This window comes from Streptomyces sp. enrichment culture, assembly GCF_964272895.1.
Lineage (GTDB): Bacteria > Actinomycetota > Actinomycetes > Streptomycetales > Streptomycetaceae > Streptomyces.
In genome coordinates, this window is the sequence record NZ_OZ186832.1 from 6010717 (window position 1) to 6126059 (window position 115343).

Sequence of the window (115343 nt, forward strand, 5' to 3'; positions counted from 1 at the left end):
CGTCGACACCTCCCGCAACGGCTGGGGCGGCGCGGGGCGGCCGACCGCCGAGTCCACCAGCACGGTCCTCGACACCTACGTCAGCCAGTCCAAGGTGGACCGCCGGGCCCACCGCGGCCTGTGGTGCAACGTGAACGGCGCGGGACTCGGGCAGCCCCCGCAGGCATCGCCCTCCGGCTACCCGGACTCGCACCTCGACGCCTTCCTGTGGATCAAGCCGCCGGGGGAGTCGGACGGCGCGAGCAAGGACATCCCGAACGAGGAGGGCAAGCGTCCGGACCCGATGTGCAACCCGGACTACACGGCGCCCAACGCGGGCGGCAACCCGACCGGCGCGATGCCGGACGCGCCGCTCGCCGGGCACTGGTTCCACGAGCAGTTCTCCATGCTCGTACGCAACGCCCACCCGGCCGTGCCCACCGACGGCGGCGGCCCCGGCGATCCGGTGGACACCACCGCCCCGACCGCGCCGACCGGCCTGAGGGCCACCGCGAAGACCGCCTCCAGCGTCTCGCTGGCCTGGACCGCGGCCACCGACGAGGTCGGCGTGACCGGCTACGACGTCTACCGCGACGGCACCAGGGTGGGCTCGTCCACCGGGACCACGTACACCGACACCGGGCTGAGCGCCGCCACGGCGTACAGCTACACCGTCCGGGCCCGTGACGCCGCCGGGAACGTCTCCGCGGCCTCGGCCGCGCTGAGCGTGACCACCGAGGCGGGCGGCGGCGGACCCGACCCGGTCGGCGGTGTGAAGGTCAGCTACAAGAACAACGACGGCTCGGCCACCGACAACGCCATCCGGCCGGGGCTGCGGATCGCCAACACCGGCAGCGCCGCGCTGGACCTGACCAAGGTCACCGCCCGCTACTACTTCACCCGCGACGGCGGCTCGCCGACCGTGAACGCCTTCTGCGACTACGCGGCCGTCGGCTGCTCCAACCTCACGCTCCGGGTGGTGCCGCTGAGCACGCCGGTCGCGGGCGCGGACGCCTATCTGGAGGTCGGCTTCCGCAGCGGCACGCTGGCCGCGGGCAGGGACACCGGCGACATCCAGCTGCGGATGAGCAAGTCCGACTGGTCCGCGTTCGACGAGAGCGGCGACTACAGCCGTACCACCGCGACTTCCTACACCGACGCCCCGCGGATCACCGCCTACCTGAGCGGCGGTCTGGCCTGGGGCACCCCGCCGGCCTGACCGGCCCGAGACCCCTGAGGAGACCCACACAACCCCACCACCATCACAGGAGACACGATGGCTAGAAGCAAGCGACGACCACTGTCCTTACTGGCGGTGCTGGCCACCCTGCTCAGCGGGCTCGGTCTGGCCCTGATCGGCCAGAACAGCGCGCAGGCGCACGGCGTGACCATGATGCCCGGATCGCGGACCTACCTCTGCTATCTGGACGCCAAGACCAGCAACGGCGCGCTCGACCCGACGAACCCCGCGTGCAGGGCCGCGCTCGCCGAGAGCGGGGCGACCTCGCTGTACAACTGGTTCGCCGTGCTCGACTCCAACGCGGGCGGCCGCGGTCCGGGCTATGTCCCGGACGGCAAGCTGTGCAGCGCCGGCGACCGCTCGCCGTACAACTTCACCGGCTACAACGCGGCCCGCGCGGACTGGCCGCGCACGCACCTGACCTCCGGGGCGACGATCCGGATCAAGCACAGCAACTGGGCCCATCACCCGGGTGACTTCCGGGTGTACCTCTCCAAGCCCGGCTACTCGCCCACCTCGCCGCTGGGCTGGGGCGATCTGGAGCTGATCCAGACCGTGACCAACCCGCCGCAGTCGGGGTCGGTGGGGTCCGAGACCGGCCACTACTACTGGGACCTGAAGCTGCCCTCGGGCCGCTCGGGCAACGCCATGATGTTCATCCAGTGGGTGCGCTCGGACAGCCAGGAGAACTTCTTCTCCTGCTCGGACATCGTCTTCGACGGCGGCAACGGCGAGGTGACGGGCATCCGCGGCTCGAACGGCACCCCGACGCCCACGCCCACGCCGACCCCCACGCCGACCCCCACCCCGACGCCGACTCCGACGCCCACCGACCCGCACACCGGGTGCATGGCCGTCTACTCGGTGACGAACTCATGGAACGGCGGCTTCCAGGGTTCGGTCCAGGTGATGAACCACAACACCACGGCGCGTGACGGCTGGGCCGTGCGCTGGCAGCCCGGCTCCGGCACCAGGATCAACCAGGTCTGGAACGGCACGCTCAGCACCGGCTCCGACGGCACGGTGACGGTCAGGAACGTCGACTACAACCGGACCATCGCGCCGGACGGCAGTGTCACCTTCGGGTTCACCGCCACCTCGACCGGCAACGACTTCCCGGTCGGCAGCATCACCTGCGTCAACCCGTAACACCTCGTCCGCCGGCGCCGGCTCCCGCGATGTCGGGGGCCGGCGCCCTCATGTGCGCGGGCTGTCCGCGAGCGCGTCGGCGTGCTCGTTGACCGGCTGCGGGGTGCCCGTCAGATCGAGCACGAACAGCGCCACGCCGAGGGTGCCGGCGCGGGTGCGGGCGTCCTCGGCGTACCCGGCGAGGGAGAAGTAGACACAGCGCGCGGACTCCGTCATCGCGGTGAGCCACAGGCACTCGACGTCCCGCAGGGTGGCCGGGCGCAGGGCCGGGTCGACCTGGGCGAGGATGCCGCGGGCGGCCAGGGCGATGCCGGACGGCGGGCGCTGGTCGGCGCGGCGGACGTCCCGGTGGCCGAGCCAGCGCAGATACAGCGCGGCCGCGGTCACCGCGTCGCGCGCGGTGCGGATGGCGACCGGCCGGAACGCGGGGCGGCGCCGGGCCGGGGGAGGGGCGGTGCCGGGACGGGACACGGGGGCGGCGGGGGACGCGAGGGCGGCGGGGGACGCGGAGTCCGCAGGGGGCGCGGGGGCGGGCCGGGGCGCCAGCGGGATCATCAGCGTGGTCCCGCACGGGCAGCCCAGCTCCGGCCGAGGCCACGGGGAGCGGCGCCCGCAGGCCGTGCAGCGCAGGGTGACCCACTCCTCGTCCCACGCGCGGCGGGTGACGGGCACGGCGTGCCCGCCGGGGTCGAGCGGCGGGGCGACCGGGGCTCCGCACGCGCAGGGATGGACCGGCGCCGCGTACAGATGCTCACGGCGGCAGACGGGGCAGCGCACCTGGACCCTGTGGGGCATGGGCCCATCGTGCTCCTGCCGACCCCCTTCTGTCCTCGACTTGGCGGCTCTTGACGGGCTTGACCCCTCCGCCTACATTGCTTCCAGATAGTAGAAAAAGGTTTCCACTATACGGAAGTGCTGACCGTAGGGCGCGACGGGAGAGCTCATCCGACAGCCGAAGCAGGAGTAATCCATGGCTCGAATGACCGCTGCCCGCGCGGCAGTTGAGATCCTCAAGCGCGAGGGCGTCACCGCTGCGTTCGGTGTGCCGGGCGCGGCGATCAACCCGTTCTACGCGGCCCTCAAAGCGGCCGGCGGCGTCAACCACACCCTCGCCCGGCATGTCGAGGGTGCCTCCCACATGGCGGAGGGCTACACGCGTACGCACCCCGGCAACATCGGTGTCTGCATCGGCACGTCCGGCCCCGCCGGCACCGACATGATCACCGGGCTGTACTCGGCGATCGGTGACTCGATCCCGATCCTGTGCATCACCGGCCAGGCACCGACCGCCGTGATCCACAAGGAGGACTTCCAGGCCGTCGACATCGCCTCGATCGCCAAGCCGGTGACCAAGATGGCCGTCACCGTCCTGGAGGCCGCCCAGGTCCCGGGCGTCTTCCAGCAGGCGTTCCACCTGATGCGCTCCGGCCGCCCCGGCCCGGTCCTCATCGACCTGCCGATCGACGTCCAGCTCACCGAGATCGAGTTCGACATCGACACCTACGAGCCGCTGCCGGTCTACAAGCCGGCCGCGACCCGTGCCCAGATCGAGAAGGCGATCGGCATGCTCAACGCCGCCGAGCGCCCCCTGATCGTCGCGGGCGGCGGTGTCATCAGCGCCGACGCCTGCGAACTCCTCGTGGAGTTCGCCGAGCTGACGGGCACCCCGGTCGTCCCGACCCTGATGGGCTGGGGCACCATCCCCGACGACCACGAGCTCAACGCCGGCATGGTCGGCCTGCAGACCTCGCACCGCTACGGCAACGCGACCTTCCTGGAGTCCGACTTCGTCCTCGGCATCGGCAACCGCTGGGCCAACCGCCACACCGGCAAGCTCGACGTCTACACCGCGGGCCGCACGTTCGTCCACGTCGACATCGAGCCCACCCAGATCGGCAAGATCTTCGCCCCGGACTACGGCATCGCCTCCGACGCCAAGGCCGCGCTCGAGCTGTTCGTCGAGGTGGCCCGCGAGCTGAAGGCGGAGGGCAGGCTGCCCGACCGCAGCGCGTGGGCGGCGTCGGCCCAGGAGAAGAAGGCGACCCTCCTGCGCCGTACGCACTTCGACAACATCCCGATCAAGCCGCAGCGGGTCTACGAGGAGATGAACAGGGCCTTCGGCCCGGAGACGCGCTACGTCACCACCATCGGCCTCTCCCAGATCGCCGGCGCGCAGATGCTGCACGTCTACCGCCCGCGCCACTGGATCAACTGCGGCCAGGCCGGCCCCCTCGGCTGGACCATCCCGGCCGCCCTCGGCGTCGCCAAGGCCGACCCGGAGGCCCAGGTCGTGGCCCTCTCCGGCGACTACGACTTCCAGTTCATGATCGAGGAGCTGGCGGTCGGCGCGCAGCACAAGATCCCTTACGTCCATGTCCTGGTGAACAACTCCTACCTGGGCCTGATCCGTCAGGCGCAGCGGGCCTTCGACATCGACTTCCAGGTCAAGCTGGAGTTCGAGAACATCAACTCCCCCGAGCTGGGCGTCTACGGCGTCGACCACGTCAAGGTCGCCGAGGGCCTGGGCTGCAAGGCCATCCGTGTCACCGACCCGAGCGAGCTGGGCGCCGCGTTCGAGCAGGCCAAGAAGCTCGCCGCCGAGTTCCAGGTGCCGGTCGTCGTCGAGGCCATCCTGGAGCGCGTCACCAACATCTCGATGTCGGGCACCAACGACATCAGCAACGTCATCGAGTTCGAGGACCTGGCCACGGAGCCGGAGCACGCGCCGACGGCCGTGAAGACGCTCAAGGTCTGAGCACAGCGCAGACAGCCACACAGAGGGGCCCGCGCCGGGGGGGCGCGGGCCCCTTCGTCATGCCCAGTCCTCGGCGCCCCCGCCCAGCCACTCGACGAGGTCGCTCTCCTCGACCTCCACCCGGTCCAGATCGACCTGCCGGAGCAGCCGTACGACGTCGTCCAGGTGGGTGGCGAGGCCGAGCAGCCGGTCGTCGACGGTGACGCGACGGGACCCGTCCAGGGCCGGCGGATGAACGACCACATGGGGATGCCGTACGAATCGAGCCATAGCCCAAGGGTGCGCTCGAAGCAGGCGGGGCGCATGCCGACGCCAAGGGGCACGGGGAACTGCGCGACCAGCCACGAACGACCCGCACCCGGCGGACGACACCACCCGGCGCCCCCCTCCACCGCACGAACCGAAGAGCGCCGGATACGGGACCGTCCGTATCCGGCGCTCTTCAGCCCGGTGAGGTATTCGATTGGTGACCGCCCGACGGCACGAGGCTGGGCGCGTCAGAACATTCGCGCCGCCGGACGGAGTCCAAGGGCAGGGACCGCGACGGCTGCGACGGAACCGGCACCCTCCCCTCAGGTCGAAGGAGGAAAGCCGGACCTTCACCACCGCACTGGCTCACAGGCCGCCGCGGTCCTCGGCCTGCCCGCGCGCCGCCGGCCGGCCACCCCTCATCCGGGCCGGTCGGCGGCCGCGGGCCGCCTGTGAGGTCAGTCCTCGCGCAGGGCGCGGACCGCCTCCTCCACGCGCTTGCCGTACTCCGGGTCGGCGGCGTGGAAGTGGGCGAGGTTCTTCTCGATCACGTCGTCGCGGGAGACCTGCGAGAGGCCGCCGGCGATGTTCGCGACCAGACGGGACTTCTCCTCGGCGGACATCAGCCGGTACAGCTCACCGGCCTGGAAGAAGTCGTCGTCCTTGGTGTGCTGCGGCGCCTCGTGCGTGCCGGTGTGGCCGCTGACCGCCAGCGGGGCGGACAGCGGGCGGCCGGTCTCGACGGGGCCGTCGTAGGAGTTCGGCTCGTAGTTCTTGGCGCCGCGGCCCTGCGGGTTGAGGGCCATGAAGCCGTCCCGGCCGTAGTTGTTCGCCTCGGTCGCCTTCGGGGCGTTCACCGGGAGCAGGGTGTGGTTGACGCCCAGGCGGTAGCGCTGCGCGTCGGCGTAGGCGAACAGGCGGCCCTGGAGCATCTTGTCCGGGGACGGGCCGATGCCGGGCACGAAGTTGTTCGGGGAGAACGCGGCCTGCTCGACCTCGGCGAACACGTTGTCCGGGTTGCGGTCGAGGACCAGGCGGCCCACGCGCTGCAGCGGGTAGTCCTTGTGCGGCCACACCTTGGTGAGGTCGAAGGGGTTGAAGCGGTAGTCGGCCGCTTCCTCCGCCGGCATGATCTGCACGTACAGCGTCCAGGACGGGTTGACCCCGCGCTCGATGGCCTGGAGCAGGTCCGTCTGGTGGGAGTTGGGGTCCTTGCCCGCGAGCTCCGCGGCCTGCTCGCTGCTCAGGCAGCGGATGCCCTGGTTGGTCTTGAAGTGGTACTTGACGAAGAAGGCGTCGCCCTGGGCGTTCGTCCACTGGTAGGTGTGCGAGCCGTAGCCGTTCATGTGGCGGTACGAGGCGGGGATGCCGCGGTCGCCCATCAGCCAGGTCACCTGGTGCGTGGCCTCGGGGGCGTGCGCCCAGAAGTCCCAGACGTTGTCCGGCTCCTGCTTGCCCGTGAACGGGTCGCGCTTCTGCGAGTGGATGAAGTCGGGGAACTTGATCGGGTCCTTGATGAAGAACACCGGGGTGTTGTTGCCGACGAGGTCGTAGTTGCCCTCGCGGGTGTAGAACTTCACGGCGAAGCCACGCGGGTCGCGCACCGCGTCCGCGCCGCCGAGCGAGTCGGCGACGGTGGAGAAGCGCAGGAAGACCTCGGTGCGGCGGCCGATCTCGCCGAGGAAGTCGGCGTGGGTGAAGCCGGTGACGTCGTCGGTCACCTCGAAGTAGCCGTACGCGCCGGAGCCTCGGGCGTGCACCACGCGCTCCGGGATGCGCTCACGGTTGAACCGGGCGAGCTTCTCCAGGAGCTGCTGGTCCTGGATCAGGAGCGGGCCGCCGACGCCGGCGGAGGCGGAATTCTGGTTGTCGGCGACCGGGGCGCCGGACTCGGTCGTGAGCACGCGCTTCGACATCGTGGACCTTCCGTGCGGGAGTCAGCGGAAACCTGTTTCCGCTTTGTGGAGCCTAGAAGTGGGGGATCTGAGCGTCAACAGTTTGTTGAAACAGATTCCGTGCCGCGGCGCCGCCTGGGCGCGACAGGACAGGTGTCGGCGGCGCCGCGGCACGGAAGTCTCAGGGGTGTCAGACCTGGGCGCCGGAGAGGCGCTCCACGGCCCGCAGCAGGGCCGAGTGGTCCAGGCCGCCGTCGCCCTGGGCGCGCAGCGACGCGACCAGCTGGGCCACCACGGCGCCGACCGGCAGGGCCGCGCCGACGTTGCGGGCGGCGTCGGTGACGATGCCCATGTCCTTGTGGTGCAGGTCGATGCGGAAGCCGGGCTTGAAGTCGCGGCCCAGGAAGTTGTCCTTCTTCCGCGTCAGCACGGTCGAGCCCGCCAGGCCGCCGTTGAGGACGTCCAGGGCGGCCGCGAGGTCCACGCCGGACTTCTCCAGGAAGACCACGGCCTCGGCGCACGCCTGGATGTTCACGGCGACGATCAGCTGGTTGGCGGCCTTCACCGTCTGACCCGAGCCGTGCGGACCGCACAGCACGATGGTCTTGCCCAGCGCCTCGAAGATCGGCTTGGCCTCGTCGAAGTCGGCCTGGGAGCCGCCGACCATGATGGACAGCACGGCCTCGATGGCGCCGGCCTCACCGCCGGACACGGGGGCGTCCAGCACGCGGATGCCCTTGTCGCGGGCGGCCGCGGCCAGGTCGATCGAGGTCTGCGGGGTGATCGAGGACATGTCGATCAGCAGGGCGCCGGACCTCGCGTTCTCCAGGATGCCCTCGGGGCCGTAGGAGATCGCCTCGACCTGCGGGGAGGCCGGGACCATCGTGATGATCACGTCGGCGTCCTTGACCGCGTCGGCGATCGAGGCGGCGGCGGTGCCGCCCGCGGCGGAGAGCCGGTCCAGCTTGTCCTGCTCCAGGGTGAAGCCGGTGACCTGGTAGCCCGCCTTGATCAGGTTCTCCGACATCGGCGAACCCATGATGCCGAGGCCGATCCAGGCGATCTTGGGGAGGTTGCTCATGATGGGGCCTTTCTGAGAAGCGAGGGTGGTCAGCGGGCCGCTCGGGCCTCGGTCGGCAGCCAGTCGAATGCCTCGGCGCTCGGACGGTCGCCCGGCTTGTACTCAAGGCCGACCCAGCCGTCGTAACCGGCCTTCTTCAGCTGGTCGAGCAGGTCCGCCAGCGGGAGGGAGCCGGTGCCCGGGGCGCCGCGGCCGGGGTTGTCGGCGATCTGCACATGGCCGGTCTTCGCGGCATACCGCTCGATCACCGACGGCAGGTCCTCGCCGTTCATGGACAGGTGGTACAGGTCCATGAGGAACGTGGCGTTGCCGAGCCCGGTGGCCTCGTTGACCTTGTCCACGACCTCGATCGCGGCCGGGGCGCTGACCAGCGGGTACAGCGGCGACTCGGGCTTGTTCAGCGCCTCGATCAGCAGGATCGCGCCGATCCGGTCGGCCGCGCGGGCCGCGAGGACCAGGTTCTCCAGGGCGAGCGCGTCCTGCTCGGCCGCCTCCACGCCCTCGACGCGGTTGCCGTACAGGGCGTTGAGCGCCTTGCAGCCGAGCGAGGCGGCGAAGCCGGCGGCCACGTCGATGTTGGCGCGGAACCGCTCCGACTCCTCGCCGGGCACCGACAGGGCGCCGCGGTCGGGGCCGGGCAGCTGACCGGCGTAGAAGTTCAGGCCCGTGAGCTGGACGCCCGCGTCCTCGATCGCCTTCTTCAGGGCGTCGAGCTCGGACTGCTCCGGGGTCGGGGTCTCGATCCAGGGCCACCACAGCTCCACCGCGGTGAAGCCGGCCGCGGCAGCCGCCGCCGGGCGCTCCAGGAGCGGGAGTTCCGTGAAGAGGATCGACAGGTTGACGTTGAAGCGCTGGTCTGCGAATCCCATCAGGGCCGCGCTCCCTTCCGTGCTAGAGAGTTTTCGTATTGCGGAAGTACGTTTCTGCGTAACGGAAGATTGCCTGTGGTCGGTGAGGGCTGTCAAGAGGCGAAAACGCAAAGAGCCCCCGCGCGAGGGTGCGCGGGGGCTCAGGGGCGTGCAGGTCAGAGGGCGTCCACGGCGCTCACCTTCCAACCGTCGGGGGTGCGGTCCACGGTCATGCGGACCCGGTTCAGGTCCACGCGGGAACCGGTGACCTGCGTGCTCTCGGTGACCTGGTTGACGAACAGCAGCACCACGGCCCGGTCGGGCGAGGCCGACACCACCGAGGCGGCCGGGGCACCGCCGTCGGCCGGCCGCACGACCGTCGCCCGCACCACACCCTCGTACTTCCGGGCCGTCGGCCCGACGACCTGCTTCGTCGTACGGGCGTACTCCTCGCGGAACTTCCCCGTCAGCAGCGCGCGGGCGCGCGCGAAGTCACGGTCCAGACGGCGGTGGTCGTAGGAAAGTACGACAGGGGCGGCCGCGCGGGCCGCCGCGAGCGCCTGGACACGCGCCTGCTCGGTCGCCCGCGCCTCCCGGTACTGCCAGCCGAGGACGCCCACCGCGGTCAGCCCGGCCACCAGGACCACCCCGAGCAGCGCCAGCCGCAGCCGGCCCGGCAGCGGGCGCGGCAGCTCCGGCTCCTCGTCCCGCGGACGCGGCTCCGGGGGGTCGTCCCAGCCGTCCGGGGCCTCGACGACGACCGTACGGCCGGACGGCGCCGGAGCCCTCGGCGGCCGCGGTACGTCCGCCGGTTGCGGTGACTGCCGTGTCTGCGCGCGGTCGGCCCGCTTGGCCGCCGCTCGGGCCGCCGCCGTGAGGGTGCGCCGGGTCGCTTGTGCCACGGTCTTCTCCTTAACGATCGTGCTTCAGCCGACGAACTCCACGGCGGAGGTCAGCCAGCGGCCGTCCACCCGCACCAGGTCGAGTTGCAGGCGGTAGGTACGGGACTCGCCCTTGGGCGCGGCCACATTGGTGACCTTGCTGTCGGCGACCACCAGGACGCGGGCGGAGTCCTCGTCGGATCGGACGAGACCCGCCTCCAGGACCTGGCCCTCGGACACCGACTTGTTCTGGGCGACCAGCTTCGTCAGCTGCTCGGTCTGCCCGGCGAACTGCTCCCGGAACTCGCCGGTCGCCCCTTTGAGCACGTTCGCGCTGTCCCGGTCGTAGTGCCGGTAGTCGAGCGAGGTGAAGTTGAGCGCCGACTGCCGGGCGGCCGCCAGGATGTCCTGCCGGCGCTGCTCGGTCTCCCGGTGCTCGTACACCTGGAGGGCGAGCCAGACCGCCGAGACGGTCGTCAGCACGGTCGCGACGACCAGCGCCGCCGGGCGCCGCACCAGCGCCGCGGGATACCGCAGCAGCCTCCTCGAACGGTCGGTCACGCCATCGGTCCGACGAGCAGCCATTGCCAGGACTCCTTTCCGAACACGGCCTGCTGGCCGCCCGCCGAGCCGATCTCGACGGGCCTGGCGGCGCCGGGCGCGTTCTGCGCGCCCCGCACCGAACTCGCGCTGCCCCGCGGCAGCGTGCAGCGCGCCCCGGTGTTCGCCGGGCGGGCGCCGGTGTCGGCGGGGTCGCGCCGACGGGTGTCGTAGCCCTGGGTGCAGGGCGCGGGATCGTCGTTGCCCAGCACCAGTCCGAAGTGGGTGGTGCCGTCACCGGGGATGACCGTGTAACTGCCCGAGACCACCACCGGGAAGGTCACCAGGGCCTGCTCCACCCCCGGCAGCCGGGCGAGCGTCACCTGCCCGCCGCTGATCAGGTTCGCCAGCAGCACCGACAGCTCCGGGTCCAGGGACTTCAGCAACGAGTTCACCTGGTACGCCGCCGGCTCGGCGTTCCCGATCAGCCGGCGCAGATCCCCGTCGCTGTCCTTCACCTGCTCGGTCAGCAACGCCAGATCGCGGGCGAACGACGTGATCGCCGAACCCTGCTCGGACTGCGTCCGCAGCACCGTGCGCGAGTCCTCGATCAGGTCGATCGTCTCCGGCAGCGCCTCGGACGCCGCCTCCACCAGCTCGTTCCCGGAGTCCACCAGCCGGCTCAGATGCGGGCCGGTCCCCTGGAACGCCTTGCCCAGCTCCGCGACCGTGACCCGCAGATCGTCCTTGCCGACCGAGTTCACCAGCCGGTCCAGACTCACCACCAGGTCGGTCGTCGGCAGCGGCACCCGCGTGCGGGCCCGCGGAACGGTGCTGCCGTCCAGCAGATACGGCCCCGACGTGCGGCGCGGCTGGAGGTCGACGTACTGCTCGCCCACCGCCGACCGGTTCGCCACCACCGCCAGCGAGTCCGCCGGGATGCGCGGCGCCCCGTCCTCGATCTCCAGGGCCACCGACACCCCGTCGTCCCCGCTCAGCCGCAGCTCACCGACCCGGCCCACCGGCACCCCGCGATAGGTGACCTCGGCACCGGTGAAGATGCCGCCGGAGTCGGCGAACTCGGCGTGCACGGTGTAGCCGCGGCCCAGCAGCCCGTCCACCAGGCCGGTGTACTCAGCGCCGACATAGGACACCCCGACCGCGGTGACCGTGGCGAAGGCCAGCAGCTGCGCCTTGACCGTACGAGTGATCACGGCAGGATTCCCTTCAGGAGCAGCTCGGCGAGGTCGTGGTCGATGCCGTCCCCGGAGGTGCCGGACCGGTGACCGCCGGTGCGGTGCGCGATCCCGGTGCCGGTGCACACCGGCGGGCACAACGGGTCCTCGTCGGTGGGCACTTCGGGGGTGCTCGGCCCCGGTACCGGCACCTCGGGCGCCTCGGGCAGGTCCGGGACGCCGGGCACCTCGGGCAGCTCGGGCGCCTCCGGCAGACCCGGCAGGTCCGGCACCTCCGGGATCCCGGGCAGCTCGGGTCCCTGCCGCGGCGGCGGCTCCTCGTCGAGGTTGCCGTAGATGTTCGTCAGATCCAGGTCGGCGGTGATCTCCAGGTTGACGTAGTCACCCTTGATGGCGTCCACGACGTTGCGCGGGAACGGGTAGGTCGTCAGCAGCTCAAGGGAGTTCGGCAGGTTCGCGCCCGCCCGGTTGAGCTGGGTCAGGATCGGCCGCAGTGCCTTGAGGTTGGCGACGGTGTCCTCGTGCGAGGCGTCGACGACCTCGGTGCCCTTCTCGCTCAGCCGCGACAGCGCGGTGAGCATCGAGGTGAGGTTCTTGCGCTGGTCGGCGAGGATCTTCAGGGCCGGCGGCAGGGAGTCCACCGCGCGGGCGATGGTCTTCTTCTCCCGGCCCAGCCGCCTGGCCAGCCGGTCGATGCCCTTGAGCGCCCGGACGATCTCCGCGCGCTGGTCGTCCAGTCCGCCGAGGAAGGTGTCCAGCTCCCTCAGCAGCGACTTCACCCGGTTCTCGCGGCCCTGGAGCGCCTTGTTCAGCTCCACCGTGATCGTCTTGAGCTGGGCCACCCCGCCGCCGTTGAGCAGCGCGGACAGCGCGGACAGCACCTCCTCGATCTCCGGGTTGCGGCCGCTGCGGGCGAGCGGGATGCGGTCGCCGTCACCGAGGCGGCCGGCGGGCGGGACGTCCGCGGGGGCGGACAGCGCCACATACTTCTCGCCGAGCATGCTGGTCTGGCGCAGCTCGGCGACCGCGTTGCCGGGCAGCTTCACCGAGTCGGCGATCCGCAGCCGCACCCGGGCCCGCCAGCCGTCCAGCTCCACCTTCTCCACCGCGCCCACGGTGACGTCGTCGACCTTCACCGCGGACTGCGGCACCAGGTCCAGGACGTCACGGAACTCCACGGTGACCCGGTAGGCGTCCCCGCCCGCCGCCGCTCCGCCCGGGAGCGGGATGTCGTACCAGCCGTTGAACTCGCAGCCGGTCAGCAGCAGCGAGCCGACCACCGCCCACACGGCGCCCTGTCGCGTCCTCCTCATGCGCGGGCCTCCAGGATTCCGCCGAGGGTGCGGTCGACCGTGCCGGTGCCCGGTGCGGGCCCCGCGGCCGGCACCTCCGGCAGCGAGTCGAACAGCTCCTCAAGCTCCGCGCAGTCGGCGGTCTTCCCCTCGGTCGTGCGCAGGATCGAGCACAGCAGCGCGGCCGGGTCCTGCGGATGGTCGGGGTTGTTGCGGGTGTCGAGGGTGCCGGAGGACGGGTTGTAGGCGTTCTGCAGGTTCGACAGGCCCGTCGGGGCGACCTCCAGCAGCTCCTCCAGCGCCTTGCGCTGGGTGACCAGCACCCTGGTCACCTTGCTCAGGCCCTGGACGTTCTTCGTCAGCGACTTCTTGTTCTGCTTCACGAACCGCGTCACGTCGCCGAGCGCGGTCCCGAGGTGTTTCAGCGCCTCCGCCAGGTCCTCGCGCTCCCCGGCGAGCTGCCCGGCGACCTTCGCGAGCGTCGTGTTGAACGACCGCACGCTCTTGTCGTCGGCGGCCAGCGCCGCCGTGAACACCTGGAGGTTGCGCACCGTGCCGAACAGATCGCCGCGGCCGTCGGACAGCGTGGTCACCGCCAGCGACAGATCCTCGACCGTCCGGTGGATGTTCCCGCCCTGCCCGTCGAGGGTCTGCGCGCTCACCCCGAGCAGCCGCGCCAGCGAGCCGTCCTGGTTCGCGCCCCTCGGTCCGAGCGCCTCGGACGTGGTGTGCAGACTGTCGAAGACCCGGTCCAGCTCCACCGGCACCGCCGTGCGCGACTGCGGGATCACATCGCCGTCCCGCAGCACCGGGCCCTTGCGGTACACCGGCAGCAGCTGCACATAACGGTCGCTGACCACCGAGGAGTTGATGATCGCCGCCTGCGCGTCGGCCGGCACCTTGCGGCCGGCGTCGTACTCCATGACCACCCGTACGCGGGTGCCCTCCGGACGGATCTCGGTGACCTCCCCGATCCGCACCCCGAGGACCCGGACGTCGGAGCCGGGGTAGATGCCGACCGTGCGCGGGAAGTACGCGGTGACCCGCGTCGGCTCCGAGCGCGGCCACAGCACGACCGCGAGCACCGCCAGGGCCGCGAGCGGCACGATCCACCGCGCGTGTTTCCGCAGCCGTCTCATCGCCCGCCTCCCGTCCTCGGCACCACCGGGGCGGCCACCATGTTCTGGATGTAGCTGTCGAACCAGCGGCCGTTGCCGAGGGTGTTGGTGAAGACCCGGACGTAGGGCGCGAGCAGCTTCACGCTGCGGTCCAGGCTCGACTGGTTGCGCTCGAGCATGTCCACCACCTGGTTCAGGCCCTTGAGCGCGGGCCCGAGTTCCTTCTCGTTGTCCTCGACGAGTCCCGACAGCTGCACGCCGAGCGCGGCGGAGGTGACCAGCAGCCGGTGAATGGCCTTGCGCCGCTTGCCGATCTCCGTGAACAGCTTGTCGCCGTCCTCGACCAGAGCGCTGAAGTCCTCGGACCGCCGGGCCAGTACACCGGTGACCCCGTTCGCGTGGTCCAGGAGCTCACGCAGCTCCTCGTCCCGCCGTGCGACCGTCCGGGAGATCCTCGACAGGCCCTTGATGGAGGCCCGCACCTCCGCCGGGGAGTCCTCGAAGGTCGCCGAGATCGTGTCCAGGGCCTCGGCCAGACGTGCGGTGTCGACCTCCTCCGTGGTGGTCGTCAGATCGCTGAACGCCTGGACGACGTCGTACGCCGGGACGGTCCGCCGCAGCGGGATCTCGCTGCCCGGCGGGAGCTGACCCGGCCCCTTGGGGTGCAGGGCCAGGTACTTGGAGCCGAGGATCGTCTGCACCCGGATCGAGGCGCCCGTCGCGGTGCCGAAGTCCGGGTCGCCTTTGACCTTGAAGGTGACCTTGACGTGGTCGCCGTCCAGCTCGACCTCCTCGACCTTGCCGACCTTCACCCCGGCGATCCGCACCTCGTCGCCCGGCTTCAGGCCGCCGGCCTCCGCGAAGGCCGCGCTGTAGGTGTCACCGCCGCCGATCACCGGCAGGCTGTCGGCGTTGAACGCGGCGGCGGTGAGCAGGGCGAGGGCGGTGAGCCCGGCGGCACCGATGACGACGGGGTTGCGCTCGCGGAAGGGCTTGAGCCGGGGGCGCCTGAGCCGGGGCCGACCGAGCCGGGGCAGCTTGAGCCGGGGCCCACCGAGCCGGGGCAGTCTGAGGAGACGCTTCACTCCGCACACCTCGCCCGCGCCACATGCAGCTCCGGACGGATCACCCGCTCGCTCCTCGGCAGCACGATCCGGCCGTCGAAGTCGCACAGGTAGAAGTTGAACCACGAGCCGTAGGACGCCGTCCCGGTCAGCTCGTTCAGCTTGTTCGGCAGCCGCTTCAGCACGCCCTCCACGGTCTCCTCGTTGTCGTTGAGCGTCCCCGTCAGCTCGGTGAGCTCCGCGATGTCGGCCTTCAGCGGCGGCCGGGCGTCCGCGAGCAGCCCCGAGGTCGCGTCGGTCAGATCCCCGATGCTCACCAGCGAGTCGCCGATCGGCTTGCGGTCGGCGGACAGCCCGGAGATCAGCCGGCGCAGCTCCTTGAGCAGGCTGGAGAACCGCCCGCCGCGCTGGTCGAGCGTCTCCAGCACCGTGTTGAGGTTGTCGATCACCGAGCCGATCAGCTTGTCCCGCCCGGCGAGGGTGGTGGTGAGGGACGCGGTGTGCGCGAGCAGGCTGCGCACGGTGCCGCCCTCGCCCTGGAACGTCTTCACGATCTCGGTGGCGAGCTGGTTGACGTCCTTCGGGCTCAGCGCGGCGAACAGCGGCTTGAAGCCGTTCAGCAGGGCGTTCAGGTCCAGCGCCGGCTGCGTCCGGGACAGCGGGATGGTCGCGCCGGGCGGCAGCGGGGTGCCGTCGCCGGTGCCCTCGGTCAGCGCGATGTACCGCTGCCCGACCAGGTTGCGGTACCGGATCACCGCCCGGGTGCTGGTGAACAGCGGGCGCCGCTCGGCCACCGTGAACGTCACCTCGGCCAGCGTCCGGTCCTTGATCCGGACGTCCTCGACCTCCCCGACCCGCACCCCGGCGACCCGTACGTCGTCGCCCTCCTCCACACCGGTCACATCGCTGAACACGGCACGGTAGGTGTGCTCCGGGGTGAACCCGAACCCGCCGATCGTGGCGGCGAGGAGCGCGGTGGCCACCACGGTCACCAGCGTGAACAGGCCGAACTTCACCAGCGGCGCGGCCGTCGCCTGTGACGACTTCATACGACGCTCACCGCCGTCCCGCGGGCCATGGGCCCGAACAGCAGGGTCGCCACGGCCGGTACCTCGTCCGCCGGCACACCGAGGACCGGTGCCACGAGCGAGGAGACCGTCCGCTGCTCGGACCGGGTGGCCGACACGCCTGGGGGGAGCACACTGCTCGAGATCCCTGCCTTCGTACCGTCGTCGAGATGGTGATGGGGTGCGGGCACCGGCGGATGCGGCAGACCCCGGCAGTCGGGCCCGGACCGCTCGCCGTAGACCGGCTCCTCGCCCGGGACATAGCCGGGCCGCTGCCGTACGACTTCGAGGGTGATCCGCATCCGCCCGCCCCGGAACGTCTCCTCGGACGCCGCGTTCTGCCGCACCAGGCCCTCCAGCAGGCACGGGTACTCGGGGGAGTAGCGGGCGAACAGGTCCAGCGTCGGCCGCGAGACCCGGCCCAGGGTGATCAGCCGGTCCCCGTGCGCGTCGACGAAGTCCTCGCCGGTGCGGGCGACGCCCGCGGTGGAGGTCAGCGCGGCCGCCAGCTGGTCCCGCTTCTCCACGATCGTCTCGCTGGTCGTCACCGTGTTGCGCAGGATCGCCAGCAGATCGGGCGCCGCGTCCCCGTACAGCTCCGCCACGTCCGCGAACCGGGTGATGTCCTCCTGCAGCGAGGGAAGATGCGGGTTGAGGCGGTGCAGATACCCCTCCACGCGGGTGAGGTTGTCGCCGATCCGGTCGCCGCGCCCCTCCAGGGCCGTGGCGAACGCCGAGAGCGTGGCGTTGAGTTCGCCCGGCTTCACCGTCCGCAGCAGCGGCAGCAGGTCGTTCATCAGCCGCTGCAGCTCCATGCCGACCCGGGTGCGGTCCTGGGTGATCACATCGCCCTCGCGGATCGGCCGCGCCGACGAGCCCTTCGGCACCACCAGGTCGACGTACTTCTCGCCGAACAGCGTCTTGGGCAGCAGCCGCGCGTGGACGTCCGCCGGGATGCGCTCCACGTGCTCCGGCTTCAGCGCCAGGTCGAGCGTGGCCTTGCGGCCGTCCGCCCGCACCTCGCGCACCTCGCCGACCAGCAGTCCGCGCAGCTTGACGTCGGCCCGCCGGTCGAGCTGGTTGCCCAGGGAGTCGGCCTCCAGCGTGATCCGTACGACGGGCGTGAACACCTGCTGGTAGACGGCCACCGCCAGCGACAGCAGCAGTGCCAGCACGGCCAGGAACGCCACGCCGTAGATCCGCAGTCTCATCGCCCTCACCCCGCGATCCGTACGGTCGTGCTGGCGCCCCAGATGGCCAGCGACAGGAAGAAGTCCACGACGTTGATGGCCACGATCGAGGTCCGCACCGCCCGGCCCACCGCGACCCCGACGCCCGCCGGGCCGCCGCTCGCGTAGTAGCCGTGGTAGCAGTGCACCAGGATGATCACGACGGCGAAGACGATCACCTTGCCGAACGACCAGAGCACGTCGACCGGCGGCAGATACTGCTGGAAGTAGTGGTCGTAGGTGCCGGCCGACTGCCCGTAGTAGCCGGTCGTGATCGTCCGGGCGGCGAAGTACGAGGACAGCAGCCCGACGACGTACAGCGGGATCACCGCGAGGAACCCGGCGATCATCCGGGTGGTCACCAGGAACGGCAGCGAGGGCACGCCCATGACCTCCAGGGCGTCCGTCTCCTCGCTGATCCGCATCGCGCCGAGCTGCGCGGTGAACCCCGCGCCGACCGTCGCCGACAGCGCGAGCCCGGCCACCAGCGGGGCGATCTCGCGGGTGTTGAAGTACGCCGACAGGAACGCCACGAAGTTGGACGTGCCGAGCTGGTTGAGGGCCGCGTAGCCCTGGAGCCCGACCTCGGTGCCGGTGAAGAAGGACAGGAAGGCGATCACCCCGACCGTGCCGCCCACCACCGCGAGCGCGCCCCGGCCGAAGCTCACCTCGGCGAGCAGCCGCAGCACCTCCTTCTTGTAGCGGCGCAGGGTGCGGCCGGTCCACGCCAAGGAGCGCCCGTAGAAGACCAGTTGGGAGCCCAGCTCCTCCAGTCGCTTCAGCATCTGCTCACCCCCTCTGCGGAACGACCTGGAAGTACACGGCCGTCAGCACGAAGTTCGTCACGAACAGCAACATGAACGTGATCACCACGGACTGGTTGACGGCGTCGCCCACGCCCTTGGGCCCGCCCTTCGCGGTGAGCCCCTTGTAGGAGGCGACGATCGCCGCGATCGCCCCGAACACCAGGGCCTTCACCTCGGCGGCCCACAGGTCGGACAGCTGGGCCAGCGTGGTGAAGGAGGCCAGATAGGCGCCCGGAGTGCCGTCCTGGAGGACGACGTTGAAGAAGTAGCCGCCGGCCACGCCGACGACCGACACCAGGCCGTTGAGCAGCACCGCGACCAGCATCGACGCCAGCACGCGGGGCACCACCAGCCGGTGGATCGGGTCGATGCCGAGCACCTGCATCGCATCGATCTCCTCGCGGATCTTCCGCGCCCCGAGGTCCGCGCAGATCGCCGTGCCGCCCGCGCCCGCGATCAGCAGCGCGGTGACGATCGGCGACGCCTCGCGCAGCACCGCCAGCACGGAGGCGGCGCCCGCGAAGGACTGCGCGCCGAGCTGCCGGGTGAGGCTGCCGATCTGGAGGGCGATCACCGCGCCGAACGGGATCGAGACCAGGGCGGTCGGCAGGATGGTCACGGACGCGATGAACCACGCCTGCTGGATGAACTCCCTTACCTGGAACGGCCGTCGAGGCAGGGTGCGCAGGATGTCCAGGGCCATCGCGAAGAGGTCGCCGCAGTGCCGCAGCCCGGCGGTGGGGGAGAGGCTCACGCGTCCTCCTTGGCGGGCGTTTCGGCCTTTTCGGCGTGCGTTTCGGCCGGGGTCTCGGTCTCTTCGGCGTGCGCCTCGACCGGCGCCTCGGCTTCTTCGGCGTGCGCGTCGGCGGGCGTCCCGGCTGCTTCGGTGCGGACCTCGGTCCGCGTCCCGGTTTCTTCGGCGGCGCGCTCCCCGGCGGGCGTCCCGGCTTCTTCGGTGCGCGTCTCCGCCTCTTCGGAACGTGCCTCGGCGGGCGGTGCGGCCGCCGTGCCGGAGGTGTCGCCGCCGTCGCCGCCGTGCAGCTCCGCCTCCCGTCTCGCGATCGCCTCCCAGCGAGGCGGGCGGGTGATGCCGGGGCCGGGCAGGAGGCGTGGGGTCATCGGCGGCGGCGCGGCCGTGTCGTCGATCTGCGCCAGCTCCTGCTCGACCTGCGCGGCGTCCTTCTCCTCCGCCATCCCGATGGGGCCCTGCATCCGGCCGTTGAGGAACTGCCGCACGACCGGCTCGTCGCTCTTCAGCAGCTTCTCGCGCGGCCCGAACATCACCAGCTCGCGGCGGAACAGCAGCCCGATGTTGTCCGGCACCTGACGGGCGGAGGCGATGTCGTGGGTGACGATCAGGAAGGTCGCGTCGATCTGTGCGTTGAGGTCGACGATGAGCTGGTTGAGATAGGCGACGCGCACCGGGTCCAGGCCCGAGTCCGGCTCGTCGAAGAGGATGATCTCCGGGTCCAGGACCAGCGCGCGGGCGAGTCCCGCCCGTTTGCGCATGCCACCGGAGATCTCGCCGGGCAGCTTGCGCTCGGCGCCGATCAGGCCGACCATGTCCATCTTTTCGAGCACGATCCGGCGGATCTCGGCCTCGGACTTGCGGGTGTGCTCGCGCAACGGGAAGGCGATGTTGTCGTAGAGGGTCATCGACCCGAACAGCGCGCCGTCCTGGAACAGCACCCCGAAGAGCTTCCGCACCTCGTACAGGTCGTGCTCGCGCAGCCGGGTGATGTCCTTGCCGGCGACCTTGATCGACCCCCGGTCCGGCTTCAGCAGCCCGACGAGCGTCTTGAGGAACACCGACTTGCCCGTGCCGGACGGCCCGAGCAGCACGGAGACCTCACCGGCGGGCAGCGTCAGCGAGACGTCCTGCCAGATGACCTGGTGTCCGAAGGACTTGGTCAGCCCTTCCACACAGATCTCGACACCCATCCGGTCCACCCTTCAGCAGAGGCCCTTTCGTCTGCTCTACGGGGAGGGGCGGACCGTCCGTCGCTACGGAAGCGGAATTTTTTCGGAAGGGTTCACGGGGGCTGCCGGCGCCGCGATCTCCGGGGTCGCGAGGGGTGCTTCGGGCAGAGCGGAGGCGCCGGGAAGCTCCGGGGTGTCCGGGAGCACGGGTGCGGTCAGGTCCGGCACGGGCGGGACGGGCGGCACGGGCGGCACGGGCGGCACCTCAGGCACCTCGGGCACCTCCGGCACGGCACTGGTGACCTCGTGCGCGGGCAGCGTCGGCAGCGTGGGCAGCGGGGAGACGGACAGCGGAAGCAGGCCCCGCTGCTCCGCGGACGGCGCGGGGCGCGGGGCGGCGGCCTCGGCCGGCCGGCGAGGCGCCCTCGGCTCGGCCGGGGACGTCCCCGCACCCTCGCCGTACGGCCGCTCGCGGGCCGGCTCCGGGGAGGGGGTGAACGACGCGGGAGGTGGCGCCGCGTCCTGCGGGTCCCACGCGTCGGTGTGCGGGAGCAGCGCGAACCCGGCCACCACCAGCGTCGCCGCCGCCGTGGAGGCGGTGACCGCGCCCGCCCGCGGCCTGCCGCGCCCGCACAGGAACAGCAGGACGCCGAGCGTGGCGGCGAGCAGTCCGCGCAGCTGGCGGCGGGCGCGGGCGAGCAGCGACTCGACCGTGCGGTAGCTCAGGCCCATCCGCACGGCCACCTGGCCCACGTCCAGGTCCTGCGACTTCAGCCGCAGCGCCTCCGCCTGCCGGGCGGGCAGCTCCCCGCTGCGCACGGCCAGCCAGCGGGCCTCGGCCCGGTCGCACACGGCCTCCTCCACCGGCACCGGTCCGGGGGCGACCAGCGTGGGGCTGCGGTGGACCTCGGCCTCCCGGCTGACCTGGCGGTGGCGGTCGACGCACAGCCGCATGGTGACCGTGGTCAGCCAGGCGGCCAGCCGCTCGTCGTCCAGGTCGGGGCGTTCGGCGGCGCGCAGCATGGCCTCGTGCACGGCGTCCTCGGCGTCCTCCAGGCTCATCGAGCGGCGGCGGGCCACTTTCAGCAGATGCTCGCGATGGCTCCACATGCGCTGCCAGCGGTCGTGCGCCGTCTGTGTCCCGGCCTCGGCCTGTATGTCCGTCGTCGCCATGAGGGCCCCTTCGCGCTCACCCGCCGGTCGCGTGCGGTGCCGACCGGCGGGTGGCGACATTACCGCCGGGTAGGCGGGTTGTGGAGGGGGCGGCGGCTATCGAGTCGGCAACGGAACCGTCTCCTCTTCGAGCAGGTCAGGAGGGCTCGGCAGGAGGTCGCCGGGCTCGGCGGGGGCGAGCGGGCGACTGGGGGCGGGCAGCGGGACGGAGGGGCGCTCCTGGGGCTGGGGTGGTGCGGGCTTGCGGGTCGGGGGAGCGGGGGTCGGCTCCGGTTCGGGGGCGGGGCGGGGTTCGGCCCGGTCGGAGGGGCGGGGCGCGGGGGCGGGGCTCGGCGCGGGGGAGGCTCCGGCCCTGGGCGCCGTACGGCTCCCGGCGGCGTCCGGCACCACCCGGTGGCCGCCCAGGAAGTAGGCGTACCAGGCCAGTACCGTGCGCAGATAGGCGCGGGAGTGGTTGTAGCCGAGGATCGCCCGCTCCAGGTCGGCCGGATCGGACAGGTTCCGGCCGCCCGCGCAGAGATAGCGGCCGGCGGCGAGCGCGGCGTCGTACACGTTGTGCGGGTCGGCCCGCCCGTCGCCGTTGCCGTCGGCGCCCCAGGACGCCCAGGTCGACGGGATGAACTGCATCGGCCCGACGGCACGGTCGTACGCCGTGTCCCCGTCGTGGGCACCGCCGTCGGTGTCCCGGATCAGCGCGAAGCCCCGTCCGTCCAGGCGCGGTCCCCGGATGGGGGTCAGGGTCGTGCCGTCCGGTCGCACCCGGCCTCCGCCCGCCTGACCGGACTCCACCTGGCCGATCGCGGCGAGCAGCTGCCAGCGCAGCCGGCAGCCGGGGTCGGTGCGGGCCAGGCGGGCCTCGGCCCGGCGGTACGCGGCGAACACGCTCGCCGGCAGTGTGGCGGGCGGCGCGGCCTTCGCCCGGCCCTCGGCGCCGGCCAGCGGCGGGAGCTGGGTGCGGTACGGTGCGTCGCCGGACACGCTGGGTCCCTCGGGCGCGACGGGGCCCTGGCGGACCGGCGCGGACGCCCGGGCCGGGGCCGTGCCCGGTGGCTGCGACGCGGTGAGCGCGGCCATCGCGGCCACCGCCGCGGCCGTGCCTCTGGCCCTTCTGACGACGCTGTTCCTCACGGTGTGTCCCCTCCCTGTGGGTTGCTCCTCGACTGCTCTACGGCGTGGAGGGCGGCGTCCGTCGCGGCCGGCCGGGCGTTCTTCTCGGGTGAGCGCCGTGGGGGCTGTGCCGGTGTGCCGGGTGCGGGTCCGTCCGTGGCTGGTCGCGCAGTTCCCCGCGCGCCTGCCTGTGGGGGGCGAGCCGCCCACACCCCCCGAACAGGGCTGCCGGAAGGCCCCTGCGGCGCGTTAGGTTGGGCGCGTGCGATTGAGAGTGGAGTTCACGACCGAGCCGTTCGACCTCGACGAGGCGCCCGCGCACGCGCTGGCCGCCCGTGAGGTGATCGAGGCGGCGGAGCTGGACGCGGTGGACGTCGGCCCGTTCGGCAACACGGCGGAGGGCGGCGCCGACACGGTGCTGACCGCCGTGGACGCGTTGTTGCGCAAGGCCCTGGACGCGGGTGCCACCCGGGTCTCGCTCCAGGTCAACGTGATCGCGGAGGGCGCCGAGTGAGCACGGACGAGCCCTTCATCACGGCCGTGAAGCCGCTGGTCGACGCCATGGGCGGGGAGATGATCCCGCCGGACGAGGCCGGGGTCGACGACGTGGTGCTGTCCTGGGAGGGTGCGGACGTGGTCGCCGTCCGCCTGCCCCAGCTCGCCGACTCCCTGGACCACATCCTGGCCGCCATGGAGCGCCGCAAGGGCATGCCCCTGGCCGACCTGGACCGCAAGGCCAAGCAGGAGGTCGTCCGCATCCTGGAGGCGCGCGGCGCCTTCGCCGTACGGCACGGCGTGGAGACCGTGGCGAGCGCGCTGGGCGTCAGCCGCTTCACGGTTTACAACTACCTGAACCGCGAAAAGGAGGCGTAGGGGGAGGTCCGGAGGGGGCCACCGGGTTTCGTCGCCCGGAATTTTCAACAAAGTGTTGACGTGGCGTTTCGGAGGGCGTTAGCTATCCGCAGCCCGTTCAGCACGAAGGCCGTTTCCGGCCACGGAGGCTCCCGTGACTTCGACTTCCACGCCACCGGGCCTGGCCCGGTTCAACGCACTCGAGGAGCGCGCGGCCTCCGCCGCGCTCCACGAGGCGTGCGCGTCCACGGCCTGGGTCCGGCGGCTGCTCGCCGCCCGCCCCTACGCCGGCGTCGAGGACCTCTACGCCGCCAGCGACGCCGCCATGGCCGAACTGACCGCGGAGGACCTCGGGGAGGCCATGGCCGGCCACCCGCCGATCGGCCGCCCCAAGCCGGGCGACCCCACCTCCGCGCGCGAGCAGCGCGGCATGGCCGGCGCCTCCGAGGACCTCAAGGCGGAGATGCTCGAACTGAACCTGGCCTACCAGGAGAAGTTCGGCCATGTCTTCCTCATCTGCGCCACCGGCCGGACCGGCGAGCAGATGCGGGACGCGGTCAAGGAGCGGATCGGCAACTCGCCGGAGCAGGAGCGCGAGATCGTGCGCACCGAGCTGAGCAAGATCAACCGCATCCGACTGGCCCGACTCGTCGAAGAGGACGCCTGAGAATGAGCACCAGCACCACCGCCTCCGTGTCCACGCACATCCTGGACACATCCGTCGGCCGCCCCGCCGAGGGCGTCGCCGTCCAGCTCGCAGCCCGCGCGGGGCGTGATGCGGACTGGCAGGCGCTCGGCGGCTCCGCGACCGACGCGGACGGCCGGTGCAAGGACCTTCCGGACCTGCCGGAGGGGACGACCCATGTGCGGCTCGACTTCGCGGTCGAGCAGTACTTCGAGAAGAAGCAAGCCGATGCGCAGCAGGACGCCCCCGCGAATCGGGACAGCGGACCTGGCGTGTTCTTCCCCGAGGTGGCGATCACCTTCGCCGTGAACCCCGGGGAGCACTACCACGTACCGCTGCTGCTCAACCCGTTCGGCTACTCCGTTTACCGAGGGAGCTAGCTACATGCCCACGATCCTGGGACAGAACCAGTACGGCAAGGCCGAGAACCGAGTCGTCAAGATCACGCGGGACGGCGCCACCCATCACATCAAGGACCTCAACGTATCCGTGGCGCTGAGCGGCGACATGGACGACGTCCACTACTCCGGCTCGAACGCCAACTGCCTGCCGACCGACACCACCAAGAACACGGTGTACGCGTTCGCCAAGGAGTACGGCATCGAGTCCGCCGAGCAGTTCGGCATCCACCTCGCCCGGCACTTCGTCACCAGCCAGGAGCCGATCCACCGGGCGCGGATCCGGATCGAGGAGTACGCCTGGGACCGGATCGAGACCTCCGACGCCAACAGCAAGTTCATCGGCGCCGACGAGGTCAAGCACTCCTTCGTGCGCAAGGGCCAGGAGACCCGCCTCACCCAGATCACCTTCGACGGTGAGAACTGGGAGGTCATCTCCGGCCTGAAGGACCTGGTCGTGATGAACTCCACGAACTCCGAGTTCTGGGGCTACGTCAAGGACAAGTACACCACCCTGCAGGAGGCGTACGACCGCATCCTGGCCACCCAGGTCTCCGGCCGCTGGCGGTTCAACTGGACCGACGACGAGCAGCGGATGCCCAACTGGGAGAAGTCCTACGAGCAGGTCAAGAAGCACATGCTCCAGGCATTCGCCGAGACCTACTCCCTGTCGCTGCAGCAGACGCTGTACCAGATGGGCGCGCGCATCATCAACAACCGCAGCGAGATCGACGAGGTCCGCTTCTCCCTCCCGAACAAGCACCACTTCCTCGTGGACCTGGAGCCGTTCGGGCTGAAGAACGACAACGAGGTCTACTTCGCCGCCGACCGCCCCTACGGCCTGATCGAGGCCACCATCCTGCGGGACGGCTGCGAGCCGAAGATCCCGGTGGACCTCACCAACCTGTAGGTCACGCCGGGCAGGTGAACCACAGCTGAATCTCGGCACCCGCGGCCGGCGGGCGCTCGCAACTCCCCCGGCCGCGGTACTCAATTCCCCGGGTCCTGCCGTGCCCCTCCACCTGAAGCGCAAAGGACGAACCATGGCAGCAGCCCAGCGCATCGTCATCGAGAACTGTGCCATCGCGACGGTGGACGCGAACGACACCGAGTACGCCTCGGGCCATGTCGTCATCGCGGACGACCGCATCGAAGCGCTCGGCGCCGGCACGGCCCCCGAGGGCCTGGAGAACGTCGTCCGCCGTATCGACGCCACCGGCCACCTGGTCACCCCCGGCCTCGTCAACACCCACCACCACTTCTACCAGTGGATCACCCGGGGCCTGGCCACCGACCACAACCTCTTCGACTGGCTCGTCGCGCTCTACCCCACCTGGGCGCGCATCGACGAGCAGATGGTCCACGCGGCCGCACAGGGCTCGCTGGCAATGATGGCCCGCGGCGGGGTCACCACCGCCATGGACCACCACTACGTCTTTCCGCAGGGCTCCGGCGACCTGTCCGGCGCGATCATCCGCGCCGCCCGCGAGACGGGCGTCCGCTTCACCCTCGCCCGCGGCTCCATGGACCGCAGCGAGAAGGACGGCGGCCTGCCCCCGGACTTCGCCGTGGAGACCCTGGACGGCGCCCTCGCCGCCACCGAGGACACCGTCCGGCAGCACCACGACGCCTCCTTCGACGCCATGACCCAGGTGGCCGTCGCCCCCTGCTCCCCGTTCTCCGTCTCCACCGAACTCCTGCGTGAGGGCGCCGAACTGGCCCGTCGCCTGGGCGTGCGGCTGCACACCCACGGCTCGGAGACCGTGGAGGAGGAGAAGTTCTGCCACGAGCTGTTCGGCATGGGCCCGACCGACTACTTCGAGTCCACCGGCTGGCTGGGCGAGGACGTGTGGATGGCGCACTGCGTCCACATGAACGACTCCGACATCGCCGCCTTCGCCCGCACGAGGACCGGCGTCGCCCACTGCCCCTCGTCCAACGCGCGGCTGGCCGCGGGCATCGCCCGGGTCCCGGACATGCTGAAGGCCGGCATCCCCGTGGGCCTCGGCGTCGACGGCACCGCCTCCAACGAGTCCGGCGAACTGCACACCGAACTGCGCAACGCCCTGCTCATCAACCGCCTCGGCGCCCACCGCGAGGCCGCCCTGAACGCCCGCCAGGCCCTGCGCCTGGGCACCTACGGCGGCGCCCAGGTGCTCGGCCGCGCCGCCGAGACGGGCTCCCTGGAGGCCGGCAAGCTCGCCGACCTGGTGCTGTGGAAGCTGGACACCCTCGCCCACGCCTCCATCGCCGACCCGGTCACCGCGCTGGTCCTCGGCGCGGCCGCCCCGGTCACCGCCTCCTTCGTGGGCGGGCGGCAGATCGTCGAGGACGGCCGGCTGCTCACCGTCGACGAGGACGCCGTCGCCCGCTCCACACGGGCCGAGGCACAGCGGCTGGCGAGGATCGCCGAGCGGTAGGCCCGCACCCAGGTGCGGCAGTTGAACTCCGGCCGGGAGGGACGGCTCCCGGCCGGCAGCCGTGGACCCGAGCGGGGTCCATGGCGGCCGTCTCCGGGGCGCGCGTCCACGCGCGCGCCCCGGAACGGTCCCCGTCCCCCTCTTTAACGGTCCCGCACGACCGCGCATCACCTCCTTGAAACCCACGTCGAACCCGACGTGCTGTTAACCGACCGGAGGAGCCGCCCGTGTCCGCCCACCCCGTCGACGAGAAACTCCCCGCCCTCAAAATGGCGACCACCGGCCTGCAGCATGTGGCCGCCATGTACGCGGGCGTCGTCGCCCCGCCCCTGATCGTCGGCGCGGCCATCGGCCTGACCGCCAGCGAGCTGACCTTCCTCACCGGCGCCTGTCTGTTCACCGCCGGCCTCGCCACCTTCCTGCAGACCCTCGGCATCTGGAAGATCGGCGCCCGGCTGCCGTTCGTCAACGGCGTCACCTTCGCCGGTGTCGCCCCCATGACGGCGATCGTCGCCTCCACCGACGACAAGTCCGACGCGCTGCCGATCATCTTCGGCGCGGTCATCGTCGCCGGTGTCCTGGGCTTCTTCGCGTCGCCCTTCTTCAGCAAGATGGTCCGCTTCTTCCCGCCGGTCGTCACCGGCACGGTGATCACGCTGATCGGCATCTCCCTGCTGCCGGTCGCCTTCGGCTGGGCCCAGGGCCCCAACCCGGCGGCGGACGACTTCGGTTCGACCACCAACCTGGGCCTCGCGGCCATCACCCTGCTGATCGTCCTGCTGCTGCGCCGCTTCACCCGCGGCTTCGTCAAGCAGATCGCCGTGCTGCTGGGCCTGGTCGCCGGCACCCTCATCGCCATCCCCTTCGGAGTGACGGACTTCGGCCCGGTGGCGGACGCGGACATCGTCGGCTTCCCCACGCCCTTCCACTTCGGAGCGCCCCAGTTCCAGCTCGCCGCGATCCTCTCGCTGTGCGTGGTGATGGTGGTGTCGATGACCGAGTCCACCGCCGACATGCTCGCCCTCGGCGAGATCGTCGACCGCCCGGCCGACGAGAAGACCATCGCGGCGGGCCTGCGCGCCGACACCCTCGGCTCGGCGATCAGCCCCCTGTTCAACGGCTTCATGTGCAGCGCCTTCGCGCAGAACATCGGCCTGGTCGCGATGACGAAGATCCGCAGCCGCTACGTCGTGGCGACGGGCGGCGGCTTCCTGGTCCTGATGGGCCTGTGCCCGATGGCCGCCTCGCTGATCGCCGTGGTCCCCCGCCCCGTCCTCGGCGGCGCCGGAGTGGTCCTGTTCGGCTCGGTCGCCGCCAGCGGCATCCAGACCCTGGTCCGGGCCGGACTCGACAAGGACAACAACGTCCTCATCGTCGCCGTCTCCCTGGCCGTGGGCATCATCCCGATCACCGCGCCGGAGTTCTACCACTCCTTCCCCGAGACCGCGAAGATCGTCCTCGACTCGGGCATCTCCACCGGCTGTGTGGCCGCGGTGCTGCTGAACTTCGTCTTCAACCACCTCGGTCAGGGCAGCGACGCCCACGACGTGACCCACCCGATGGAGGCGGGCGAGGAGCTCACGCCCGCGGCCCCGTCGGCGGCGAAGCAGGCCCCCGCCACGTCATAAGGTTCGCGAACAGCTCCGCCTGCTCCACGGCGTCGTCCAGCGCATGATGCGTGTGGCGGCGCCGTGACAGCAGTTCCCGGGGCATGGTGCCCTTGGCGACCGCCCGCAGCGGCAGCCCCGCCTTCGTGGCGTACAGCGTCTTCATGTCCAGACAGCCCGAGTGCCCGAACGGGCTGCCGCCGGTGAAGCGCATCAGGTACCAGTACAGAAACGTCCAGTCGTACGACGCCGGATAGCCGCACATCACCGGCTGGGCCCCGGCGCTCACCTCCCGCACCCAGTCGGCGAACTCGGCGAGGGCCACGGCCGGTTCGGCGCCCTCGGCCCTCAGCCGCTCCCGGTCGAGGCCGCTGACGGCCAGCGCCTCCGGCACGAAGTCCTCGCTGATCGGCCGCAGTTCCCGGTAGAAGGTGTCCCGTTCCGGGTCGGCCGGGGTGAACCCCTCGGCGTCCTGCACGCCGGCCACGGCGGCGCCGAGGCTGAGCATCGAGTACGGGCCGGGAATGGGGCCGTCGGCCTCGATGTCGACGGAGATATAGCGGCTGGGCTTGATGCGTCGGGCGGCCATGGAGAGGGAGCATCCCAGGTCAGCGGGCCGGTCGCACCTCCTTTAGGCTTCTGGCGGCGATGAGGGGATCAAGGAGCGGGGGGCGAGCGGGCCGATGAGCAGCGCCACCGAGGCGGCGTTCCCGCCCCTTCAGGCGGACGACCCCGCCGTCGTGGCCGGGTACCGGCTCACCGCCCGGCTCGGCGCGGGCGGCATGGGCCGGGTCTATCTGGCCCACACCCAGGGCGGCCGCCCGGTGGCGGTCAAGGTGGTGCGGCCCGAGCTCGCCGACGACCCGGCCTTCCGGCGGCGGTTCCGCCGGGAGGTGGCGGCCGCCCGGCGGGTCAGGGGCGCCTACACCGCCGAGGTGGTCGACGCCGACACCGACGGGGAACCGCCCTGGCTCGCCACGCTGTACGTGCCCGGCCCCTCCCTCACCGAGGCGGTCGCCCGGCGCGGCCCGCTCCCCGTCCCCGCCGTGCTCTGGCTGATGGCCGGCGTGGCCGAGGCGCTCCAGGCGATCCACGCGGCGGGCCTCGTGCACCGGGACCTCAAGCCGTCCAACGTGCTGCTGGCCGCCGACGGCCCGCGGGTCATCGACTTCGGCATCTCCCTGGGCGCCGGCCTCTCCTCGTACACCGCCACCGGCTCCGCCGTCGGCACCCCCCACTTCATGGCCCCCGAGCAGGCCACCGCCGGTCAGATCACCCCGGCGACCGATGTCTTCGCCCTCGGCCAGACGGCCGCCTTCGCCGCCCTCGGCGAACCGCTCTACGGGGACGGCCCGGCGCCCGTCCTGCTGTACCGGATCGTCCACGAGGACCCCGACCTGGCCCGGCTGCCCGAGCCGCTGCGCCCGCTGATCGCCCGGTGCCTGGCTCCCGATCCGGAGCAGCGGGCCACCCCGGCGGAGGTCGTCGAGTGGTGCCGGCAGCGGCTGGACACGGACGCCGGCGCGGGCCCGCCCGTCTGGCGCGAGGTCATGGGGCCCGAACCGGCGGTCCCGGCCCCCGCGGCACCGCCGACCTCGGCCGCCACGCTGCCCCTGAGCCGCCCCCCGCGCCGGACGCGGCACAGACCACGTACCGCCCTGATCGCGGCCGCGGCGGCCGGGACGCTGGTGGTGGCGGGCCTGACCTGGATCGCCACCGGGGACCGGTTCGCCGGGCGGGCCACGGGCAGCGCACCCTCGGCCTCCGCCTCGCGGGAGTCCGTACCGTCCCCGGCGTCGCCGTCCGGCGAGGGGACCCTACGGGCGTCCCAGCCCCCCGCGATCGTCCCCGGTTCACCGCGCCCCCTCCTGCTGGCCCCCGTCCTGCTCGACACGGAGAACTCCCTGAGCCTGCGGGAGCCGATGCTGCGCACCGACCGCAAGGGGGACATCCGCCTCGACTGCGAGGACGACCCCGACTGCGCGCTCGAGAGCGACACCAGCGTGTTCGTGCAGCTGTTCAACGGCAAGGCGGCCTCCCTCGACGTGTGCCGCACCCTGCTCAGCGGGGCCACCGGCCCGGAGTACCGCACCTGGTCCCTGGTGGCGGCGGCGGACGGCAGCCAGTTCTGCGTCCAGAACTCCCACGGCGACATCGGTGTGCTGGTGCTCCGGATCAAGCAGACCACGCTGTCGGAGATCGCCTTCCTGCAGGTCGACCTGAACGTCTGGAGGGAGGCGGCCCGCGGCGCGGCGCACGACTTGTGACGGGGGCGTGCAGGGGAGGATCATGAACCCGCCATAAGGAGGCACTGCCATGTCCCGAGGGAACACGGGGATCACCCCGGAGGTCGTGAACGCGCACGCCTGCCCCGTGCGCGAGGTCCTTGACCGGGTCGCCGGCAAGTGGAGCGTGCAGATCCTGGTCGCGGCGGCCCACGGGCCCATCCGCTTCACGGAGTTGGAGCGCGGCATCGAGGGCATCAGCCGCCGGATGCTGACCCTGACCCTGCGGAACCTGGAGCGCGACGGGCTCGTGAAGCGCACGGCGCATCCGACCGTGCCACCGCGCGTGGAGTACGAACTGACGCCGGTCGCGCGGGAGTTGCACGAGACCCTGCAACGCCTGACCGACTGGGCCGAGCGCAACAGGGTCTACATCGCCGAGTCCCGCGCCGCCTACGACGAGGAGGACCGGCCGGCCGCGTAGGGCCTAGGTCGTGTCCGCAAAGTCCCGTCGTCCGCCCGGAGGGCGGGCCCCGCGGCGTCTGGTGCGTGCTCTCGGCGTGCCGGGTGGAAGCCCTCGTACTGGACGTACTTGGGCTTTCTCCCGGTGCGGCGAGAGCGCGTGCCAGGCGTCGCGGGGCAGACTGGACTTTGCGGACACGGCCTAGAGCCCGAACAGGGCCGGGTCCGCGGCGAGCTCCTTGAAGCGCTCGCGCGGGTCGGGTACCAGCCGCCGTGCCGTGAGGTCCATCAGACCGCCGACGGCCTCGATCTCGGCGGCGACGGTGCCGTCCGCTGTGCGGATGGTCTGCTCGATACGGAACGTCTTGCCCTCGCCCCACACGAAACCGCAGGTCACCTCCACCTCGTCACCGGCGAGCAGTTCGCGCCGGTAGCGGATGGTGGTCTCCAGGGCCACCGGGCCGACCCCTCTGGCCACCAGGTCGGCCTGGCGGATGCCAGCGGCCTGGAGCAGCGACCAGCGGGCGTGCTCGGCGTAGTTGAGGTACACGGCCTGGTTGAGGTGGCCCTGGGTGTCGGTCTCGTAGCCACGGACGGTCACCGGTACGGAGAACGGCTCGCTCACTGCTTCCCCTCGTGGTCGCGAACTGTGTGCTGAATGCAGCGATCCTGTCATGCGGCTCACGCCCGCCGCGGCGAGGCGAGCAGATACCGCACCCGGGTACGGGGCTCGGTGTGCTCCCCGGTCTGCCAGCCCGCCCGCTCCAGCGTGGCCGCGCAGCCCGGCAGCGCGGCCGGGTCCGCGTCGTACACGGCGACGGCGTCCGGCTGCGGGGTCGCCCGCACCCGGTACCCCGGACCGCCCTGCGGACCGGCCGGCGGATGCCCCGCGGCCTCCAGGGCGAGCGCGGCCGCCCGGACCAGATGCGTCCGCTCCCAGCCGCAGGGCCGGTCCAGCGCCCCGTCCGGGTTCGTCATCCGCCGCAGCTCCAGCAGCCCCTGCCAGGCGCTGTGCACCTCGCGGGTCCGGGCAGGCCCGGCCTCGGGCGGCGCCTCCTCGCCGCCGACCCATGCGACGAAGACGCCCCCGTCGGACGGGCGAGCCGCCTCCTGCGGTGCCGCCGTCCGCGCCTCGCGCACCCGATGCCCCGCCGGCGTCAGGAAGTGATCGTGCGGCGGCCGCGGATGCCGGAAGGCCAGCCCCCGCTTCACCAGCGCCGCGAGCTGCGCCTGTGTCCCCTTCAGCCTCCCGGTGACGGGATCGGCGGCGTCGATCACCCGCCGCTGCGCGGCGGTCGGCGGACGGGTCATGCCTGCTCCTCCTCCCTGCGCGGGCCACTGCTGCGCAGGCTACGCCGGGGGTCTGACAACCGGGCCCGCGCGGGCCCGCCCGTCGGCGGGGTGCCGCAGGTCGCCCGGACCGGCCGCTAGCACAGCCACCGTCCGCGCACAAGAAACGAACAGCCGGGTCTGGGGCGGGACCCCGGCCGGCGGCGACCGTGGAGGTCCACCGCACCGTGCGACCGCCCGGAGCGGACGACCGCTCCGCAAGGAGGCCGCATGTACCGCTGGCTCGGCGCCGTCGCGATCCGTCGCCCCCGGCCGGTGCTGCTCGCCGCCCTGGCCTTCCTGGTGCTGGCGGTGCTGTGCGGCGGGGGAGCGACGGAGCGGCTCAAGACCCAGGGCTACGACGACCCCCGCTCCGACTCCGCCTTCTCAGCGCGGGTGACCCCCGCCCACCGCGGTGCGGCGGCCAACCTGGTCGTGGTCGCCGAGGCCCCGCACGGCGTCGACGACCCGGCCGCGGCCCGCGCCGGCGCGGACCTGACCCGGCGCCTCGCCGCCCAGCCGCACGTCGGCGCCGTCGACTCGTACTGGCCCGACGGTACGAGCGCCCTGCGCGGCCGGGACGGCCGTACCGCCCTGCTGCTCGCCCGCCTCGACGGGGACGCGGACCACCTCGGGCCCCGCGCCGAGCGGGTCCGCGCGGCGCTGACGCGGGGCGCGGAGCCGGCTCTGCGGGTGCATGTGGGCGGCACCGCGCTCGCCGACGCCGAGACGCAGGAGATCACCGCCGCCGACCTGCGCCGCGCCGAGGCCGTCGTCCTGCCCGGCACGCTCCTGCTGCTGGTCGTGGTGTTCGGCAGCCTGGTGGCGGCGGCCCTGCCCCTGCTGATCGGGGTCGTGGCGATCGGCGGCAGCCTGCTGGCGCTCCATCTGCTCGGCGGCCTCACCGATGTGTCGGTGTTCGCCCTGAACCTCACCACCGCGCTCGGCCTCGGCCTCGGCATCGACTACGGGCTGCTCGTCGTCTCCCGCTTCCGCGAGGAGCTCGGCGCGGGGCACGAGCCGCGCGAGGCCGCCCGGCGGACCGTGCTCACCGCGGGGCACACCATCTTCTTCAGCGCCGCCACGGTCTGCGCGGCACTGGCGCCCCTGCTCGTCTTCCCGCCGTACTTCCTGCGCTCCTTCGCCTACGCGGGCATCCCCGTGGTGGCCCTGGCCGCGGTGGCCGCCGTGACGGTGCTGCCCGCGCTGCTGGTCCTGCTCGGCCGGCGGGTGAACGCCGGGGCGGTGCCGTGGCGCCGCAGGGCCCGCGCCGGGGCCTCGTCGCGGTTCTGGGAGGGGCTGGCCCGCCGGGTCGTACGCCGTCCGCTGCTGTGGGCCCTGCCGGTACTGGGCCTGCTCGTCCTGCTCGCCGCGCCCGTCACGCACGCCGGGTTCGCCACCCCCGACGACCGGACCCTGCCGCCGACCGCCTCCAGCCGGCAGGCAGGCGACCTGATCCGCGACACGTTCGACGTGAAGAGCGCGGGCGCCCTCACCGTCTTCACCACCAGCCGCACCCCCCAGACCGCCCTCGACTACGCGCCCCAGCTGTCCGCGCTGCCGGGCGTGGCCGAGGTGACGGGCCCGTCCGGCGTCTGGCGGGACGGCGAGCGGGCCGCCCCGGCCCCGCCGGACGCCGCCCCTCCCGGCTCCGCGGCGACCGGGGCCGCGACGACCGGTTCCGCCCCGTCCGGGCCCCTCCCGTCCGGCCCCGGCGACCCGGCGATCCTCACGGTCGTGCCGTCGGTCGATCCGCAGTCCGACGCCGCCCAGCGCCTGGTCCGCGCCATCCGCCGGGTGCCCACCCCGGAGGGCACCGACATCCACGTCGGAGGTCCGAGCGCGGCGCTGGTGGACGCGAAGGACACCATCGCCCGGCGGCTGCCGCTCGCGGCCGGGCTGATCGCCGGCAGCACGTTCGTCCTGCTGTTCCTGTTCTCCGGCAGCCTGGTCCTGCCGCTGAAGGCGATCGCGCTGAACGTCCTCGGCCTGGCCGCCGTCTTCGGACCCATGGTGTGGATCTTCCAGGACGGACATCTGCACACCCTGCTCGGCTTCACACCCGGACCGCTCAGCACCACCATGCCGGTGCTGCTGTTCTGCATCGTCTTCGGGCTCTCCGTCGACTACGAGGTCTTCGTGCTGGCCCGCATCAAGGAGGCGCACGACGCCGGGCACGGCACCGCCGAGGCGATCGTGACCGGCATCGCCCGCACCGGCGGCATCGTCACGACCGCCGGCGCGCTGCTCGCCTTCACCCTGCTGAGCTTCGGCACCTCGAAGGTGTCCCTGCTGCAGTTCTTCGGGATCGGCGCGGGCCTCGGCGTCCTGCTCGACGCGACCCTCGTGCGCGGTGTCCTCGTCCCCGCACTGATGCGGCTCGCCGGCGGTCTCAACTGGTGGCCGCGGCGTCCCCGCACGCCGACCGTGCCCCCACCCCGCCCGCCGCCCGTCCCGCCGCCCCCGCGGCACCGCCCCCCGTCCACCTCACCGGCACAGAACAGGACCTCCCCATGACCGCCACCGAGCGCCCCGGCACCGCCCGCGACATCGCCATCGTCGGACTCGGCTGCCGCTTCCCCGGCGCACCCGACCACCACGCGTACTGGAAGCTCCTCCTCGGCGCACAACGGCAGTTCGCGCCCGTCCCGAAGGACCGCTGGAACCACGACACCTTCCACGCGCCCGGCGACCGGCGCGCCACCGACACCGCGTACACCGACCAGGTCGCCTTCCTGGACGGCGTCGACCGCTTCGCCGCCCTGCACTACGGACTGCCGCCCCGCCGCGTCGAGGCGACGGACCCGCAGCACCGGCTGATGCTCGACGTCACCCGTGAGGCACTGGACGACGCGGGACTGGGCCGGGGCGGCTTCGACCGGGAGAGCACCGGGGTGTTCTTCGGCCTCTCCGTGTCCGACTACAAGGAGCTGATGACGGCCCGGCTGCGGGCCACCGGCCTTGCCGACGGCTCCCTCGGCGGCGCCGCCGACGCGGCGCTCGCACGGCAGCTCAGGGCCCGTGCCGCCGAACAGCTCGGCCCCATCGACGCGTTCACCCTGCCGGGCAGCCTGCTCAACATGGCGCCCGCCGCCGTGAGCCGGCACTTCGACCTCGGCGGCCCCAGCTTCGCCGTCGACGCCGCCTGCTCCAGCTCCCTGATCGCCCTCGACCAGGCGGTGCTCCACCTGCGCGCCGGCACCTGCCGGACGGCCGTCGTCGGCGGCGTCTACCTCAGCCTCACGCCCGACAGCCTGGTGGGCTTCTCCCGCGTCGGCGCCCTGTCGGCCCGCGGGGTGTGCCGCCCGTTCGACGAGCGGGCCGACGGCTTCGTGCTCGGGGAGGGCGCCGGAGCGGTCGTCCTGCGGCCGCTCGCGGACGCAATGGCCGCCGGGGACCGGATCTACGCCGTCGTCAAGGGCACCGGCACGGCCAACGACGGCGCCGCCCCCGGACCGCTGAGCCCCGTCGCCGAGGGCCAGTTGAGGGCGATGCGCCGTGCCTGGGCCGACGCCGGCCTGCCGCCCTCCGCCGCGGGCTTCATCGAGGCCCACGGCACCGCCACGGCCGTGGGCGACCGCGTCGAGGTGGAGGCGCTGCGGCGGCTGCGGGAGGCGGACCCGAGCCCCTGCTACCTGTCCTCCGCCAAGGCCCTGATCGGGCACTCGCTGTCCGCGGCGGGCATCGCGGGCCTGATCAAGACGGCCCTGGTCGTGCACCACCGTACGGTCGTGCCGCAGCCCGACGTCGTCCCGCACCCGGACCTCGGGCTGGACGCCGCCGGACTGCGCCTCGCCGACACCGCCCGCCCGTGGCCGGACGGCGACGCCCCGCGCTGCGCCGCCGTCAGCTCCTTCGGCTTCGGCGGCACCAACGCCCATGTGGTGCTCCAGGAGGCGCCCGCGCCCGTACGCCGCCCGGCCCGGGCGAGGCCCACGGCCGCCGAGCCCCAGCTCGCCCTGGTCTCGGCGGGCAGCCCCCAGCTGCTGCGGCGGCACCTCGACGACCTGCTCGACACGCTGGAGCACACGCCCACCCCCTCGATGGCGGCCCTGGCCCACACCCTCGGCGGGCGCGAACCACTGCCCAGCAGACTGGCCGTCGTGGCCGCCGACGCCGCCGAGTTCACCGAGCGGCTGCGCCGGGCCCGCCGCCAACTGGCCGACGGCGTCCGCGACGACCTCGGCGACGACGCCTTCGCCGCCGACGCGCCCCTGCGGCCCCACGAACGCCGCCTCGCCTTCCTCTTCCCCGGCCAGGGCAGCCAGCGGCCCGGCATGCTGCGGGACCTGCACCGGCGCTTCCCCGGCTTCCGCCGGACGGTCGGCACCCTCGGCGCCGTGGCCGGTCTGGACGTGGCGGACCTGCTCCACGGCGCTGCCGATCCGCGGCGGCTCGCCGCCACGGAGGTCTGCCAGCCCGTGCTCGGCACCGTGCAGATCGCGGCGACCCGGCTGCTCGCCGACTGCGGTGCCGTTCCCGATCTCGTCCTCGGGCACAGCGTCGGGGAGTTCGCCGCGGCCGCCGCGGCCGGTGTCCTCGACGCCGACGAGACCCTGCGGCTGCTCGCCCACCGGGGCGCGGTGCTGCGGGAGGCCGAGGCCGAGCCGCGCGGCGGCATGCTCGCCGTACAGGCGGACGTGGAGACCTGCCGGCGGCTGCTGCGGGGCATCGACGACGTGTGGCTCGCCTGCTTCAACCAGCCGCGGCAGATCGTGGTGAGCGGAAGCCTCGAAGGGCTCGCCACCCTGGGCCGGGTCTGCGCGGAGGCGGGCGTCGCGACCGTGGCGCTCGACGTGTCGAACGCCTTCCACTCGCCGCGGCTGGCGGGAGCGGACGCCGCCATGCGCACCGACCTCGGCCGGCGGGCCCTTACCGCGCCCCGGCTGCCGTTCGTGTCGGCGGTGAGCGGCGCGGTGTGCGGCGACCCGGAGGAACTGCGCGAGCTGTGGGCCCGTCACGCCTCCGCGCCGGTCCGCTTCGGCGACGCCGTGCGCGCCGCCCACGACGCCGGGGCCCGGGTGTTCCTCCAGGTGACGGGAGGCGGTTCGCTCCTCACCTCGGTACGCCGCAACCTCACCGGCCACGACGGCGTCCGGGTCCTCGCCCTGGACGCGCCGGACGACGCGCGCGGCTTCCTGCGCTGCCTGGCCCGGCTGGCGGTCCTCGGCGTACCGGTCGATCCGCGGGCCGCGGTGGCGGGGGACGGCCGGCGCGTGCTGGACCTGCCGGTGGCGCGGCTGGACACGCGGCCGTACTGGCTGCGCCGCCCGAGCGCCGCCACGCGCACGAACCCGGCGGCGGCCGAACGGCCGCCCACCGCACCGACGCGGCCACCGGTCGCCGCCACGACCACCGACACCACCCAGGAGATCCCCATGCGTGAACTGCTCGACCTCATCCAGCAGCAGACGACGGTCCTCACCCGCCTCGGCGAGGCCCTGCCCGCCCTGTCCCCGGCACCCACCGACACACCCTCCCCGGCACCCACCGACGCCCCTTCCCCGGCACCCACCGACACCCCCTCCCCACCGAGCGGCGCCCCCACCGCCACCGGAGCCGAGGCCGCCGTACTGGAGCAGATAGCCCGCGTCAGCGCCTTCCCGTCGGACCATCTGCGCGGCGACCAGCGCCTGGTCGACGACCTCGGCTTCGACTCCCTGATGCTGACCGACCTGTTCACCGCCCTCAGGAGCCGCTGGCCGTCGCTGACCATCGACGAACGGTGCGCCCGGCCGACCGTCGCGGACGTCACCGAACTGGTCGCGGGTGCCACGAGGGACGGGACGGCCGACGCCCTCCCCGGCGAGGAGCACCGGCGCATCGAGTGCTTCCCCGAGGTCACCGCGCACCGCGAGCGGATGGCCCTGCTCGGCGAACTACGGGTGCCGAACCCCTACTTCCTGGTCCACGAGGGCGGCATGACGGACCGTACGGTCGTCGAGGGCCGGGAACTGATCTCCTTCTCCGGCTACAACTACCTGGGCCTGGCCACGCACCCCCAGGTGATCGACACGGTCCGGGACGCCGTCGAGCGGTACGGGGCGTCCGTGTCGGCCAGCCGGTTGCTGTCCGGCAGCAGGCCGCTCCATGTGGAGCTGGAGAGGGAACTCGCCCGCACCCTCGGCACCGAGGACGCGATCACCATGACCAGCGGGCACGCCACGAACGTCACCGTGATCGGGCACCTCGTCGGGCCGGGCGACCTGATCGTGCACGACGCGCTCGCCCACGACAGCATCCTCCAGGGCTGCCGGCTCTCCGGCGCCACCAGGCGGCCCTTCCCGCACAACGACGCGGCCGCCCTGGACGCCCTGCTCAGCCGGGTCCGCCACCAGTACCGCCGGGTGCTGGTCGTGGTCGAGGGCGTGTACAGCATGGACGGCGACATCGCCGACCTGCCCGCGCTGGTCGAGGTCAAGCGGCGGCACGGCGCGCTGCTGATGGTCGACGAGGCGCACAGCATCGGGGTGATCGGGGAGACCGGGCGCGGGGTCGGCGAGCACTTCGGCGTCGACCGCGCGGACGTCGACCTGTGGGCGGGCACCCTGTCCAAGGCGCTGGCCGGGTGCGGCGGTTACGTCGGCGCGCACCGAGCCGTCGTCGACTACCTCCGCTACACCGCTCCGGGCTTCGTCTACAGCGCCGGCATGACCCCCGCCGCCGCGGCGGCCTCGCTGGCCGCGCTGCGCACCCTGCGGGCCGAGCCGCACCGGCCGGCCCGGCTCAGGAAGAACGCCGCGCTGTTCCTGCGCCTCGCCCGCGAGGCGGGCATCGACACCGGGGACAGCCGGGGCACCCCGATCGTGCCGTGCATCGTCGGGGACTCGGCGGGGACGCTGCGGCTGGCGCAGGCGCTCTTCCAGCGGGGCGTCAGCGTCAACCCGATCCTGCATCCCGCGGTCCCGGAGGAGCTGGCCCGGCTGCGGTTCTTCGTCACCTCCGAGCACACGCCCGAGCAGATCCGGTACACGGTGGCGACGCTGGAGCGGGAGCTGCGGGACGCCGCCGGACCCCGCGCCGCCGCGGTCGCGTGAACGGAGCGGTGCCATGCACGCGTTCCCGCCGATCGTGCCGGGCCGGATCCACCGGTGGGGCCCCGCCGCCCTCGTCGTGGCCCGGCGCGACGCTCTCGACCGGTCGCCGTCCTGGTCACCGCTGCCGCTGCTCACCCCCGCCGAACGGCAGGTCCACCGCGGTCTGACGCCCTGGCGGCAGGCGGAGTGGGCGGCGGGCCGGATCCTGGCCAAGCGGCTGGTGGCCGAGGTGACCGGGACACCCGTCCCGCACGTGGAGATCCTGCCCCGCCACGACGGCAGCCCCATGCTGTCCCTCCCCGCCCTCCGGATCTCCCTCAGCCATACGGCCCACCACGTCGCGGCGGCCGTCTCGCCCACGGCCGTCGGGGTGGACGTGTGCGAGATGTCCTCGGCCCCCTCGGTGCGCCGGGCCGCGGACCACGTCCTGGTCCCCGAGGAGCGCGCCCTGGTCACGCAGCGGCCCGAACACCTCGTGGCGGCATGGGCGTTGAAGGAAGCCGCGGTGAAGGCCGTCCGGGGGACCCTGTTCGGCGAGGCCCCGCGCCGTGTCCGGATCCGCGGCCTCACCCCGCCCGCCCTCGACGGCGGCCGCCGCGCCCTGGTCGGCCGCGCGGGCACGGCGATCGTCGCCCTGGTCCTGCCGCCCGCCGCCGGCTGACTACTGCCGGTATCCGCTGAGGAAGCGCCCGATCCGCCCGATCGCCGCCTCCAGGTCCTGCGCGTGCGGCAGCGTCAGGATGCGGAAGTGGTCGGGCGCCGGCCAGTTGAAGCCCGTGCCCTGCACCACCTGGATCTTCTCCCGCAGCAGCAGATCCAGCACGAACCTCTCGTCGTCGTGGATCGGATGCACCTTGGGGTCGATGCGCGGGAACGCGTACAGCGCGCCCTTGGGCTTCACACAGCTCACGCCCGGGATCTCGTTGAGCTTCTCCCAGGCCACGTCCCGCTGCTCGCGCAGCCGTCCGCCGGGTGCGGTGAGCTCGCGGATGGACTGGCGGCCGCCGAGCGCGGCCTGGATGGCGTACTGGGCGGGCGCGTTGGCGCACAGCCGCATGGAGGCCAGCATGGTCAGGCCCTCCAGGTAGTCCTTCGCGTGCTGCTTGGGACCGGTCACCACCAGCCAGCCCGAGCGGAAGCCCGCCACGCGGTACGTCTTCGACAGACCGCAGAAGGTGAGCACGACCAGGTCGGGGGCGAGCGCGGCGGCCGAGTGGTGCACGGCGTCGTCGTACAGGATCTGGTCGTAGATCTCGTCGGCGAAGACCATCAGGCCGTGCCGGCGGGCGAGGTCGAGGATGCCCTCGACGATCTCCTTCGGATAGACCGAACCGGTGGGGTTGTTCGGGTTGATGATCACCACCGCCTTGGTGCGGTCGGTGATCTTCGACTCCATGTCGGCGAGGTCCGGGTACCACTCGGCCTGCTCGTCGCACAGATAGTGCACCGCCCTGCCGCCCGCGAGGGTCGTCACGGCCGTCCACAACGGGAAGTCGGGCGCGGGGATCAGGATCTCGTCGCCGTCCTCGACCAGCGCCTGTACGGCCATCGAGACCAGCTCGGAGACGCCGTTGCCGAGGAACACGTCGTCGACGTCCACCTCCAGGCCCAGCGTCTGGTAGCGCTGGGCGACGGCCCGGCGGGCGGAGAGGATGCCGCGCGAGTCGGTGTAGCCGTGCGCCCTCGGCAGCATCCGGATCATGTCCTGGAGGATCTCCTCGGGCGCCTCGAAGCCGAACAGCGCCGGGTTGCCGGTGTTCAGCCGCAGCACGCTGTGCCCCGCCTCCTCCAGCGCGTCGGCGTGCTCGATCACCGGGCCGCGGATCTCGTAGCAGACCTCGCTGAGCTTGTTCGACTGCCGGAACTCCATGCGCCCCTCCGGTGACTGGGTGATGCTTGGTTTTACCAAGTGGCCGCTTGGAAAGTCCAACGACATGTCTAGACTGCGTCGCATGTCGCCTCGCCGAAGCTACGACCAGTACTGCTCCGCCGCCCGCGCGCTCGACGCCGTCGGCGACCGCTGGACCCTGCTGATCGTCCGTGAACTCCTCGCCGGGCCCCGCCGCTACACGGACCTGCACGCGGACCTGCCGGGTGTCAGCACGGACGTACTGGCCTCCCGGCTGAAGGACATGGAACGCGAGGGCCTGGCGACCCGGCGCCGGCTGCCGCCGCCCGGCGCGGCCTACGTCTACGAACTCACCGGGCGGGGCCGCGCGTTGCTGCCCGTGCTGCTGGCGCTGGGGGAGTGGGGGCGCGGCGAGCTGGGCGGGCGCAGGCCCACCGACGCGGTCCGGGCGCACTGGTTCGCGCTGCCGCTGCTGGGCCTGCTGGAGCGGGCCCTTCAGGACGCGGGTCTGGTCGAAGTGCGCTTGGAGGAAGGGGACTTCCACCTCTTCCTCGGCGCCGAGGAGGGGCCGGTCTACGGTGACGGACCGGCGCTGCGGGAGCCGGACGCGCGGCTGGTCATGGACGCCGGGACGTGCTCGGCGGTCGTGCGCGGTGAGGTGGGGCTGGCCGAGGCGGTGCGCGCCGGGCGGGTGGAGGTGACCGGGGACGGAGCGATCGCCACGTCCCTGACCGCCAGGTCCCCTGCCGTCACGTCCCTGCCCGCCAAGGCGCTGACCACCGAGTCCCTGACCGTCGATGCGCCGAGGCAGACGTCCCTGAGCGAGGCGTAGGACAGCGCGGGGCCCGCCGCGCAGGGCAGCGCGCGGCGGGCCCGCGGATGTGTCAGACCCCCGGCGGAACGTGCGGAGGCCGTCCCGCCCCCCGCGTCAGCCGGTAGCCGCCGATCCCCGCGAGGGCGGCCAGCACGCCGCCCGCGGCGGTCCAGATCCAGCGGTCGGACCACCAGCCGGAGGACCAGCCGTCGTCGGGATCGACGGCGGACAGGACCGCCTCGGCGTCGTCCACGCCCTCCGCGTCGGACGTCATCGCGACACCCGGCACCAGCGGCTCGCCGAGCGAGCCGTCCACCGCGGCCGCGCCGCCCATGTCCTTGGACTCCACCCGCACCTCGGCGTCCACCGGGAGGCCCCGGTCGGCCGTGGTCAGGCCGACGGCCGTGACGCGGAGGTAGTACGTGCCCGGCAGCGGGTCGTTCGCCCACGGTTCGGACCAGGCGCGCACGGTGCGCAGGACGCAGGCCAGCTCCACGGAGGAGGTGCCGGGCGCGGCCGTGCGGGTCTGCATGCCGTACTGGCAGGGCTGGCGGCGGCGCAGGCCGTCGTAGACGTCGACCTGCCAGGTCTGGGCGGCGTGCGCGTCGGGCAGCTTGACGGTGGCCCGTACGGTGGGCCGCTGACCGGAGTCGGCGGGGAAGGACCAGTACAGGTAGTCGCCGGTGGAGCCGCTCGCGGTGGCGGTCTGGGCCTGCTCGATCTCCGTCGCCGTGCGGAAGGAGGTGCCCGCCTGGGTGGGCGCCCCGCCGTCCTCGGACGGGCTCGCGGACGGGGTCGGGTCCGCGGCGGCGGGCGCGGCGGCCAGCAGCGGCAGCAGCACGGCCGCGCCCAGCATCCTTGCGATACGCATCAGTTGGTCCTCCAGACCGCGATCCGCCAGCGCGACAGCCAGCCCCACAGCAGACCGGCCACGAACCCGGTCAGGATCAGCGCGCCCAGCAGCCACCAGCCGCGCCCGAGACCGAAGGAGGCCACGTCGTCGGAGTCACCGGGGCCGTCGACGACGTCCACGGTCAGCTCCAGCGGGAGGCCGGGCGTGGTCTCGACGCCGGAGGCGGCGGAGAAGGAGTGGGTCACCTGGAGGCAGACGCCCTCGGTCGGCGCCTCGTCGTCGTCCGCCTTCGGATACCGCAGACCCGTGGAGATCACGTCGGTACGGCCGTCGCCCGCCGCCTCACCGCGCACGATCTCACGGCCGGGCACGGTCACCGCCCGCAGCAGCACACCGTAGGAGGGCGCGACGGCCCGGTCGGCGGCCACGCTCACCGAGGCGCGCAGCTCCTGGCCCGGCTCCAGGTCCACCCGGTACCAGCGCTGCTGCCCGAACTCCGCGCGGTCGCTGTACAGACCGGACGTCAGCGTCGGTGCCCCGGCGCAGGCACCGGCACCCTCGGTGGCCACCGGCGTCACCACCGGGTCGGCCGCGCGGTCCACCAGGTCGCTGACCTTGTCGGACAGTTCCTCGGTGTGCTCCACCGAGGTGTACGTGCCGCCGGTGGCCTCGGCGATGCAGCTGAGCTGCCGGCGCATCTTCGCGTTGGGCACCAGGCCCAGCGTGTCGATGGTCAGGCCGATGCCCTTGGCCGCGATCTCGCGCGCCACCTCGCACGGGTCGAGCGGGGCGCAGGTGTCCTCACCGTCGCTGATCAGCACGATCCGCTTGGAGCCGGTGCCGCCCTCCAGGTCGTCGGCCGCCTTCAGCAGCGCCGGGCCGATCGGGGTCCAGCCGGTCGGGTTCAGCGTGGCGACCGCGGTCTTGGCCTCGGTCCGGTCCAGCGGGCCCACCGGGTAGAGCTGGGCGGTGTCCTTGCACCCCGTCTTCCGGTCGTCACCGGGGTAGTTGGCGCCGAGCGTGCGGATGCCGAGCAGCACCTCGTCGGGGGTGGCGTCGAGCACCTCGTTGAACGCCTGCTTCGCCGCCGCCATCCGGGACTGGCCGTCGATGTCCCGGGCCCGCATCGAGCCGCTGACGTCGAGGACCAGGTTCACCTTCGGCGCGGTGGCCGTGGTCTCGTCGGCCACGGCCCCGGTCGGGACGGCGATCCCCGCGGCCAGGGCGGCGAACAGGACGCACACTCCTGCCGCCGACCGTTTTCTTGTGATCATCGGCGGATCTTATTGACCCGAGGTGCCGGTCATCAAAACGGGGTGTCCGCCAGCGGGTTCGGCAGGGCCGTCCACCGGTCGCCGGGCGCCCCCGGCGACAGGCGCATCAGGGTCAGCGCCTTCGTCGGCACCGGTTCCGCGGTGAGCGCGGCGAGATCGGAGGTGCGCGGCAGATCCCGTACGACCGCCGCCAGCGCCGTGCCCAGCGCCCGCCCCGAACCCGCCGTGGCCGCCAGCGCCCCCGCCACCAGCGAGCCGAACAGCTTGCGGCGCAGGGCCGTCACATCGTCCGTGAGGATCCGCTGCGGCATGCCCTCGGGCAGCGGCAGCCCGCCGCGTGCCGCACGGGCCGGGCTCACCCGGATGTCGGCCAGATCGCGGTAGACCAGCCGCAGCGGCGCGCCCGTCGGCGACAGCACCACCAGCAGGTTCTGCCCGTGCGCCTCCAGAGCCACGCCCCGCTCCAGCAGCCGCAGCCCCACCGTCAGCGCCAGCCGCGCCAGTTCGGCCAGCCAGGCCGGGTCCCGCGGCAGCCCGGTCAGCCCCAGCGCGGCGACCGGCACCACCCGCTCGCCCGGCCCCGCGTACACCGCCGGCGACTCGCGCAGCATCGCCGCCAGGTCGGGGGAGTCGGCGGTGACCGCGCCCAGCGTGCGGGTGACGTGCAGCAGCCCCTCCGAGCGCGCCGCGAGGCCCTCGCCGAACGCCGACAGCGCCGCCGAGGCGGTGATCGAACCCACCGAGATGTCCCGCACCGACGAGGTCAGCCGGGCGCTCAACGCCGTCTTGACATGCGGACCGTCGGGCAGCGCCAGGGTGCGCAGCGACATCAGCGGCCGGGCGGCGGGCCCCGGACCGCCCTGCTGCTTCAGGACGTGCGCCGCCTGCCAGGGGTGCACCGGGATCAGCGTCCGCCCGCCGTCGCGCAGCGGAGCCGGCCAGTGGCCGGACACCAGGCACTGCTCCGCCGGTACCGGAACCAGCCTCAGCTCCACCACCGGGCCGTGCTCCGGCGCGTAGGCGAGCTGGTCGGCCACCGTGAAGCCGGGCCGGGAGCGGCAGTTGGGGTGGTACGGATGCCCGTCCACGACCCGGCGCTCCCACTCCCAGTCGCTCACCGGCACATCCCCGTCGCAGACCAGGCGGTTGGCCCGCGACAGCGCCAACGACGCCGCGCTGTGGTCGACCTCGGCGGCCAGCGCCGCGGCGTGCGGCACCGCCAGCGCCCGCGCCAGCAGCGCCGGATCGTCGTAGGCCACCCCGTCCAGCAGGACGCCGGTGACATACGCGTCGGTGGCGTACGGGTCCGAGGCCGGCCCGTGCAGCGCCCGGCCGTCGGCCAGCCGCAGGGTCAGCCCCTCCCGGCCCGGCTCCCGGCGCTCCACCCACGGCATCGGGTCGTGGACCAGACCGCGCCACAACCGGGTGAGCACCGCGGCGCGCGCGCCCGGCAGTTCGGCCGTGAACCGGGGCAGCAGATCGGGGCGCACGGCGGCCAGCTCGGCGGCCATGGAGGCCGCGGCGGCCTCGGCGTCGGGGGGTCGGTGCACGGTCGGGGCTCCTCGGGTACCTGGGATGGTGAGCGTACGACGGTCACAGCGGGCCGTGACGGCAGCGATACTGATCGTCTCCGAACGACCGTAGGGAACGAGTGGATCGCGTGGACCTCCTGCCCCCGCACACCGGCGACGACGCCGCACAGCGCGACGCCGTCTCCGCGCGCGCCGACGCCTGCGCGGCCGCACCGCTGCTGAACTGCCTGCTGCGGGAGGTCGCCCACCCCCTGGGGAACGGTGTGCACCGGCTGTCCGGCACGGACCGGCTGCTGCGGGTGCGCGGCACACGCAGGCCCGCCGACCCCGAGCTGTTCGCCGACGGCGCCTGGCACCGGCTGGACCACGCCGGGCTGGTGAAACTCGTCGCCGAGGAACTGACCCGGCACACCGGCCGCCCCAACCACGACCTGCCCGCCGAGATGACCGACAGCCGGGACACGGTCGCCGCCCTGCTCGCCGCCCGCGCGCGGGCCACCCCGCCCGACGACCTCTATCTGCTCTCGGAGCAGTCCCTGGTCACCGGGCACCCGCACCACCCCGCCCCCAAGGCCCGCGGCGGCGGCCCCACGGCGACCTGGCTGCCGTACGCGCCGGAGGCACACGCCCGCTTCCCGGTGACCCTGCTGGGGGTGCGCGCGGACGAGGTGGCGGAGGAGGGCGACACCACCGCCCTCGACACCCTCGGCGCGGCCCCGCCCGGCTACCGGCTGCTGCCCGCCCACCCCTGGCAGCTGGACCTGGCCGCACACCGGCTGGCCCCCGCCTTCGCCGACGGCCGGCTGATCCGGCTCGGCACGACCGATCACCCGCTGTGGCCGACGGCGGCCGTCCGCACCCTGTACACGCCCGAGCGCGATCTGTTCCTGAAGTTCAGCCTGGACGTCCGCATCACCAACGACATCCGCCGCCTCTGGCGCCACGACCTGCTGAAGCTGCGCCGCACGGACGCGGCCGCCGCCGACGCCTTCGCGCAGTCGCGCACCGGGGCCGGCTGGCTCAGCGACCGCGGCTACCGCACCGCCCGCTTCGCCTTCGAGGAACTGGCCGTCCTGGTCCGCGACGGCTTCACCGGCCGTCTGCGCCCCGGCACCACCCCGCTGCTCGCCGCCGCGCTGGTGGAGGGCTTCCCCGGCAGTCCGCTGGACCGCCTCACCGACCCGGCGCCCTGGTGGGAGGCGTATCTGCGCGCGGTCGTGCCCCCGGCGCTCGCGGCCTTCGCGGACCACGGCGTCGTCCTGGAGGCGCATCTGCAGAACACCCTGGTCGCGGTGGATGCCGACGGCACCCCCGTCCAGGCGCTGTACCGGGACGCCGAGGGCGTGAAGCTGCTCGCGGACGTCGAGCGGGCGGCCGGCTGGGAGCGGCTGGTGTACTGCCTGGTCGTCAACCACCTCGCCGAGCTGGCCGATGCCCTCGCCGAGCGGCACCCGGACTTCGAGCCCTGGACCGCCGTACGCCATGAGCTCGCCCGCCACGACCTGCCGGAGGCCGCCGCCCTGCTCACCGCGCCCACCCTGCCCGGCAAGACCAACCTGCTGCTGCGCTGGACCGGCGCGGACGGCGCCGACGCCCGCTACCGGCCGGTGCCCAACCCGCTGGCCGCCCGCTGACACGGGCAGGCCCCCCGGGACGGCGTCCCGGGGGGCCTGGCGGGGCGGGGTCAGCCCGTGAGCGGGCGGTCCGGATGCACCACGGCGTCGGCGTGCGCCGAGCCGTCGGCGACGCTGATCACCCGGTACCGGCCCCCGTGGAAGACCCAGTACCAGTTCTGGGCGCTGCCCGGCTGCCGGCCCGGGACGGGCTGGACGGCGTCGACGTGCTCCACCCCGTTCAGGGAGGTCCACAGGGCGATGGCGCTGTCCTCGCTCTCGCGGCGGTCCCGGTAGCCCCCGGCCTGGAGGGAGATGATCCGGTACCGCTGACCGGCGGGCGTGGTGTGGAACACCCAGTAGTAGTACCGGCCGTCACCGCCGGGCTGCTTGTCGGGGATCGGCAGCACCGCGTCGACGTGGGTGACGGGGTCGGGCGCGGCGGCGAAGGAGCTCCACTGGCTCAGCGGCCTCGCCCGGTTGCCCTCCGACCTGATCCGGGGCGGCTCCTGACGGTCCACCAGGACATGACGGTAGTACTGCCTGCCGTCCTCACCGGTGAAGAACAGCCAGTGGCTGGACTCACCGTTGACCTCCTGCCGGTCGGGGACGGGCCAGGAGGCGTCGACGCGCTTGATGTCGGTGAAGTTGTCCCAGAACGACAGCGGCTGCGCTGCCGCACCGTCCGCGGCGAGGGAGGCGTCCCCGCCGCGCACGGTGGAGGTGAGCGGGACCACCTTGCCGCCCCGGAAGGCGAGGTGGCGGTCCGGGTGCTCCGGGTGCGGGACCACCGCGTCGACCGGCCGCGCCTCGGGGTCCGGGCCGGGGCCCGGGACCTCGCTGCCGCCCTCCAGCCGTCCCTGGCTGAGTCCGCGCAAGGTGCTCAGGGAGGGGCTGAACGCGTACACCGCGCCCTCGGTGCGTACGAACGGACGGAAGCCGAGCGTGGTGGTCTGCCGTTCGCCCGCCGCGTTGCGGCTCTCGAAGCTGACCTTGCCGTCGTTCACATCGGTCAGCTGCCCGCTGACCATGGGGTCGGGACCGGGCCGGTCGGGGCGGTCGTGCGGGAAGTCGGGGTCGTTGACCCAGTCGGCCTGGACGAACTCGAACTGCCGCACCAGGTCGGCCTGGTAGCAGATGAAGACGAGCCCACGGGGGTCGTCGGCGCCGCCCCCCTCGCCCTGGGTGGGGTTGAAGGGCCGGCCGTAGGGGATGCCGCGGCGGATCATGCGCCGCTCGTCCATGAACTTCTCGTCGACGAGCTCTCCCCCGTCGACCAGACCGTCGCGCGGGTTGGTCTTGCGCAGGTGGGAGAAGAGCGGGGTGACCAGACCGTCGGGGTCGTCCTTGAAGCTGATGTCGTTGTCGGGCGCCGGCTCCGGCTTCCCGGTCGGCTTCATGGGGCAGTTGGCGATCGAGGCGCCGGACGGCCAGCGGCCCACCAGACGGGCGGCGAGCCATTCCTGGGTGGTCTTCTCGTCCACCGCCTTGGCCGCCTTGAGCCGCTTGAGCTCGGTGGTGACCTGCGCCCACCAGCCGGGCACGTCCTGGTGGAGGCGGCGGAAGACCTGGAAGGAGCCGTTGCGCATCCAGGGCGGGACGCCGGAGGGCCGTACACCGTCGCCGTGGGCGTCGACGACGAACTTGTCGGCGGAGATCAGCCGGGTGCCGGGGTGGCCCAGCACATAGCCGGGGCGCTGCGGGTCCTCCTCCTCGAAGCCGCGCACGCCCGGCTCACTGACGCCGTCCTTGAAGCCGAAGTGCTCCTTGCCGGCGGCGTCGCCGGGCAGGGTGGCCCCGTCCTGCTGGAAGACCACGACCGCCCCGGCGCGGGAGGCGGCCTCACGCTGCCGGGACAGCTCGTTCCTGAGGTCCTCCTCGGTGTCGGAGGCGATCGTCAGGACGGCGTGGACGGTGCGCGCGTGGTCGTAGCCGAACAGCCAGTTCTTCGGGTCGCTGTCGTCGGTGTCGCCGAGGGCCAGCGCCCGGTCGGCCGCGCCCTGGACGAACGCCTCGACGGTGCTGCCGCCGGGCACGGAGTCGAAGACCTTCTCCTTGCCCGTGAAGAACTGGAATCCGGGGTGGGTGAGCGCGAGACCCAGCCAGGTGGCCTTCAGGTGCTGGGGGTCGTCGCCCATCGAGTTGCGCCGGGCCTCGCTGAACCGGCGGTTGAAGTCGGCGACCTGCCGGGTGGTGGCGATCTGCGGGACCAGGTCCTCCAGCCAGGAGCGGGCGGCGGTGACGTCGCCGAACTGCAGGAGGAGCAAGGACACGTTGTCCTTCTTGAAACCGGCCAGGATGTCGCCCTGGATCTCGGTGCTGTCGCGCAGCGGGAGCTGAGCGGGCATGAGTCTCCCTGAGGGTGTCGGGACGGACGGGGGACAGGGCGCGGTCAGGCGCCCGGGCGCAGCTGCACCCACTGGGCGGTGCTGGGCACGCCCGTGTCGTCGAGCAGGAAGAGCAGGTAGTAGCCGGGAGGCGCGTCCTCGGCCGAGGCGGGGGTGCGCAGCACGAGCTTGTTGCCGGCGCGGCTGACGATGGGCAGTTCGAGCCGCCGCTGGCTGGTGTCCACCGAGTGGGTGGAGGTGATGGGCGCCATCAGGACGGCCCGGTCGACCCGCTCCGGGGTGCTGGTGCTGACCCGCAGGTTGGCCGCGTAGCCCTGCGGGCCCGTCGGGACGCCGGACAGCGCCGGGCGGCTTCCCTGGTGCAGATAGGCCGGCTCGTAGATCTCGATCGTGCCGTTCATGTCCGACGTGACGTCGGGGTCGTTGGCGATCTGCTGGAGTTCGTCTCCGGTGACCATGATGCGGCCGTCGGGCAGCAGCACCGCGTTGGAGTGGTAGGCGCGCGGCAGCCGCTGGACCGGGCCGAGGCGCCACCGGCCGCTTTCGTCGCGCAGTTCGATCTGCCGGTACTTCTCGTCGGCGTTGGGGTTGTACGGCCCGTTGCCGTAGTCGCGGATGTCGTAGCCGCCGTTGACGGTGAACAGCGTGCCGTCGGGCAGGATCAGCGTGTCGTCCTGGGTGCGGCCGAAGGCGCGCGGGGTGTCCTTGGTCCAGCGGCCGCCGGAGAACTTGTAGGTGTTGGGGTCGTTGCGGTTGCCGCCGAGGATCAGCACCGAGTCGGGGCCGTCGGTGCCGTTGGGCAGGGCGACGGCGGAGCCGTAGTTGCGCGAGCCGCCGTCGGGGCGGTTGGGCAGCTTGCGGCTGGTCTCCGCCTGCGGGTCGAAGACGTACTGCTCGTCGTAGTTGCGTCCGAAGCCGTAGATCAGGCCGTCGCGCAGCGAGAACAGATGCGGGTAGTCGACCGAGAACTCGGCCTTGACGGGCCACTTGTCGAGCGACTGGCCGCGGGGCTTGGTCCCCGGGTCGTAGGCGACGGGCGTGCCCTTGGCCGGGAAGCGTTCGATCGACTTGGACAGCACGCCCCAGCCGATGTCGCCGTGGCCGGAGGTGATGAACTGCCGGCCGTCGGCGCCGGTCACGACGGTCGGGTACCAGCGGCCCTCCGCCATGTCCTTCTGCTGGAGCCACTCCTCCTTCCACGGGTCGAAGATCAGGGCGAGGCGGGCGCCGGAGCCGTGGTTGCCGCCGAGGTTGCCGCCGAAGACGCCCACCATGCCGTTGGGCAGGTAGGAGTGGCCCGCGCAGAAGATCGGCGCGGGGCGCGGCTCGTCCTTGCCGTCGTCCATGGTGAGGACGGGTGGCGGCACGGCCTTGAAGGCGGACGCCCTGGTGCCCTCCCTCGGGTCCCAGACATAGGCGCGTCCGGCGTTGTCCCGGCCGATGACCTCGGTCGGCGCGGTCTCCTTGTTCGGGCTGTCCTCGACGGGCTCGAAGGAGAACAGCAGGACCTTGCCCGTGGGCAGCAGCGCCACGTGGTCGCCGAAGTCGGGGCTGGGGAAGTACTCGGTGAACTTGCCCCAGGTCCTGGCGTCGAACGCCTCGTTGATCTCCTTCTGGGTCGCGGTGTGCCGCTTGAGGCTGCGGATCCGCATCGGCTGCGGATAGCCGTGGTCCATGGCCCGCATGCCGATGCGGTCGCGGGCCAGCTGCTCGGCGGCGTGCCGGCCGAGGGCCTCGACCTCGGCGGGGCGGACCTCACGGCGGATCTGCTCGTCGGTGATACGGATGCCGCCCGGCCGGGCGGGGGACACGCGGGCCGGGGCGGACTCGGTGCGGTCGGACGGGACGGAGGCGCCGGCGGGCGCGGTGGCGGACAGTGCGATCGCGGCACAGCCGACCGCGAGTGCCCATCTCCCTCTGCGGGACATCAGGCTCCTTAAAGAGCGCAGGGCGGCCACCCGGACAGGGCCGGGTGATCACGCTGGGTGACTGAACGGGGCGAGTAGATCACACAACGTAGCGATTTGTGGGCTGGTGTCCGACCGGAACGATTCGGCATGGACCGTTGGGGTGTCACTGTGCGTGTCCGGCGGGAGCCCGATCGGCGCGCTGCTAGCAATGGCCCCACTGCGCATCCCCCGCTCCAAGGAGGACCCCTGCCATGCCAACGACTCGGGCCGCACTCGCGGCCGTCGCGGGTGCCGTGACCCTGCTCGGCCCCTGCGTCACCCCGGCCACCGCCCTGGCCGCCGACCCGCCCCAGCCGCCGCGCCACATCACCGGCAAGGTGATCCGAGGCGGCGCCGACGGCCGCCCCCACCAGCTGTTCTGCCCCGCGCCCTTCCACGCCTACAGCGGTGGCTTCACCGTCAAGGCCCGCAAGGGCGCCCGCCTCATCGAGGAACCCGCCGACCTCCTGCAGAGCCGCCCCAACGACAACGCCACCGGCTGGATCGTCGCCGTACGCAAGGGGCAGTACGTCGAGCCGCAGCACCCCCATCCCCATCCCCACCCGCACCCCCACCACCAGCAGCGGCGCACGCCCGCTCCCCGGATCGAGACTGCCGATCTCGTGATCCACGTCGTGTGCACCCAGGACATGCCGATGCACGGCATGTGACCGGGCGCCCGGACCGCCGGCGCCTCGTCCCGTGCCGGCGGTCCCGCGGCGCTGAACTACCCTGGCCGGTGTGCTGCGCGACGTGACTGCTGTTCGATACGTGACCCCGCTGCGCTCCGGCGGCTCGGTGCCCGCAGTGGTGGAGGCCGACGACCTCGGCACGTACGTCGTGAAGTTCACCGGCTCCGCGCAGGGCCGCAAGGCGCTGGTCGCCGAGGTGATCGTGGGCGAGCTGGCCCGCGCGCTCGGACTGCGCTTCCCCGAGCTGGTCCTGGTCCACTTCGACCCGGCCGTCGCGGCGCACGAGCCGCACCAGGAGGTGCGCGAGCTGCACGGGGCGAGCGCCGGCGTCAACCTCGGCATGGACCATCTGCCGGGCGCCCGCGATTTCACGCCCGAGCTCGCCAAGGTCTTCCCGGTCGATCCGCTGGAGGCGGGCCGGATCGTCTGGCTGGACGCGCTGACCGTCAATGTCGACCGTACGGTGCACAGCTCCAACCTGATGGTGTGGCCGACGCTCGGCACGGTCCCGCCGCGCCTGTGGCTCATCGACCACGGGGCCGCCCTGGTCTTCCACCACCGCTGGGACGGCGCCGACCCCGCCAAGGTCTACGACTTCCGCCACCACGCCCTCGGCCACTACGGCCCCGACGTACGCGCCGCCGACGCCGAACTCGCGCCCAAGGTCACCGAGGAACTGCTGCGCGGGATCGTCGCCGAGGTCCCGGACGCCTGGCTCACCGGGGGCGATTTCGCCACCCCCGACCAGGCGCGAGAGGCGTATGTGAGCCACCTCCACGCGCGTGTGCGCGCCTCGGAGCGGTGGCTGCCCACCGACTTCCCCAGCCGGGAGGAGCTCGCCGCCGAGGAGGCGCTGCGGACGGCGCGCAACCAGCAGGAACGCCCCGCGTGGCTCAAGCAGGTCCCCGATCTGCACGGCAGGCCCGCGGCCGAACAGGATTGGTCGGTGCACCTCGGATGAGCGCTCGGGTCCAGATCGAGTACTGCACCCAGTGCCGCTGGCTGCCGCGCGCGGCCTGGCTGGCGCAGGAGCTGCTGACCACCTTCGAGGCAGAGCTCGACGAGCTGGCGCTCAAGCCCGGCACCGGCGGGGTGTTCGTCGTGCGGGTGGGCGACGAGGTGGTCTGGGACCGCCGCGAGCACGGCTTCCCGGAGCCCACGGCGGTCAAGAGGGCCGTACGCGACCGAGTGGCCCCGGGAAAGACCCTGGGCCACTCGGAGAGGCTGGGGAAGGGGGACGTCAGCCGGTGAGCCGCTCGTACGCGGGCAGCGTCAGGAAGTCCGCGTAGTCGTCGTCGAGGGAGACCTCCAGGAGCAGGTCGTGCGCCTGCTGCCAGTGGCCGGCCGCGAAGGCGTCCTCGCCGATCTCGGCGCGGATGCGCGCGAGCTCCTCGGCGGCGACCTTGCGGGCGAGCTCGGCGGTGGCCTTCTCGCCGTTCTCGAACTCGACGCCCGCGTTGATCCACTGCCAGATCTGCGAGCGGGAGATCTCGGCGGTGGCCGCGTCCTCCATCAGGTTGAAGATGGCGACCGCGCCGAGCCCGCGCAGCCATGCCTCGATGTAACGGATGCCGACCTGGACGGCGTTGACCAGTCCGTCGTACGTCGGCCTGGCGTCCAGCGAGTCGATGGCGATCAGGTCGGCCGCCTCGACATGGACGTCCTCGCGCAGCCGGTCCTTCTGGTTCGGCTTGTCGCCGAGCACCTTGTCGAAGGACTCCATGGCGATCGGGACCAGGTCGGGGTGGGCGACCCAGGAGCCGTCGAAACCGTCGGCGGCCTCACGGTCCTTGTCGGCGCGGACCTTCTCGAAGGCGACCTTGTTGACCTCGGGGTCCTTGCGCGAGGGGATGAACGCCGCCATGCCGCCGATCGCGTGCGCACCGCGCTTGTGGCAGGTGCGCACGAGCAGTTCGGTGTACGCGCGCATGAACGGGGCCGTCATCGTGACCGCGTTGCGGTCCGGCAGGACGAACTTGGCGCCGCCGTCACGGAAGTTCTTGACGATGGAGAACAGGTAGTCCCAGCGGCCCGCGTTCAGCCCCGAGGCGTGGTCGCGCAGTTCGTAGAGGATCTCCTCCATCTCGTAGGCCGCCGTGATCGTCTCGATCAGCACGGTGGCGCGGATGGTGCCCTGCGGGATGCCGACGTAGTCCTGGGCGAAGACGAACACGTCGTTCCACAGGCGGGCCTCGAGGTACGACTCGGTCTTCGGCAGGTAGAAGTACGGGCCCTTGCCGAGGTCCAGCAGACGCCGGGCGTTGTGGAAGAAGTACAGGCCGAAGTCGACGAAGGCGCCGGGCACGGGCCGTCCGTCGACCTGGAGGTGACGCTCGTTCAGATGCCAGCCGCGGGGCCGCATGACGACGGTGGCGAGCTGGTCCTGGGGCTTGAGGGCGTACGACTTGCCGGATCCGGGGTCGGTGAAGTCGATGGTGCGCGTGTAGGCGTCGATGAGGTTGATCTGCCCGGTGACGACGTTCTCCCAGGTGGGGGCGGAGGCGTCCTCGAAGTCCGCGAGCCAGACCTTGGCGCCGGAGTTCAGGGCGTTGATGGTCATCTTGCGGTCGGTGGGGCCGGTGATCTCGACGCGGCGGTCGTTCAGGGCGGCGGGGGCGGGGGCCACCTTCCAGGAGTCGTCCGCGCGGATCGCGGCGGTCTCCGGGAGGAAGTCGAGCGTGGAGGTGCGGGCGATCTCGGCGCGGCGCTCCGCCCGGCGGGCGAGGAGCTCGTCACGCCGGGGCGTGAACCGCCGGTGCAGCTCGGCCACGAAGGCGAGCGCCGCATCGGTGAGGACCTCCTCCTGCCGGGGCAGGGGCTCGGCATCGACGATGGCCAGCGGAGACGGCGCTGGTGCGGACATGAGCGGTCACTTCCTTCAGCGGTGGCACCGGGTGCCTGGAGGTACGAATAGGGAGGATTCACACCCGCTGTGCGGTCGAGTGCTTCTGAGCAGTGGATAGTAGTTTCCTCATTGTGGAACTTCAATGGTTTGTTGATATCGAGATTCTCTGGGTCGAGGGAAGGTGGCGCTCGGTGCCACCTCGTTCACTCAAGGTGTCCCAGATCGTCCTCGGTGTCGATGTCCCGGGCGGCGGCGATGTCACCGCACTCCACCAGCGTGACCTCCTGCGCGTGCTCCCGCAGATAGGCGCGGGCGCCCTGATCGCCCGTGGCGGCGGCCGCGACGCCCGCCCAGTGCGCGGCCCCGAACAGCACCGGATGGCCCCGTGCGCCGTCGTAGGCGGCCGCGACGAGGGAGTCCTCACCCGCGTAGGCGGCCCGCACCCGCGCCGTCGCGGCGGCCCCCACGCCCGGCTGGTCGACCAGCGACACCAGCGCGGCCCGCGCCCCCGATCCGTGCAGCGAGGCGAGCCCCGCCCGCAGCGAGGACCCCATGCCGTGCTCCCACCGCGGGTTGTCCACCAGCACGCACCCGCTCAGCTCCGCGCGCTCGCGTACGGCGTCCGCGGCCGCCCCCAGCACGACATGCACCCGCGTGCAGCCGGCCGCCCGCAGCGCCGCCACGGCGTGCTCCACCAGGGGCCGTCCGCGATGCATCAGCAGGGCCTTGGGCCGGCCGCCGAGCCGGCGCCCGCCGCCGGCGGCGAGCACGAGACCGGCGACGGGGTCCTCGATCGGTTCGCTCATATGTCCTGCATACCTGACGCCACGTCAATCCGAGGGCGCCCGGCAGGGCGGAATTTCGCGCCCATCGCTGGCGGACCGCGCACCCGGTGGCGTTTACTGACCGGCGAACCGCGGGGGTCGGGGCGGGCGAGGGGGAGGACTGTGTTGCGGAGCTTAGGGCAGAGGCCAGTGACCGGCAGCGACGAGGACCCCAGAGTGGCGGGACTGCGCACAGCGGTCTCCCGGCTGCGCCGCGAACTGGCCGCCCACCCGGCCGACTTCCCCGACCGCGCCATCGCCGAGGACGAACTCGCCGCCCTGGCCGCGATGGCCGCCGGGGGCACCCCGGAGATCCCCCGCCTGCGCAGCTCCCTGCTGCTGATCGCGGGCGCGATCGGCTCGGTCAGCGCACTGCGGCGGGGCCTGACGGACGTACGGGACGCGGTGGAACTGTTCGGGGAGGCGAGGGGATCTTGAAGGCGCCGGTGAGGTGATGTGGTCAGGGGCGCGGGGAACTGCGCGAACGACCCCCACGCACCCGCACCCGCGAACGCACGGCAGCGCCCTGTTCTTCAGGCGCCCCCGACTCCCTCACGCCCCGGAACTGGCCAGCGCCTGGGACAACTCGGCGGCCACCTGCTGCAGCACCGGCACGATCCGCTCCTGTGCCTCCTCCGTCACCCGCCCCGCGGGCCCGGAGATGGAGATCGCCGCCGCGGTGGGGGAGTCCGGCACGGACACCGCGAGGCACCGCACCCCTATCTCCTGCTCGTTGTCGTCGACGGCGTACCCGATCCGCCGCACATCCTCCAGCGCGGCCAGGAAGCCGTCCGGCGTGGTGATCGTCTTCTCCGTCGCGGCCGGCATCCCGGTCCGGGCGAGCAGCGCGCGCACCTCGTCGTCCGGCGTGTTCGCGAGCAGCGCCTTGCCCACACCCGTGGAGTGCGGCAGCACCCGCCGCCCCACCTCGGTGAACATCCGCATGGAGTGCTTGGACGGCACCTGGGCGACATAGACGATCTCGTCGCCGTCCAGCAGCGCCATGTTCGCCGTCTCCCCGGTCTCCTCGACGAGCCGCGCGAGATACGGCCGGGCCCATGTGCCCAGCAGCCGCGACGCCGACTCCCCGAGGCGGATCAGCCGGGGCCCGAGGGCGTACCGGCGATTGGGCTGCTGACGGACGTACCCGCAGGCGACGAGCGTCCGCATGAGCCGGTGGATCGTCGGCAGCGGCAGCCCACTGCTGGCCGAGAGCTCGCTGAGCCCGACCTCGCCCCCGGCGTCCGCCATCCGCTCCAGCAGATCGAAGGCGCGCTCGAGTGACTGGACCCCGCCGGTGGCGGACTTCGCGGAGTCGGTGGTGCTGGCGCTGGACGTCGGCACGGCGCGTTCCTTTCGGGACTGGCAAGAGGGCAGAAGACTACCCGGCAGTCGGTTGACTGCCCGCTTGTGCGTAGCTACGTTCTGCTTGACGGAATTGTATTTCCGCTTTGTGGAAACGTCCAGGAGAGGCCACCTCGGGTGCACTGTGGACAGTGTGCCCTTGACGGCGCCCCGGCGGACGTGAAGACTCCGTCACCAGTAGCTTCAACAGAACGTTGAATTCCGTCACGCGGAAGCACGCGTCCGCGGAAGTGCAACGCGGCAGAGAGGGGTCCCGGGTGTCCGACGCTGAACTGGTCCTGCGCTCGACGCGCGTCATCACGCCCGAGGGGACGCGCGCGGCCTCGGTCGCGGTCGCCGACGGCAGGATCACCGCCGTACTGCCCCACGACGCGCCCGTACCGGACGGCGCCCGTCTGGAGGACCTCGGCGACGACGTCCTGCTGCCCGGCCTGGTCGACACCCATGTCCATGTGAACGACCCCGGCCGCACCGAGTGGGAGGGCTTCTGGACCGCCACGCGCGCGGCGGCGGCCGGCGGCATCACCACCCTGATCGACATGCCGCTCAACTCCCTGCCCCCCACCACGACCGTGGAGCACCTGCGGGTGAAGCAGGACGTGGCCCGCGACAAGGCGCACATCGACGTCGGCTTCTGGGGCGGCGCCCTGCCCGACAACGTCAAGGACCTGCGCCCGCTGCACGAGGCCGGTGTCTTCGGCTTCAAGTGCTTCCTGTCGCCGTCCGGCGTGGAGGAGTTCCCGCACCTGGACCAGGACCAGCTCGCCCAGTCGATGGCCGAGATCGCCTCCTTCGACGGCCTGCTGATCGTGCACGCCGAGGACCCGCACCACCTGGCCGCCGCCCCGCAGCACGGCGGCCCCAAGTACGCCGACTTCCTCGCCAGCCGCCCCCGCGACGCCGAGGACACCGCCATCGCCCAGCTGATCGCCCAGGCGAAGCGGCTGAACGCGCGCGTGCACGTCCTGCACCTGTCCTCCTCCGACGCGCTGCCGCTGATCCGCGAGGCCAGGGCCGAGGGCGTGCGCATCACCGTCGAGACGTGCCCGCACTACCTCACCCTGACCGCCGAGGAGGTCCCGGACGGCGCCAGCGAGTTCAAGTGCTGCCCGCCCATCCGTGAGGCCGCCAACCAGGACCTGCTCTGGGAAGCCCTCGCCGACGGCACCATCGACTGCGTGGTCACCGACCACTCCCCGTCCACCGCCGACCTGAAGACGGACGACTTCGCCACCGCCTGGGGCGGCATCTCCGGCCTCCAGCTCAGCCTGGCCGCCGTCTGGACCGAGGCGCGCGAGCGCGGCCACAGCCTGGAGGACGTCGTCCGCTGGATGTCCGCCCGCACCTCCGAGCTGGCGGGACTCACCCACAAGGGCGCCATCGAGGCGGGCCGCGACGCCGACTTCGCCGTCCTCGCCCCCGACGACACCTTCACCGTCGACCCCGCCGCCCTCCAGCACCGCAACCGCGTCACCGCGTACGCCGGCAAGACCCTCCACGGCGTCGTGAAGTCGACCTGGCTGCGCGGCGAACGCATCGTCGCCGACGGCGAGTTCACCGAGCCGAAGGGACGCCTCCTCACCCGGACCGCCTGAATCCCACCCACGAGCCACGAAAGGAAGAACTGATCACTGTGACGGCGATACCCAGCTTCACCGGCGACGCGAACCCCTACGGAGGCGGCGACCCGTACGCGGACTACCGCACCGCCGACTTCCCCTTCACCCAGTACGCCAACCTCGCCGACCGCCAGCTCGGAGCCGGGGTCATCGCCGCCAACGACGAGTTCTTCGCCCAGCGCGAGAACCTGCTCGTACCCGAGCGCGCCGAGTTCGACCCCGAGCACTTCGGCCACAAGGGCAAGGTCATGGACGGCTGGGAGACCCGGCGCCGCCGCGGTGTCTCCGCCGAGCACCCGTGGCCGACCGCCGAGGACCACGACTGGGCGCTGGTCCGGCTCGGCGCGCCCGGCGTGATCCGCGGCATCGTCGTCGACACCGCCCACTTCCGCGGCAACTACCCGCAGGCGGTGTCGATCGAGGGCACGTCGGTACCGGGCTCCCCGTCCCCCGAGGAACTGCTCGGCGACGACGTGAAGTGGACGACCCTCGTCCCGCGCACCGCGGTCGGCGGCCACGCGGCCAACGGCTTCGCCGTCTCCGTGGAGCAGCGCTTCACCCACCTGCGCGTCAACCAGCACCCCGACGGCGGCATCGCCCGCCTGCGCGTGTACGGCGAGGTCGTGCCCGACCCCGAGTGGCTGTCGGTGCTGGGCACCTTCGACGTGGTCGCGCTGGAGAACGGCGGCCAGGTCGAGGACGCCTCCAACCTCTTCTACTCGCCCGCCACCAACACCATCCAGCCGGGCCGCTCCCGCAAGATGGACGACGGCTGGGAGACCCGCCGCCGCCGCGACCAGGGCAACGACTGGATCCGCTACCGCCTGGCGGCCCAGTCCCAGATCCGCGCCGTCGAGATCGACACGGCGTACCTGAAGGGCAACAGCGCGGGCTGGGCCTCGGTCTCGGTCAAGGACGGCGAGTCCGGAGAGTGGACGGAGATCCTTCCGCGCACCCGCCTCCAGCCCGACACCAACCACCGCTTCGTCCTGCCCACCCCGGCCGTCGGCACCCACGCCCGCGTGGACATCTTCCCCGACGGCGGCATCTCCCGCCTCCGTCTCTTCGGCTCCCTGACGGAGTCCGGCGCGGCCGGCCTGGCGGCCCGCCACCAGGAGCTGGGCGGCTGACGCGGGGAGACTCCGGGACCGACGCGGGGGCCTGAGCCGCCGACGCCGGGACCTGAGCCGCCGGCAGCGAAGGCTCCGGCGGCCGGCGTCGACGCTCCGGCGCCCGGCGCCGGAACCGGGCGTCCGGCGCCGGACCGGGCGTCAGGCGCCCGGACCACGACTGCGGGGCGCACCGGCCTGGACAGCACTGGTGCGCCCCGCCTCGTCGGTCACGCCGGCCGGCCGCAGCTCCCGCGCCCGCTCCGCTCGGCCTTCGGAGGTCTACGCCGCGTGGCCGCCGTCCACCGCGAACTCCGCGCCCGTGACGTACGCCGCGTCCGGACCGGCGAGGTAGGCGACCATGGCGGCCACCTCGTCCGCGGTGCCGAAGCGGCCCAGTGCCGTCATGGCGGCCTGGCCCGCCGCGTACGGGCCGTCGGCCGGGTTCATGTCGGTGTCGGTGGGGCCGGGGTGCACCACGTTCGCGGTGATCCCGCGCGGGCCGAGCTCGCGTGCGAGGGCCTTGGTGAGCCCGGTGAGGGCGGCCTTGGCGGTCGTGTAGAGCGTGCCGCCGGGACCGGGAACCCGCTGGGTCATGCAGGTGCCGATGGTGATGATCCGGCCGTTGCCGTCGGTCATGCGCCCGGCAGCCGCCTGGGAGGCGAGGAAGACGCCGCGCACGTTCACGCCGAGCACGCGGTCGATGTCGGCGAGCGTCAGGTCGGCCAGCGGGGCGAGCACGCCGACGCCCGCGTTGTTCACCAGGACGTCCAGCCCGCCCAGCGCGTCGGCCGCGCCGTGCACCGCTCCGGCCGCCTCCGCGGCGTCCCCGGCGTCCGCCCGCAGGGCCACCGCCCGGCGCCCCAGCGCCTCGACGGCCCGTACGACGTCGTCGGCCGCCTCCTTGCCGTTCACATAGGTCAGGGCCACATCGGCCCCGGCCCGCGCCAGCCGCAGCACGGTCGCCGCGCCGATGCCCCGGCTGCCACCGGTGACCAGGGCCTTGCCGCCGTTCAGAAATGCTGAGTTCGTCGTTGTCATGCGTCCATCCCAGCGGCCGGCGCGCCGGAAGGCTGGCGGCGATCGGACATCGACCACGTCGGCCCGCCACCGGATCTGAAGCGACGGTTCTTCCTGGCGCACCCGCCGACGGGAGGGCTCTGGTCGACGCACGCCGGCTGAACCGATGAGTTGCGGGGCCCGACGGGGTCTGACCTGATGACAGCAGACCCCATCCCCGGAAGAAGGCACCCGACATGGGCAGGATCGTCTCGCAGATCTTCGTCACCCTCGACGGCGTCTACCAGGCGCCCGGCGGCCCCCAGGAGGACACCCGCCACGGCTTCGAGCACGGCGGCTGGGTCGCCCCCTACATCGACGGCGACTTCGGCGCCTTCGTCGACCAGGTCTTCGCCCGCCCCGCCGCCTTCCTCCTGGGCCGCCACACCTACGAGATCTTCGCCTCCTACTGGCCGAAGGTCACCGACCCCGCCGACCCGGTCGCGGGCAAGCTCAACGCGCTTCCCAAGTACGTCGTCTCCTCGACGCTGGGCGACCCGGCCTGGGCCGGCACCACCGTGCTCCGCGGCGACCTCGCCAAGGAGATCGGCTCCCTGAAGGAGCGCACCGACGGCGAGATCCAGATCCACGGCAGCGGCGCCCTCGTCGCCTCGCTGCTGGACCTGGGCCTCCTCGACACCGTCCACCTGCTGACCTTCCCGGTCGTGCTCGGCGCCGGCCTGCGTCTGTTCCGCGAGGGCAGCCTGCCGACCGCGTTCCGGCCGACCGGCGGCACGGTGACCTCCGCGGGCGTGACCATCCAGACGTACGACGTGGCGGGGCGCCCCCGGTACGGCACCGTGGGCGAGTGACCGCCCCCCTCGCGGGCACGTCGGACGACCGGTCCTTCCGTCATCCCGGCGGCCGGTCGTCCGCCCCCTGGAAAGCCCTGGCCGAAAGATCGTCCACGCCGGTACGGTGACCCTCCCCGTGCGAGCCGCCGCCGTCTCCACACCTGTTCGTCCCTGGAGACCGGGAGCCGCAGCCGCATGTCGACGACGATCGCCGTACCCCGCCCCGTGGCGCCCCGCGCCTGGCTGACCGACCTGCCGCTGCTCCTGGTGGCGGCGGTGTGGGGCGCGAGCTATCTGGCCGCCAAGGACATCACCACCGCCCGGACCGTCCTCGCGGTCCTGGTGCTGCGCTTCGCCGTGGTCCTGCCGGTGCTGGTGCTCGCCTCCTGGCGGGCCCTGCGGGCGCTGAGCGCCGCCCAGTGGCGCGGCGCCGGTCTCCTCGGTCTGATCCTCAGCGGCATCTTCCTGCTGGAGACGTACGGCGTGGTCCACACGTCGGCGACCAACGCGGGCCTGATCATCAGCCTGACGATGATCTTCACGCCGCTCGCCGAGGCCGCCGTCACCCGCACCCGCCCCTCTCGGGCCTTCCTCGGCGCGGCCGCCCTGTCGGTGCTCGGCGTCGTGCTGCTCACCCAGGGCGGCGGCTTCACCCGTCCGGCCGCCGGCGATCTGCTGATGCTGCTGGCCGCCCTGGCCCGGACCGTACACGTCCTGGTCATGGCCCGGCTGACGTCGGTGCGGGACGCGGGCGCGCTGCCGCTGACCACGGTCCAACTGGGCACCGCGGCCGTGGCGTTCGCGCTGCTGTCGACCGGCGCCGAGGCGACCGCGTGGGCCACCGCGGCGGGCTTCGGGGCGAGGGAGTGGGCGGGGCTGCTGTTCCTGTCGGCGTTCTGCACCCTGTTCGCGTTCTTCGTGCAGATGTGGGCCGTACGCCGCAGCTCCCCGTCACGGGTCAGCCTGCTGCTCGGCACCGAGCCGCTGTGGGCCGCCGCGACCGGCATCGCCCTCGGCGGGGAACGACTCGGCGCCCTCGGCCTGCTCGGTGGGGCGCTGGTGCTCGTGGGGACCGGGTGGGGACGGCGGGCGGCAGGTTAACTTCCTGAAAACTCATCGGACGTGCCGGGAAATTCGGTGTACATGTCATTGACGTGGTGCGCTCTACGCGCGTCAAATGGGGCCATGCGATTCCCCCCACGGATCACACGCGCCGGTGCTGCCGCCGCGCTTCTGTCCGCCGACCTCCTCGGCGGCACCGTCACCACCGGCCACTGCGTGTCGTCCGGCCCCATCGACCACGACTGCTGACCGGCGCCCACCGGGCCGCTACGACCGCTCGGACCGGGTCTCCGCGAAGGCGAACAGCGCGATCGCCAGCACCACCAGAGCGACGCTCGCGTAGATCTCGTAGCCGTCGAGGAACGCGGCCCGCCGCACGAACCCCACGTCCCAGTGGACCCATTCGTGCAGCAGACCGAGGACGCCCTGCACCAGGGCGATGAATCCGAGCAGCTCCAGCACCTGTTTCATGGTCACGACCCTCGCCCCGCGGACCCCCCACGCACATCGGCCGCGGGGCGAGACCCTTTCGACGGAAGTCGCCGGTCACGGCCCTGCGGTGCGCCGAAAGTCGGCGACGGTGCGACATGAGGAGGCGATGGCGCGACGTAAGGAGACGGCCGCCCGCGTGGAGAGGTGACGGGGCGTGCGCCTGCGTAGATTTGTCGACCGTGAGGAGTGACGGCACGCAGATGACGGGGCCGGCGTTCGAGGGACGCCGGTGGCTGTTCCCGTCCGCCGTGATCCACGAGCTCGACCCGGACGCCGTACGGCCCGGCCGGCGGCCCCGGCGCACCGCACGGGACTGGCTGGTCGACTTCAGCTGCTTCCTGCTGGCCGTCGGCGTCGGCCTGCTCGCCGCGGACGCCCTGCCCGCGGAGGACCTGCCCGCGCCCGTCGCCGCCCTCGACCAGTGGCTGGGTGCCCTGTCCTGCGCCGCGGTGTGGCTGCGCCGGCGCTGGCCGGTGGGGCTGGCGGTCGCCATGGTCCCCGTGGGCTTCCTGTCCGTCACCGCGGGCGGCGCCGTCCTGATCTCCGTGTTCACCCTCGCCGTGCACCGGCCCTTCCGGTACGTGGCCTGGGTCGGCGGCGTCTCCATGGCGCTGCAGCCGCTCTACTACTGGCTCCGGCCCGAGCCCACCCTGCCGTATCCGGTGGCCGTGGCCTTCGCCGTGCTGCTCACCGTCGTCGTCGGCAGCTGCGGTCTGCTCGTCCGCTCCAAGCGCCAGCTGATGCTGAGCCTGCGGGACCGCGCCCGCCGGGCCGAGACCGAGGCGCAGCTGCGGGCCGAGCGGGCGCAGCGGCTCGCGCGGGAGGCGATCGCGCGGGAGATGCACGACGTCCTCGCGCACCGGCTGACGCTGCTCAGCGTGCACGCCGGGGCGCTGGAGTTCCGCCCGGACGCGCCCCGCGACGAGATCGCGCGGGCGGCCGGAGTGATCCGGGAGAGCGCGCACGACGCCCTCCAGGACCTGCGGGAGATCATCGGCGTCCTGCGCGCGGGCGAGCCCGACGACGCGGGCCGCCCCCAGCCGACGCTCGCCGCCCTGGACACCCTCGTCGCCGAGTCCCGTGAGGCCGGCATGAAGGTCACGCTCGCCCAGCAGGTGACGGACCCCGCCGAGGTGCCGGCGTCCCTCGGCCGCACCGCGTACCGCATCGCCCAGGAGTGCCTGACCAACGCCCGCAAGCACGCCCCCGGCGCCGAGGTCACCGTCACCGTCACCGGCGCCCCCGGCGACGGCCTCACGGTCACCGTCCGCAACCCCGCCCCCGACGGGGACGTCCCGCCCGTCCCCGGCTCCGGCCAGGGCCTGATCGGCCTCACCGAACGCGCCACCCTGGCGGGCGGCCACCTGCACCACGGGCCCACCGCGGAGGGCGGCTTCGAGGTACGGGCGTGGCTGCCATGGGGATGACGGTACGGGCGTGGCTGCCCATGGGGATGACGGTACGGGCGTGGTTGCCCATGGGGATGACGGTACGGGCGTGGTTGCCCATGGGGACGACGGTACGGGCCTGGTTGCCCACGGGGACGACGGTACGGGCGTGGCTGCCCACGGGGACGACGGTACGGGCGTGGCTGCCCACGGGGACGACCTGGCCGCCATGGGGGCGACGGGGGTGCGCACCCCTGCGTCACCGCCCCCGCGGCACCACCCTGCGCCCCGCCTCGCCGTACACCCAGGGGGCCGTCTGCTCGATGAACTCGGTGGGGAAGCCCGGCCGGAAGCCGGTCGTCTCCTCCAGGGCGGCGCGCACCTCGGCGGGCAGGGTCAGCCCGGCCGCACCGAGGTTGTCCCGCAGCTGCTCGGCCCGGCTGGCGCCGACGACCGGGTGAACGGCGGGGGAGCGGGACATGGTCCAGGCGAGGGCCACCTGCGCGGCGGACACACCGAGTTCGTCCGCCGCCGCCCGGACCGCACCGGCCACGGCATGGTCCCGCTCGCTGAGCGCGTCGGCCGACAGCCGCGTCGTCTCGCCGGCGCGGACACCGCCGGGCCGGGTGTACTTGCCGGACAGGACCCCGCTCGCCAGCGCCCCCCACGCCGCCACCGACAGCCCCGACTCCTCGGCCATCGGCAGCAGTTCCCGCTCGGCATCCCGGTTCAGCAGGCTGTACGGCACCTGGATGCCCGCGAACTCGGTCCACCCCCGCAGCTCCGCCAGCGTGTTGGCGCGCGCCACCACCCACGCGGGCGCGTCCGAGACGCCGACGTACAGCACCTTCCCGGAGCGGACCGCGTCGTCCAGGGCCCGCATGGTCTCCTCAAGGGGCGTGTTGCGATCCCAGATGTGCACCCAGTACAGGTCGATGTAGTCGGTGCCGAGCCGGCGCAGGCTCGTCTCCAGCGAACGGGTCAGGTTCTTGCGGTGGTTGCCCGAGGCGTTGGGGTCCGAGCCGTCCCGCGACAGCGTGTACTTCGTGGACAGGACGAACCGGTCCCGCCGCCCCCGCAGCAGCTCGCCCACGATCCGTTCGCTCTGCCCGCCGCCGTAGTTGACCGCGGTGTCGACGACGTTGCCGCCGGCCTCCGCGTAGACGTCGAGAATGCGCGCGCACTCCTCCTTCGCCACCCCCTTGCCGTCCTCCTCACCGAAGGTCATGGCGCCGAGGAACAGTTCGGAGACCCGCAGCCCGGTGCGGCCCAGCAGTCGGTAGCGCAAGGAAGCCCCCTCCGAGATCACTCCGCCGAGCACTGTAACCGAGGCGTCGCCCACCGGGCGGTGCCGTTTACGCACCCCGCCCCGACCGTGATTACGTGACCTCCATGACCGCTATCAAGGTGCTCCTCGTCGACGACGACCCCCTGGTGCGCGCCGGGCTGTCCTTCATGCTGGGCGGCTCGCCGGACATCGCGATCGTGGGCGAGGCCGCCGACGGCGCCGAGGTGGAGGCGCTCGTGGCCCGCACCCGCCCGGACGTCGTCCTGATGGACATCCGGATGCCCGCCGTGGACGGCCTGACCGCCACCGAACGGCTGCGGCGCCGCGAGGACGCCCCGCAGGTGGTGGTGCTGACCACGTTCCACGCCGACGAGCAGGTGCTGCGCGCCCTGCGCGCGGGCGCCGCCGGATTCGTGCTCAAGGACACCCCGCCCGCCGAGATCGTCGACGCGGTCCGCAAGGTCGCGGCCGGCGACCCCGTCCTGTCACCCGCCGTCACCCGGCAGTTGATGGCCCACGCGGCCGGCACCGCCGCCGGCACCCGCCGCACGCGCGCGCGTGAACGCGTCGCCCTCCTCAACGACCGGGAACGCGAGGTCGCCGTCGCGGTCGGCCGGGGCCTGGCCAACGCCGAGATCGCCGCGAGCCTGTTCATGAGCGTCCCCACCGTCAAGACGCACGTCTCCCGCATCCTGGCCAAGCTCGGCCTCAACAACCGCGTCCAGATCGCCCTCCTCGCCCACGACGCCGGACTGCTCGAAGAAGATCCGCGGGACGGGCACTAGCGCGCGGCGCCGCGCGTTGTGCGCAGTGAGGACAGGACCGTGAGGGGGGAGCCATGGCCGAGGTGACCGACCTGGGACAGTACCGCGACGGGTCCCGCCCGGAGGTGATCGACCTCGGGCGGTACGGCGACGCGTTCCGCACCGACCCGCACCCGGTGTACGCCGCACTGCGCGCCCGCGGTCCGGTGCACCGGGTCCGCCCGCCGGGCACGGGTCCGGAGCACGAGACCTGGCTGGTCGTGGGCCACGAGGAGGCGCGCGCCGCGCTCGCCGACCCGCGCCTGGCCAAGGACCCCGCGAAGCTCGGCATGACGTTCCTGGACGAGGAGCTGATCGGCAAGTATCTGCTGAGCGTCGACCCGCCCGACCACACCCGGCTGCGTTCCCTGGTCTCCCGCGCCTTCACCATGCGGCGCGTGGAGCAACTGCGCCCGCGTGTCCAGCAGATCACCGACGAACTGCTCGACGCGATGCTGCCGCACGGCCGCGCCGACCTCGTCGAGTCCTTGGCCTTCCCGCTGCCCATCACCGTCATCTGCGAGCTGCTCGGCATCCCCGAGATGGACCGCTCCGCCTTCCGCAAGATCTCCACCGAGGTCGTCGCGCCCAGCACGTCGGGCACCGAGCAGCACGCCGTGGAGCGCCTCGCCGAGTACCTCACCGAGCTGATCGAGGACAAGCGCCGGGGCGGCCCGAGCGACGATCTGCTCAGCGACCTGATCCGCACCACCGCCGAGGACGGCGACCGCCTCTCCGTCGGCGAACTGCGCGGCATGGCCTACCTGCTGCTCATCGCCGGTCACGAGACCACGGTCGGTCTCATCGGCAACGGCGTGTACGCGCTGCTCACCCACCCCGACCAACTGGCCGCCCTGCGCGCCGACATGAGCCTGCTCGACGGCGCCGTGGAGGAGATGCTGCGCTGGGAGGGCCCGGTCGAGAACGCCACGTTCCGCTTCGCCGCCGAGCCCCTGGAGATCGCCGGAGTGCCGATCGCCCGGGGCGAGACGGTGCTGGTCGGCCTCACCGCCGCCGACCGCGACCCCACGCGCTATCCGGACCCCGACCGCTTCGACATCCGCCGCGACCCGCGCGGCCATGTCGCCTTCGGCCACGGCATCCACTTCTGCCTGGGCGCCCCGCTGGCCCGCCTGGAGGCCCGCACGGCCATACGGTCCCTGCTGGAGCGCGCCCCCGGCCTCGCCCTGGACGGCCCCTGCGGCGAGTGGCTGCCGGGCATGCTGGTGCGCGGCATGCGCAGTCTGCCGGTGCGCTGGTGAGCGCCCGAGAACCGTCCGTACGAGTCCCTGGAGTCCGACAGCGATGACCGCACCCTCCGTCCCGTCCCCCCAGCTCGATCTGACGGCAGCTCAGCAGGCCCTGGCCGCCCAGCCGTTCAGCAGACTCCTCGGCACCCGCATCAGCGCCTTCGGCGGCGGCGAGGCGGTCCTGGAGCTGGACATCCGCCCGGAGCTCCATCAGCAGAACGGCTTTGTGCACGGCGGTGTCCTGTCCTACGCGGCCGACAACGCCATCACCTTCGCCGCCGGCACCGCCCTCGGCGCGGCCGTGCTGACCTCGGGCTTCTCCATCCAGTACGTCCGCCCCGCGGTCGGACGCACCCTCAGGGCGAGCGCGCAGGTGGTGCACTCCGGGCGCCGTCAGGCCGTGGTCCGCTGCGACCTGCTGACCACGGCGGAGGACGGTACCGAGACGCTGTGCGCGGTGGCGCAGGGCACGGTGCTGTCGACCGCGACGCCCTGACGGCCGTTGAGGCGCGCGGGGGGGAAAGGGTCGCGCAGAGGAGGTCGGAAAGGTCCGGCAGAGGAGGCGTGAAAGGTCGCGCGGAGGCGACGTGCTCAGGCCCCCACGTCCCGCCCGCCCGGGATCTCCAGCAGCCGGACCGGTCTGCGCTCGCGCCGCGACAGATCGCATGCCTCGGCGATCCGCAGGGCCTGCAACGCCTCACGGCCGTCGCACGGATTGGCCCGCTCACCGCGCACTACCTCGATGAACGCGGCGAGTTCGGCCTCGTAGGCCGGCCCGAAGCGCTCCAGGAAGCCCGTCCACGGCTTGGAGGCGGCCGGCGGCCCGGTCGGCTCGGTGGAGGCGATGGGCGTACGGTCGTCGAGGCCGACGGTGATCTGGTCGAGCTCACCGGCGAGCTCCATGCGCACGTCGTACCCGGCGCCGTTCAGCCGGGTCGCGGTCGCGGTGGCGAGGGTGCCGTCGTCGAGGGTCAGCACCACCGCGCCCGTGTCGATGTCCCCGGCCTCCCGGAACATGCCGGGCCCGGCGTCGGAGCCGGCCGCGTACACGTCGACCACCTCGCGGCCGGTCACCCAGCGCAGCGCGTCGAAGTCGTGGATCAGGGTGTCCCGGTACAGGCCGCCCGACAGCGGCAGATAGCCGGCCGGCGGCGGCGCCGGGTCGGAGGTGATGGCCCGCACGGTGTGCAGCCGCCCGAGACGCCCCGAGCGGACGGCCTCCCGCGCGCCGGTGTAGCCGGTGTCGAAGCGGCGCTGGAACCCCATCTGCAGCACCGTCCCCGCCGTCTCCACCTCCGTGATCGCGAGCAGCGTGCCCGGCAGGTCGAGCGCGATGGGCTTCTCGCAGAACACCGGGAGCCCCGAGCGCGCGGCCCGGCCGATCAGTTCGGCGTGCGCCGAGGTCGCCGCCGTGATCACCACGGCGTCCACGCCCCACTTGAAGATCTCGTCCACGCCCGGCGCCGCCGTCTCGCCCAGCCGGAGCGCCAGCTCCTGCGCCCGCGCGGGGTCCACGTCCGTCAGGATCAGGGAGCCGACGTCACGGTGCCGGCTCAGCGTGTTGGCATGGAAGGTGCCGATGCGGCCCGTACCGATGACCCCGATGCGCATGGAATCAAGGTGAGGGCGGACCGCCCATCTGTCAATCCGTATGTCCGGACAATCGGACTACACAACTTCCCGTCAACCATTCACAGGGCTACGCTCGGGCCGTGCCGAAACCAGATGTTGACCCGACCGTGCGACTCGACCTCAGTGTGGACCGCAGCTCGCCCGTTCCGCTGTACTTCCAGCTCTCCCAGCAGCTGGAGGCCGCGATCGAGCGAGGGGCGCTCACGCCGGGCAGCCTCCTGGGCAACGAGATCGACCTCGCGGCCCGGCTCGGGCTGTCCCGCCCCACGGTCCGCCAGGCCATCCAGTCCCTGGTCGACAAGGGATTGCTGGTGCGCCGCCGCGGGGTCGGCACCCAGGTCGTGCACAGCCAGGTCAAGCGCCCGCTGGAGCTCAGCAGCCTCTACGACGACCTGGAGGCGGCCGGACAGCGCCCCGCCACCAAGGTCCTGGTCAACACGGTCGTCCCCGCCTCCGCCGAGGTCGCGGCCGCCCTCGGGGTCGCCGAAGGCAGCGACGTCCACCAGGTCGAGCGGCTGCGGCTGGCGCACGGCGAGCCGATGGCGTACCTGACCAACCATCTGCCGACCGGACTGCTCGACCTGGACACGGACCAGCTGGAGGCGACCGGTCTGTACCGGCTGATGCGCGCCGCCGGCATCACCCTGCACAGCGCCCGCCAGTCCATCGGCGCCCGCGCCGCCACCGCCCCCGAGGCCGACCGGCTCGCCGAGGACGAGGGCGCCCCGCTGCTCACCATGCAGCGCACCACCTTCGACGACACCGGCCGCGCGGTCGAGCACGGCAGCCACATGTATCGCGCGAGCCGCTACTCCTTCGAGTTCCAGCTCCTGGTACGGCCGTGAGGTCTGCGTCCGCAGGGCGGTGAGGTGCGCCGCCGGGCGGCCGGGCGTGCGCCGCCGGGTGGCGCGGCGACCCCGTTCCGTCCGTCCGCGTTCGTCGCAATGTCCGGACAATGCGACCGACTCGCGGTCCCCGGTCACGAGGGGCACGATCCCTGTGTTCGATACTGGGGCGTTTGGGGCCGGTGAGACGACCGGCCCCGCGCACGACAGAACACGGCAAGAAGGGCACGGCCTCGTGGCACGGTTTCGGACCTGGGCAGGGATCGCGTTGGCAGGGGCGCTCAGTGTGTCCCTCGCGGCGTGCAGCAGCACCGGCGGCAAGCGCGCCGAGGACGCCCGCAAGGCCGCGGCCGAACGGGGCAGGGCAGCGGTGAGCACCCCGCGCTGGACCTTCGCGATGATCACCCACTCGGGCGATGGCGACACGTTCTGGGACATCGTCCAGAGCGGCGCCAAGGAGGCAGCCGCCAAGGACAACATCAACTTCCTCTACTCGCACGACGACGAGGCCCAGCAGCAGGCCCAGCTGGTCGACGCGGCCGTCGACAAGAAGGTCGACGGCATCATCGTCACCCTCGCCAAGCCCGACGCGATGAAGGCCGCCGTCGCCCGCGCCGTGAAGGCCGGGATCCCGGTGATCACGGTCAACTCGGGCTCCGCCGAGTCCAAGGCGTTCGGCGCCCTCACCCACATCGGCCAGGACGAGACGATCGCCGGCCAGGCCGTCGGCGAGGAGCTGAACGCGCGGGGACGGAAGAAGGCGCTCTGCATCCTGCACGAGCAGGGCAACGTCGGCCATGAGCAGCGCTGCGCCGGGGTGAAGGAGACCTTCGACGGCGAGGTGCAGAACCTCTACGTCACCGGCACCAACATGCCCGACGTGCAGTCCGCGATCGAGGCCAAGCTCCAGGCCGACACCTCCGTCGACGCCGTCGTCACCCTCGGCGCCCCCTTCGCCGACACCGCCGTGAAGGCCAAGCAGAGCGCCGGCAGCGACGCCGAGATCGACACCTTCGACCTCAACGCCAAGGTCGCGGCCGGCCTCAAGGACGGCACCCTCGGCTTCGCCGTCGACCAGCAGCCCTACCTCCAGGGCTACCAGGCCGTCGACCTGCTGTGGCTCTACCGCTACAACGCCGACGTCCTCGGCGGCGGCAAGCCGGTGCTGACCGGCCCGCAGATCATCACCAAGGAGCAGGCCGCCGAGCTGGAGGAGTACACGAAGCGGGGCACCCGATGAGCACGACCGCCGACGGCAGGGCCGATGAGCGGCTTGTGCGCACCTCGCCGCTGCGGAAGCTGCTGAGCCGCCCCGAGCTGGGCTCGGTGGTCGGCGCGATCGCCGTCTTCGTCTTCTTCGCGATCGTCGCCGACAGCTTCCTGCGGGCCTCCAGCCTCAGCACCGTCCTCTACGCGTCCTCGACGATCGGGATCATGGCGGTGCCGGTGGCGCTGCTGATGATCGGCGGCGAGTTCGACCTGTCCGCGGGCGTCCTCGTCACGTCGTCGGCGCTGATCTCGTCGATGTTCAGCTACCAGATGACCGCGAACGTCTGGGTCGGCGTCGGCGTCTCGCTCCTGGCGACGCTCGCCATCGGCGCGTTCAACGGGTGGATGCTCACCAGGACCAAGTTGCCCAGCTTCATCATCACGCTCGGCACCTTCCTGATGTTGACCGGGTTGAATCTCGGGTTCACCAAGTTGATCGACGGCACAGTCTCGACGAAGACGATCGCCGACATGGAGGGATTCCCGACGGCTCAAGACGTCTTCGCGTCAACGTTGACGATCGGGGACGTCGACTTCAAGATCACCATCCTGTGGTGGTTCGCCCTGGTCGCGCTCGCCTCCTGGATCCTGCTGCGCACCCGCGCGGGCAACTGGATCTTCGCGGTCGGCGGCAACCAGGACGCGGCCCGCGCGGTCGGCGTCCCGGTGGCCAGGACCAAGATCGGCCTCTACATGGGCGTGGCCTTCGGCGCCTGGATCGCCGGCCAGCACCTGCTCTTCTCCTACGACGTCGTCCAGTCCGGCGAGGGCGTCGGCAACGAGCTGATCTACATCATCGCCGCCGTCATCGGCGGCTGCCTGATCACCGGCGGCTACGGCAGCGCCGTCGGCTCGGCGGTCGGCGCGTTCATCTTCGGCATGACCAGCAAGGGCATCGTCTTCGCCGAGTGGAACCCCGACTGGTTCAAGTTCTTCCTCGGAGCGATGCTGCTCCTCGCGACCCTGCTCAACGCCTGGGTCCGCAAGCGCGCGGAGGCCACCAAGTGACGCTCGTCGAGCTGACCGACGTCAGCAAGCACTACGGCAACATCCGCGCCCTGGAGGGCGTCTCCCTGGAGGTGAACGCGGGGGAGATCACCTGCGTCCTGGGCGACAACGGCGCGGGCAAATCAACCTTGATCAAGATCATTGCGGGTCTGCACCGGCATCACGGCGGAGTCCTGCGCATCGAGGGTGAGGAGACCACCCTCTCCTCGCCCCGCGACGCCCTGGACCGCGGCATCGCCACGGTCTACCAGGACCTGGCCGTCGTCCCCCTGATGCCGGTCTGGCGCAACTTCTTCCTCGGCTCGGAGCCGCGCAAGGGCGTCGGCCCCTTCAAGCGCATGGACGTCGAGTACATGCGCCGCACCACCCATGCCGAGCTCCTTCGCATGGGCATCGACCTCCGCGACGTCGACCAGCCCATCGGCACCCTCTCCGGCGGCGAACGCCAGTGCGTCGCCATCGCCCGAGCCGTCCACTTCGGAGCGAAGGTCCTGATCCTGGACGAGCCCACGGCGGCCCTCGGCGTGAAGCAGTCCGGAGTGGTCCTGAAGTATGTGGCCGCAGCACGCGACGAGGGCCTGGGTGTTGTCTTGATCACCCATAACCCCCACCACGCTTACCTGGTGGGCGACCGCTTCGTCCTCCTGAAGCGAGGCGCCATGGTCGGCAACCACACCCGCGACCGGATCACCCTGGACGAGCTGACGCAGCAGATGGCAGGCGGCTCCGACCTGGACGCTCTGCGCCACGAACTCCAGCGTGGATAGGGGCGTGGGGAACTGCATGATCCACCACAGACCGCCCGCAGCCGCCGTATGAGACGAGCCACCCCGTTGCTGTTGCGTACGCCGGGCAGTGGGCCCGTACGGCAGAATCGGCTCTGATGAGCACCTACCGCGACCTCACCGCCCCCATCGGCTCCCGCCGCGCGCCCGTCCTGCGCACGGTCGGCACCAGGGAACGCCGCTCACACCTGACGGCCCCCCGTGTGCCGACGGTCGGCATCGACATCGGCGGCACCAAGGTGATGGCGGGCGTGGTCGACGCCGACGGCAACATCCTGGAGAAGGTCCGCACCGAGACCCCGGACAAGTCCAAGAGCCCCAAGGTCGTCGAGGACACCATCGTCGAACTGGTCCTGGACCTGTCCGACCGGCACGACGTGCACGCCGTCGGCATCGGCGCCGCGGGCTGGGTCGACGCCGACCGCAACCGCGTCCTGTTCGCCCCCCACCTGTCCTGGCGCAACGAACCGCTGCGCGATCGCATCGCCGGGCGCCTCGCGGTCCCCGTTCTGGTCGACAACGACGCCAACACCGCCGCCTGGGCCGAGTGGCGCTTCGGCGCCGGCCGCGGCGAGGACCACCTCGTCATGATCACCCTCGGCACCGGCATCGGCGGCGCGATCCTGGAGGACGGCCAGGTCAAGCGCGGCAAGTACGGCGTCGCCGGAGAGTTCGGCCATATGCAGGTCGTGCCCGGCGGACACCGCTGCCCCTGCGGCAACCGCGGCTGCTGGGAGCAGTACAGCTCCGGCAACGCGCTCGTGCGCGAGGCCAGGGAGCTGGCCGCCGCCGATTCCCCGGTGGCGTACGGGATCATCGAGCACGTCAAGGGGCAGGTCGGCGACATCACCGGCCCGATGATCACCGAGCTGGCCCGCGAGGGCGACGCCATGTGCATCGAGCTGCTCCAGGACATCGGCCAGTGGCTCGGCGTCGGCATCGCCAACCTCGCCGCCGCCCTCGACCCCTCCTGCTTCGTCATCGGCGGCGGCGTCTCGGCCGCCGACGACCTGCTGATCGGCCCCGCGCGGGACGCGTTCAAGCGGCACCTGACCGGCCGCGGCTACCGCCCCGAGGCCCGGATCGTCCGCGCCCAGCTCGGCCCGGAGGCCGGCATGGTCGGCGCCGCCGACCTCGCCCGCCTGGTCGCCCGCCGCTTCCGGCGCGCCAAGCGCCGCCGGGTGGAGCGCTACGAGCGCTACGAGCGGTTCGCGGCCACCCGTCGCACGGAGGACTCGCTGTGACAGGAGCCCTGCCGCACCAGCCCGGCCCGACCGACGATCTCTCCCCCCACACCGAGGACCGCCGCCACATGCGCCGTCGCCGCGCACTCACCCTGCTCATCATCGTGCTGCTCATCGGCATCCCGGCCGGCTACCTGGTGATCTCCGCCGCCCAGAGCCGAGCCAGCGGCAAGGACAAGGAGGAGCGCTACTCGGCGCGCGGCCTCACCGAGGAGTGGCCGTCGAAGGTCCAGCTCCGCCTCTACCAGGTGCCCATCCCGCACCCGTCCGGCAAGGTCGCCTACTACGAGACGAACAACTGGAAGACCAGCCGTCTCTACGTCCAGTTCCAGGCCCCCAACGCCAACCTGGACGAGTTCCTGCGCGACATGGGCACCAGCACGGCCGCGCTCAAGCGCGACCACATCACCATCAGCGCCCGCGACCGGAAGATCACCGGCTGGGACTTCAACGGCCCCGGCCCCTGGTACGGCCTCGTCCACGAGCAGAAGAAGCCCGCACCCACCCAGGACGTGGTGGTGAACATGTCGGAGCCGAACAACCCGTTCGTGTACGTCGTCTCGCGCACCACGCCCTGACCGAGCGGCCCCGGCGGTCTCCGGGGCCGATTGTCAGACCCCGCCCGTAGAGTCGGAGACAGGTGATCCGGCAGGACGGGCGGGAGGTGACAGGACGTATGAGCGACACGGTGACGCAGACGGCGGCGGGCACCGCCGCGGGCGCCCGGCCGTCCGTCCCCGCACGCCTCGCCGCGGTCTTCCTGCCCGCGCCGCTGCCGCGCGAGGGCCGCGTCGCCTTCTGGGACCCGGAGGAGCGCTCCCCGTCCGGTGGTGACGGCGGTGCGGCGACCGAGGTCGCCGGCGACCTCACCGAACTGACGGTGGTCCGGCCGCACGGCAAGGGCGTCCGCCGCGGACGGACCCCGGCGCTCACCCTGCCGCTGGACCGGGCCCTCCCCCTGCTGGTGCGAGCCCGCCGCGACCCCGCCGCCCACCCCGCCACCGCCTGCTGGGGCGCCGCCGCCCTGCACGCGCTGCGGCTCGCCGCCCGCGGCCGCCTGCTGCCCGGCCTCACCCCTTCCGGACACGACGCCTGGCGGGCCGGCCCCCTCGAACCCGACGACATCGCCCACCTGCGCGCGGTCGCCGCCGCCCTGCCCTACGAGGGCCACGCCGTCCCGCTGCCCGGACCAGGACCCGTCCGGCTGCCCGAGCCGGAAGCGCTGATGCGATCCTTCCTCGACGCGGTCGCGGACACCCTGCCCCGCACCCCGGCCGCCCCGCACGCCGTCGGCCGGCCCTTCGCCGACCACCGCCCGCAGCACCTGCCCGACGCCCACGAGTGGGCCGCCGAGGTCGCCGCCGGCATGGACGCGGGCGTACGAATCTCGCTGCGCCTGGACCTGTCGGCGTACGACGTCTTCGACGCGGAAGGCGACGGGGAGGGCGAGCGCAGCCGGCGCGCGGGAGCCGCGATCGTCCAGGTGCACAGCCTCGCCGACCCCACCCTCGTCACCGACGCGGCCGCCCTGTGGGCGGGGGAGGCCGACGAGGCGTTCGGGCCCCGCGCGCGCGTGGACGCCGCCCTCGCCGTCCGCCGCGCGGCCCGCGTCTGGCCGCCGCTGGACCGGCTCGCCGAGCAGGACGTACCGGACGTCCTCGCCCTGTCCGAGGAGGAGGTGGCCGATCTGCTCGGGGTGGCCGCCGCCCGGCTCGCGGCGGCCGGCGTCGCCGTCCACTGGCCCCGGGACCTGGCCCGCGACCTCACCGCGGCCGCCGTGGTGCGCCCCGCGCCCGGCTCGGCGACCGACGGCACCGGCTTCTTCGAGAGCGAGGAACTCCTCCAGTTCCGCTGGCAGCTCGCCCTCGGCGGCGACCCCCTCAGCGAGGCCGAGATGGACGCGCTCGCCGAGGCCCACCGCCCGGTCGTGCGGCTGCGCGACCAGTGGGTGCTCGTCGACCCCGCGCTCGTCCGCAAGGCCCGCAAGCGGGAACTGGGCCTGCTCGACCCGGTGGACGCGCTGTCCGTCGCGCTCACCGGCAGCGCCGAGGTCGACGGCGAGACGGTCGAGGCGGTGCCGACCGGGGCGCTCGCCACGCTGCGCGACCGCCTGACGGCCGGCGTACGCCCCGCACAACCGCCCGCCGGCCTGCACGCCACCCTGCGCGACTACCAACTCCGCGGCCTTGCCTGGCTGGACCTCATGACCTCCCTCGGACTCGGCGGCTGCCTCGCCGACGACATGGGCCTCGGCAAGACCGTCACCGTCATCGCCCTGCACCTCAAGCGCGCCCGCACCGAACCGACCCTGGTGGTCTGCCCGGCCTCGCTGCTCGGCAACTGGCAGCGGGAGATCACCCGCTTCGCCCCCGGCGTCCCGGTCCGCCGCTTCCACGGCACCGAGCGCAGCCTCCAGGGCCTCGACGGCGGCTTCGTCCTCACCACCTACGGCACCATGCGCTCGGCCGCGCCCTCCCTGGCCGAACAGCGCTGGGGCATGGTCGTCGCCGACGAGGCCCAGCACGTGAAGAACCCCTTCTCGGCCACCGCCAAGGCACTGCGCACGATCCCGACGCCCGCGCGCGTGGCCCTCACGGGCACTCCGGTGGAGAACAACCTCTCCGAACTGTGGGCCCTGCTCGACTGGACCACCCCCGGACTGCTGGGCCCCCTGAAGTCCTTCCGCGCCCGGCACGCGCGCGCGGTGGAGACGGGCGAGGACGAGGAGGCCGTGGAGCGACTGGCCCGCCTGGTACGGCCCTTCCTGCTGCGCCGCAAGAAGTCCGACCCCGGTATCGTCCCCGAACTGCCCCCCAAGACGGAGACGGATCACCCGGTCCCGCTCACCCGCGAACAGGCCGCGCTGTACGAGGCCGTGGTCCGCGAGTCCATGCTGGCCATCGAGACCGCGCAGGGCATCGCGCGGCGCGGGCTGGTCCTCAAGCTCCTCGGCGCGCTGAAGCAGATCTGCGACCACCCCGCGCTCTACCTCAAGGAGGAGCCGGGCCACGCCGGCACGGACCGCCTGGCCGCCCGCTCCGGCAAACTCGCCCTGCTGGACGAGCTGTTGGACACGCTGCTGTCCGAGGACGGCTCGGCGCTGGTCTTCACCCAGTACGTCGGCATGGCCCGTCTGATCACCTCGCACCTCCAGGGCCGCGCGATCCCCGTCGACCTGCTGCACGGCGGCACACCGGTCCCGGAGCGGGAGCGGATGGTGGACCGCTTCCAGAGCGGCGCGACCCCCGTCCTCGTCCTCTCCCTGAAGGCCGCCGGCACCGGCCTCAACCTCACCCGCGCGGGGCACGTCGTCCACTTCGACCGCTGGTGGAACCCGGCCGTCGAGGAACAGGCCACCGACCGCGCGTACCGCATCGGCCAGACCCAGCCCGTCCAGGTCCACCGCCTCATCACCGAGGGCACCGTCGAGGACCGCATCGCCGAGATGCTCGCCGCGAAGCGGGCCCTCGCCGACGCCATCCTCGGCTCCGGCGAATCCGCCCTCACCGAACTCTCCGACCGCGAGCTGTCCGACCTCGTCCGCCTGCGGAGGACGTCATGACGGGGGAGAAGGAAACGGCGGAGGGCCGTCTGGAGGGCCGTTCGGAGGAGGGCGGCGCAGTGGAGGAGCGTGATCCGGCGGTGCAGCGTGAGCCGGCGGAGCAGCCGGCGGACCGGGGAGACGACCTGGCCGCGAGCGCGGAGCAGGGCGAGGGCCGGGCGACCGACCCGGTCGCCTCGCGGCCCCGCCCCGCCGACGAGGCCCGCCGTGCGCTGCGGGCCGCGCTGGAGCGAGGGGAGGCCCAACCGGAGGCCGGCCGGCGGGCACGACGGGGCTCGACGAGCCGACCGCGCCCCAAGGACAGCGGCCCGCGCCCCGGCGACGCCGCCCGCGCTGCGCTCAGGCGCGGGGCACTCTCCGTAGCGCAGGCGGAGCCGGTACCGGAGGCCGAGCCCGTAGCGCAGACCGAGCCCGTACCGACGACCGAGGCCGTACCGACGACCGAGGCCGTACCGACGACCGAGGCCGTACCGGCGACCGAGTCCGTACCAGCAACCGAGGCCGTACCGGCGACCGAGGCCGCCGACACTCCCGCCCCCACCCAGGCGCTCGGCCCGGACCGGCAGAACCGCCCCGAGGAGCACCCCGCGCGTCCCGGCGCACGCCCCGGCGACGCCGCCCGCGCGGCACTGCGCGCGGCCCGAGCCGCACGTGACGAGGCGCGGTCCGCCGAGGAGCGGCTCACGGACGGCCCGGCGGCCCCGCGACGGGACCGGCGCGAGACCACCCGGCCCGAGCGGACCCGTCGCCCCACCGCACCGGAAGCCGAGCCCGGCCGAGGCCCGTCGCCGGTCGGCCGCCTGCTCTCCGCCGGAGCCTTCGCCGCACCCACCTCGAAGAACCCCGTGACGGCGACGCGCCCGGCCAAGCCCCGGAACCCCACCACCGGGACCGGCACCCAGCCCTCTCCCCCCACACCCCGGACCACCGCGGCCGGCACCCCCACCACCCCCACGTCCATGGCCGCCCCCCACCGCGACACCGACCTGCGCCGCACCTTCCCCGCGTTCGCCCCCCTCCGCCCCCGAACCACCACCACAGAACCCCCCGCCTCCACCACCGAGCCCTCCACCTCCACCACCGAACCCCCCACCTTCGCCGAGACCTGGTGGGGCAACGCCTGGGTCTCCGCCCTGGAAGAAGGCGCCCTGGACGTGAAGCGGCTGGCGCGCGGGCGCGGATACGCCGAACAGGGCCACGTGGACGCCATCACCGTCACCCCCGGCCTGGTGCTGGCCTACGTACAGGGCAGCCGTTTGCGCCCGTACCGCGTGCAGGTGCGGCTGCGGACACTGGACGACGCCGACTGGGAGCGGTTCCTGGACGCCGCGGCGGAGCGCCCCGCGCACATCGCCGCGCTGCTCGACAAGGAACTGCCCCCGTCCCTGGCCGAGGGCGACGTACCGCTGCTGCCCGGTCCGGGGGACCTGGAGCCGCACTGCACCTGCCCGGACCGCGGTCACCCCTGCAAGCACGCCGCGGCCCTCTGCTACCAGACCGCACGCCTGCTGGACGCCGACCCGTTCGTGCTGCTCCTGCTGCGCGGCAGGGGCGAACGCGCGTTGCTGGACGCCCTGTCCCGCCGTAACGCCGCGCGGGCGGCCCGTGCCGCACAGGAGCGGCACCCCGCACCGCTGCCCGGCGTCCGCGCGAGCGAGGCGCTGGCCCGGCGTGAACGCCCGCCGCTGCCCGCGCCGCCGCCCGCCCCCGCCCATCCCGAGCAGCCGCCCGCCTACCCGGCCGCACCGGGCGGCCCCGACCCGCTCGCCCTGGACCAGTTGGCCACCGACGCCGCCGCGCGCGCCCACGCCCTGCTCACCACCGGGCACGACCCGATCGCCGAGTTGACGCTGTGGCAGGACGCGGTACGGATCGCCGCCGCCCGGCCCGGCTCGGGACTGACCGCCGGCAGCCGCGCGCTGTACGCCTCGCTCGCCGCCGTGGCCGGCCGCACCCCGGCGGACCTCGCGCGCGCGGTCGCCGCGTGGCGGCAGGGCGGCCTCGACGGGCTCGCCGCCCTGGAGGAGCCCTGGGACCCGCCGGCCGGCCGCTTCGACCGCGCGCGCCCGCTGCTGCTCGCCGCCGACCTGCCCGCCTTCCGCCCCTCCCGCAACCGCCTCACCCACCCCCGCGGCCACCTCCAGCTCCGCCTGGGCCGCGACGGCCTCTGGTACGCCTACGAGTCGGAGCCCGGCGCCGACGACTGGTGGCCGCGCGGCACCCCCGACCCCGACCCGGTCGGCGCCCTCACCGGCCTCGGCACCCAGGCCGACCTCTGACCGGCCTGACCACCGCGGGACCCAGGGAACGCCCGTGAACCGGACCCGCCCGCCTGCCCCCGCAGCCGCCCCGCCGCGCGACGGCACGCCTCCTGTGCGAAATACTCTCCCGATGAGTTCACGCACTTCTCCGACGAGCCGGCCGATCACGATACGGAGGGCCGTCGCGCGGGATGCCAAGCGGCTCACGCGGCTCGTGCGTGGTTCAGGCGCCTACGCCGGCAAGTACGCGGCCGCAGTCGCGGGCTACCGGGTCGGACCCGATTACATCGAGGCCCACCGTGCCTTTGTGGCCGTCGGCGCCGATGACCCCGAGGGCCGGGTCCTCGGCTTCTACTCGCTCGTCCTCGCGCCACCGGAGCTCGACCTGCTGTTCGTCGCCGACGAAGCGCAAGGGCGGGGGATCGGACGTCAGCTCGTCGCACACATGCAGTCCGAGGCCCGTGCCGCCGGGCTCGACCGCGTCAGGGTCGTGTCGCATCTCCCCGCCGCGGACTTCTACCACCGCGCAGGTGCGGTGCGGACCGGGACCGCCCTCGCGAACCCGCCCGCCGTGCCCTGGGACCGTCCCGAATTCGAGTTCCGCGTCTCCGGCGCCTCGGACGACACGGGGCCCGCGCGGCCTTCGACCCGGTAGGTCCGGCCTCCCTCACCCCCGCGTGAGAGCGGCGTCCGTGAGACGTAACGGCCGTCCATGAGTGTCCACGTCAGTCCAGGGTCGGGGCGTAAGAGCAGGTCAGGGCATCGCGGTCCGGGGAGTCGGCGTAGTTGGTGACAGACGTGTGACACCGCCTGTGGCAGGCCGGTGATAGGGCGAGGCCGCGCCGGAGCACGCTGGCGGGGGCCTCTGCCCGGAGCCACGAGACGAAGCCCTACCGGAGTGTTCCGGTGGGGTCTTCGACCCCGAGGCCAACCGGCGCGTCCTGGTCTTCGACCTCGCACTCCAGCGGCCCCACCGCAGCCGGACGGTGACCAGGACGCGGCAGGTGTTGCGGGCGTGCAGAACGGCATTGCTGACCACTTCGCTCAGCAGCAGGACCGCCGACTCCGCGCTGTCCTCTGACACGGCCCACCCCGCCATGACCGTACGCAGCCAGCAGCGGGTGTAACGGACGTTCTCCGGGTGGCTGGCCAGCAGCATGCGCGCCTGCTCGGTGCTCCAGGGGCAGGGGCCGTCGGCAACCTTCTGCGGAGCCGCAGTCGTGGAGGGCAGCGAGGTCGCCTGCCCGCCGCTGCGGTGGGTGGTCCGCTGGGGCGGGCAGGCAGTGCGAGGCCGGGCCGACTGTGCCTGCCGCAGTCCCGGCCGTCGTGTTCTTACAGCGCTATCCACTCGCTGGAGGTGGTGACCTCCTCCAGTACGTCCGGCAGTGGCTCGGTGCCGAGGCCGGGGCCCGTGGGGACGTCGAGGTGGCCGTCGGTGAGGACGAATGGCTCGGTGATGTCGGTGGCGAAGTAGCGGTGGGAGCCGGAGGTGTCGCCGGGGAGGGTGAAGCCGGGCAGCGCGGCGAGGGCGACGTTGGCGGCGCGGCCGATGCCGGTCTCCAGCATGCCACCGCACCAGACGGGGATGCCGTGGGCGCGGGCGAGGTCGTGGATGCGGCGGGCTTCGAGGTAGCCGCCGACGCGGGCCGGCTTGATGTTGATGACGGAGCAGGCGCCGAGGGAGATGGCGGCCGCGGCGTCGGCGGCGGACTCGATGGACTCGTCCAGGCAGAGGGGAGTGCGGAGCAGCTTGGCCAACTGGGCGTGCTGCACCATGTCGTCGTTGGCCAGGGGCTGTTCGATCAGCAGGAGGCCGAAGTCGTCCAGCTTGGCGAGCTGTTGGGCGTCCACCAGGGTGTAGGCGGCGTTGGCGTCGACCTGGAGGAGCAGGTCGTCCCCGAAGCGTTCGCGTACGGCGCGTACCGGCTCGACGTCCCAGCCGGGCTCGATCTTCAGCTTGATCCGGACGTAGCCCTCGGCGATGTAGCCCTCCACGGCGTCGAGGAGTTCGGGGATCGAGTCCATGATGCCGACGGACACGCCGCAGGGGACCCGATCGCGGGCGGCACCGAGGTACGAGCCGAAGGACTCGCCGACGCTGCGGAGTTGGGCGTCGAGCACTGCCGTCTCCAGCGCGGACTTCGCCATGTGGTGGCCGGTGAAGGGTTCCAGGAGCCGTCCCACCGTGTTCGCGTCCACGCCGTCCTTGGGCAGGGCGGGGATGAGGAACTTGCGCAGCACGTCCTGGGCGCCGTCGACGTACTCGGAGCAGTAGCGTGGCTCGGACATGGCCGCACACTCGGCCCAGCCCTCCCCGTCGGCGGTGACGACGCGAACCAGCAGGACGTCGCGGCTGGTCTCCACGCCGAAGGAGGTACGGAACGGGGCGACGAGCGGCATCGCGATGCGGCGCAGCTCGACGCCGGAGATCTTTGTCTTCATGAGGGGGCTCCTTCGCAGTGTGTCAGGAAAGGGATGTGGCGCGCTGGACGACGTAGCGGCGGCGATCGTGGAGGCCGATGACGCGGGCGCCTTCGGCGAGCAGGCCGCCCAGGGTCTGTCGTAGGGCCAGCCGCCAGGCCCGTGCGGCGCCGGGGTCGGTACGGCGCAGGGCCTCGATGTCGTCGGGGAGGTCGATGAGCACGGTCTCGGCGTCGGTCGTCCCCATCACCGGGCGGCCTTCGTGGTCGCGCAGGCCATCGGCGGCGTCGGCCGGCAGCTCCTTCAGCTCGGGCGGCGCAGGCGCGGTGAGGTCCCAGGCGGTCAGGACGCGGTCGGAGTCGTCGCCGCCGTTGATGGCGTCGTCCATCGCGCCGTAGAAGGAGACCAGGTACTCCTCGGGCCGGGCGCCGAGTTTCACCAGATTGAAGTACGCGTTGCGGCGGATGAGAGGGTCGTAGGTCCAGGTGATGCGCTTCAGCCCGCGGGCGAGCGCCCATTGCCGCTGGTGCAGCTTGAGGGCGAGGCCCACGCCGCGCCCCATGACCGCGCCCGTGATGTGGGAGTGAAGGCTGGTGCCTATGGGCTCGCCGAAGAAGGCGACGGACGCCCCCACCAGCCGGCCGTCCTCGTATGCTCCGGCGACGTAGTTGCCGGCGTGGGCGAGCGCCCGCATGATCTCGGCGGAGATGGGCCCGTTGCCGGGTTCGGTACCCCAGATGTCGGCGAAGAGGAGGCTGACGGTGTCGAATTCCTCCATGGTGTGCAGTTCGCGGATTACGGGTGCGTTCATCGCAGTGCTCCGACGAGGTGGGCCAGGAGCTGGGCGCGGGCCGGCATTTCGGCGGTGATGACGTGTTCGTGGTCGGCGTGCGCGCCGTCGCCGACCGCACCCAGGCCGTCGAGCGTGGGGCAGCCGACCCCGGCGGTGTAGTTGCCGTCGGAGGCACCGCCGACGGCCGCCTGCCGCTGCGGGCCGAGGCCGAGCCGTTCGGCCTGTTCGACGGCCAGGGCGAACAGCTTCCGGGAGGAGGAGGCGTCCAGGGGCGGACGGTTGGGGCCGCCGTCGATCTGCAGGCGGGCGCCGGGCACTCGCGGCCGCAGGGCCCTGATGAGCTGGTCGACCGCTTCCTGCGCCGCGGCATTGGGCACGCGGACGTCCACGCTCAACTCGGCGCGTGCGGGGACGGTGTTGCTCGCAGTGCCGGCCGACATCAGAGTGGGCGTGATGGTCGTCCCGGGGCCTGCGGACGCGGTGACGGTGTCGGCGATGGCCTGCAGAGCCAGAAGTTGGTGGGCCAGTTCGGTGGCCGCATTGACGCCCTTCTCCGGTTCCAGCCCCGAGTGGGCGGCGCGGCCGTGGACGGTGATGTCGTACAGGGACACGCCCTTGCGGCTGGTCTTCAGCGCGCCGCCGGGAGCCGACGGCTCCAGGACGAAGGTGGCCGAGCACGTGCGGGCGATGTCCTCGATGAGCGTGCGGGACGTGGCCGATCCGGTCTCCTCGTCCCCGGTGACGAGGACGCACAGGCCGTCCAGGGAGGGCAGCGAGGCGAGGGCGTGGAACATCTGGACCAGTCCGGCCTTCATGTCGAAGACGCCTGGGCCTCGGGCGACGCCGTCCGCCACCGACCAGGGGTGGGTGGTGAGGGAGCCGATCGGCCAGACGGTGTCGTGATGGCCCAGCAGCAGAACGCGCGGGGTGCCGAAGGTCCATTGGATGTGGGTGACGCCCTCGATGTCCAGGATGCGGGGCGAGGTACCGAGCAGGCGGCTGCCCTGCGCGGCGACCACGTGGGCGCTGCGGGCGACGGCCGCGTAGTCGGCGGAGAAGGACTCGCAGGTCACGAGTTCTTCGAGGTCTGCGAGCATGGCGTCGAGGGTCGCCTGGTCCGCCGGTGCGGAGAGGGGTTCGTGGTCGTGCGGCACGAGTGTGTCCTCCAGGGTGGGATGACGGCCACGCTAGGCACGCGGGCCGGGGGCGAGTTGGTACCCCGGTGACAAGATCAGCGGCCGATTCGTACGGGGAACCGAACGACGGAGTACGACGGTGCCCGGCGCGTCGTACGAACCACCGGGCACCGTCTCGCCCGGTGGGCCGTCAGCCCATGTGCTTGCTCATGAGGCGCCGCGTGTTCCCGCCGAGGACCTTCAGGATGTCCTCCTCCGGTAGGCCCCGGCGGACCAGTGCGTCGGTGACCAGTGGCATGCCGGACGGGCCCTCCAGGCCGGGGAAGTCGAACAGGGGGTCCTCGTCGTCGAGGTTCTCGCAGCAGGGCGGGGTGACGTCGTGCATGACCTCGCGCACGAAGTCCGACCCGAGGCCGACATGGTCGATCCCGGCCACGGAGACGATGTGCTCGATGTGGTCGACGACCCGGTCGACGCTCACTTTCGCCTGGTCGTCGGTGAGGAAGTCCGGCACGAAGTTCACGCAGACCACGCCGCCGGTGTCGGCCACCCCTCGGATCTGGTCGTCGGTGAGGTTGCGGTGGTGGTCGCGCAGGGCGCGGGCGCAGGAGTGGGTGGCGATCAGCGGACGGGTGGCGAGCTCCAGGACGTGGGCGACACCGCTCGCTCCCAGATGGGAGATGTCGAAGAGGATGCCCAGGCGTTCCATCTCCCGCAGCGCCTCGACACCGGGCGCGGTCAGCCGGCTGCCGGTGGCGTCCTCCCGGCTGCCGTCGGCGAGCGGGGTGCGGCCCCAGTGGGCGATGGACGCGATCCGCACGCCGAGCCGGAACAGGGTGGAGAACAGTTCCACGGAGGCGTCGATGCCGGGCGCGCTCTCCAGCGCGAGCACGAGGGCGAGCTTGCCCTCGGCGAGTGCGGCGTCGATGTCGCCACCGCCCAGGCACAGGGCGACCTGGTCGGCGTTGGCCTCGGCGAGCACATGCGCGCATTCGATCATGCGGAGGGTCTGCCGTAGCGCCCCTTCGGGCCGGTACTGGTCGTCGATGAAGACCGGCAGCACCTGGATGTCGATGCCGCCCTCGCGCAGTTGGGGCAGCCAGCGTTCCCGGAAGAATCCGCCCCAGCGCTGCGGTGGGCGCGCGGCGACGGCCATCAGGAGGTCGTTGTGGGCGTCGGCGACGACGGCACGGCGATGCAGGTCCAAGGACACGGCAGGGGCCTTTCGCATGGAGAGGGGGCAGGTGTGGCCCGGCGGCCGTCCGCGTGACGGGCCGCCGGGCCGGGCGGGCAGGCGATCAGGCGTGGGCCAGACGCGGAACCGCGTCCAGCAGTGCGCGGGTGTACTCGTGGCGGGGCGTGGCGATCACGTACTCGACGGGGCCGAACTCCACCATCCGTCCGTGGCGCATGACGGCGACGGTGTCGCAGACGTAGCGCACGACGGCGAGGTTGTGGGAGATGAACAGCATCGTCAGGCCGAGCTCGGTGCGCAGGTCGCGGATGAGGTTGAGCACGGCGCCCTGCACGGAGACGTCTAGTGCGGAGGTGATCTCGTCGGCGATGAGCACTTCCGGGCGGGCGGCCAATGCGCGGGCGATGGCGACGCGTTGCCGCTGGCCGCCGGAGAGTTCGCGGGGGTACTTGGACGCGTACGCGGCCGGCAGCGAGACCATGTCCAGGAGCCGCTCGACCTCGGCCGCTCGCTGAGCGCGCGGTACGCGGGCGCCCTCGGCGACGGCGTCGCCGATGCTCATGCGCGGGTTGAGCGAGGAGTACGGGTCCTGGAACACCATCTGGACGCGGCCGCGTTCGACGCCGGAGACCGTGCCCTGGTAGGGCGTCAGGCCGGCCACGGCCCGGGCGAGGGTGGACTTGCCCGAGCCGGATTCTCCGACGAGGCCGCAGACCGACCCTTGGGGCACCTGGAGGCTGACGCCGTGCACGGCAGTGAAGGAGCCGAAGCGGACGGTGAGGTCGTCGATGTTCATCATGCCTCCCAGCACGCCACCGCGTGCCCGTTGACGGTGGTGGCGAGTTCGGGGCGGTTCGTCCGGCAGCGGGCGGTGGCCAGCGGGCAGCGGTCGGCGAACGCGCAGCCGGGGCCGACGTCCGCCGGTGAGGGCTGGCGGCCGGGGATGGTGGTCAGCGGTTTGGAGCGGTCGGTGTCCATGTCCGGCAGCGAGCCGATCAGGGCACGGGTGTAGGGGTGGCGGGCGGTGTGCAGGGTGTCGGCATCGAGTTCCTCGACGATGCGTCCGGCGTACATCACGGCGATCCGGTCGCACAGTTCGCTGACGACGGCGATGTCGTGGGAGATGAACAGGGCACCGGCCCGTGTGTCGTCGACGACCTCGCGCAGCACCTTGATCACTTCGCGCTGGACGGTGACGTCCAGGGCGGTGGTCGGCTCATCGGCGATGATCAGACGGGGTGTGCCCATGAGTCCCATGGCGATGACGGCACGCTGGCGCATGCCGCCGGACAGCTCGTGCGGATACTGGCGGACGACCTGAGCGGGCTCCTTGATCCGGACCCGCCCCAGCCGCTCCACCGCGCGGGCCCGTGCCTCGGTGCGGGTGGCGCCGTCGTGCAGGACGGCCACCTCGGCGAGCTGGCCGCCCACCCGGAGGGCGGGGTTGAGGGAGGAGGTGGGGTCCTGGAAAACCATAGCCAGCGACGAGCCGAGCAGCTTGCGGCGCTCGGTGTCGCTCAAGCCGTCCAGGTCCACCCCGCACAGTCGGGTCCGTGCGCTGCCGGCCAGGCCCGGGTAGGGCACTGTCTGACCGATGGCGGCGGCCGTCATGCTCTTGCCGCTGCCCGACTCGCCGACCAGGCCGACGATCTCGCCCGGGTGCACGGTCAGCGAGACCTGGCGTACGGGCGTGACGCCGCCGGGGAAGGAGACGGTCAGGTCGCGGACCTCGAGGACCGCGTCCCGCACGGGGACGCCCTGGGCCGTGAGCACCGCGGGGTCGACGGGTTCCCCGACCGGGTCGCCGGTGGTCGCGGCGGCCTTGGCGAAGGTGTCGCCCAGCAGCATGAACCCGAGCCCGGCGAGGGCGACCGCGGTGGCGGGCGCGACGACGACGGACGGGGTGACGTAGACGTGCCCGAAGGCTTCGTTGAGCAGTCGTCCCCAGTCGTAGGACGGCGCCTGGACGCCCATCCCGAGGAAGGACATCGCCGACAGGCCGAGCAGGGCCGCGCCCATGGACTGCGCGGTGTTGAGGATGAGCGGTTCGGCGACGTTGGGCAGCAGGTGCCGGGTGAGGATGCGGTGACGCGGGACCTGCAGCATGCGGGCGGCCGCGATGTAGTCGGAGCCCGCGATGGACGCGGTCAGGGTGTGGGTGAGGCGGGCGAAGGTCGGTGCGAGCGCCACTCCGATGCCCAGGACGGCACCTTGCGCGCCGAGTCCCGCGACGACGGCGGTGAACATCGCCAGCAGCAGGGCGGGGAAGGCGACGAGGATGTCGACGGCGGCGACGACCAGCTGTCCGGCTCTGCGCGGCAGCAGGGAGGGCAGGGTGCCGAGCAGGACTCCGCACACGGTGCCGATCAGCGTCGCGAGGAATGCCAGGCCCAGGGTGAGCCGGGTGGCGACCAGGGTGCGGGCGAGCAGGTCGCGGCCGAGGGCGTCCGTGCCGAGCAGGTGTGCGCCGGATGCCCCCTGGTTGATCTGCCGCGGGTCGATGCGGGCGGCGGCGTCGCCCCAGATCGGCGGGGCGATCAGCGCGAGCAGGATCATCACGGCGACCAGGACGGCGCCGAGCAGGCCGGCGGGGTTTCTCAGCAGGCGGCGCATCAGCCCTCCTGGCGGGTCGGGGCGGACAGGGAGGACTTGGGGTCGAGGAGTCCGAGGAGGACGTCGACGAGGAAGGTGACCAGGAGGACGAGCGCGCCGTAGACGAGGATCATGGCCTGGGCGACGGGATAGTCCTTCTGCGTGATGGCCTCGACCGTCCGCTGTCCCAGTCCGGGCCAGGCGAAGACGTTCTCCACCAGCACGCTGCCGGTGATCAGTCCGCCGAGCAGCAGCCCGCCCATGGTCAGGGTCGCGGTGAGGGTGTTGGGCAGCAGATGCACCGCGTACAGCCGCCGGGCGGGCAGTCGCTTGGCGTGGGCCAGGCGCATGTAGTCGGTGTCGAGTTCGCGCAGGGTCTCCACCCGTGCCAGCCGGGCGATCATCGCGGCGGGGGCGATCGAGAGGGCGGTGACGGGCAGGACGTAGGAGGCCGGGCCGGTCAGACCGGCCGGCGGGAACACGCCCAGGCCCAGCGCGAACACGAGGAGCAGCGCGAGACCGTAGAGGTACTCGGGGATGGCGATGGCCGCCCCGGTGAGCAGGGTGAACGTGGTCTCGGTCCTGCGGCGGCGCCCCTGGTGGGTGCGGACCGCCGACCACATGCCCAGCGGGATCGCGATGGCCAGCGCGACGAGTGTGGCGAGCACCGCGAGCGCCAGGGTGTTCGGCAGGCCCTGGGCGATGATGTCGCTCACTGGCTGGGAGGAGAAGAACGACGTCCCCAGATCGCCGCTGAACATGTCCTGGACGTAGTGCCAGAACTGGGTCGGGAGCGAGTCGTCCAGACCGAGCTCCGCTCGGCGGGCGTCGACCAGCTCCTTCGGAGCGGTCGGGCCGAGCATCTGCCGCAGCGGGTCGCCGGGAATGAGGTGGATCATCGCGAACGACGCCACGACGAGGACGGCGAGGGAGACGACCAGCCGCAGCAGATGCCGGGCGAAGAAGCGAGGGGTCAGCCGCCGGGTGTGCCGTGGCCGGGAGGAAGCCTGCGTGGCGGGTTCGTTCAGGGTGGTGGTCATGACTCGGCTCCCGTCATCCGGATCGACGTCGGGTCGAACAGCCCCGCCGTGATGCGAAAGGTGGCGTTGTACGAGGCGGTGGTGAGGGTCTTGTCGACGACGGGGACGAGATCGCCGCTGCCGAACAGGGCGCTCTCCGACCGTGCCCACTTGGCGCAGCCCTCGGCACCCGGGAGCTTGCTCGCCGCGGCGGTGAGCTCCTCGTACCGCTTGTTGGTGAGGTGGGCGAAGTTGCCGCCGTCCGGGGTGAAGGGACCCGACAGCGCACCGAGCAGCTGGGTGGGCAGAGTGACGCCGAGCGGCGCCCAGTTCACGTCCCAGTCCTGGGTGACCGCCTCGACCTCGCCGTAGGCGGCGTCCGACAGGGCGCGCAACCGCACGTCCACGCCGACCTTCTTCCAGGCGTCGGCCAGGTATTCGGCCGCCGCGGCCATGGTCTCCCCGGCGGAAGTGCCGTAGATCATCCGGATGGTGAGCTTGCGGCCGTCCTTGCGGCGGACGCCGTTGCCGGAGCGGTGCCATCCGGCCGCTTCCAGTGCCGACTCGGCCGCGCGCGGGTCGAAGGCGGGCAGGTGACCAGCGACGGTGTCACCGGGGCAGGGGCGTGGCTGCATGACCAGCCCAGTGGGCCGCTGTCCGGTTCCGGCGGTGGCGATCTGCCCGAGGTCGCGCAGGTCGACCGCCTGGAGCAGGGCCTTGCGTACGGCCGGGTCGTGACCGGGGTGCCCCTGGCCCTGGTGGAAGAAGAACTCCTGCGTGCCGTTGGGCTGGACCGTGGTGGTGATACCGGGGACGTTGGTCACCCGGGCGCGGTCGGGGCCGGCGAACTGTGCGGCGTTCAGCTGATGGGAGAGCAGCAGGTTGGCCGCGGTCGCTTCGCTGCCGACGACCTTCAGGACGACCGAACCGGGCATGGCCTGGTCGGATGCGGTGGCCCCGCCGGGGCCCCAGGCGTAGTCCTTGCGTCGGGTGAACGTGTAGCTCTGGTTCGGCTCGGCCGAAGTCAGTTGGAAGGGGCCCGATCCGGACGTGCCGTCCTCCAGCAGGGAGCGGTCCTTCAGCCCGGCGCCGCAGACCATGAACAGGTAGCGGGTGCTCTCCAGGATGAACGCGAACGGCTCGGGCGTCGACAGGGTCACGGTGCCCGCGGCGTCGTCGGCTTTCGCGGTCAGGCCCTCGGGGACCACGACGCCGTACGCCGGTGACTTCGTCGCCGGATCGGTGATGTGGGCGACGTTGGCGGCGATGGTGCTCGCGGTGACCGGGCTGCCGTCCGCGCAGGTGACGCCCCGGCGCAGGGTGAAGGTGACCGAGGAGGGCTTGACCACCCACTTGTCGGCCAGGCCCGAGACGATACGGCCGTCGGGGTCGACGTTCACCAGGGTGTCGTAGGCCAGCGACAGCGCGGTGTAGGTGGTGGTGTTCTGCACCAGAGCCGGATCGAGCAGTCCGGGGTCGCTCTTGATCGCGAAGCTGAAGGCGTCACCACCGGCCGACCCGGCCTGGCCGCTGCCGCATCCGGCGGCCAGCAGCGACGCCGCGAGACAGGCGGCAACCGCTCGGGCTTTCTTCATAGGGGGCTCCTTGGGGCGGAAAGGTTGCCCCACATTCGCGAGTGCCGGCCAAAAATGATTCAGACGGGACGACAAAGTCCAGGGTGTGGTTTCGGAGTGCTGCCCCAAGTGGCTTCCGGCCCGTGCGGCCGGCACGGCCTCCGTGAACGCGTCCGCCCCGGACCGCGCTCGAGGTCCGGGGCAGGCAGGGGTGGGGCTCATGACGTGCTCGACGGTCAGGATCGCAGGTGGTCGATGACGGCGCGGGCGGCTTGGCCGATGGCGCGGTCGGCGCGTGGCTGCCGGTTGGCGGGGGAGGAGGTCCGCAGGAACACGCCCACCGCGTACCGCTTGCCGTCGGGGTACTCGATGACGCCCGCCTCGTTGCGGACGGTGAAGTCCGTTCCTGTCTTGCCCGCGAGCCGCACGCCGCTCTCGGGGAAACCGGAGACGAGCCGGTGCTGCCACACCTGCCGGCTCATGATGTCCCTCACCTCGGCACATGCCTGCGCCGGGCCCGCCTCGTCCCGCCAGACGGCGGCCAGCAGCGCGGTCACCTCACGCGGGGTACTGGACGGAGTGCGCTGCGGGTCACCGGCGCTCAGGGTCATCAGGCGCTCCGCCGGGACGCTGCAGAGTTGGTCGTCGATCGAGCGGTTCGGGTCGAGCCCGAGCTCACGGCGGATGTCGTCGTCCAGCGCATGGCAGGAGGACACACCGAACCCTTCGAACCCCAGCTCGACCAGGGTCTTGCGCACCCGGTCGAGGCCGACTACGTCCAGCAGCAGGTCGGTCGCGGCGTTGTCGCTGATCGTCATCATCATGAACGCCAGGTCCCGGGCGCTCATCTCGACGTCGTAGGCGCATCCGTCGGTGCCGCTGCCGCCCGCCCGGTAGGCGGCCGTCACCGTGTGCCGTGCGGCCGGGTCCAGTTGTCCGTCGGCCACCTGGCGGGCGTACTCCAGACAGATGGGGATCTTGAACACCGAGGCGAGGACGACCCGGGAGTCGGCGCCGTGACCGAACTCGTCGCCGGTGTCGATGTCGCGGGCGTGGACGAAGCCTTCGACCCCGGCTTGCCCGAAGAGGGACGAGAGCAGGGTGCGGACCTGCGGCTCGGCGGCTGTGGACATGTCGTCTCCTCAGAAGGTGGTGTCGGGCCTGGTGCGGCGCAGGTGGTCGACCGCGGTCCGGGCCGCGCGTCCGATCGCGGCGTCGGCGGCGGGGTTGCGGCCATTCAGCGCGGGGAGGCGCAGGAAGACCGCCACGGCGTAGCGGCCCCCGTCGGGGTACTGGGCCACTCCGGCTTCGTTGAGTACGCCCCACAGGGCGCCGTTCTTCGCCGCGACCTTGACGTCGGCGTCGAAACCGGCGATGAGGCGGTGCGTGGACAACTGACGGCTCATCAACTCCCGAACCTCGGCACACGCCTCTGCCGGACCGGCGCGGTCGCGCCAGATCGCGGTGAGCAGGGCGGTGATCTCGCGGGGGGTGCTGGAGGCGGAGCGCGTGGGGTCGAGCATGGCCAGGCCGCGGATCCGCTCCTCGCTGACCTGGTCCAGTTGGGCGTCGATGTCGCCGTCCGGGTCGATGCCGAGTTCCGCCCAGACCGGGTCCCACAGGTCGCGGTACCGACCCACCGGCAGGTGCGGGCAGCCGAGTTCGGCGGTGAGAGCGCGGACGTGATCGACCCCGAGGATTTCCATCAGTTTGTCGGTGGCCGCGTTGTCGCTCATGGAGAGCATGAAGAACGCGAGGTCACGCGTGCTCATCGTGACGTCGTGCAGACAACTGTCGGTCCCTGTGCCACCCCCCTCACGGTTGGCCGAGGTGATCGTGTGCCGTGCAGCTCGGTCCAGCTGCCCAGTGGCCGCCTGGCGGGCGTAGGCCAGCGCGACCGGGACCTTGCGGATCGACGCGACGATGACCGGGGCGTCGGCCCGGAAGGCCACTTCGCGGTCGGTGTCGATGTCACGGGCGTGGAGGAAGCCCTCCACGCCCGCCTCGGTGAAGATCGACCGGAGGGTGGCTGCCGGATCGTCGTCGGCGGAGAGTGGTTCCATGGGACTCCGATCGTGGTCGGTTCAGCGGACCTTGGGGGTGGCACGGCCGCTGTAGTGCAGGTAGGAACGGCCGTCGGGACGGTTCTCGAACACCACCGCGTCCCACATCGCGTCGCTGGCGGAACGGCCGACGAAAGTGGTGGCCTCGACAGCGGTGAGCTCCAGGATTCGTGGCTGGGCCAGTCCGGCGAGGATGCCGGTCGGTTCCGTACGCAGCCGCAGGCGGCCCTCGTCAGAGGTCACGTGGATGCGGCTGCCTGCGCGCTCGTAGACACCGGTGAAGGCTTCGATGTCGGCCGCCACGGGCTCGACGGGCGGCGCGAGGGGCTCCGGCACTTTCACGCCGTGCAACTCGTGCAGGAGCTCGCTGACGAGGTGGTGCTGGAACTCGACGCTGTGGCCGCCGTTGACCAGCACGGCGATGACGGTCCCCAGGCCCGGCAGTACCCACAGCGCCGCGTGCTGGCCGATGGTGTCCCCGGTGTGGGAGACGACCTGGTGCCCGTCCCACTCGTCAAGGCTCCAGCCGATGCCCCACTGCTGTCCGCCCGCATACGGGTTGGGCAGGTCGACCTGGGCATGCCGCATCACCGCCGGGTCGGCGAGGAGGACACCGGGTGTGAGGTGGGCGCGGCCGAAGGCGACCACGTCCGCGGCACGGGCGCAGATGAGCCCTGCGGGGCCGACGGAGCGGGGCAGTCCCCAGGTCGGCACCACGGCACCGTGCTCGTCGTGGCCGACGGCGGCACCGAAGCGCAGTACGTCCTCCGGCAGCGTCCAGGTGTGGGCCAGCCCAAGGCGCTCGCAGATCTGCTCGCGCACTGCCTGGTCCCACGTCCCGCCGGTGAGCTTCTCGATCACCCGGCCCGCGATGACGAAGCCGGAGTTGCAGTACGAGTGCGAGTCCCCGACCGGGAAGGTCTGTTCCAGGTCGGCGCATGCTTCGACGTACCGCTGAAGACAGTCGTCACCACGGCCGGTGTCCAGGAACAGGTCGCCGTCGATACCCGACGTGTGCGTGAGCAGATGGCGCAGCGTGATGGCAGCAGTCGCCTCGGCGTCTCCCACCCGGAACTCCGGCAGGACCTCGGCGACGGGTGTGTCGAGAGTGACGCGTCCCTGTTCGGCCAGGAGCATGACCTGGGTAGCTGTCCAGACCTTGGTGATCGAGCCGATCTGGAACAGCGAGTCGGTGAGCACGGGGGCACCCGTCGTGGTGTTCAGGACACCGGTGGCGCAGGCGTGCGTCTCACCGCCGAACCAGAACGCCAGGCTCGCGCCCGGTACCGCCGACTCGGCGGCCAGCGCCTCCAGGCGGTTCGCCCAGTGCTCCATGTCGGCCTTCACGCACGCCTCCGGGGTGCTCGATTGACGTGGCCGCAGCCTAGGCACGGCCGCCCCCGGATTCTTGGTCCCTGGATACGAATGAGCAGCTCACAGCTTGGACGCGCGGACGACTCCAACGGGCGGCGTGATTCCTAGGGTGGCGTGACCCCGCAGCCAAGAGGAGACCGAGATGCCGCTGATCGACCGTGACGACTCCGCGCTGGTGATCATCGATGTGCAGAGCAACTTCTACCCGCCGCATCGACTCGACGTGGACCGGCAGCGGTTCGACGACATGGTGCGGCGCATCGTCTGGATCACGTCGGTGGGCGACCGTCTGGGCATTCCGGTTGTGGTGACCGAGGAGGCCCCCGAAGACAGCGGACACACCGTGCCGCAGATCCGCGAGGCGCTGCCGGCCCACGCGGTCACCCTGCCCAAGAACGCCTTCTCCGTGTGGGACAACCCCGACATCGCCGCCGCCGTCGAGGCCACCGGACGCACCACCATGGTCCTGGTCGGCATCGAGACCGACATCTGCGTCGCCCACTCGGCGATCCAGCTGCACCACGCCGGCAAGCGGGTGGTGGTCGTGGACGACGCCGCCTACTCGCCGGGCCAGGCCCACGAGCGGGGTCTGCGGCGCCTGGCCGACCGGGGCATCGAGACGCTGTCCACCAAGGAGCTGTTCTACGACTGGGTCCGCACCATCGAGGCCGCGGACGCCTTCCACGACACGCACCGCGACCTGCCGGTTCCGCCGGGCGTGCGGCTGTGAACCTTTCAGCGGGTTGAACCGGCGGGGTCCGCGGGGTCCGTTCCTTGAGGGCGGACCCCACCGCTGTCGGAGATGCCCATCAGGCGCAACTGCACCATCGCGGCGAACCTGGCGGATGGGTCCTGAAGGTCGATCCGGCCCACCTCGGCGACCCGGCGGATCCGATAGCGGAAGGTGTTGGGGTGGACGAACACGCTCGCCGAGGCGGCGATCACGTCACCGAAGGCGTCCAGCCAGGCCCGGAGCGTCTCCACGAGGTGGGCGTTGTGCTTGGCGTCGTAGGCCGCCAGCCGGGCGAGCGGGCCGGAGAGCTCGTCACGGTTGGCTATCGCCAGGTCCCGCATCTCCAGCAGGAGGGCGTCGATGTACACGTCGGAGATCGAGGCGACACGCTGAGAGGTCTGGCCGCTGAACAGCACCCGCAGCGCGCGATCGGCGTTGGTGCGAGAGCGCGGCAGCGCAGCCGGTTCCTGGGCCACCGATCCGATCCCGATGACGGCGCTCGCCCGTTCACCGGTGCGCTGGAGGAAGTTCGACGCCACCTGGGCAGCGCGTTCCCGGGCGTGGGCCGTGTCGTCGGCCACGGGGAACAGCGCGTAGGCCACGTCACCCAGCAGGGCCACGGCGGAACGCGGCTGCACAGCGGTGAGATGCACGGCCAGGGCGCCGGCCAGGCGCTGCCGCTCGGCGGTGATGTGGGCGTGGTCCTCGTCGTGGTCCGGTGCCAGCCCCATGGCCATGACCAGCGTGGGTTCATCGACCAGGCCGAGGCGGCCGAGCGCCTCGACGGCCCCCGCGCCGCCTTCCAGCACGGTTGTGACGAGCTCGGCACGCAGCCGGTTCTCCGCATCGGTACCCGCCCGGAAGCGCAGCATGTGGAGGGCGACGAGCTTGGCCGCCTCCAGGAACGCCTGCTCCCGCTCGGGGGTGAGCGGCCGGCGCAGCGCCGCCCACACCGAACCGAGGAACTCGTCCCCGGCACGCACGGCGACCGCGACCCTCGGCAGCGCCACCGCGTCACCGACCGTCGGCGCGGGGACGTGCACCAGACCGTCACTGCGGTACAGCTCCCGGAAAACGCCGTCCTCCTCATGAATACGCAGATAACGCTCCGGCACCTGCCGGGCCAGGATGCTTTCCACGCGGGCAGCATCCGCCTCGTCCTGTCGGCCCGAGAAGGCGAGAACCCGGGAACGCCGGTCCTCGATGGTGACGGGGGCGTCCAGCAGCGTGGCGATCGCGTTCGCCAGAGCGAACAGATCACCGGAGGGAACCCCGCCGAGCGTGTGTGCCTCGGCCTCGCCCACGTCCCCCTCGGAGAGCAGGGTGCGCAGCATCGCCGCCAGCTGTGCCCAGGACGCACCGCGGGTCAGGGCCAGCAGCGCTACGCCGGTCTCGGCCACTACCGGCCCGAGCTCGTCCGCGTCCGCGACAGGCCCTCGCACCACCAGGGCCGTGGCCTGATGACCCTGGAGACTGCGCAACAGCGCGGCGATGTCCTTGCCGCCCTGGACGCCCACGCCGAGCACGATCGCGTGCGCCGGGTAGTGCTGCTCGTCGTACGGGTCGTGGATGCCGACGCCGCCGATCTCCCCCGCCGTCCGCGCATCACCGTGGAGCAGGTCAAGAAGGGTGGAACCAAGATCCTCCAGCACCCGGCTGAGGCTCCTGGCGGGGTGCGTCGACATGTGCCTGATCATCTCCGCAGGTTAGGACCGACGAGGCCCCTGCGGCTTCGTGCCCCAGTACGAGGATATGCCGACGGCTCCGTCGCTCAGAACGAACCTCGCTCGGCAGGTTTCCAGAGCCGGTCGAGAGCGGTGTCCACCAGGGCGTCGGTCGAATCCACCAGCGGCAACACCTGGCCGGCCGCCCTGCTGATCAGCGGGATCTCCGTACACGCGGCAATCGCCACCTGCGCGCCCTTCTCCTTCAGGGTCTCGGTGGCCGCGGCGATCCAGTGCTCGGCATCGCTCAGGTCGCCACCCGCTTTCACCGCGCGGATGGCGCTGTCGACGTATGCATGCTGAACGCGGGACGGGACCTGGATCACCTCGACCCCAAGGACGGCCCCGGCACGCTCGTAGAGTTCCGCCAGACGTGTGCCTCGCGTCGCAAGGACGCCCACCCTCGCCACACCGGGCGCCTGGCCCGCCGCGGCCTGTAGCGCCGCTCTGATCATGTCCAGCACTTCGATACCTGTGGCCTTCGAGATTTGCTCGATGTAGGCATGTGCGGTGTTGCAGGGCACAGCGACGCAGCTGACCCCGGCCCGCCGCAGCCAGCGGGCGCCCTCCACCAACGCCGGCACCGGCGAGGGCCCTTCCCCCAGCAGTGCCGCGGTCCGGTCAGGAACGGCCGGGTCGGCCCACATGAGGACGGGCACATGCTCCTGGTCGGATCCGGCCGGGGTGCGCGCGACGAGTCGGCGGTAGAAGTCAGCGGTGGCCAGCGGCCCCATGCCGCCGAGGATCCCAAGGGCGGGGCGCACTCGGCTCATCGCCCCACCGCCCCGTGCCGGAGGGGATGCCGCATCGCGTGGGTGACCAGCCGGGGCCTGGAGGGGAAGGACAGGTGAGTCAAGGACGGCCTCTCAGAAAACCGGGACGATCGTTTGATCCTGGTTCTCAGCCGCGCACGGCAGGTCGTCGTCCGGCCCGAATTCCTCGGCCGGGATTGGTGCGTGTGTCCAGTCGGCTCCTGGTCCATGGCACCGGCACGGAACAGGCCGATGCATCCGGACAGGGGCTTGGTCCAGGCGACGAAGTCGACGGCTCAAAGCTGTGCGGCCCACCGAACGGGACGGCTGTCGGGCCGGATCGACTGCACGTGACACCGGAGTCCGGCACCGCTCCAGATCCGGTTGCCTGTCTTTGCACTTCCGGCGGCAGCAGCCGAACCCTCGATGCGAAGTCCCCCATGCACACGCACGACTCCGCCCTGACCGACCCGGTCCTCACGCACGTGCGTGAGCGTCTGACGACCGAGCGCCCTCCCCTTAATCACCCTGGCCGGCACGACAAGATCGACCAGACGTTTGTCGGGGCTCATCAGCGACGGCGGAAACGACCCGGAGGACGTGCTGCGCCTGTACGCCGAGCACCTCGCGCCGACGGCCGTCGCCTGCGACAGCCCGCGGTTTCAGCCCGGTCGAGCGTTCCTCGGGCAGCCGGCAATACCGTCGCCTCGACCGCGGCGGCGACCGGCAACCGAACGCGGCCCTGCACCGGATCGTGCAGACCCGCCTGCGCGTCGACCCGCGCACCCAGGACCACTACGAACGCCGCAGCAAGGAGAGCAAGACCGGACGCGAGATGGTCCGAAGCCTCAAGCGCTACGCCGCCCGGGAGGTCTTCCACCTGGTCAGACCTGTGCAGCCGTAACCCCTGTTATAGGGGCAGTCGTGAGACGTGAGAGGGTCTGACGCGTGAGTGAGACACCGTCGAACACCCTGCAATACCGCTTTGACGGGCCGGAAGAGGCCCCCGTACTGATCCTCGGTCCCTCACTGGGTACCACATGGCACAGGTTGTAACGGCCGTCTGTGGGCGTCCAGCCAGTCCGTGACGGGCGCGTAATGCCAGGTCATGGCCCCTGATCCGGGGGAGTCGACGCAGTCGGTGATAGGCGTGTGTGAGCGGCGTTCGACGAAAAGCCCCGCCGGCGCGGCCCGGCGGGGCTGCCGAATCAGTGGGTTGCAGGGTCCGGCGTGGGCACGTTGCACTCGGTTGTCCTCTCTCGAAGCACGCTAAGCAAGGACGCGGAGACGACAAGCGTCTTACGGTCGATGCGCAGCACGCGACCCCCGGAACGCTCCGCGACGAACCAAGTCGTGTCATTTACTTCTGCACAGTTCGACGCCTCCGGGGTGTCTGTGGCGCCTCCTGTCTCCTCAAGGCTGCATGGATCGCCGAACGCTTGGACGCGACGGTCTCGGCGCCTTGGATCCGGCGAGGATGTGGCCGCCTGTGTTCCCCGGCACAGCCTGGCGCGGGGCCGGTGCGGTGGGCTCGGTGGGGAGGGGCGCACGAGGATCCCGTGCGCGGCCTGTTCATGGCCGGGCGAGCCTGCCAACCTCTCTGCATCAGAGTGGAGTTGGGGGTCGCGCGTGGTGGCGGTACAGAGCAATGATCAGCGGCTGCTGGAGCGCATCTTGGAGGACCAGCATCGCAAACTGGCGCCGGACAAGAACCGAGATGACTTCTTCACGTTCTTCGCCGCGGACAAGGCTCTGCAGATGCCCGGCTGGTCGGCGGAGTGGAGGTATGGGCATGGTGAGCCCTGCGGGTCAGCCGCATCTGCTGCCCTGGGCCGGGCCGGAGGCCGGTGAACTCATAGGGGGTGAACTGCACTTGGTGACGGTCCAGTTGAACGACGTGTTGACCAGCGTGCACTGGACCGCGGTCAGCCGGGACGAGCACCTGCTTGCGCCAGCATACGAGGATCTCCACGCCATCGACGACGAGGACGCCAGTTGGACGCCGGCAACCCCGCAGCCTGTCTGACCTGCACACCGCCATACGCGTCTCTCGGCTGACGCTTCAGGGAGCGCAACACGTCAACCGTTGTTCTGCGCACCAGAGCTGCCGATCTTCCCTTCCACTCTTTCGCCGACGGCCTCGAGCGCGAGCGGGCCGCCGTCGACGCCGCCCTCGCCCTGCCCTGGCACAACGGCCGGACCGTAGGCGTCAACAACAAGATCAAGCTCCTCAACCAGCAGACCTATGCCGCGCGGGATGCGATCCTTTCCGCCAACTCATCCTGCTCAACTGACCATTAGCCGAGCTGATCAACGGCTACGAGAACCTTGGAAGACCCGCCTTGAGGACGCTCCGGCTGGATCGGCCGGCTTCACCTTGAACGCTAGCGCCAAACTTGGTTGGATTAGTAAGATACGAAGATGACTCAACGGTTTGCCGATATCTTGCAGGGCCTCATGGACAACCGTGGACTGTCCCCCCGGGCTGTTAGCCGCGCATCGGCGCGGGCTGAAGCGACCATTCTTCAATTGCTCCATGGGAGCGTTCCACCATCACCGGAAATAGTGAAGGACATCGCGCCAGTATTGCAGATCCCCGAAGCCGATTTGCTCGTGATCGCCGACCTCGCAACCAGGCAAACCTCAAGCCGCCCCAGCGCCTACCGTAATTCAACAGAGATCGGCGAGCTAGTTTCGATCGCGAGCTCGCTAGCGGATGGACAATTTCGGCGATTGATTGACGTTGCCCGTAGCCTAAAGGCGGAAGATCTCAACTGCTGATGTTGAAAGCGTGATGTCGCCGGGGGGGCGGTTGGTGATCCCTGCGGTGCCGTGTGCATGACGCATGCGCAGGGTGGGGCTTACGGCCGGGCTTTTCGTGAGCTGTTTTGAGGACGGAGACAGCCGAGCGTTTCGCGTGTGGCGCAAAGGCTGGTCGGAGGAAGGCATCAAGGCGTTGGCCTCGAATGGGCCGGCCTCGCTGCCGCTGCTCATGGATGGCCGGACCAGACCTGGACCCTGTCGCAGGTCAAGACCGTGATCGGCCGCCGGCTCAAACGACACGGCTGGTCCTGCCAGGTCCCGCCCGCGTCGGGCGATGGAACGCGGCGGGACGGCGGTGGCCGGGTGGTGAAGGAGAGCTGGCCGAGCGTGGAAGGACAGCGGCGGCGCTCGGCGCCTGGCTCGTCTTCGAGGACGAGGCCGACCTCTGGATTACGCTGCCCACCCATCTCACCCGGGGTCCGCCACGGCCACACCCTGGCCGTGCCCGTGCGGGACCGTTCCCGCCGCCGCTTATCGGTCGCGGCCCTGGCGGCCACAAGCCCGGCGAGCCCTCCAGGCCGAGCTCCGACACCCGGCTGGACGACAGCAAGAGCCGCCTGGACCGACTACCGCGACCTCATCCAGTCCGCACACCAGCAGCTCGGCGGCCGATCGTGCTGGTATCTGTTCGGTACTGCGGCGCACCAGCCTGGCCAACACGCATTCGCCGACCCACAGGCCCTGACCACCGCCGTCCGGCGAGGCTTATGCCAGCCCCATTACCGGCCTCGTCCCCGTCCAGTCATGACGACATCACGCATTCAAGGTCAGTAAGTCACACCTCCGTCCCCACTCGTCCGCTTGGACGAGTGGGGACGGACGAGCGGGAACTCACTCAAATCTGAAGGGGTCCCACCTTGCTCCACCCGCGTTAAAGCCATTTCTGTTCAGCGCGTCTCGCGCCACCGATTCCATCCCAGATCCATCCGGCCTGTAGTGGCCAGAGAAGTTGTCGAATCTGGTAATGGATCCGTTCGATACGTCAAACGTACCGGCCATGATCACAGGCCTACCTCTAGAGAGGCTCGTATGCCCCGCCCACACGCCGCCATCGAAGACGCTCTCATGAAACGCTCTCACTGAACCACCCGGCATCACTACGTAATGGTAATTGCCGTCCTGGAGATTTCCTCCCCTATTCACCACTGCGCTCGCGGGGAGGCGGTCCTGGGGGGTGGTGTCCGTGCCAGGACGCCCCGCAAGGTACATCCTGGTATGACCAGTGCTTGGACCGCAGGTATTGTGCACAAGCACCGGAGTTTTACCTGCCAGCACATAATACGTGTGCAGATCATCGACCGTGAAGTTGTAAGTGACGGCCCGACGCGTGAAGGGCCGGTTCCCCGTGACGATCACCGTCTCGGCATCGTCCGTCAGAAGCGTCATGCCGGCCTCGAGACGCCTGGCCTCAACCCACCGCCTCTCCGAGGGCGACCAGAAGGGGTGCTCGTACGTTGCCGTGAGCCTCTCTATCCCCGCTTCAGTGGCGATGGACAGATCGTTGAACTTCTTGTCTTCTTTGGTGCGAATGAGACGGGTGACCTCGCGTGGGCCTACTTCTCCTGTTTCCGGATCCGCAGCCAGTACCTGATCGCTCACGCGGATGTCTTCGATGTTCTTCGTGGCGCCATCGGCCATGAGAACGTCGGTTCCGGCCAGGAAGCACTGTCCGCAATTCGGCTTCTTGGACCTGGAAGGCGGTAGCTTTCCTAGCCCTGCGCGGCCGCCGACGCCACCTTCCGTCACCCCCGCGGCTACATTCAGGGCGAAATAGTTGAAGAAGAACTCCTTCTTCGATGGGCACCCCGTTGCATGGCATGCATCCAAGAGGGCTTTTTGTACGCCGAGCCGCATAACCGGCTCTTCGGGGTGGTCAAGGTATATCTGAAGACCGTAGTACCCCTCATTCAGCCTTCCGTAGAAGAGCTCCGCGAATTTTCCTAGGCCCGACCACTCAGCGGGAATGTGAACACCGGGAAGGAGTGTGACGTAGCCGTCCCCGTTCGCATCCTTCCCCCAACGGCCCTCGTCCTCCCAGGAGGTAGAGGCGCTGCTGCTGTGGCCACTGTTGTTTCCGGGGTTGACCACGCCGTCGCCATTGGGGTCGTCCTTGGGACAGGGCACGTCAAATCCCTGACCGCAGGCAATCTTCTTGCCGGTGGGATCCGAATGTGTGGCCGGATTCTGCATGCCATAGCTGTAGCCGTTGAGTGTCTGGTGCAGCTCGTGCTGCAACACCGGGTCGACACTGATGAATTGCCCGATGGTCGGATCGTATTCGCGGGCTCCGATATGGGTCAGGCCCGTATCGGCGTCAGCCGGCATGCCCAGGAAACCCTTGTCGTCCGGCCACACACCGGTCGTCGGGCCGCGGTGGGCGCCGAAGGGGGTGCTGTAACGCTTGGTGAGGCCCTGTGTGGCGTCACCTGTGATCGCGACAGTGCTGGTTCCGTGGCGGTCTGCGGCGAGGAAGCTGAGCTTCTCCGTACCGGTTTCGTTGGTGCGCAGGGCGATCGTGGCGCCCGCCGCGCTGTAGTACCGGTTGGCCCACGTCTGTCCGGTCTTCTGGTGTACCTCGGTGGCGCCCAGGTAGAGGACGGTCTCTCCGTCAGGGGCATTGTCACGACGGATGAGGAGTTCGCCGTCAGCGCCGTAGATGTAGTTGGTCGAGGTCGCTGACGCATCGTCGGTGAGGCGTTGCAGGCTGCCCTCGGCGTTCCAGGTGAGGGTCTGCCTGGCTGTGGAGCCGACCTTTGCCACACGTTTCTCGGTGTTGCCCGTGTCGTCGTAGCCGTACTGAGGAGTGACGCCGGTGCAGGTACCCGTGGTCGTGGTGGCCGTCAAAGCGTGCGGCCTGGTCACGTCGTAGCAGTAGGTGGTGGTTACCGGAGTACCGGTGTTCCGCTTCTCGGTCTGCCTCTGTCCCGAAGCGGTGTAGGTGTAGCTGGTCCAGTACGGGGCAGGCCCACCGATGTTCGCTGCCGTGCGGCCCGCGGCCGAGCAGTCCGGGGTCTTCGGCGTCCAGGATTCACGGAGCCGGTTGTACGCGTCATACGTGAAGCACTGATTGTCGGTGCCCGTGCCTATGTTGGCAGCGTCGGTGATCGCGGTGACGTTGCCTGCCGGGTCGTACGAATAGGTGAGATCCTGGAGAGGGCCGCGAGTCTGGTCGTCGACAGCCGCACCAAGCAGGCGCCCTGTCCCGCTCTCATAGGTGTTGGTCAGGAAGACGCGCTTGGTTCCCTCCGCTCTGGAAGGACCCAATTGCAGCTGACCGACCTGGCCGAGCCCGGTGTAGCTCGTGGCCAGGAGATAGTCCGAGGTGCCGGACAGCTCACTCGGCAGCCCCGCGCTGTTGTAACGGTAGGTCAGGAGCTCCGAGGACAGACCAGCCGCTGCGGGCTCCCTCGTGGTGGCGACAGAGCCGTCAAGTCGGTAGCTGGTGTCAAAGGTGATTGTGGCGTCAGCTACAGCCTTGGAAACCACCAGCGGATCGTCGGCTGGCAGCGTCAGGCTGGTGGACGTTGCCTGATACAAGGCGTCATAGGCCGTGATCTCCTTGGTGTAGGCCTTGCCCGCCTTGCCGTTCTCGTAACGGGTAGCTGCGGCAGGCTGCCCCTTGGCGAGGGTGTCGAACGTCCAAGCGGCGAGCTGGTTGGCATCACTGCGGGCGGTGTGCCACAGGCCGGTCTTCCGTCCGAGTTCGTCGTAGGAATAGAGGAGGGTGCGCTCCTCGTCGTCCGTCGTGGTGTCGACCTGGTCGAGCACGGTGTACGAGGTGCCCGTCGTGCCCTTGTCGGGGTCCACCGTCTTAACCGGCCGGCCGAACAGGTCGTAGTCGTAGGACCATCGTGTGTTGTCCGGTCCCGTTATGGTTTCCGGCTTGCCGTCGCGCGTGTACGTGTATCGGACGCGGCTGTACGTCGTACCCGTCGTGGCCCCGTAGGCAGCGTCATTGGGCTGGGTACCGCCATAAGTTCGAGTCTCGGTGGTGCGGCCGAGGTGGTCCACGATGGTGCGGGTGGCGTTGCCCCCCGGAGGTGCACTGGTTGCCGTCGAGTCGCCGGTGTAGGTGGTGGCGGTCTCCCATTTCTTCACGCCGCCGACGAGGAACGTCGACTTGACGGCTCGGCCTGCGCCGTCGTACTGAGTGTGGGTTTGTGCGCCGCTGCCGTAGGGGACCTGGGCATATACGCCGCTGGGTGCGTTCAGGTCGTCGTAGACCTCGGCATGCGTCTCGTCGGCGAGGCCACGACTGTCGTAACGGGTGTCGGTGAGTATCCGTCCGCCGAGTGGGGACGGCGCCTGGACCTGGAGTGGCCGCAGTTGGGAATCGTAGATGGAGTACGTGGTCGTGTAGCTGATGCCGTCGGCCTTGAGCGTGGCTACCGACGTCCAGGGCGCCTTGTCGCGTGCCAGACCATAGGCGAACTTGGCGTTCGGGCTGTCCCCACCGGACTTCGAGCGGTTTGGCAGCCAGGTGGCGGTGATGCGGCCCAGTGCGTCGTACGTGTGCTCGGTTCGTTTGAGGTTGGCGTCGAGGACATAACTGACGGACTGACGGCCCGGGTTGTAGCCGCTCGTCGTCTGATGGATCTGCCCGTTGGACGCGAGCTGCGGTGCCCTTTCGATCTTCGTCGCCAAAGGCCCCGCACCGGCCGGGTAATACGTGGTTGTGGAAGTGCGCCCCTTGGCATCAGTCACCGTAAGTGGACGGCCCAACTTGTCGTAAGTGGTGGCTGTGATGCGCTGCCAGCCCGTGCTGGGCAGTGGGTGACGGTCGGCGGCGGTTCCCGAGGCTGCGGGATAGGACTTTGCCCGGCCGGTCCAGGTAGGAAGTCCCAGCTCAGGAACTTGGTCAGGCTCCCAGCCCGTGGCTGCGGGGTTGTCGTAGACGGTGGCGATGTCGGACAGAACGTCCCCGCGGGTATTGGAGGTCGCAGGAAGCGCGAGTGATTCGTCGGTCGTGGCACAGGCCTTGGCGACGGTTCGAGTACGCGAAACGAGGTTCGTCAGGCCCTCGGCCGCGTTGCGCGCGTACCAGGTGCGGGTGCAGGTCTCATCACCTGTGACCGCGGTGTTGCCATGGTCCTGGATCCTGGTCGTGGCGCCGTATGTCGTGTCGTAGGTGTAGGAGGTCTCCGTCGAGCGCCAGTCCCTACCGATGGTTAGGTAGGTATGACCGACCGTGCGGGCCGGTTTGACGAAGTGGGCCTTGATGTTGGCGTACGACTTCTGCTGGCTGGCTGTCTCGTGCGCCCAATACGTGTTGACGGTGGTGGATATCGCCTTGGCGCCGTCGTAGGTGATCTCTTGGCGGAGCTGCCCGGCGTAGTAGTCGTGGTCGTAGACATCGGCCACGTCCAGGTCGTCCTGGTTCGTGTCGGCATCGTTGCTCAGGTCGACGCCTGAGACAACAGCGATCCGCGTAGCGCCGTCGACCTTGAGTCTGTCGCCATGCATGCCTCGCATGAACACCTTCACCGTCTTCGACCGGACGGGGCCGACGTCTCCGGTGTAGGTGATGACCTTCTGATAGCCGCGCCAGACCGACCACGTGCGCTGGCTCGCCTTGGTGAACGGGTTGTCGTCGTAGTGCCAGCCGGGGTTGGCGTATTCATAGGTCAGCTGAGTGCCAGGATTGCCCGCGGCGGGATCATTGGTGGTGACTGCGGTGACGCGATATTTGTGGAACCAGTCCAGTTTGTCGTCGCCGCCGTTGACAGGCCAGTACACGGGATAGCAAGGCAGGTCGTTGTGGTCCTCAGCCTGCGGCATGTTGCTACCGCGTACGCACTCTGGTTCGCTGAAGGTCACGGAGGTGATGGCACCAGTCTCCGTGGTGATGGTGTGCATCCGAGGTCGGGTCAGAGCCAGGATGTCGTCGTTCGTCGAGTCGACGCGGTTGGGCCTCTGTTGGTAGAGGAACTCGATCGGCGGCATGGACAGGTCGGTGCCGTCCTTGCCGGTCCGGGTCAACGAGGTGAGGATGAGTACCTGGTCAGAACTGTTGCCGATGTCCTGCCCGTTGTAGAACTTCTGGCCGAGTGTGTAGGTGTCGACTGCCTGGAAGGCGTCTGGCTCCGCCGCCCGGGACCAGAACGCGGTTTCGATGGCAGCCAGGCGCTTGCGTGTGAAGAACGTCGGGCCAGAGGGCTGGCAGTCGGTCTCGCCTTCCGAGCAGATCGTGTCGTAGGGGACATCGGGCCAGTCCTTGGCGGTGTCTGCTGTCAGCGACGAACAGTCAGTCGCCGTGCAGCGCTCCTTGTATGTGAAGGAGACCTTGCCCGAGGCCGGAGCAGTGAACAGCGTGTCTCCGCGCTGGCCGTAACGGATCTCCTTCAAGTACCCACCTCGGGTGTACGGAGCCAGCGCCGACTTGTCGCCGTTCTTGGCGTAGTGATTCCCCTCTGCGGCGTACCAGTAGGTGGAGGCGTTGTTGTGCACGTCCTGCACCAGGTCGAGGTTCCAGCGCCAAGCCTGAACCTCGAAGCGGTCCTTGAACTGCGTCCCTTTGTCGTATCCGGGCTCGTCGGTGTCGTTGCCGAACACCGGCACGGTCCACGTCGAATTCGTCCTCTCGGAGCCGGCTCCTGGAAGTTGGTTCAATCCGAACGTGTAAGTGGTTCCGTCACCGGTGATGAGCTTCCAGTATTCGCCGTCTTCGTCGTTGTTCTCCGCTCCGGTGAGCCGGACCACCTTGGAAGCGTCATCGTCCTTGAGGCGCCACTCGTCCTTGTCGTCGTCCTTGACGAGTTCTGTGGCCTTGCCGTTGAGGACGAGAGAGGCGTTGTCGTACTTCCAGCACAGATCCAGCTTGTCCGGCTGGTCCTCGTCTTCACAGGCTGTGTATCGCCGCTCGATGTACGACGACGTGAGCTCGAAGCCTTCTCCCACCAGGGATCCCTGGTTGTTCGTATTAGCGGTACGACCGTCGATGGCCCCAGAGTCGTAGGACAGGGCCAGTGAGGGCTCGGGACCGGCTGCCGCCGGAGGCGTTTGGATCGGGTACGACCAGCTGAACGCTCCGGATGAACTGCCGGCCTGCCAGGCAGCGGACGCCGACAGTGCTGTCGCCGCAAAGTCTCCGGCGCCGGCGGGAGACGCCGTAGCGGTGGTCGCCATCACGGCCATCACGGTGGGCGAGTCGTCCGATGACGCGGCGATACTGGCGCGCGTGGTGATGGTCTCGCCGAGTACGTCGTGGTCGGCGGCTGTATCGACCGCCGGGATACGGCACTGTTTCCTGTGGGGGGTCGTCAGCACACAGGCGGGCAGGGTGACCAGGCCAAGCCGTGCAGACCAGTTCCCTCCCACAACGGAGGCGAAGGAGCTGTAGTCGACCGTGACCTGGGCAGTGCCAGGCTGTTCGGCCTCAACTGTAAACAGAACACCGGTCACGCCGGCTCGGCGGGCTGCCTGCTGACCCAGGACGTCGATCTTCACATCGCCTGCGGCCCGTGCTCGTGACTGGCCCGAGGAAAGACTCTGCGCGACTGGTCTCACACGGACGACAGCGTCGTCCTTCGAGATGCTTGCCAGATCCCCCTTCCTGACGGAAGGCCGGGGCCAGGCAGCACGCCGCTCCCCCTCGGCCGAGGCGAACGAACGCTGGTTGACCACCCTCTGTCGGGCGGCCTTCGCCCGGGCCGCTTTTGCCCTCGGCGTCGTCACATTCACCACTCGAGTCGGCTTGACACCGGGGACTTCTGGCCTCCCCGGCAGCTCAGCCGCGGCTGCAAGCGGCGTTAGCGACGCCGGTACTGACATGACGACGGCAAGAAGTACCGTCAGCGCCGGGCGCCGGCCACGAAGGCGCGAGTGTATCAGGCGAGGGAACACAGGGAGGCTCTCCAGACAAGAAGGGGCAGCCAGCGTGCGCCGGGGCCGTATCGGGGTTATGTGCGGGGCTGGGAACTCTGGCTGTTCCTCGCCGCAACCCTGCGGCAAGGAGCAGCCGGTGCGCTCAGTGGCCGACGACGGACTCCACTTGGGCAGCGTCGGTCATCGCGCCCGCCCACAGGCGGATATCCGTGATGCGACCGGGCAGATAATGGGACCAGGCACTGTTCGTCCACCCCATCCCCACAGCGAACTCTCCGATGCCGGCGGACGCCGTGTAAGCGAGAGGGTCACCTTGCGGATCAGCGCCCACATAGAGCGTGATCTGTCGTGTACGTGCGTCGTAGGCACCGACCAGGTTCACCTCTGTGTCCAGCGCGGCCTCTTCTTCGCTCGTCACTGATGTGGTGGTGCCGTCCGCAGTGAGGCGACCGAAGTGCCACCTACCGACGGTGACGTCACGCATGACGACCTGCCCGTTGTCGTCAAGCACCGGGGATCCGTCCTCGTTGGTCTGGACTTCCTGCTTTGTGCCCTTCTCGAGCCACACGCCCCACGACGAGCCGGTCGCCGTTCGCTGACCAAGCACCTGGACCCGACGCCCGTCCGGCATCTCAGTGAGGGATTTGGTGTCGACTTCGACCGTGGTCGCCACAGTGAAGGATCCCGAGTCGTCCACCAATGGTTGCGCAGTTGCCGCCGCCCCCGATGTGCCGTTGAGCACGAGTGCCTCACCGTCGAGGGACGCACCCGAGGACAGACCGAGCTTGCTTCCGTACCCCGCCTCGTCCTGCAACGAGGTACCTGACGCTCCGTTGGGTGAGAACTGGGCCACGAGCTCGGTGTACGCCTTGCCGCCGACGTCCTCTGGGCTCGCGTCCTTCGCGATGGCCAGAGAGCCCTGTGCTTGCTGCCACACAGCCACCTCGTCGATGTCGCCGGGGAAGTAGTCGACGTAGGAACCCTTGTACTTCACCCTTCCGATCTGAAGCGGTCCGCCCGCTGACCAGGCGCCGGTGGTGAGGTCGTCCCTGCCTTGCTCGACACCATTGACGTACAGGATGAGTTCGCTGCGGCCCGTATCGATCACTGCGGCCAGATGGGTCCACACGTTGGTCTGCGGCGCTCCCAGGGAGTCGACCCGTTGGTTGTTCAGTGAGGTCGTGGCGGCGTCGGCGTCCGCGAGGCGCAGACACCATCGGTCGACGGAGGCGCAGTAGCCCAGAAAGAAGGGGCTGTAGTAGGTGCCGTCCTGTCCGAGAGCGGTCACGGTGATGTCCGTCTGCTTGAGCCGGACCCATGCCGCCACTGTGTACGAAGCCTGTGTCTCGAGGACCTTTCCACTCGTGGCGGCATACCTCTGTCCGCCCAGTTCCAGGGCTTTGTCCTCGCCTGTGATCCCATTCTCGAGGATCTGGCCACGACGACCCCTGTCCACTCGTACGCCGCCGTGGATCGTCGCGTCGTCCCTCTGAGCGGCATCCGCTGCCGACACGTCGACCGCGGCGCCAGATGCTTCGTTGAACGTCCAGCGGCCGACCGGGCCGTCGCCTTCCTTGACGAGGAACCGGACCCGGTTGTCTCCATACCGCCCGTAGGCGTCCTTGGCCCGGACATCGAGCGTGACCGTACCGGAGTCGACGGGAGTAAGGGTGACCTTGACCGTCGAGCCCTCCTTCCACGGCCGCCAGGTGCTGTCCGTCGACAGCTTGTAGGTGTAACCGATGTTCACGTCCCGGCTGCCGGCTGCCGGTCCGAATGTGACCTGGCCTGAGACATTGGGACCACCGGCGGCGACGCACGCACTTGGCAAGCAGGCGCTGTAGGTGCTGTTGAACGTGATGGAAGGAGGCTGTGGCCTGCTTCCGTCCACGGTGAAGTAGCAGAAGGAAGTTCCTCCGCTCACCAGACTGTTGGCGCCACCGTTGTAATACGAGCGGGTGAAGGCGCGATAGCGGTGCAACCTGTTTTCCACCAGGGCCGCGTCCCACACCTTGTTCTGGTCGACCCCGTCTCGCACATAGCCACTCGTCGGGCTATAGGACCCGGTGCTCGGTTCCTTGGCATCCGACCAGCTGCCGTCGGTGTTTCTCACGTCGACATCGAAGAAGACTCTCAGTGCACTGGATTCCTCGCCTCCAGCCATGGTCTGTGGCGTTGCCGCGAGGTTCGGTGTGGGGTCCGACCACATGGTCGGCTCCGAGGCGTCCTTGGAGCACAGTTGGCTCGTTCCGGTCTCCAGTCCGTACTCCGTAGGAACCGTGGGCTTGCCAACATAAGTGACGTCGATAACGGCGTCGTCGTCGAACCGCTTCCACGCGATCGGGTCCGACTCGTCGTGGGCCTTGAGCATGAGTGTGAGCGAAGCGAACTTTCCGTCGGCGAACGCCCTCACGGTGGGGGTCAAGTTCTCGTCCGGCTCCGACGGGTTGTCATTGAACTCGATTGGTGCCCGTGGCTGCGACGGATCGCACAGTCCTCCGCGCCCCGCTGAGACGGACCGGTCACCCATCTGGTCCCAGGAGTTGTCGGCATTCGGGCCGCCCGGCCCCGGCCACCGCGACGAGGAAGAGATCCCGTCGGTCCGCTTGAGGTCAACGGTGCGCGCGTCGCAGGAGAACGACCAGGTTTCCGTGACCGCAAACGTCGCGTCCAGGATGTGCTTTCCCTTGAGCTTTCCTGGAGTGAACTCGAAGTACATGCGGTTGGTGTAGGGGCTACCGGAGGTGCAGTAGTACATGTAGCCACCGATCACCGCAGAGGAACACCGGCCCACACTCATGCCGTTGTCTCCGCCGGAGAAGTTATAGAAGGCGTCACCATCAGACGACAGCACTGTGCGCTCGGACTCGTTGAGTTCGACGGAGGGATCTATGTACAGGGGCAGCTCAGCGCTCGTAGTCCCCGCAAGGAGATCCGCATCCGGAGTCACGGTGAGCGAATCAGTCGTCACGTCGGTGTCCATCACTGCAGCCTCGTCGCCCGGACCGGGTCCGGCGAGGGGATCACCCTCCTCCACCGGCCCTGCTGGACGTGGCTCGAGTTCCGTCGGCGCGTTCCGGGGTCCGGCGATGGGCATTGCCGCCGCTGCCTGGGCGTGCAAGCCCGTGCTGCCCGAGTCAGAAGTCTCCTGACCCGCAGAGTTCCACATTCGCGCCGACGGCGAACGAAAAACGACCTTCCCATTACTGTCGATCGCCTCGACGCTGCCGACCGCGCCCTCCCGGGTCCGGAGGCCATTGGCGTCCAGGGAGTACTCGAGTGACGCCAACGCGGGATCCTGGGCGGCTTGGAGGGTTTCGATCTCAAGTACCTGCCTGAAACCTTCTACGGTCGCCGTCAGGATCAGGTTCACATCTGGGCGTACGTTCTCGTAGATGGCCCGCTGCCCGTCCAGCCGCGGCTCGGGAAGTGTTCCTGGCCACCCCATGGTGACGGACTGTCCCTCCTCGCCAATGGTGACCAAATCCTTGCCGTCGCCCCCCGCCGAGAACGACAAATCCACCGCCGCAGCCTTGGGCCCGATCGATCCGTCTGGCCGCTTCACCAACGTGGCATCCGGCTCCGTCCAGCCTCCCCCAGGCATCTTCACCCGCACCGGGACGATCGACTTCCTCAACAGGAAGGTTTCTCCATCTGGTTTGGCGAACACTGTCTCCCGCTCAGTGCGCTCCGCCACTATCTCCACCGGCTCACCCGAGGCCTCAGCCTGCTGCTGGGCCGCCTCGGCTGCGGTCAGAGGAACTTCTCCTGCAGCCACCGAGGGTGACGGCAACGCCATTGGGGCCACAGCCGCGGCCGCAAGCACAGCAAGTGCCTGCAGCCACGCAAGACGGCGGCCCGTACCCACCATCACCACGCATCCACCCCTCGTCCACAAGTTCCCCGCAAGTTGACAAATGACATAGGCGAACGCGACCGCATGTCAAGGAAATGGGCAACTTCTACAGCCATCGAAGAGGCGTAAAAGAAGAGGCGTTCGGCCGAAATGCCACCCTGCTGTCCGCTTTTTGTGTGGATTTATCCAGAGCGTGCAGCCCCTGCAATGGCGAAATTCCGCTTCCCCCGAAAGTGCGACTCGGCCGCGGGCGCGAACGACCTGAATCGGATTCCCATATTCCGGTTGCGTACCGGGATCCGCCCGACACCCCCCGTTCATCCACCCCACCCTGGAACGTGGAGTTCCGGGAGCAGTCTCCACAGCGTGAGACGAATCATTGGGATCGTCCTCGCGGTTCTGCTGGCCGGCGGTGTGGTGGTGGCCGTTGTGGTCGGGCAGGACGGTGGGGGCAAGGGGTGGCGTGAATCGGAAACCCACTGTCCGAAATATCCCCCTGCTGGCGATCGAATGTCGGCGTCCTGTATAAAGCGCCCCGTCATTGCACGGAAAACCGGTCCGGCGTCCTAATTCGAGGGGGACTTTCATGAGCCACGCAACGGGGAACGGGCGAATTCCCAGCAGGAATACAAGCAGCTCAGATCGCCGGTCCGGGGCCGCCGGGTCCTGACCGCAACGGCGGTCTTAGGTGCGCTGGCACTGATCTCCGCATGCGGGGGGCAGGATGGGGAGCAGCAGGTGGTGCGGAGGCGACGGAGGCGTCCCGGCCGGCACACACGCCGTCGAAGGAGGCGTCGGGCAGCGCGTCGCCCTCGAGCTCCACGTCCGCTTCCCCGTCTGCCAGCCCATCAGGCTCGGCTTCGACCTCGACGTCCCCCTCCGCCTCCGCGCATGCCGCCACCGGAGCCGGCCCCACCGCATCGGCGGCCGACGGCCCGACCGAGGAGTCCGGCGGCGGGGCCGCTGCCGCCCCCGCCCCGGCCCCGGCCCCCGCCACCGCACCCGACTTCCCGGTACCCGTCGAGGTGGGCGACGCGACCCAGGTCATCACCGTCAAGGCGAGCGGCTCCTACGCCACCGTCACCGCCTGGGCGAAGGAATCCTCCGGCTGGAAGGCGAAGTTCAGCACCGACGCCGGACGGGTCGGCTCCAGCGGCGTGACCGACGGGGCCACGCGCCGGCAGAGCACGTACACCACGCCCAGCGGCACCTACACCATCACCGAGGGCTTCGGCCACGTACCCGGCGGGACCTCGATGCCGTACCACGTCGTCACCGCCGACGACTGGTGGGTGCAGGACCCCGAGTCCAAGTTCTACAACCACATGCACGGTGAGGCGGGCGCGGACCTCCCCCTCACCGAGTCCGGCGAGCGCGGCAGCGAGCACCTGATCAACTACCCCACCCAGTACGCCAAGGCCCTCGTCATCAACTTCAACCGCTGGCCCGCCACCCCCGGCCGCGGCGCCGGCATCTTCCTCCACGTCAACGGCAACGGAGCCACCGCCGGCTGCGTCTCCGTCCCCCGCGCCACCATGGACCAGATCATGTCCTGGATCACCCCGGCCGCCCGTCCCCGCATCGCCATCGGCTGACAGGTTGCCTCCCGCGAACTCGGGCAGCGGGTCGACGGCGCCTGCTGCGCCCACCGTTGCCATGGCCGGGAGTTGCGCCGGCCGCCGTGGAACGGTACGGCCCTTCTCCAGGCCGGGTACTCAAGGCACCGGTCACCTTGGGCCGTCAGGCGTCAGTCGACAGTCGGGGCGGGCATCCGTACGAGGGGCGATTGGGCGGCCGTCAGCTTGGTGCCGTCCGTGGCGACCGCGATGAGCACGAAGTCCTCGGCCTCGTAGAGCGAACCTGGCCATCGGAGGCTCGTGGTGTCTGCCGGGAGATCGATGCGCTCGTAGGTGTAGAACCATCCCTCCTCCTCCGGCGAGTTGGCGGGGTGCCAGACGCCGCGGTGCAGTTCGTAGTGGTCGACATCGGCGGACGGACTCGCCGTCCAGGTGAAGTCCACCCGCCGTCCGTCGGCGACGCCGGTGAAGTCCGTGGCCGGCGCCGGGGCGGCCGGTACGGCGACGCCGACCGGTGTGCTGGGCAGTGCCCGGTGGGTGTCGCTGTGATACGGCTCCACGGCGAAGTAGTTGGTCTTCCCGGACGTCACCGTGGCGGTGCAGCTGAAACGGAGGCTCCCGCCTTCTTCGGCGTACGAGAGGTTGGAGCAGTACTCAGGCGACGTCGTGTGCTCGATCGTCGGTGCGAGTGTGCTGCGCAGCAGGCGGTAGTTGGACCAGCTGATGGCGAAGGTGTCCGTGGGCTGAGTCCACTGCAGCAGGGCCTTGTTGTTGCCGATGTATGAGGCTGTGACGCTAGTGGCCCGGGGCTCCCAGTAGGCGTTGGAGGAGCCTTCGTCGCCGGCCTGGGCAGGG

At 71.4% G+C, this 115343-nt stretch carries 92 protein-coding genes and 2 pseudogenes (2 of these 94 only partly in view); 44 read left to right on the top strand and 50 right to left on the bottom strand.

Annotation, left to right across the window (positions count from 1 at the left end; all coding sequences use genetic code 11):
* A protein-coding gene (locus tag ACSU6M_RS26970; RefSeq protein WP_437073006.1) for a glycoside hydrolase family 6 protein crosses the window boundary here: on the top strand, window positions 1-1198 show its 3' portion. Its footprint begins 1019 nt before the window's first position; only the last 1198 of its 2217 coding nucleotides appear in the window; the start codon falls outside the window, past its left edge; the stop codon is at window positions 1196-1198.
* Window positions 1199-1255: 57 nt separating this feature from the next.
* Window positions 1256-2368, top strand: a complete 1113-nt coding sequence (locus ACSU6M_RS26975) for a lytic polysaccharide monooxygenase auxiliary activity family 9 protein (RefSeq protein ID WP_437073008.1) — start codon at window positions 1256-1258, stop codon at window positions 2366-2368.
* 48 nt (window positions 2369-2416) lie between these two features.
* On the opposite strand, the gene ACSU6M_RS26980 is transcribed toward ACSU6M_RS26975, so the two are convergent.
* On the bottom strand, window positions 2417-3163 hold the full coding sequence (locus tag ACSU6M_RS26980) for a hypothetical protein (protein WP_437073009.1): 747 nt from the start codon (window positions 3161-3163) through the stop codon (window positions 2417-2419).
* Between the two features lie 175 nt (window positions 3164-3338).
* On the opposite strand from ACSU6M_RS26980, the gene gcl reads away from it, so the two are divergent.
* On the top strand, window positions 3339-5123 hold the full coding sequence (gene gcl / locus ACSU6M_RS26985; RefSeq protein WP_437073011.1) for a glyoxylate carboligase: 1785 nt from the start codon (window positions 3339-3341) through the stop codon (window positions 5121-5123).
* Between the two features lie 57 nt (window positions 5124-5180).
* Here gcl and ACSU6M_RS26990 read toward each other — a convergent pair whose 3' ends face one another.
* The 17 genes from ACSU6M_RS26990 to ACSU6M_RS27070 all read right to left on the bottom strand — a co-directional run bounded on the left by ACSU6M_RS26990 (window position 5181) and on the right by ACSU6M_RS27070 (window position 22610).
* Window positions 5181-5393: a hypothetical protein gene (locus tag ACSU6M_RS26990; RefSeq protein WP_437073013.1), complete on the bottom strand. Its 213-nt coding sequence runs from the start codon at window positions 5391-5393 to the stop codon at window positions 5181-5183.
* Window positions 5394-5830: 437 nt separating this feature from the next.
* Complete coding sequence (locus ACSU6M_RS26995; RefSeq protein WP_437073015.1) at window positions 5831-7288, bottom strand: catalase; 1458 nt, start codon at window positions 7286-7288, stop codon at window positions 5831-5833.
* 169 nt (window positions 7289-7457) lie between these two features.
* The gene (locus tag ACSU6M_RS27000) at window positions 7458-8348 is read right to left on the bottom strand and encodes a 2-hydroxy-3-oxopropionate reductase (RefSeq protein WP_437073017.1); all 891 of its coding nucleotides are present in this window, start codon (window positions 8346-8348) and stop codon (window positions 7458-7460) included.
* Window positions 8349-8377: 29 nt separating this feature from the next.
* Window positions 8378-9217, bottom strand: coding sequence for a TIM barrel protein (locus ACSU6M_RS27005; RefSeq protein WP_437073019.1), 840 nt, complete (start codon window positions 9215-9217; stop codon window positions 8378-8380).
* A 155-nt stretch (window positions 9218-9372) separates the two neighbouring features.
* A complete protein-coding gene (locus ACSU6M_RS27010) occupies window positions 9373-10098 on the bottom strand; it encodes a hypothetical protein (RefSeq protein WP_437073021.1) in 726 nt (241 codons plus the stop codon).
* A 24-nt stretch (window positions 10099-10122) separates the two neighbouring features.
* Window positions 10123-10668, bottom strand: a complete 546-nt coding sequence (locus tag ACSU6M_RS27015; protein ID WP_437075367.1) for a hypothetical protein — start codon at window positions 10666-10668, stop codon at window positions 10123-10125.
* Window positions 10635-11831 carry an MCE family protein gene (locus tag ACSU6M_RS27020; RefSeq protein WP_437073023.1) on the bottom strand — a complete coding sequence of 399 codons (1197 nt, stop codon included), beginning with the start codon at window positions 11829-11831 and terminating at the stop codon, window positions 10635-10637. Before ACSU6M_RS27020 ends, ACSU6M_RS27015 begins: the two co-directional genes overlap by 34 nt.
* Window positions 11828-13126, bottom strand: coding sequence for an MCE family protein (locus ACSU6M_RS27025; RefSeq protein WP_437073025.1), 1299 nt, complete (start codon window positions 13124-13126; stop codon window positions 11828-11830). Before ACSU6M_RS27025 ends, ACSU6M_RS27020 begins: the two co-directional genes overlap by 4 nt.
* The gene (locus ACSU6M_RS27030; RefSeq protein ID WP_437073026.1) at window positions 13123-14244 is read right to left on the bottom strand and encodes an MCE family protein; all 1122 of its coding nucleotides are present in this window, start codon (window positions 14242-14244) and stop codon (window positions 13123-13125) included. The genes ACSU6M_RS27025 and ACSU6M_RS27030 overlap by 4 nt, the downstream gene beginning before the upstream one ends.
* Window positions 14241-15260: an MCE family protein gene (locus tag ACSU6M_RS27035; protein ID WP_437075368.1), complete on the bottom strand. Its 1020-nt coding sequence runs from the start codon at window positions 15258-15260 to the stop codon at window positions 14241-14243. Before ACSU6M_RS27035 ends, ACSU6M_RS27030 begins: the two co-directional genes overlap by 4 nt.
* A 44-nt stretch (window positions 15261-15304) precedes the next feature.
* On the bottom strand, window positions 15305-16336 hold the full coding sequence (locus ACSU6M_RS27040) for an MCE family protein (RefSeq protein ID WP_437073028.1): 1032 nt from the start codon (window positions 16334-16336) through the stop codon (window positions 15305-15307).
* A complete protein-coding gene (locus tag ACSU6M_RS27045) occupies window positions 16333-17565 on the bottom strand; it encodes an MCE family protein (protein ID WP_437073030.1) in 1233 nt (410 codons plus the stop codon). Before ACSU6M_RS27045 ends, ACSU6M_RS27040 begins: the two co-directional genes overlap by 4 nt.
* Window positions 17566-17570: 5 nt before the next feature.
* The gene (locus tag ACSU6M_RS27050; protein WP_437073031.1) at window positions 17571-18368 is read right to left on the bottom strand and encodes an MlaE family ABC transporter permease; all 798 of its coding nucleotides are present in this window, start codon (window positions 18366-18368) and stop codon (window positions 17571-17573) included.
* Between the two features lie 4 nt (window positions 18369-18372).
* A complete protein-coding gene (locus tag ACSU6M_RS27055) occupies window positions 18373-19143 on the bottom strand; it encodes an MlaE family ABC transporter permease (protein ID WP_437073033.1) in 771 nt (256 codons plus the stop codon).
* On the bottom strand, window positions 19140-20330 hold the full coding sequence (locus ACSU6M_RS27060; protein WP_437073035.1) for an ABC transporter ATP-binding protein: 1191 nt from the start codon (window positions 20328-20330) through the stop codon (window positions 19140-19142). Before ACSU6M_RS27060 ends, ACSU6M_RS27055 begins: the two co-directional genes overlap by 4 nt.
* A 63-nt stretch (window positions 20331-20393) precedes the next feature.
* On the bottom strand, window positions 20394-21482 hold the full coding sequence (locus tag ACSU6M_RS27065) for a sigma-70 family RNA polymerase sigma factor (protein WP_437073037.1): 1089 nt from the start codon (window positions 21480-21482) through the stop codon (window positions 20394-20396).
* A gap of 96 nt (window positions 21483-21578) precedes the next feature.
* Entirely contained in the window at window positions 21579-22610 is a 1032-nt protein-coding gene (locus ACSU6M_RS27070) for a lytic transglycosylase domain-containing protein (RefSeq protein ID WP_437073038.1), read from the bottom strand.
* 241 nt (window positions 22611-22851) lie between these two features.
* Between ACSU6M_RS27070 and ACSU6M_RS27075 the strand changes: the two genes are divergently transcribed.
* The 7 genes from ACSU6M_RS27075 to ACSU6M_RS27105 all read left to right on the top strand — a co-directional run bounded on the left by ACSU6M_RS27075 (window position 22852) and on the right by ACSU6M_RS27105 (window position 28572).
* Entirely contained in the window at window positions 22852-23103 is a 252-nt protein-coding gene (locus tag ACSU6M_RS27075; protein WP_437073040.1) for a hypothetical protein, read from the top strand.
* Window positions 23104-23150: 47 nt separating this feature from the next.
* Window positions 23151-23462, top strand: coding sequence for a helix-turn-helix domain-containing protein (locus ACSU6M_RS27080; RefSeq protein WP_437075370.1), 312 nt, complete (start codon window positions 23151-23153; stop codon window positions 23460-23462).
* Window positions 23463-23595: 133 nt separating this feature from the next.
* Window positions 23596-24108 carry a 2-oxo-4-hydroxy-4-carboxy-5-ureidoimidazoline decarboxylase gene (gene uraD / locus ACSU6M_RS27085; protein WP_437073041.1) on the top strand — a complete coding sequence of 171 codons (513 nt, stop codon included), beginning with the start codon at window positions 23596-23598 and terminating at the stop codon, window positions 24106-24108.
* Window positions 24109-24110: 2 nt separating this feature from the next.
* Window positions 24111-24506 (top strand): hydroxyisourate hydrolase, encoded by a 396-nt coding sequence (gene uraH / locus ACSU6M_RS27090; protein WP_437073043.1) that lies wholly within the window; start codon window positions 24111-24113, stop codon window positions 24504-24506.
* Between the two features lie 4 nt (window positions 24507-24510).
* Complete coding sequence (gene pucL, locus ACSU6M_RS27095) at window positions 24511-25434, top strand: factor-independent urate hydroxylase (protein ID WP_437073044.1); 924 nt, start codon at window positions 24511-24513, stop codon at window positions 25432-25434.
* Window positions 25435-25567: 133 nt separating this feature from the next.
* Entirely contained in the window at window positions 25568-26944 is a 1377-nt protein-coding gene (locus tag ACSU6M_RS27100) for an 8-oxoguanine deaminase (RefSeq protein ID WP_437073045.1), read from the top strand.
* A gap of 227 nt (window positions 26945-27171) precedes the next feature.
* Window positions 27172-28572: a nucleobase:cation symporter-2 family protein gene (locus ACSU6M_RS27105; RefSeq protein WP_437073046.1), complete on the top strand. Its 1401-nt coding sequence runs from the start codon at window positions 27172-27174 to the stop codon at window positions 28570-28572.
* Here the strand turns inward: ACSU6M_RS27105 and ACSU6M_RS27110 are convergent.
* A complete protein-coding gene (locus ACSU6M_RS27110) occupies window positions 28523-29140 on the bottom strand; it encodes a 3'-5' exonuclease (protein WP_437073047.1) in 618 nt (205 codons plus the stop codon). The genes ACSU6M_RS27105 and ACSU6M_RS27110 overlap by 50 nt on opposite strands.
* Window positions 29141-29234: 94 nt before the next feature.
* Between ACSU6M_RS27110 and ACSU6M_RS27115 the strand changes: the two genes are divergently transcribed.
* Together ACSU6M_RS27115 and ACSU6M_RS27120 are read left to right on the top strand one after the other, a co-directional pair.
* Window positions 29235-30818, top strand: a complete 1584-nt coding sequence (locus ACSU6M_RS27115; protein ID WP_437073049.1) for a protein kinase domain-containing protein — start codon at window positions 29235-29237, stop codon at window positions 30816-30818.
* 49 nt (window positions 30819-30867) lie between these two features.
* Window positions 30868-31260: a winged helix-turn-helix transcriptional regulator gene (locus ACSU6M_RS27120; protein WP_437073051.1), complete on the top strand. Its 393-nt coding sequence runs from the start codon at window positions 30868-30870 to the stop codon at window positions 31258-31260.
* 180 nt (window positions 31261-31440) lie between these two features.
* Here the strand turns inward: ACSU6M_RS27120 and ACSU6M_RS27125 are convergent, their stop codons facing one another.
* Together ACSU6M_RS27125 and ACSU6M_RS27130 are read right to left on the bottom strand one after the other, a co-directional pair.
* Window positions 31441-31863: an acyl-CoA thioesterase gene (locus tag ACSU6M_RS27125; RefSeq protein WP_437073053.1), complete on the bottom strand. Its 423-nt coding sequence runs from the start codon at window positions 31861-31863 to the stop codon at window positions 31441-31443.
* Between the two features lie 56 nt (window positions 31864-31919).
* Window positions 31920-32549, bottom strand: coding sequence for a hypothetical protein (locus ACSU6M_RS27130; protein ID WP_437073054.1), 630 nt, complete (start codon window positions 32547-32549; stop codon window positions 31920-31922).
* A 249-nt stretch (window positions 32550-32798) separates the two neighbouring features.
* Here ACSU6M_RS27130 and ACSU6M_RS27135 point away from each other — a divergent pair, with 249 nt between their 5' ends.
* Genes ACSU6M_RS27135 through ACSU6M_RS27145 form a run of 3 tightly spaced genes read left to right on the top strand, consistent with a single transcriptional unit; the run spans window position 32799 to window position 40265 of the window.
* Window positions 32799-35084 carry an MMPL family transporter gene (locus tag ACSU6M_RS27135; RefSeq protein ID WP_437073056.1) on the top strand — a complete coding sequence of 762 codons (2286 nt, stop codon included), beginning with the start codon at window positions 32799-32801 and terminating at the stop codon, window positions 35082-35084.
* Window positions 35081-39604: a type I polyketide synthase gene (locus ACSU6M_RS27140; protein WP_437073058.1), complete on the top strand. Its 4524-nt coding sequence runs from the start codon at window positions 35081-35083 to the stop codon at window positions 39602-39604. Before ACSU6M_RS27135 ends, ACSU6M_RS27140 begins: the two co-directional genes overlap by 4 nt.
* A gap of 13 nt (window positions 39605-39617) precedes the next feature.
* Entirely contained in the window at window positions 39618-40265 is a 648-nt protein-coding gene (locus tag ACSU6M_RS27145) for a 4'-phosphopantetheinyl transferase family protein (RefSeq protein ID WP_437073059.1), read from the top strand.
* Here ACSU6M_RS27145 and ACSU6M_RS27150 read toward each other — a convergent pair whose 3' ends face one another.
* Window positions 40266-41474 carry a pyridoxal phosphate-dependent aminotransferase gene (locus tag ACSU6M_RS27150; protein WP_437073060.1) on the bottom strand — a complete coding sequence of 403 codons (1209 nt, stop codon included), beginning with the start codon at window positions 41472-41474 and terminating at the stop codon, window positions 40266-40268.
* A gap of 82 nt (window positions 41475-41556) precedes the next feature.
* On the opposite strand from ACSU6M_RS27150, the gene ACSU6M_RS27155 reads away from it, so the two are divergent.
* Window positions 41557-42285, top strand: coding sequence for a winged helix-turn-helix transcriptional regulator (locus ACSU6M_RS27155; RefSeq protein ID WP_437073062.1), 729 nt, complete (start codon window positions 41557-41559; stop codon window positions 42283-42285).
* A 52-nt stretch (window positions 42286-42337) separates the two neighbouring features.
* On the opposite strand, the gene ACSU6M_RS27160 is transcribed toward ACSU6M_RS27155, so the two are convergent.
* The 3 genes from ACSU6M_RS27160 to ACSU6M_RS27170 are packed head-to-tail and all read right to left on the bottom strand — an operon-like array spanning window position 42338 to window position 45944.
* The gene (locus ACSU6M_RS27160; protein ID WP_437073064.1) at window positions 42338-43138 is read right to left on the bottom strand and encodes a hypothetical protein; all 801 of its coding nucleotides are present in this window, start codon (window positions 43136-43138) and stop codon (window positions 42338-42340) included.
* On the bottom strand, window positions 43138-44394 hold the full coding sequence (locus tag ACSU6M_RS27165) for a VWA domain-containing protein (RefSeq protein ID WP_437073065.1): 1257 nt from the start codon (window positions 44392-44394) through the stop codon (window positions 43138-43140). The genes ACSU6M_RS27160 and ACSU6M_RS27165 overlap by 1 nt, the downstream gene beginning before the upstream one ends.
* A gap of 32 nt (window positions 44395-44426) precedes the next feature.
* Window positions 44427-45944, bottom strand: a complete 1518-nt coding sequence (locus ACSU6M_RS27170; protein ID WP_437073067.1) for an IucA/IucC family protein — start codon at window positions 45942-45944, stop codon at window positions 44427-44429.
* A 101-nt stretch (window positions 45945-46045) separates the two neighbouring features.
* Between ACSU6M_RS27170 and ACSU6M_RS27175 the strand changes: the two genes are divergently transcribed.
* Window positions 46046-47560, top strand: a complete 1515-nt coding sequence (locus tag ACSU6M_RS27175; protein ID WP_437073068.1) for an IucA/IucC family protein — start codon at window positions 46046-46048, stop codon at window positions 47558-47560.
* A gap of 50 nt (window positions 47561-47610) precedes the next feature.
* On the opposite strand, the gene ACSU6M_RS27180 is transcribed toward ACSU6M_RS27175, so the two are convergent.
* Window positions 47611-49887 carry a Dyp-type peroxidase gene (locus ACSU6M_RS27180; RefSeq protein WP_437073069.1) on the bottom strand — a complete coding sequence of 759 codons (2277 nt, stop codon included), beginning with the start codon at window positions 49885-49887 and terminating at the stop codon, window positions 47611-47613.
* 44 nt (window positions 49888-49931) lie between these two features.
* A complete protein-coding gene (locus ACSU6M_RS27185) occupies window positions 49932-51815 on the bottom strand; it encodes a galactose oxidase-like domain-containing protein (protein ID WP_437073070.1) in 1884 nt (627 codons plus the stop codon).
* 233 nt (window positions 51816-52048) lie between these two features.
* On the opposite strand from ACSU6M_RS27185, the gene ACSU6M_RS27190 reads away from it, so the two are divergent.
* From ACSU6M_RS27190 to ACSU6M_RS27200, 3 genes are all read left to right on the top strand, one after another.
* Complete coding sequence (locus ACSU6M_RS27190) at window positions 52049-52507, top strand: hypothetical protein (protein WP_437073072.1); 459 nt, start codon at window positions 52049-52051, stop codon at window positions 52505-52507.
* 70 nt (window positions 52508-52577) lie between these two features.
* Complete coding sequence (locus ACSU6M_RS27195; protein ID WP_437073073.1) at window positions 52578-53489, top strand: HipA family kinase; 912 nt, start codon at window positions 52578-52580, stop codon at window positions 53487-53489.
* A complete protein-coding gene (locus tag ACSU6M_RS27200) occupies window positions 53486-53779 on the top strand; it encodes a SelT/SelW/SelH family protein (protein ID WP_437073075.1) in 294 nt (97 codons plus the stop codon). The genes ACSU6M_RS27195 and ACSU6M_RS27200 overlap by 4 nt, the downstream gene beginning before the upstream one ends.
* Here the strand turns inward: ACSU6M_RS27200 and aceB are convergent.
* Both aceB and ACSU6M_RS27210 read right to left on the bottom strand, forming a co-directional pair.
* Window positions 53769-55391: a malate synthase A gene (gene aceB, locus ACSU6M_RS27205; protein ID WP_437073076.1), complete on the bottom strand. Its 1623-nt coding sequence runs from the start codon at window positions 55389-55391 to the stop codon at window positions 53769-53771. The two genes, ACSU6M_RS27200 and aceB, sit on opposite strands and share 11 nt — an antisense overlap.
* Before the next feature lie 185 nt (window positions 55392-55576).
* Window positions 55577-56179, bottom strand: a complete 603-nt coding sequence (locus ACSU6M_RS27210) for a nucleotidyltransferase family protein (protein WP_437073078.1) — start codon at window positions 56177-56179, stop codon at window positions 55577-55579.
* 168 nt (window positions 56180-56347) lie between these two features.
* Here ACSU6M_RS27210 and ACSU6M_RS27215 point away from each other — a divergent pair, with 168 nt between their 5' ends.
* A complete protein-coding gene (locus tag ACSU6M_RS27215; protein ID WP_437073079.1) occupies window positions 56348-56635 on the top strand; it encodes a DUF5955 family protein in 288 nt (95 codons plus the stop codon).
* A gap of 114 nt (window positions 56636-56749) precedes the next feature.
* Here ACSU6M_RS27215 and ACSU6M_RS27220 read toward each other — a convergent pair whose 3' ends face one another.
* A complete protein-coding gene (locus ACSU6M_RS27220; RefSeq protein ID WP_437073081.1) occupies window positions 56750-57541 on the bottom strand; it encodes an IclR family transcriptional regulator in 792 nt (263 codons plus the stop codon).
* A gap of 278 nt (window positions 57542-57819) precedes the next feature.
* Between ACSU6M_RS27220 and allB the strand changes: the two genes are divergently transcribed.
* Window positions 57820-59157: an allantoinase AllB gene (gene allB, locus ACSU6M_RS27225; protein WP_437073082.1), complete on the top strand. Its 1338-nt coding sequence runs from the start codon at window positions 57820-57822 to the stop codon at window positions 59155-59157.
* Window positions 59158-59195: 38 nt separating this feature from the next.
* Window positions 59196-60311, top strand: coding sequence for an allantoicase (gene alc / locus ACSU6M_RS27230; RefSeq protein WP_437073084.1), 1116 nt, complete (start codon window positions 59196-59198; stop codon window positions 60309-60311).
* Window positions 60312-60572: 261 nt separating this feature from the next.
* Here the strand turns inward: alc and ACSU6M_RS27235 are convergent, their stop codons facing one another.
* Window positions 60573-61331 carry an SDR family oxidoreductase gene (locus ACSU6M_RS27235; RefSeq protein WP_437073086.1) on the bottom strand — a complete coding sequence of 253 codons (759 nt, stop codon included), beginning with the start codon at window positions 61329-61331 and terminating at the stop codon, window positions 60573-60575.
* A gap of 215 nt (window positions 61332-61546) precedes the next feature.
* On the opposite strand from ACSU6M_RS27235, the gene ACSU6M_RS27240 reads away from it, so the two are divergent.
* The 3 genes and pseudogenes from ACSU6M_RS27240 to ACSU6M_RS27250 all read left to right on the top strand — a co-directional run.
* On the top strand, window positions 61547-62161 hold the full coding sequence (locus tag ACSU6M_RS27240; protein ID WP_437073088.1) for a dihydrofolate reductase family protein: 615 nt from the start codon (window positions 61547-61549) through the stop codon (window positions 62159-62161).
* Between the two features lie 177 nt (window positions 62162-62338).
* Window positions 62339-63244, top strand: a complete 906-nt coding sequence (locus tag ACSU6M_RS27245) for a DMT family transporter (RefSeq protein WP_437073090.1) — start codon at window positions 62339-62341, stop codon at window positions 63242-63244.
* 84 nt (window positions 63245-63328) lie between these two features.
* Window positions 63329-63412, top strand: a pseudogene (locus tag ACSU6M_RS27250) (ribonuclease); the annotation flags it as partial.
* Window positions 63413-63472: 60 nt separating this feature from the next.
* Here the strand turns inward: ACSU6M_RS27250 and ACSU6M_RS27255 are convergent.
* On the bottom strand, window positions 63473-63676 hold the full coding sequence (locus ACSU6M_RS27255; protein ID WP_437073091.1) for a hypothetical protein: 204 nt from the start codon (window positions 63674-63676) through the stop codon (window positions 63473-63475).
* A gap of 221 nt (window positions 63677-63897) precedes the next feature.
* On the opposite strand from ACSU6M_RS27255, the gene ACSU6M_RS27260 reads away from it, so the two are divergent.
* Window positions 63898-65124, top strand: coding sequence for a histidine kinase (locus ACSU6M_RS27260; RefSeq protein ID WP_437075372.1), 1227 nt, complete (start codon window positions 63898-63900; stop codon window positions 65122-65124).
* Window positions 65125-65344: 220 nt separating this feature from the next.
* Here ACSU6M_RS27260 and ACSU6M_RS27265 read toward each other — a convergent pair whose 3' ends face one another.
* Window positions 65345-66373, bottom strand: coding sequence for an aldo/keto reductase (locus ACSU6M_RS27265; protein WP_437073093.1), 1029 nt, complete (start codon window positions 66371-66373; stop codon window positions 65345-65347).
* Between the two features lie 104 nt (window positions 66374-66477).
* Here ACSU6M_RS27265 and ACSU6M_RS27270 point away from each other — a divergent pair, with 104 nt between their 5' ends.
* The 3 genes from ACSU6M_RS27270 to ACSU6M_RS27280 are packed head-to-tail and all read left to right on the top strand — an operon-like array spanning window position 66478 to window position 68922.
* Window positions 66478-67158 (top strand): response regulator, encoded by a 681-nt coding sequence (locus tag ACSU6M_RS27270; protein WP_437073095.1) that lies wholly within the window; start codon window positions 66478-66480, stop codon window positions 67156-67158.
* A 53-nt stretch (window positions 67159-67211) separates the two neighbouring features.
* On the top strand, window positions 67212-68438 hold the full coding sequence (locus ACSU6M_RS27275) for a cytochrome P450 family protein (RefSeq protein WP_437073097.1): 1227 nt from the start codon (window positions 67212-67214) through the stop codon (window positions 68436-68438).
* 43 nt (window positions 68439-68481) lie between these two features.
* Complete coding sequence (locus ACSU6M_RS27280) at window positions 68482-68922, top strand: PaaI family thioesterase (protein WP_437073098.1); 441 nt, start codon at window positions 68482-68484, stop codon at window positions 68920-68922.
* Between the two features lie 95 nt (window positions 68923-69017).
* Here the strand turns inward: ACSU6M_RS27280 and ACSU6M_RS27285 are convergent, their stop codons facing one another.
* Complete coding sequence (locus tag ACSU6M_RS27285; protein ID WP_437073099.1) at window positions 69018-70037, bottom strand: Gfo/Idh/MocA family protein; 1020 nt, start codon at window positions 70035-70037, stop codon at window positions 69018-69020.
* A gap of 128 nt (window positions 70038-70165) precedes the next feature.
* On the opposite strand from ACSU6M_RS27285, the gene ACSU6M_RS27290 reads away from it, so the two are divergent.
* The 9 genes from ACSU6M_RS27290 (at window position 70166) to ACSU6M_RS27330 (ending at window position 81687) form a co-directional block, all read left to right on the top strand.
* Window positions 70166-70903, top strand: a complete 738-nt coding sequence (locus tag ACSU6M_RS27290) for a GntR family transcriptional regulator (RefSeq protein ID WP_437073100.1) — start codon at window positions 70166-70168, stop codon at window positions 70901-70903.
* Window positions 70904-71138: 235 nt separating this feature from the next.
* Window positions 71139-72143 carry a sugar ABC transporter substrate-binding protein gene (locus ACSU6M_RS27295; protein ID WP_437073102.1) on the top strand — a complete coding sequence of 335 codons (1005 nt, stop codon included), beginning with the start codon at window positions 71139-71141 and terminating at the stop codon, window positions 72141-72143.
* Entirely contained in the window at window positions 72140-73180 is a 1041-nt protein-coding gene (locus ACSU6M_RS27300; protein ID WP_437073104.1) for an ABC transporter permease, read from the top strand. Before ACSU6M_RS27295 ends, ACSU6M_RS27300 begins: the two co-directional genes overlap by 4 nt.
* Window positions 73177-73947, top strand: coding sequence for an ATP-binding cassette domain-containing protein (locus ACSU6M_RS27305; RefSeq protein WP_437073106.1), 771 nt, complete (start codon window positions 73177-73179; stop codon window positions 73945-73947). The genes ACSU6M_RS27300 and ACSU6M_RS27305 overlap by 4 nt, the downstream gene beginning before the upstream one ends.
* 116 nt (window positions 73948-74063) lie before the next feature.
* The gene (locus tag ACSU6M_RS27310) at window positions 74064-75209 is read left to right on the top strand and encodes an ROK family glucokinase (protein ID WP_437073107.1); all 1146 of its coding nucleotides are present in this window, start codon (window positions 74064-74066) and stop codon (window positions 75207-75209) included.
* Complete coding sequence (locus tag ACSU6M_RS27315; protein ID WP_437073108.1) at window positions 75206-75787, top strand: sugar kinase; 582 nt, start codon at window positions 75206-75208, stop codon at window positions 75785-75787. The genes ACSU6M_RS27310 and ACSU6M_RS27315 overlap by 4 nt, the downstream gene beginning before the upstream one ends.
* A 98-nt stretch (window positions 75788-75885) precedes the next feature.
* The gene (locus ACSU6M_RS27320; RefSeq protein ID WP_437073109.1) at window positions 75886-78771 is read left to right on the top strand and encodes a DEAD/DEAH box helicase; all 2886 of its coding nucleotides are present in this window, start codon (window positions 75886-75888) and stop codon (window positions 78769-78771) included.
* The gene (locus tag ACSU6M_RS27325) at window positions 78768-81050 is read left to right on the top strand and encodes an SWIM zinc finger family protein (RefSeq protein WP_437073111.1); all 2283 of its coding nucleotides are present in this window, start codon (window positions 78768-78770) and stop codon (window positions 81048-81050) included. The genes ACSU6M_RS27320 and ACSU6M_RS27325 overlap by 4 nt, the downstream gene beginning before the upstream one ends.
* A 112-nt stretch (window positions 81051-81162) precedes the next feature.
* Window positions 81163-81687, top strand: coding sequence for a GNAT family N-acetyltransferase (locus tag ACSU6M_RS27330; protein ID WP_437073113.1), 525 nt, complete (start codon window positions 81163-81165; stop codon window positions 81685-81687).
* 677 nt (window positions 81688-82364) lie between these two features.
* On the opposite strand, the gene menC is transcribed toward ACSU6M_RS27330, so the two are convergent.
* The 11 genes from menC to ACSU6M_RS27385 form a co-directional block, all read right to left on the bottom strand.
* The gene (gene menC, locus ACSU6M_RS27335) at window positions 82365-83474 is read right to left on the bottom strand and encodes an o-succinylbenzoate synthase (RefSeq protein ID WP_437073115.1); all 1110 of its coding nucleotides are present in this window, start codon (window positions 83472-83474) and stop codon (window positions 82365-82367) included.
* A gap of 22 nt (window positions 83475-83496) precedes the next feature.
* The gene (locus ACSU6M_RS27340) at window positions 83497-84264 is read right to left on the bottom strand and encodes a GNAT family N-acetyltransferase (protein ID WP_437073116.1); all 768 of its coding nucleotides are present in this window, start codon (window positions 84262-84264) and stop codon (window positions 83497-83499) included.
* On the bottom strand, window positions 84261-85343 hold the full coding sequence (locus ACSU6M_RS27345) for a M20 family metallopeptidase (RefSeq protein ID WP_437075373.1): 1083 nt from the start codon (window positions 85341-85343) through the stop codon (window positions 84261-84263). The genes ACSU6M_RS27340 and ACSU6M_RS27345 overlap by 4 nt, the downstream gene beginning before the upstream one ends.
* A gap of 229 nt (window positions 85344-85572) precedes the next feature.
* On the bottom strand, window positions 85573-86595 hold the full coding sequence (locus ACSU6M_RS27350; RefSeq protein ID WP_437073118.1) for a dipeptidase: 1023 nt from the start codon (window positions 86593-86595) through the stop codon (window positions 85573-85575).
* Between the two features lie 85 nt (window positions 86596-86680).
* Window positions 86681-87376, bottom strand: a complete 696-nt coding sequence (locus tag ACSU6M_RS27355; RefSeq protein ID WP_437073120.1) for an ABC transporter ATP-binding protein — start codon at window positions 87374-87376, stop codon at window positions 86681-86683.
* Window positions 87373-89190, bottom strand: coding sequence for a dipeptide/oligopeptide/nickel ABC transporter permease/ATP-binding protein (locus ACSU6M_RS27360; RefSeq protein ID WP_437073121.1), 1818 nt, complete (start codon window positions 89188-89190; stop codon window positions 87373-87375). Before ACSU6M_RS27360 ends, ACSU6M_RS27355 begins: the two co-directional genes overlap by 4 nt.
* On the bottom strand, window positions 89190-90209 hold the full coding sequence (locus ACSU6M_RS27365) for an ABC transporter permease (RefSeq protein WP_437073122.1): 1020 nt from the start codon (window positions 90207-90209) through the stop codon (window positions 89190-89192). Before ACSU6M_RS27365 ends, ACSU6M_RS27360 begins: the two co-directional genes overlap by 1 nt.
* On the bottom strand, window positions 90206-91783 hold the full coding sequence (locus tag ACSU6M_RS27370) for an ABC transporter substrate-binding protein (RefSeq protein ID WP_437073124.1): 1578 nt from the start codon (window positions 91781-91783) through the stop codon (window positions 90206-90208). Before ACSU6M_RS27370 ends, ACSU6M_RS27365 begins: the two co-directional genes overlap by 4 nt.
* Before the next feature lie 215 nt (window positions 91784-91998).
* Window positions 91999-92895 carry a serine hydrolase gene (locus ACSU6M_RS27375; protein WP_437073126.1) on the bottom strand — a complete coding sequence of 299 codons (897 nt, stop codon included), beginning with the start codon at window positions 92893-92895 and terminating at the stop codon, window positions 91999-92001.
* Window positions 92896-92904: 9 nt separating this feature from the next.
* Window positions 92905-93825: a serine hydrolase gene (locus ACSU6M_RS27380; protein WP_437073128.1), complete on the bottom strand. Its 921-nt coding sequence runs from the start codon at window positions 93823-93825 to the stop codon at window positions 92905-92907.
* Between the two features lie 21 nt (window positions 93826-93846).
* Window positions 93847-95172 (bottom strand): serine hydrolase domain-containing protein, encoded by a 1326-nt coding sequence (locus ACSU6M_RS27385; protein WP_437073130.1) that lies wholly within the window; start codon window positions 95170-95172, stop codon window positions 93847-93849.
* Window positions 95173-95341: 169 nt separating this feature from the next.
* Here ACSU6M_RS27385 and ACSU6M_RS27390 point away from each other — a divergent pair, with 169 nt between their 5' ends.
* Window positions 95342-95929 (top strand): isochorismatase family protein, encoded by a 588-nt coding sequence (locus ACSU6M_RS27390; protein ID WP_437073131.1) that lies wholly within the window; start codon window positions 95342-95344, stop codon window positions 95927-95929.
* Window positions 95930-95934: 5 nt separating this feature from the next.
* On the opposite strand, the gene ACSU6M_RS27395 is transcribed toward ACSU6M_RS27390, so the two are convergent.
* Window positions 95935-97617 (bottom strand): PucR family transcriptional regulator, encoded by a 1683-nt coding sequence (locus ACSU6M_RS27395; protein ID WP_437073133.1) that lies wholly within the window; start codon window positions 97615-97617, stop codon window positions 95935-95937.
* Between the two features lie 86 nt (window positions 97618-97703).
* The gene (locus tag ACSU6M_RS27400; protein ID WP_437073135.1) at window positions 97704-98429 is read right to left on the bottom strand and encodes an aspartate/glutamate racemase family protein; all 726 of its coding nucleotides are present in this window, start codon (window positions 98427-98429) and stop codon (window positions 97704-97706) included.
* A gap of 649 nt (window positions 98430-99078) precedes the next feature.
* Here ACSU6M_RS27400 and ACSU6M_RS27405 point away from each other — a divergent pair.
* From ACSU6M_RS27405 to ACSU6M_RS27415, 3 genes and pseudogenes are all read left to right on the top strand, one after another.
* A pseudogene (locus tag ACSU6M_RS27405) lies at window positions 99079-99312 on the top strand (transposase); the annotation flags it as partial.
* Between the two features lie 882 nt (window positions 99313-100194).
* The gene (locus ACSU6M_RS27410) at window positions 100195-100434 is read left to right on the top strand and encodes a hypothetical protein (protein WP_437073136.1); all 240 of its coding nucleotides are present in this window, start codon (window positions 100195-100197) and stop codon (window positions 100432-100434) included.
* Window positions 100435-100829: 395 nt separating this feature from the next.
* Window positions 100830-101189 carry an XRE family transcriptional regulator gene (locus ACSU6M_RS27415; RefSeq protein ID WP_437073138.1) on the top strand — a complete coding sequence of 120 codons (360 nt, stop codon included), beginning with the start codon at window positions 100830-100832 and terminating at the stop codon, window positions 101187-101189.
* 873 nt (window positions 101190-102062) lie between these two features.
* Here ACSU6M_RS27415 and ACSU6M_RS27420 read toward each other — a convergent pair.
* Both ACSU6M_RS27420 and ACSU6M_RS27425 read right to left on the bottom strand, forming a co-directional pair.
* Complete coding sequence (locus ACSU6M_RS27420) at window positions 102063-109001, bottom strand: polymorphic toxin-type HINT domain-containing protein (RefSeq protein WP_437073140.1); 6939 nt, start codon at window positions 108999-109001, stop codon at window positions 102063-102065.
* Window positions 109002-109197: 196 nt separating this feature from the next.
* Entirely contained in the window at window positions 109198-112926 is a 3729-nt protein-coding gene (locus ACSU6M_RS27425; RefSeq protein WP_437075375.1) for a LamG domain-containing protein, read from the bottom strand.
* A gap of 1010 nt (window positions 112927-113936) precedes the next feature.
* Here ACSU6M_RS27425 and ACSU6M_RS27430 point away from each other — a divergent pair.
* Window positions 113937-114506 carry a L,D-transpeptidase family protein gene (locus ACSU6M_RS27430; RefSeq protein ID WP_437073142.1) on the top strand — a complete coding sequence of 190 codons (570 nt, stop codon included), beginning with the start codon at window positions 113937-113939 and terminating at the stop codon, window positions 114504-114506.
* 152 nt (window positions 114507-114658) lie between these two features.
* Here the strand turns inward: ACSU6M_RS27430 and ACSU6M_RS27435 are convergent, their stop codons facing one another.
* Window positions 114659-115343, bottom strand: the 3' end of a protein-coding gene (locus ACSU6M_RS27435; RefSeq protein ID WP_437073143.1) for a fibronectin type III domain-containing protein. Its footprint extends 941 nt past the window's final position; only the last 685 of its 1626 coding nucleotides appear in the window; its start codon lies off the right edge, out of view; it ends in the stop codon at window positions 114659-114661.

Coding starts and splice junctions, on each gene's coding strand:
- ACSU6M_RS26975 (WP_437073008.1), top strand. CDS start 1,256: ATGGCTAGAAGCAAGCGACGACCACTGTCCTTACTGGCGGTGCTGGCC.
- ACSU6M_RS26980 (WP_437073009.1), bottom strand. CDS start 3,163: ATGCCCCACAGGGTCCAGGTGCGCTGCCCCGTCTGCCGCCGTGAGCAT.
- gcl (WP_437073011.1), top strand. CDS start 3,339: ATGGCTCGAATGACCGCTGCCCGCGCGGCAGTTGAGATCCTCAAGCGC.
- ACSU6M_RS26990 (WP_437073013.1), bottom strand. CDS start 5,393: ATGGCTCGATTCGTACGGCATCCCCATGTGGTCGTTCATCCGCCGGCC.
- ACSU6M_RS26995 (WP_437073015.1), bottom strand. CDS start 7,288: ATGTCGAAGCGCGTGCTCACGACCGAGTCCGGCGCCCCGGTCGCCGAC.
- ACSU6M_RS27000 (WP_437073017.1), bottom strand. CDS start 8,348: ATGAGCAACCTCCCCAAGATCGCCTGGATCGGCCTCGGCATCATGGGT.
- ACSU6M_RS27005 (WP_437073019.1), bottom strand. CDS start 9,217: ATGGGATTCGCAGACCAGCGCTTCAACGTCAACCTGTCGATCCTCTTC.
- ACSU6M_RS27025 (WP_437073025.1), bottom strand. CDS start 13,126: ATGAGGAGGACGCGACAGGGCGCCGTGTGGGCGGTGGTCGGCTCGCTG.
- ACSU6M_RS27030 (WP_437073026.1), bottom strand. CDS start 14,244: ATGAGACGGCTGCGGAAACACGCGCGGTGGATCGTGCCGCTCGCGGCC.
- ACSU6M_RS27040 (WP_437073028.1), bottom strand. CDS start 16,336: ATGAAGTCGTCACAGGCGACGGCCGCGCCGCTGGTGAAGTTCGGCCTG.
- ACSU6M_RS27045 (WP_437073030.1), bottom strand. CDS start 17,565: ATGAGACTGCGGATCTACGGCGTGGCGTTCCTGGCCGTGCTGGCACTG.
- ACSU6M_RS27050 (WP_437073031.1), bottom strand. CDS start 18,368: ATGCTGAAGCGACTGGAGGAGCTGGGCTCCCAACTGGTCTTCTACGGG.
- ACSU6M_RS27060 (WP_437073035.1), bottom strand. CDS start 20,330: ATGGGTGTCGAGATCTGTGTGGAAGGGCTGACCAAGTCCTTCGGACAC.
- ACSU6M_RS27065 (WP_437073037.1), bottom strand. CDS start 21,482: ATGGCGACGACGGACATACAGGCCGAGGCCGGGACACAGACGGCGCAC.
- ACSU6M_RS27080 (WP_437075370.1), top strand. CDS start 23,151: ATGGGCGGGGAGATGATCCCGCCGGACGAGGCCGGGGTCGACGACGTG.
- uraH (WP_437073043.1), top strand. CDS start 24,111: ATGAGCACCAGCACCACCGCCTCCGTGTCCACGCACATCCTGGACACA.
- pucL (WP_437073044.1), top strand. CDS start 24,511: ATGCCCACGATCCTGGGACAGAACCAGTACGGCAAGGCCGAGAACCGA.
- ACSU6M_RS27100 (WP_437073045.1), top strand. CDS start 25,568: ATGGCAGCAGCCCAGCGCATCGTCATCGAGAACTGTGCCATCGCGACG.
- ACSU6M_RS27110 (WP_437073047.1), bottom strand. CDS start 29,140: ATGGCCGCCCGACGCATCAAGCCCAGCCGCTATATCTCCGTCGACATC.
- ACSU6M_RS27115 (WP_437073049.1), top strand. CDS start 29,235: ATGAGCAGCGCCACCGAGGCGGCGTTCCCGCCCCTTCAGGCGGACGAC.
- ACSU6M_RS27120 (WP_437073051.1), top strand. CDS start 30,868: ATGTCCCGAGGGAACACGGGGATCACCCCGGAGGTCGTGAACGCGCAC.
- ACSU6M_RS27130 (WP_437073054.1), bottom strand. CDS start 32,549: ATGACCCGTCCGCCGACCGCCGCGCAGCGGCGGGTGATCGACGCCGCC.
- ACSU6M_RS27135 (WP_437073056.1), top strand. CDS start 32,799: ATGTACCGCTGGCTCGGCGCCGTCGCGATCCGTCGCCCCCGGCCGGTG.
- ACSU6M_RS27140 (WP_437073058.1), top strand. CDS start 35,081: ATGACCGCCACCGAGCGCCCCGGCACCGCCCGCGACATCGCCATCGTC.
- ACSU6M_RS27145 (WP_437073059.1), top strand. CDS start 39,618: ATGCACGCGTTCCCGCCGATCGTGCCGGGCCGGATCCACCGGTGGGGC.
- ACSU6M_RS27150 (WP_437073060.1), bottom strand. CDS start 41,474: ATGGAGTTCCGGCAGTCGAACAAGCTCAGCGAGGTCTGCTACGAGATC.
- ACSU6M_RS27155 (WP_437073062.1), top strand. CDS start 41,557: ATGTCGCCTCGCCGAAGCTACGACCAGTACTGCTCCGCCGCCCGCGCG.
- ACSU6M_RS27160 (WP_437073064.1), bottom strand. CDS start 43,138: ATGCGTATCGCAAGGATGCTGGGCGCGGCCGTGCTGCTGCCGCTGCTG.
- ACSU6M_RS27165 (WP_437073065.1), bottom strand. CDS start 44,394: ATGATCACAAGAAAACGGTCGGCGGCAGGAGTGTGCGTCCTGTTCGCC.
- ACSU6M_RS27180 (WP_437073069.1), bottom strand. CDS start 49,887: ATGCCCGCTCAGCTCCCGCTGCGCGACAGCACCGAGATCCAGGGCGAC.
- ACSU6M_RS27185 (WP_437073070.1), bottom strand. CDS start 51,815: ATGTCCCGCAGAGGGAGATGGGCACTCGCGGTCGGCTGTGCCGCGATC.
- ACSU6M_RS27190 (WP_437073072.1), top strand. CDS start 52,049: ATGCCAACGACTCGGGCCGCACTCGCGGCCGTCGCGGGTGCCGTGACC.
- ACSU6M_RS27200 (WP_437073075.1), top strand. CDS start 53,486: ATGAGCGCTCGGGTCCAGATCGAGTACTGCACCCAGTGCCGCTGGCTG.
- aceB (WP_437073076.1), bottom strand. CDS start 55,391: ATGTCCGCACCAGCGCCGTCTCCGCTGGCCATCGTCGATGCCGAGCCC.
- ACSU6M_RS27210 (WP_437073078.1), bottom strand. CDS start 56,179: ATGAGCGAACCGATCGAGGACCCCGTCGCCGGTCTCGTGCTCGCCGCC.
- ACSU6M_RS27235 (WP_437073086.1), bottom strand. CDS start 61,331: ATGACAACGACGAACTCAGCATTTCTGAACGGCGGCAAGGCCCTGGTC.
- ACSU6M_RS27240 (WP_437073088.1), top strand. CDS start 61,547: ATGGGCAGGATCGTCTCGCAGATCTTCGTCACCCTCGACGGCGTCTAC.
- ACSU6M_RS27245 (WP_437073090.1), top strand. CDS start 62,339: ATGTCGACGACGATCGCCGTACCCCGCCCCGTGGCGCCCCGCGCCTGG.
- ACSU6M_RS27255 (WP_437073091.1), bottom strand. CDS start 63,676: ATGAAACAGGTGCTGGAGCTGCTCGGATTCATCGCCCTGGTGCAGGGC.
- ACSU6M_RS27260 (WP_437075372.1), top strand. CDS start 63,898: ATGACGGGGCCGGCGTTCGAGGGACGCCGGTGGCTGTTCCCGTCCGCC.
- ACSU6M_RS27270 (WP_437073095.1), top strand. CDS start 66,478: ATGACCGCTATCAAGGTGCTCCTCGTCGACGACGACCCCCTGGTGCGC.
- ACSU6M_RS27275 (WP_437073097.1), top strand. CDS start 67,212: ATGGCCGAGGTGACCGACCTGGGACAGTACCGCGACGGGTCCCGCCCG.
- ACSU6M_RS27280 (WP_437073098.1), top strand. CDS start 68,482: ATGACCGCACCCTCCGTCCCGTCCCCCCAGCTCGATCTGACGGCAGCT.
- ACSU6M_RS27285 (WP_437073099.1), bottom strand. CDS start 70,037: ATGCGCATCGGGGTCATCGGTACGGGCCGCATCGGCACCTTCCATGCC.
- ACSU6M_RS27300 (WP_437073104.1), top strand. CDS start 72,140: ATGAGCACGACCGCCGACGGCAGGGCCGATGAGCGGCTTGTGCGCACC.
- ACSU6M_RS27310 (WP_437073107.1), top strand. CDS start 74,064: ATGAGCACCTACCGCGACCTCACCGCCCCCATCGGCTCCCGCCGCGCG.
- ACSU6M_RS27320 (WP_437073109.1), top strand. CDS start 75,886: ATGAGCGACACGGTGACGCAGACGGCGGCGGGCACCGCCGCGGGCGCC.
- ACSU6M_RS27325 (WP_437073111.1), top strand. CDS start 78,768: ATGACGGGGGAGAAGGAAACGGCGGAGGGCCGTCTGGAGGGCCGTTCG.
- ACSU6M_RS27330 (WP_437073113.1), top strand. CDS start 81,163: ATGAGTTCACGCACTTCTCCGACGAGCCGGCCGATCACGATACGGAGG.
- menC (WP_437073115.1), bottom strand. CDS start 83,474: ATGAAGACAAAGATCTCCGGCGTCGAGCTGCGCCGCATCGCGATGCCG.
- ACSU6M_RS27340 (WP_437073116.1), bottom strand. CDS start 84,264: ATGAACGCACCCGTAATCCGCGAACTGCACACCATGGAGGAATTCGAC.
- ACSU6M_RS27345 (WP_437075373.1), bottom strand. CDS start 85,343: ATGCTCGCAGACCTCGAAGAACTCGTGACCTGCGAGTCCTTCTCCGCC.
- ACSU6M_RS27355 (WP_437073120.1), bottom strand. CDS start 87,376: ATGATGAACATCGACGACCTCACCGTCCGCTTCGGCTCCTTCACTGCC.
- ACSU6M_RS27360 (WP_437073121.1), bottom strand. CDS start 89,190: ATGCGCCGCCTGCTGAGAAACCCCGCCGGCCTGCTCGGCGCCGTCCTG.
- ACSU6M_RS27365 (WP_437073122.1), bottom strand. CDS start 90,209: ATGACCACCACCCTGAACGAACCCGCCACGCAGGCTTCCTCCCGGCCA.
- ACSU6M_RS27370 (WP_437073124.1), bottom strand. CDS start 91,783: ATGAAGAAAGCCCGAGCGGTTGCCGCCTGTCTCGCGGCGTCGCTGCTG.
- ACSU6M_RS27375 (WP_437073126.1), bottom strand. CDS start 92,895: ATGTCCACAGCCGCCGAGCCGCAGGTCCGCACCCTGCTCTCGTCCCTC.
- ACSU6M_RS27380 (WP_437073128.1), bottom strand. CDS start 93,825: ATGGAACCACTCTCCGCCGACGACGATCCGGCAGCCACCCTCCGGTCG.
- ACSU6M_RS27390 (WP_437073131.1), top strand. CDS start 95,342: ATGCCGCTGATCGACCGTGACGACTCCGCGCTGGTGATCATCGATGTG.
- ACSU6M_RS27395 (WP_437073133.1), bottom strand. CDS start 97,617: ATGTCGACGCACCCCGCCAGGAGCCTCAGCCGGGTGCTGGAGGATCTT.
- ACSU6M_RS27400 (WP_437073135.1), bottom strand. CDS start 98,429: ATGAGCCGAGTGCGCCCCGCCCTTGGGATCCTCGGCGGCATGGGGCCG.
- ACSU6M_RS27410 (WP_437073136.1), top strand. CDS start 100,195: ATGGGCATGGTGAGCCCTGCGGGTCAGCCGCATCTGCTGCCCTGGGCC.
- ACSU6M_RS27415 (WP_437073138.1), top strand. CDS start 100,830: ATGACTCAACGGTTTGCCGATATCTTGCAGGGCCTCATGGACAACCGT.
- ACSU6M_RS27420 (WP_437073140.1), bottom strand. CDS start 109,001: ATGTCAGTACCGGCGTCGCTAACGCCGCTTGCAGCCGCGGCTGAGCTG.
- ACSU6M_RS27425 (WP_437075375.1), bottom strand. CDS start 112,926: ATGGTGGGTACGGGCCGCCGTCTTGCGTGGCTGCAGGCACTTGCTGTG.